Source organism: Lampropedia aestuarii, from assembly GCF_004803635.1.
In the GTDB taxonomy this organism is placed as follows: domain Bacteria; phylum Pseudomonadota; class Gammaproteobacteria; order Burkholderiales; family Burkholderiaceae_C; genus Lampropedia; species Lampropedia aestuarii.
In genome coordinates this window covers 1-85,644 of the sequence record NZ_SSWX01000018.1, presented here as the reverse complement: position 1 = coordinate 85,644, position 85,644 = coordinate 1, and the positions used below count along the sequence as shown (strand labels likewise).

Sequence of the window (85,644 nt, the reverse complement as noted above, 5' to 3'; positions counted from 1 at the left end):
TCTCGGCTTTCGTTGGGTTTTGAGAGGTTCCTCTTAGATAAGAAATAATGGGTAATGTCACTAAAGGAGCTGTAAAGAAAGACAGCAAGTAACGATATTCTCCTGCGATGGAGAATATGAAGACGGCAAGAAATTGGATGGCATAAACTGAAATAATGCTTGCTTCCAATGTGGCTCGCTTGCTAAAGCTGATAATGAGCGCGATGATGATGGTGAGGTAGCCTATCCATGGCGCCCATATGAATCCATGGTGCCTTTCAGAAAAAGAAAAATACTTATCTAAATATTGATTCGTAATAAATTCAATTGGTCGAATACTTGAAATTGCTTGTGTTTGGTGTAAAACATTGTCGGCATTGGTTGGGCCCGGAATTCCACCCATGGCCAGAGTTGCATGGAAGAATATGTTTACCCTACTGGCAGCGAATGCTGGGAAGTTGTGCCATAAGTTGTATTTAAAAAACTCTTTAATGATCCTTTTTTTACTATTTTCAGGGAGGCTTAATAGAGCAGGTCCATCTGGAAAGAAAATCAATGGATCCCAATAATAATGATCGTAAAATTGCGATATATGCTCTAGTGTTTTGCCGCTTGATGTGAGCGCTTGTACTGTTTTTTCTGTAACGCGAGGCTCATTCCTTTCCCAGTTGCCCATGGGGCGATGTTCTAGGAATCCAACGGTTTCGTATAAGGCCATTGGAAATATTGTTCCAATGGGGTGCTTTATTGGAAATAGAACGCTTGCTGTAACTCCTATCGCTAGCCATGGCGTGAACAAGGCGATGGCCTTTTTTCTTTCTAGTCCTCTCAAAAATACAAATAGTATGACAATGATAGATATGTTTAATATGCCATTCGGTCTTGAAAATATGGCATAAGGGATGCAGGCAAATAGCATGATTCCTGATGTCAGATCAATTTTCTTATTCTTGCAGCACCGCCATACTTCAAACATTAAGCCTGATAGACATACTGCATAAATACCGTCAGAATAAAGACTGGAGACGTAGTAGATGACGCTTGGCCCGCAAGCTATGAAAATAATGCTAAAAATGAATGATTTTTTTAAATTGTTAGAGTACATCCATGCTAGTATTCTGGAGAAAATAAAGATGCATAATGTGATTTGTACGATGATTGGAATTTCTACTAGCTTGGTTGGCCCGTAGAATATGTAAGTGTGCAAGAACCAGAATGGTGGTTTTCCGGATTGAAATTCTCTTTTTGTATCTACTTCTAGAAGTATTGCTAGACTGTCTTGTCCAAATACTCCAGGCCAAAAGGCCAGCATCCATAAAGAATAAATTAATGTCAGAAATAAAAAAATCGCAATGAATGATCGAGAAAATATTGAATTCTTCATGTTATTTTTTTCTCTTTGGTTTGAATTTTAAAAACCATTTTTCAATGTAGTTCCACGACAGGTAGGCTAGGCACACTGTAATGAGTGCGGATATTGCCATCGTCTCCCAGAATCCCCAGCTTGGCCAAAGATACTTGATGACGGTTTGTTGGATAGGGTATGCAATTAAGTAGATGCCATAGGATGGATCGCCCCATCTGCCAAATTGATTAATGATGCGTGTGTTGCTGGTTCCAAAAAAAATAATTGCATATGGCACAAATACCCAGGCAGCCATATAGCGCCACCCGATGCTCCAAAGGATTGTGGCTATGATGATGCATAGTGCCAAGACAACCCTAGGTTTTTTTTGCCAGTGTTCTTTTAAGGCGAATAATCCTGCGCCTGCAAGGAAAAAAGCACTAAATTCTCTAGCGTAATGAATTTTTTGATAAATGTCTGCACTGCTTTTAAGCGTGAACCAAATCATGTATGCAACAATGGACCCAAGGAAGATGTATTTATTCTTTAAGAGCCCAAAAAGGCCGAGTGCAGCGAGAACGATATAGCAGCGCACTTCCAGCGGAATGGTCCATAAAGAGCCGTTGACACCTAGGGGGTAGGGGTTGTTTTCGAAAACACCTGGTAAAACAAAGACTATATTCATTCTTAAAATATGGAAGTAGTCATATGTCGCTCTGTGGGTAAAATAATCTTGCAAAGGTAAGCTGGTTACGATTGGTCCCAAAATGAAGGCGGTGCATGCAACAACAAGGGTTAATGCAGGCCAAATTCTTAATGCTCGGCGCCAAGCGAATCTAAAAATATTTGGGTCGTTGTACCAGCTTGCTGTCACTAAATAGCCACTGACAACGAAAAACACCAGAACAGCAGCGCCTCCCAAACTGTGTAATCCAAAGAAAGAAGGCTCCATTTGCGCAGTCAAGGCAAAATGATGGCTGTAGAGAACGGCTAGGGCAGCAATTATTCTTATAAAGTCAAAATTATTGCTGTGCACAGCTGAAATATTTTTACTTTTCATTGTCGGTAATTATTTATTTTTGGAGTGGGCGCTAGTGCTATTGCAGTGCGAAGCTCTTTTGGCCATTACTCTTATTTGTAAACGCTTTTGTCTCTGTAGCGATGCCCTGAACTCGCTTTAATAATTGCTAATTTGCTGAATTCGATTGCGGTGTTTGTCTTGCATTGAAACTTCATTTGCATCGAGATTATTGGATTTTGGCTATATAAGTGACCAAATCCCCAATTGAAATTTTTTCCGGGCTTTAATCCTCTTAATGATGTTTCTGTTTCTAGTATTTCACCTGAGCTTCTGGTTACTGAGATCCATAATTTTTTACAGGATTTGCTGATTGTCAGGTTTTCAAGGTGAAGTAGCATCTCACCGTTTAAAATTAACGGATCGATCTTCCATTCAATCGTGAATTGCCGATCGTTTGATATTGCTTGTTGTTGCAGTGGGGACTGATTCAGTGCCGTCACTGTTATCTCGTTGGAGTTTGCCTCAATAACGGGAGTGACTTCGGCGGAGCTCAAATCAGGCAATAGTTTTGCGCTATAGCGCTGATGGTAGGCACCTGCTGTGACAGCTACAATCGTCAATACAAGCAACAGCCAAAAACGTTTTTTATGGCTTTGATGCCAAGCGCTCCAGCCTCCTAGCGCCGCCAAAAATGTCAAAGGCAAATCTAAAGCAGCAATGCTGTAGCGCGGCGTGTAAAGTGCAGGAATGTGCACAAGCCATTGGTAAACAAACACGCCTGCAATGACCCAAGTGATCGGGTTGCGGCGCATCCACCAAAAGCCAGCTAATCCAAAGCAGAGTAAAGCGATACGCCAGATGCGTTCAGTGTAGTTACGCAGGTGTGAGGTGCTGTAAATCAATAAAGCTTGTGCTTTGTGCAGCCCTAAAGACACTAGCTGAGGCAGCGGGGTGTCTTGGACCATTTGTTTGACGGCTGCCATTTGCTTCTCATCTGCACCTAAAGTGAGCTGCTTTGCTGTGCCCAATAAGTAATACTCGTCAAAGGCCGCACCGTACAAAGGCAGATCTTCGCCATGATAGATCGGGTTTAAGCCATAGTAGAGTGCATTTCCTGCACCTGCCGCTATGACGGGCTTGCCAAACTCAACGTGTGACCGAGCCACAAAGGAGCCGACCAGCACCAACGCGATGAGATGGATGAATGCCAATGGTCGCCAAAAAGGCTCGTTGGGTTTACGCCAAGCAAGGAACACGAAGCAGAATGCTGCTACTGGAATGCCATACAGGTAGGTGCCACGTGTGAGTGTCGCGCAAGCCAGAGCCAGCCCTCCAATAGCAATAGCAAGCCAACGCAATCGCCTAGAGGCTTGATTGAGGTGCGTTGCCCAGACGCAAGCCCACAGCCAGAGTCCGGTCAAGAAGATAAAAACCGGTTCTCCCATAGGATACACCGTCCAAAAAAGCAAGGCCGGCGAGAGCACGTATAACCACGCCGCCAGAGCGCCGGCTCCCCAGCCAGCCATGCGACGCAGAGCATCAAAAAGCAAGATGGTAATGCCCATTGACATCGCAAGATTGCCGGCCTTGATGGTCTCCATATCTGCTTGCATGAGAGCCATGTAGAGATAGGCACCTGGCGCTGTTTTGAGCATTAGCTCGCTATGCCAAAGCGAGGCAAAATCATCTAGCGCCATTCTCGCTAGTGGTAGGTACGAGTATTGTGTATCGAAAGGAACGAAGAGGTCCAATAGCAGTGGCACTGCACGTACTGCACAGACAATCAGCGGCAAGCCCAGCCCGAATAGAACCAATACCCAAGTTGGGTGGTCTTGGTTGGTTGTTGGTATTGCCAACTTCATCTCGTCCCCTCACGACTCATCGTATTTATCCTGCTTGTAACTCTAAGCCTGCATGCTCTCGCAGTGGGTGAAACGTGATTTTCGGAAACCGCTCTTGCGCAAGCCGCACGTCATACGGTGAGGTGCACATATAAGCCAGGGCATTGGCCGCATCGTGCGCCATGCGCAGCGGATAGGCGGCTTCAAATTTGCGCAGTTCTTCAGCATTGGGCGCGCTGATCCAGCGTGCGCTGGTGTACTGGCTAGGCTCCAGGCGTACTTCCGCGTCGTATTCGGTCTTGAGGCGGTGTTGCACCACTTCAAATTGCAATTGACCCACCGCGCCCAGCAGCATATTACCGCCAGCGTCGGGTTTGAAGACTTGAATTGCGCCTTCTTCACCGAGCTGCATCAAGCCTTGCTGCAGTTGTTTGGTGCGCAGCGGGTTTTTCAGCACGACTGCGGCAAACATTTCTGGCGCGAAGAAGGGAAGGCCGGTAAATTGCAGGTTCGCGCCATCGGTGATGGTATCGCCCAATTGCACGCCTCCATGGGTAGTAAAACCGATGATGTCGCCGGCGTAAGCTTCTTCTACGGCTTCGCGGCGTTGGCTCATGAAGGTCACGACGCTGGTGGGACGCAGTTCTTTGGTGGTGCGCTGCACTTTGAGTTTCATGCCTGGTGCGTATTTGCCAGAGGCCACACGCACAAAGGCAATGCGGTCGCGGTGATTGGCATCCATATTGGCTTGCACCTTGAACACTACGCCTGAGAAGTGTTTGTCAGCTGGATCAATGACGGTTTCAGTCACATCTCCATTTTTGGCAATCAAGCGGCTGGTGCGTTGGCCTGGTGGTGGCGACATGTCGATCACGGCGTCAAGCACTTCCATGACACCAAAGTTGTTCACGCCTGAGCCAAAGAACACGGGGGTCAGTTTGCCTTCCAAGAAAGCTTGGTGGTCCCATTCAGCCGAGGCGCCTTGCGCCAGCTCCATGCTCTCGAGCGCATCGTCAAAGGCGCGGCCAAAACGCGCGCGCAGTTTGTCGACTTCGCTTAAAGGAATGCTTTCAAAGTCTTGCGGACGTTTGTCACTGCCAGACTGGAATACGGTCATACTTTGGGTTTGTATGTTAATGATGCCTCCAAAGCTTTTGCCTTGCCCGACTGGCCATGTGATGGGGCAGCAAGGCATTTTCAGCTCACGCTCGACTTCGTCCAAGATGTCCAGTGGATCGCGCACTTCGCGGTCCATTTTGTTGACGAAGGTGATGATGGGGGTGTCGCGTTGGCGGCACACTTCAATCAATCGGCGGGTTTGTGCTTCAACACCATTGGCTGCATCGATCACCATCAAGACGGAGTCCACGGCCGTAAGTACGCGGTAGGTATCTTCCGAAAAGTCTTTGTGTCCAGGGGTGTCGAGCAGGTTGACTACGTGGTCGCGGTAGCTCATTTGCATCACCGAGGAGGCAACCGAGATGCCCCGTTGCTTCTCAATCTCCATCCAGTCCGATGTTGCATGGCGGCTGGCTTTTCGCCCTTTTACTGCGCCGGCAATCTGGATCGCTCCAGAGAACAGCAACAGCTTTTCTGTCAGCGTGGTTTTACCCGCATCAGGGTGAGAGATGATGGCGAAAGTGCGCCGCAAGCGCGTTTCTTTTTCGTAGGTCACAGGCAAAGCCCCGTAGAAGGGAGGGTTCAGGCAAACGCTGCATTCTAATGAACATGCTGCCTGAAAGCGATGGGCGGCCAGTTTTGTGCCTTTTAAAAATCGCAAATTAGTGCAAAAAATTGAAATTGAGCGATGCACTTTGATTGGTTCGAGCGTAAAGCCAAGGCCGTGGATAATCTCCTTTTGTCAATTTTATAAAAATACAATGAATGAAATCAATTTGTTACGCTAAAGTGACGAGCGGTTGCAGGGGGGCGCAGAGTATTTTCTTGAAATTTCTCATCGCCAACGTCGTTGAGGCCAATCAGATAGCCACTTTTCGTGTCTTTGGCGTCGACGCTAAGCGTTGTAGGTGGGGCATGTGCCTCGTGGTACGCCCTTCTGGAGCCTCATCCAATTATGAGGGGCTTGCAAATTCATTTAATTTTTAAACTGTTGACTTAAATGATGAGAGTTACCATTTTTTGAAGGCAACTGTACGTTGATCAAATTTTGTGCGCTAAGTTTTCTTAGGATGCTCGGAGCCTAGGCTGTGCTGTGCTCACTGAGCTTTGAGTGACAACGAACAATCCAGCGATATTTCCTGCATGAGACTCCCTCGTATTCGATGCATTTTTTAATCGATATTTCAAACTAAGGCCACTGACATTGACTATTGTAAAAACACCCATGGAAATATCTAATAGTTCACATCGTCAGATGGAGTGGCTTCAGGCGCTCAGGGCGTTTGCCGCGTTGGCTGTTCTGCTTTTTCACACCAAAGATGCATTTTCTCAATACCCTGTCATACAAAAAATTTTAGGGCAAGGTTTTTTTGGTGTGGATGTTTTCTTTTGTTTGAGCGGCTACATCATGTGCCTCTCCTGCAGTCAGAAGGTGCCAGGAGTGCGCAACGGCCTGCGCTTTCTGTTGATGCGAGGCGCGCGTATTTATTCCGGTTACTGGTTGGCTTTGCTATTGGTACTGGCCGTCTCTGCGACCGGACTTCACCCAGTAACTGGGGACTGGTTTGCAAGCATATTTCTAACATCCGCTCTGTTTGGAGATCAGTTCTTAGAAACTGCTTGGACATTGGTGTATGAGTTGCGCTTTTACCTTGTGATTGGACTTTTGTATTTCTTCTTCTCGGCTAAGTTATCGGTGCGCAATATTACGATTATTGCTACCCTGATTGTCTTGTACAACCTGGCTTACTACGCTTTCGCGTTTGATACCATCATGGGCGGTGTCTGGCCGTTGCGTAGCACCTTGAATGGCTTTTTCCTGGAATTCACGTTTGGCATGTACGTCTACATGCTGAACCAAAAGTACCCATTGCAGCTGGAGAACTGCCTGTTCTTGATCCCGGCTGCTATCTTGTTGCTTGCTGCAGGCGCGTTTGACTTATTTTTTGCCAACTTTGAATTGCTTCGTGCGGCCACCTATGGCTTAGCTTCCATGTTGATTCTTGCGATTTTTATTGCATTGGAGAACAAACCCGAGCTACGTCCGTTTGCATGGTTGGTCAAAATTGGCGATGCATCCTACAGCTTGTATTTGATCCATCCAGTCCTGCTGACCTTGCTATTCACGGTTCTGTACCACTACCTTCCAGTGCGGTATTTCTATGCTTTTTTTGTGTTTGGAATTGTGCTGATTGTCTTGGCGTCTTGGGTTTGGTTCAAGCTATTAGAGAAGCCGGTTTTTCAGTGGGTGTCAGCCTTTATTAACGCCATTTTGAATTCTCCTCGGCTCGAACAAAAAAACGCGGGCTCTTAAGGGAACCTCTCAAAACCTCAATCCCGAAAAATTTGCATCAACTAAATCAATGAGTTGCAGACGATGAATTTGCGTTTTTAGGGCTTATGTGAGGTTCCCTTAAGGATGCTCTGAAAATCTCAATATCTGAAGATGGATCTCTAATATCAATAACTTACAATGATTTTGAGGAGGACTTTAAGGGGGCTTATGGTCCGCTGAGCCGGCTGGTCCACGACTACGTGCCAGTGTCTGCACATCTTAGCATTGGCCTCTGTTTAAACTTTTGCTTGGCCAGCAGAAATTTTAGTCTTTTTGTACTGTTGGCTTTTCTGGCGCCATGTCAATGGGTGGGATTTCTAAATGCACGCGATTGATGTTGTCGAAGGATGAGCTTAGTCCATGCTGAAAATTATGCAGGCTACCTAGGGTTTTCGGTTCGAACAAGCATCAATGCTTTGTGAGCAGCAGTGCTTGCATAGAATTGGCATGCGTTTTGCTTGTTGAACTGCAAAGCATGGCACGCGATAGGCAATTGTGACCATGGCGCAGTTTTTTGCTGGCGTTGAAAGGGGGGATGCCGCATCAAGCGCTGCAATAGTTCGTCAACTTCCGCGTTTGCGATGATGTCAAAGACGCATAAATCGTGTACAAATGGGTATGTTCCATTTTGGTGCAGTGATTCACATTCCTGGAGTAATGAAATGAAAAAACATTTGTTCGCTATCACTTTGCTGGCTGCAGCTTCTGCTGCATTTGCGCAATCCAATACTTTGGAAAAAATTGCCAATTCTGGCGAAATCACTCTGGGCGTACGGGAATCTTCAGGTTTGGGCTACACCTTGGGCAATGGCAAATACGTGGGCTTCCACACTGAAATGGCTGAAAACATCGTCAAGGACCTGGAAAAAGACACAGGCAAGACCATCACCATCAAGTACCAGCCAGTAACATCACAGAACCGTATCCCATTGGTGACTAATGGCACGGTTGATTTGGAGTGTGGCTCGACGACCAACAACCAAGCACGCCAAAAGGACGTGGACTTCGCTTTGACCACTTATGTGGAAGAAGTGCGCATGGCGACGAAGAAGGATTCTGGTATCAAGTCGGTTGCCGACCTGAATGGCAAAAAGGTCGCTGTGACTACAGGTACTACTTCAGTGCAAACCTTGCGTAAAAACAAGCGTGCAGAAGGTGTGCAATTCAATGAGGTCATGGGCAAAGACCATGCCGACAGCTTTTTGCTGCTCGAGACCGGCCGCGCTGATGTGTTCGTGATGGACGGTTCGATTTTGGCGGCCAACATCTCCAAATCACGCAATCCAGGTGATTACGCGATTGTGGGGGAGGTCTTGAACGTGGAGCCTATCGCTTGTATGCTGCGTAAGAACGACGATGCATTCAAAGCCGCCGTTGACAAGAGCATCGAACGCCAGATGAAAGACGGTACTTTGCTGGCATTGTGGGACAAATGGTTCCTGCAACCCATTCCTCCAGCGAACACGACCGTTGGCTTGGAGTTGTCTGAGAGCACCAAAAATGCTTGGGCAAATCCCAATGATAAGCCCATGGAAGAGTACACTGTTCAATAATTTGCTGCTTATTGGTGCGTAAAATCGCAACTTGTGCGCGAGTTGCGATAGCCATTCGTAACAAATCACATACGCTCCGATGTGCAGGATTTCCTGCACGCCTCGGAGCGTTTTTTAATCACTCCAATACTCCAGCAGTGGGGAGATGCAAATGAATTGGGACTGGCAGGTTTTTTGCGAAGACAACATCACGGGTGAAGTCGTGAGCGGTTGTTTTGGCAAAGGAGGGGATGTCACCTATTTGGATTGGATGATGTCGGCATGGGGGTGGACCGTCGCAGTGTCTCTGCTTGCGTTGATTCTGGCCTTGGTGGCTGGCTCACTTATCGGCACCATCAGAACGCTACCAAACAGCCCTTGGCTGGTGCGATTTGGGAATGCTTGGGTGGAGCTGTTCCGCAATATTCCCTTATTGGTACAGATTTTTCTTTGGTACCACGTCGTGCCGGCGATGTTTCCTGTGATGCGCAGTGTCTCGGGCTTCACGCTGGTTGTGATTGCTTTGGGCTTGTTTACCTCAGCACGTATTGCTGAGCAGTTGCGCGCTGGTATCCAGGCGCTGCCTAAGGGCCAGCGTTATGCGGGCATGGCTTTGGGATTCACAACCGCACAGTACTACCGCTATGTGCTGCTGCCAATGGCTTACCGGATCATCATTCCGCCGTTGACCAGCGAGTCTATGAATATTTTCAAAAACTCCTCAGTGGCGTTTGCGGTATCGATTTCTGAGCTGACCATGTTTGCGATGCAGGCGCAAGAAGAAACTTCGCGTGGCGTTGAAATTTATCTGGCAGTGACGGTGCTGTATGTGATCTCAGCCTTGGTGATCAACCGCATCATGACCTTCATCGAAAAACGCACGCGCGTACCTGGCTTCATTGCCAGCGCAGGGGGAGGGCACTGAGATGTTATTAGATCTGAGCTTCTTTAACTGGGACATCATCCATGACTATGTGCTCAAAGGCTTGTACTTCAGTATTCAGCTGACAGTGATTGCCACTTTGGGCGGTATTTTCTTTGGCACATTGCTGGCGATGATGCGCCTGTCAGGCAATAAGTGGCTGGAGCTTCCTGCGACCATTTATGTCAATGGCATGCGCAGTATTCCACTGGTCATGGTGATTCTGTGGTTTTTCTTGCTGGTGCCTATGATCACAGGCAAGCCCATTGGCGCGGATACTTCGGCCATTATCACCTTTATCGCATTCGAGGCGGCTTATTTCAGCGAGATCATGCGCGCAGGGATTCAGTCGATTCCGCGTGGCCAAGTGTTTGCGGGGCAAGCCGTTGGCATGACCTATGGCCAGAACATGCGGTTGGTGATTTTGCCTCAGGCGTTTCGCAATATGCTGCCGATTTTGCTGACGCAGACCATCATCTTGTTCCAGGATACCTCCTTGGTCTATGCGATTGGCGCCTACGACTTACTCAAAGGCTTTGATACCGCAGGCAAGAACTTTGGTCGCCCGATGGAAGCCTATATCGGCGCCGCCTTGGTGTATTTTGTTATTTGTTTTAGTCTGTCGTATCTCGTGAAACGATTGCACAAAAAGATTGCCATCATTCGATAAGGGAGTGTTGCACCATGATTGAATTGAAAAATGTGTCCAAGTGGTATGGTGAGGTGCAAGTGCTCAATGGCTGCACCACCAACATTCAAAAAGGTGAGGTGGTGGTGGTGGCGGGGCCATCGGGTTCTGGCAAATCCACGCTGATCAAAACCATCAATGCGCTGGAGCCGTTCCAGCAAGGTGAGATTTGGGTTGATGGCGTGCCTGTGCACGACAAAAAAACCAATTTGCCCAAGCTGCGCAGCCGCGTAGGTATGGTGTTTCAGCACTTCGAGCTGTTTCCACATTTGTCGGTGACCGAGAACTTGACGATTGCCCAAATCAAGGTGCTGGGACGCAATGCTGCGGACGCCAAAGCCCATGGTTTGAAATACCTGGAGCGTGTGGGCTTGATAGCCCACAAAGACAAATACCCAGGCCAGCTCTCTGGTGGCCAGCAGCAGCGTGTGGCGATTGCCCGTGCGTTGACTATGGATCCAATTGTGATGTTGTTCGATGAGCCTACTTCAGCGCTGGACCCTGAGATGGTGGGGGAAGTGCTGGAAGTCATGGTGGGCCTGGCCAACGAAGGCATGACGATGATGTGCGTGACCCATGAAATGGGCTTTGCACGCAAAGTGGGCAGCCGCGTCATCTTTATGGACGTGGGTGGCAAGATTCTGGAGGACTGCTCAACCCAAGAGTTCTTTGGCAATCCTGAGGCGCGTCAGCCCCGTACCAAAGATTTTCTGCATAAAATCTTGCAGCATTGATATGGCCTTGGCAGGCATGCTCTGTCAAGCGTAGTGCGCACAGAAAAAGCCTTCAAATGAAGGCTTTTTTCAAATGTCTAGCCGAGTTAAAACTTGATTGCCAGTGCTGGAATATCGACCTTGACCACTGGGCGAGCCAAGGCAGCGACCGTGGCATTGGCAAATTGCTGCGCCCAGGCAGTGTCTGACCAATGTGTTTGGCTGGCATGCGCAGCAATTGCTAGCACCTTATCGGCGGTAAGTACTTTACCGCTGGGGCGCAGCGGCTCACAATCCAAGTCAACAAATTGCTGGTCCAGCCACTGTCTTGCCTCTAATGCCGGCATGTCCTTTTGGGCCAGCAGCTGAAATTCATTGCCCAGCGTTAACTCCACGGTCACGAAACTTTGCATTCGGTGTCTCCTTGCGGCATTGTGAGGGATGCGCGCTCAATGTGTTGATTGTGCTTAAGGCCTCTAGCACATGGTTGATGGTGGTTGATTGTCTCGCCACATGCAGGCGTTCAGCCGTAAAGCCACAAAGCACGCATGATCAGAGCCAGGGCAACGGGCTCATCTTAACTTGAGCGGCGCGTGCAGTGCATCCGATGCCGCCCTTAGTCAGTGCATTTATTTGCTCTTTCTGCGCGCCAATACGGCTTGCGAGAGCAGCTCCAGGATTTCCTCTGATTCTTGCCAGTCGACACAGGCATCTGTAATGCTTTTGCCATATTCCAAATCTTGCGGGTCATCCACGCCAGGCGTGAATTTTTGCGCACCTGCCTTGAGGTTGCTTTCCACCATAACGCCAAATATTTGGTGTGAGCCACTAGCCAATTGACCGGCAACGTCTTGCGCGACGACTTTTTGCAGCTCGTGCTTTTTGTTGCTATTGGCATGGGAGCAGTCGATCATTAGGCTGGCTGGCAGCTTCGCTTTCTCCAAATCACGGCAAGCAGCTTCAACAAATTCTGCTTGGTAGTTGGGGGCTTTGCCGCCACGCAAAATCACATGGCAGTCTTCATTGCCCTCGGTGACGACAATGGCCACTTGACCGGTTTTGTGCACTGACAAAAAGTGGTGTGAACGTCCGGCCGACATGATGGCGTCGGTAGCGATGCGGATATTGCCATCTGTACCGTTTTTGAAGCCAATTGGTGACGACAGGCCCGATGCCAGCTCGCGGTGCACCTGGCTTTCAGTAGTGCGCGCGCCAATTGCGCCCCATGCAATCAAATCACCGATGTATTGCGGCGAGATCACATCCAGAAACTCGCTGCCAGCGGGCACGCCAATGCGATTGATGTCGACCAGCAGTTGGCGTGCAATGCGCAGGCCCTCGTCGATGCGAAAGCTCTGGTCCATGTACGGGTCATTGATCAGACCTTTCCAGCCCACGGTCGTGCGAGGCTTCTCGAAGTACACGCGCATCACGACTTCCAGGCTGTCTTTGTACTTGTCGCGCATGACTTTGAGCTTGCGTGCATATTCAAGGGCAGCTGCGGGGTCATGGATGCTGCAAGGCCCAATCACGACCAGCAAGCGGTCATCCTGACCGTGCATGATAGAGCGAATGCGCTGGCGTGTTTCGAGCACCAAGCGCTCAGTGCGGGTTCCTTTGATGGGGAAGAAACGAATCAAATGCTCTGGCGGTGGCAACACGGCGATGTCCTGTATACGTTGGTTGTCTGTCTGACTGGTTCTTTCGACAGAGTCTTGCCAATAGGCCGGTTGATTCGTCTGGATCGGGTTCATCTGGGTCCTCACATTGAAAAACTAAGAAGACAAAAAAACCGCCGAGCTGTTGAGGCGTCGGCGGTTTAGGTATTAGTTGATGCTTTGCTTATGCAGGCTATCCCCTCTCATCCGCCATGGACCGAGAAGTAAAACCAAAAAAAGTATGCGCGTGCAAAAGAAAGCATGGAATTTAATGTACCACAAATTATCTAACGGGGTAGTTGCTTCTGGTCAACAGCATGTGGCGGGCTGGTCAAGCCATGCGTTTGCGTTTTGGCCCAGCGATGCTTTTGGCGATGACCTCAACAAAGAAGCGCCTATCCAGCCATAGCCAGATCAAAATTGGCAACAAGGTGGGCACAACCAAGGTGCCAAATTGAAAACCATAGACAATGCCCTCTATTTGCCAGGCGCTGAGTCTGAGCTTGGCTGCATCAATATTGGTGGAGACCAAAATCTGCAGAAGAATAAAAAAGGCCAAGGTGAACGCTTGAAAGGGCAATAACACCAAATAGCCTGCAATTGCTTTGCCCAGCATTTTTCTTTGTCTTGCCGCCAGAAGCAATGACAGGAAGATGGGCAAGCCGTATGCGTAGCGCGAGGGGTCGCCGTCGAGAATCATCTCGGCCCGCTGACCGCCAGAGCCAGGCACGGGCACATCAATGCGCGTGCTGACTTCGAGGTGGCCAAAGGCCACGTCCTCTGAGGCGTCGGCAGGGCCAATCATGCGTGCCTCGCGAATCCAGGTCGGCGCACCGACCTCAAGGGCGACTCCGGCGATGGCCCCTGCAGGGTAGGAGGTCCATGGGTTTACGTACATCCAAATAGTGATCAGCACCGCCATCCATGCAAATGCCGATAGGGCAAATACCGGCACACTGATGGCTTTGGCTGTTTGAGGGCCTGAGGCCGCAATTGCGCTGGACTCAGGCATGGGCCAACTCCTGGGTAGTTGCGGCATTGGCTGTGCTGTTGGGTGGATCCTGGCCGTCATCTTCGTTGCTACGAATACTGCGCACCCACAGCAGCCAGACAATCAGCACGTCAATCATGATCAAAGCCTGCCACAGGTATTCGTGGGCAAATTTGAATGCAGTGTCGTTCCATTGGCCCAGATAAAACAAACTGATCACGCGAACAATGTTGACCGCTTGAATGGCGACAAAGCCAATCAAGATACCGGCGGCCTTGGCGCGCCAACTGGATGGATAGGCCATCACGGCAGAAAACAACACAATGCAGGCCTCAATGCCATTGCAGCCTGGCTCAATGGAGACGCCAAAACCATTGGACGGATTCCACAGCACTTTGCCAGCGGCCATAGCCGTGTCATCAAAAGTCGTGACGAGATAAGCACATATTTGTGCTAATAGCGAAGTCCAAGGCAATACGACTGTTTGCTGTACCACGTTCAACATATTGAGACCAAAGAGCCCCATTTGCAACGCCAGAAAGATGAGAAAGAATCGCAGCATGATTTCCCCAAAGAGCCAAAATGAAAAAAACAGATGCCCAAGCACGATGCAAATAGGCATGCGCGTGCATTGCCCATCTTAAAACGATGCATCTAACCTGCACTGCGCTGTCACCTGATGGATCCAAACACAGTTCTACGCAGCACCATCAAAGCGATGATCTTGCCATTCTAGAGTGCTTGCCATGTTATGACCTCGCTGATCACGGCCAATTGCATGGCTGTTTTTTAGCCTCTTACAGCACACAGTTTACATTTTCTCCGCTGTCTGCAGCCAACAACAAAGCGCATCCTGCGCCTGCATGAGACTGGATCTGCGTGCGGTCCTGCTCCATAGTGCTACCTTCCATTCATGTGTGAATAATGCACTGTCAAAATGCGGATCTAAACACCGGCGCTCAGCGCCAGTACAAAATTTCCACACAGCCGCGCAAAGCACAAACAAGGCAACGCCGCAATGCCTCTTTTTTGTGCCTTGCCTTTCGGGTTGAAGTCGAAAAGGCGCACTGCTTTGTTAAAAATTCTCGTTGGGCAGCTAGCCAGACGGCGTTTTTTGCCGCGCACTGCATCCTTTTGGGCTTCAATGCGGTTGCGTGGGGATTTTTGAACTGGCTCTTACATCTGCAGAAATACTGCAGATCGGTGCACAAAGACGTTAAAACCAAAACATTATTCAGCGCAAGTGCATTTGCGCGCACAATCGAAGTTTGCGCCATGCCTCGAGAACGGCTTATCGTCACCTTGGTGAACAGTGATTAACGCCTCAAGCGGTAATGACGATGTGCAAGAGTATGAACCAGCCGTGCTGGCGTGGCCTCTGCATTGTCTTGTGTGCGACTTGAGTGCGACGATGGCCCCCATTTCTGAGGACTGTGTCAACACACGTGAACAGGATCGTTGGCTGGCGCGTTTTGTGCTTAACCCATCAATCTCTACAACATAATAACTGCATGCAAAAGAGATGGAAACCCAATGTGACAGTGGCTGCTGTCATCGAACAAGACGGACGCTTTCTTCTGGTTGAGGAAGATACGCGTGATGGCTTGCGCTTGAACACACCGGCAGGGCACCTCGATCCTGGCGAGAGTCCGGTGCAGGCTTGCAGCCGTGAAACCTTGGAGGAGGCAGCGTATGACTTCACGCCAAGCCATTTGGTGGGCATTTATCTGAACCGCTTCGCACCCACCAATGCGACAGAAGATATTACTTACCTGCGCTTCACGTTTTGTGGTGAATTGGGCCGCCACTACCCTGAGCGCGCATTGGATTTCGGCATTGCACGTGCGGTTTGGATGACCATCGATGAGATCAGGGCTGCTCAAGAGCGGCATCGCTCACCGATTGTGATGCGCTGTATAGATGACTATTTGGCAGGAAAACGCTTTCCTGTGGACTTGCTGCAAGTGGATCCGAGTATCTATTGCACGCCTGCCGTATTGGCTTAAGAACGTNAGTGGATCCGAGTATCTATTGCACGCCTGCCGTATTGGCTTAAGAACGTTTTACGATCTTTTTACAGACCGCGTTGGAGCCCAAAAGGATGCAATACGCGGCAGCAGGTGCTTTGCCCTGCCTCTTTTTTGTGCCTTGCGCGACTGCGCGCAGATTGTGAACAGGCATTAAGATGTGCTTGAAAGGGTGGCGGATCACTTTGCGACACACCTTGTATCTTTTTAATCAAGCAGCTGACTATGCACCATACCGATTCGTTTGACCCAGCGATTTATTCCAAACGCCGCCAGCAGCTGGCCCAGCAGATGCAGCCAGGCAGCATTGCCTTGATTCCTACGGCGGCTGAGCAGGTTCGCAACCGCGACTCGCATTTCCCATTTCGGCCTGATAGCTACTTTTATTACCTGACCGGGTTCACCGAGCCCAATGCCTGGCTGGTGCTGGATGCGCAGGGCCACACCAGCTTGTTCTGCCAGCCCAAAGACCTGCAGCGTGAAATCTGGGATGGCTACCGTTTGGGTCCAGACGATGCCATTGCCACCTTGGCGGTGGATGAAGCACAGTCATCTGAGCAGCTGATGGAGCGCTTGCCGCGCTTGCTCGAAAACACCAGCGCTGTGTACTACCCGTTTGCAACGCACCCAGGATTGGCCCAACAGGTCGAAAGCTTGTTGGAGAAGGTACGTGCACGCGCGCGATTTGGCGCCAATACACCGACTGCACAAATTGATTTGTGCGGCCTGCTCGATGAAATGCGCCTGGTCAAAGACAGCCATGAAATCGCCATCATGCGCCGCGCTGGGGCCATCAGTGCCCAGGCCCATATCCGCGCCATGCAACGTTCTTCGCGGATGTTGGCAGCAGGGCAAGACACGCGCGAATACCATTTGGAAGCAGAGCTATTGCATGCCTTTAGAGAGCATGGTGCGCAGGCGCCAGCCTACACCAGCATTGTTGCCTCAGGGGCTAATGCTTGCGTATTGCATTACCGCGCCAGCGATGCGGCAGTGCGTGATGGCGAACTGGTCTTGATTGATGCGGCCTGTGAACTCGATGGCTATGCCAGCGACATCACGCGCACATTCCCAGCCAATGGCCGCTTCAGTGCGGCCCAGCGTGATCTCTACGATCTGGTCTTGGCCAGCGAAGAGACGGCGATTGCCGCCACCAAAGCCGGCGCGCGTTTCAACGACCCGCACGATGCGGCTGTGCGCGTATTGACTCAAGGCATGCTTGATTTTGGGCTGCTCGATGCCAACCGGGTAGGCACGGTAGACGATGCCATTGCACAGCGCGCTTACTTCAAGTTCTACATGCATCGCACCGGCCACTGGTTGGGCATGGATGTGCACGACTGCGGCAGCTACAACGAACCTTCTGAAGAGGGCCAGTTCCAGCAAAGACAGGATCCGCTCAGCGGCGAGACGATTCGCAATCGACCCTCACGCCTTTTGAAGCCAGGCATGGTCTTGACGATTGAGCCAGGCATCTATGTGCGTGCAGATGACACGGTTCCAGCGGCATTTCATGGCATTGGCATTCGCATCGAGGACAATGCATTGGTGACCGCTGCGGGCTGTGAGCTACTGACCCGTGATGTGCCTGTGCAGGCCGATGCAATTGAAGCGCTGATGCGTGCGTGAGTACAGATGGGGTTGAGGCGCCTGACAGATCCTTTGCCGAGTGGACAAAGCAGACACCGCAAGTGTACCCAGGCGGGGGGCTGGCTGGCTGCAGCTTGGTCAGTGCGTAGTTTTATACTGAAATTACTTACAGTATTTTCAGTATTTCTATTGATTTATAGACGCATCTGCATTTAAATTCTTAAACTAATCTCACCCCATCATACAGAGGACTTCCGACATGGCACAAACCGGCTTCTTTGGTAAGCGCACCGAAACCCCGAAAACCGAAACTGCAACCAGCCCTGCCGTCCCAGCAGCGACTCCAGCATCTACCGTGAGCACTCCGAGCTCCCCGGTCGCGCCTACCGCCAAGCCAGCCGGTTTTTTTGGCAGTGCTCCCGCCGCAGGCTTTGCCAACAACAGCGCGGCTGACAAAGCAGGTGAGTCTGAAGCTGCAGCGAACGCTAAAGAGAGCAAGCTCACGGTTGGCCCAAACATCAAGCTCAAAGGCGTAGAGATCACCGATTGCGACGTACTCTACATCGATGGCGTAGTCGAGGCGACATTGGACTCCAAGCTGATTCAAATTTCTCAGCAAGGCTCGTTCAATGGCACGGCCAATATTGACGTGGCAGAAATCCACGGCACGTTTGAGGGTGACTTGACCGTGCGAGACAAACTCACCATTTTTGCCACAGGTAAAGTCACAGGCAAGATCCGCTATGGCAAGTTGGTGGTTGAAGAGGGCGCCAATATCAGCGGCGAGATCAGCTCGACAGCCAAGTGACATGCCAAGGTCGGCTGCCCGCTGCTAAAGCCAGCGCCAATGGGCTGACTTGAGGCGGTGCACTCAATGCATTTTGGGACGCGTAGGCGTCCCATTTTTATGTGCTGAATGTGTGCGGTCTTGCTCAAAATGCCCAGATAGTGCAGCAAGCTGCTGCCAAATTCAATGACGCGAGCACCTAGCCGCGTTTGAGCTTGAACACCAGCATCGCCATACCGCCTGCAGCCAAGCCCCAAAATGCCGAGCCAATGCCCGCCAGGCTCAAGCCTGAGGCCGTGACTAAAAAAGCGATCAGGGCTGGCTCACGGCTGCCTTCTTCATGCAATGCCGTGAGCAAACTATTGGCTATAGTGCCCAGCACTGCAATGCCGGCAATGGCCATGATCAACTCTTTAGGCAGGCCAGCAAACAAGGCCACCACGGCACCGCCCAGCAAGCCCGCTAACAAGTAAAAGCAGCCCGCTGCCATCGCGGCTACATAACGGCGTTGTGGATTCTCGTGCGCTTCGCGGCCCATGCAAATGGCTGCGGTGATCGCTGCCAGATTAAACGCGTAGCCACCAAATGGCGCAAGAGCCAGATTCACGATGCCGATAAAGCCAATGATGGGCGAGACTGGCAATTGGTAGCCCATGCTCTTGGCCACAATCACACCGGGAATATTCTGTGATGCCATGGTCACAATGAACAGCGGCAGTGCAATGCTGAAAAAACCACTGACCGACAGGCTTGGCCAAGTCATCACTGGCTGTGGCCACTGCCACTGCAGGCCTTCCATTTGCAACATGCCGCCGTGGGCCGCCAGCACAATGCCCACGGTAAAGGTCGCGATAATGGCGTAACGGCTAAACCACACACGACCTGCCAAATAAGTGGCCAGCATGGCCAGCACCAGCTGGGGCTGCGTTTGCACAGCAGCAAAAGCATCAATGCCAAAACGGAGCAAGATACCTGCCAACATGCCGGATGCCAAAGCCATTGGGACTCGATTCATGACTTTTTCAAACCACCCGGTGTAGCCGGCGAATGTAATCATCAGTGCGCTGAGCATAAAGGCACCAATCACCTCGGACATGGGCAAGCCTAAGGCACTGCCAGCTAACATGGCAGCTCCTGGTGTTGACCATGCAGTCACAACGGGCAAACGCAGCCACAGCGAGGGGACAAGGCAGGTAATGCCCATGCCGATCCCCAGTGCCCACATCCACGAGGCGATTTCGGCTGGGTTGGCTCCCAAGGATCGTGCAGCTTGAAACACGATCGCCGCTGAGCTGGTGTAGCCGACCAAAACGGTGATGAAGCCCGCTACTAAAGCTGAGAGCGAGACATCCCGCACAAGCGAGAACTGACGGGGCGAAGTGATGGAAGCCATACCGATGAATGCAAGAAAAGTCAGGCGCTGTTGATCGTCAAACACCGTGCCAAGACCGCAATTGGGGGCAGAGCTGGCGTTGCGCAAAGACGCTATCCTACGCTGAGTGGAAGTAGGTGTTAAAAATCTTGTGCAAACATGATTGAAGGTCTGTGTTGGTTGTGCGCCTGTCTGCATCCATAAAAAAACAGCGCTCATTGGAGCGCTGTTTTGATTGAATGGGGCCGCGTGAGGCAATCAGACCTTGAACGCTTCACGGTCTTGGCCCTGAATCCAGCGTGGAGGCTTACCGCGGCCTGTCCAGGATTCACCAGTGGCTTTGTTTAAATATTTAATGGCCACTTTTTTACCAGCAGAAGCAGATGATTTGCTGTTTTTTGATGCGCTGAAAATATCGCTTGGAGTCAATTCAAATTGTTGAATCAGTGACTGAATTTGTGTCAGTGCTTCAGTGCGGGCCTGCTGACGCATTGCATTGATTTGCTGGTCCAAAGCTTCGCGTTGCTGAATAAGATCGTCTAATTGCGCCATGGTTGTAATTTCCATCAATTGGGTTGGTGTATTTTGATTATAGCCATTTTTTAATATTCAGCTGAATGTCAGGTGAGTGCGAGGTCTTTTGTTGCAAATTGTGATTAACGTTTTGCGAATATGTGAAAAATAAATTGGTTCGCCCAAATACATGCGCTTGCGCTGTAGCACGAATTGCTCTTCGAAGCATGCCAGAGTCTAACTCGAGACGTGGAGCAGTGGCCTTTGGCCAATGCCGCTGTGGGCCGATTGAGGTTGAGAGGCTTATCCCAGTGAATGCTTACGCTGCACTTGGTGAATAGCCAGGCCTGTGAACCTATTATTGGCGCAGACCACAAGGGGACTGTCAGCAAAGTCCGGGTGTACGATGCTTGGTGAAGCCGTTGCCTGCGATAAGATGCGCCAACTCAGCAATATACGGAGTGCATGTACTCTTGGTAAGTTCAATCAGGTGAATCTGGAAAATATGTTTTCTCCATCGCAACAATAGAATCAATGGCTTGGGAGCTAATAAAGACGAATGCCAGGGGGTTGAGAAGCGCCTTCTACTAGTGAATGCTTGAACTATCTTGGAACGTCTTAACCGATACCCCATGCGTAGCGAGGTGGCATTAGCCAGTAACCAACCCATTGACACACCTCAGGGGCGTTTTATTTGGTGGGTATTTTCAGGCGCACTGCATGTTTTGATGGCGCGTTCCATTATGTGGGCCTGCGTTGTTTAGACAAGGTGCCAGGCGCTGTGCGTGGTTCATCCGCGCTGTCAAAAATATTGTGTGATTTGGGTCGGTATTGACCAGGGCACATTTCTCGTAATTAAGGTAGAAGATAATGGCCAAGTATGTGGTGGGTGATGTGCAGGGCTGCGATAGCGCTTTGCACAATCTATTAGAGCAGGTGGGCTTTTCTGCGAGCCGTGACCATCTTTATTTAGTCGGTGACCTGGTCAATCGCGGCCCGGACTCATTGGCCGTACTGCGCCGCTGCATGGCAGGGCAGGGCAGTATTTCGGTGATTTTGGGCAATCACGATTTGCACCTGCTTGCGCGTTATTACGGATTTAGAAAAGCCGGCAAGCGTGACACCTTGGAGCAGGTATTGCATGCACCTGATGTGGCCGATGTAATGCGCTGGGTACGCCATCAACCACTGACTCTGCAAATAGCGCTGACAGATGCGTCTTTGCTGCTGGTGCATGCGGGTTTGCTGCCGCAGTGGAGTGCGGCCAAGGCCTGTGAGCTGGCAGCGGAGGTGCACCAGGTACTGGCGGATGAAGAGCGCTGCAAAGTCTTTTTGCAGCACATGTACGGCAACCAGCCTGATGTTTGGCGTGATGACTTGGGTGGGATGGAGCGCCTGCGAGTGATTGTCAATGCGCTGACACGTTTGCGCTTTTGTTCGGCGCAAGGGCGAATGGATTTTGACAGCAACGAGGGGGCTGAGCAGGCCCCTGCAGGGCTGATGCCCTGGTTTGAAGTACCTGGCAGGCAGAGTGCGCAGGAGGCGATTGCGTTTGGGCACTGGTCAACACTGGGCTTGCAAAACCGCCCACATTTGATCGCTTTGGATACCGGTTGTGTCTGGGGCGGTTGTTTGACCGCATTGCGTTTGGAGGCGAGTCTGGCATCTCGCGAATTCATTCAAACGCATTGCGAGGCGGCGCAAACCCCGGGATGAATGGCTGCGCGAGCACCTGGCCATTTCAGATGGCGCGCAGACAGTGATGCAAATGCGCGCACGTTCTTAGAAGTCCAGATAGCCGCTGTGCTTTCTCGTGCTATTGCAATATATTCACAAAATTTGCTCGTATGATCAACAGCAAACTGGTAGCGAACATCTATATCAGTGGCGCAGTGGGCGTTTTTTAACAAGGCTGTTGCGCGACGTTGGCCGTAATTGCGGCAACAGGCCTGTCTGCATGGCAATTGGGCAGACCAACCCCGGTGCTCTGACGTTTTTAGTGATTGCAATTCATGTAAAAACAAGGGGTTGCAGACTGCTCTGTGCGCTGCTTCACTGCGGCGCTGCGATGGTTGTGATGAGGATGGCGTGCCAAGGCCGGGTGAATGCATCCAGGCCGACTCTTGAATTTCCCAGCTCTGCCCCGAACTGGCTCGTATATTTACAGGTGATCTCTTTATGACAAACCAATTCCAAGCTCAGGCAGGCTCAAGTATTACGCTGCCACTTTTGCCACTGCGGGATGTGGTGGTGTTTCCCAGCATGGTGGTGCCATTGTTCGTGGGGCGCGCCAAAAGCATCAAAGCGCTTGAGATGGCGATGGACCAGGAGCGCCGCATTGTCTTGGTGTCACAAAAGACCGCTTCCCAGGACGACCCTAAAACCGAAGATCTGTTTGAGATCGGTTGTATCGCCACTATTGTGCAAATGCTGAAATTGCCCGATGGCACTGTCAAGGTGCTGGTCGAGGGGCAGGAGCGCGCCTTGCTCAATAGCGTGGTCGAGACCGAAACCCATTTTGAAGCCAGTGTTGCCCCCATGGTGGCTGGCGAGCTCCAGGGCGAAGTTTCTGAGCTCGAAGCCATGCGGCGCGCTGTGATGCAGCAGTTTGAGCAGTACGCCAAGCTGAATAAAAAAATCCCGCAAGACATTGCCACGTCGATTGCTGGCATTGAGGATGCAGGTCGGCTGGCCGACACCATCATGGCGCATTTGCCTGCCAAGCTGGAAATCAAGCAGGAGTTGCTGCAAACCATTGATCCTGCCCAGCGTCTTGAAATGCTGCTGGAGCAATTGAGCTCGGAAGTCGATATCCTGCAAATCGACAAGCGCATCCGTGGCCGTGTCAAACGCCAGATGGAGAAAAACCAGCGCGACTTCTATCTGAACGAGCAAGTCAAGGCCATTCAGAAAGAGTTGGGCGAGGGCGAAGACGGCGCCGATATGGAAGAGCTTGAGAAAAAAATCAGCGACGCCAAGATGACTGCCGATGCACGCAAAAAAGCCGATGCAGAGATCAAAAAGCTCAAAATGATGTCGCCGATGTCGGCCGAGGCCTCGGTGGTGCGCAACTACCTTGATGTGCTCGTGGGCTTGCCTTGGGCCAAGAAAACCAAAATCAAAAAGAATTTGGAAGCGGCCGAAAAAATCCTCAACGAAGACCACTACGGTCTGGACAAGGTCAAAGAGCGCATTCTTGAGCACCTGGCAGTGCAGCAACGCGTTGACAAGGTCAAGTCGCCCATTCTGTGCCTGGTCGGCCCTCCTGGCGTGGGTAAAACCTCGTTGGGCCAGTCGATTGCCAAAGCCACTGGGCGCAAATACGTGCGCATGGCTTTGGGCGGCATGCGCGATGAGGCAGAAATCCGTGGCCACCGCCGCACCTATATTGGTGCGATGCCGGGGAAAATCCTGCAAAACCTCAGCAAAGTAGGCACTCGCAACCCGTTGTTCCTGCTCGACGAGATTGACAAACTCGGCGCCGACTTCCGTGGCGATCCATCCAGTGCGTTGCTGGAGGTGCTCGATCCTGAGCAAAACAGCCACTTTGCCGACCACTACGCAGAAGTCGATTTCGACCTCTCGGATGTGATGTTTGTTGCGACGTCCAACAGCATGAACATTCCGCCAGCGCTGCTGGACCGGATGGAGGTGATTCGGCTCTCGGGCTATACCGAGGATGAAAAACTCCATATTGCCCAGCGCTACCTGTTGCCCAAGCAAATCAGCAACAACGGCGTCAAAGCCAACGAGCTGGAGGTGAGCGAAGAGGCGGTGCGCGACATCGTGCGTTACTACACACGCGAGGCCGGTGTGCGCTCTTTGGAGCGCGAAATCTCACGCATTTGCCGCAAAGCTGTCAAAGGCATCCAGCTCAAGCAAATGCAGGCGCCGGTGCAGGTCAATGCCGAGAATTTGTCCGAATTCCTGGGGGTGCGCAAATTCAATTACGGCCGTGCTGAGAAAGACGACCAAGTGGGCCAAGTCGTCGGTTTGGCTTGGACTGAGGTGGGTGGCGATTTGCTGACCATCGAGGCTGTGACCATGCCGGGTAAAGGCCTGGTGACCCGCACCGGTTCGCTGGGCGATGTGATGAAAGAGTCGGTTGAGGCCGCTCGCACCGTGGTGCGCAGCCGCGCATTGCAGCTGGGCATTCAGCCGGTCGATTTCGACAAGAAAGACGTGCATATCCACGTGCCAGATGGGGCGACGCCTAAAGATGGTCCAAGCGCCGGAGCGGCGATGGCCACAGCCTTTGTGTCGGCTCTGACAGGCATTCCCGTGCGTGCCGATGTGGCCATGACCGGCGAGATCACCTTGCGCGGCGAAATTACTGCGATTGGTGGCTTGAAAGAGAAGCTGCTGGCGGCATTGCGCGGTGGTATCAAGACTGCCTTGATCCCTGAGGAAAACGTCAAGGACTTGCAAGAGCTGCCCGATGTGGTGCGCAATGGCCTGGAGATTATTCCGGTCAAATGGTTTGATCAGGTACTCAAGCATGCGCTGGTGCGCCAGCCTGTGGCTTTGACCGAAGACGATGTGATTGTGGCTGCCACGCCAGTGGTGACGGTCGATACTGGCAAGGGCTCGGGCATGGTCGATGTGGTCTCGCACTAAGATCCTAAACACGTTCCAAGGGCCTGTTCAAAATCTTCGCGGCTACGTGAAGAGTATTAACAGGCTCTAAAGGTGAGAGGGCCATACGGGCTGCCTGTGTATGCCTTTTGAAATTTTTTCAAAAAAAGCGTTTTTTCATCAAACGAGCGTGTTTTTTGGCATACAATACGAGTCTTGCTGCTAATCATTGATTGGTTTGCACATGCGGGAATAGCTCAGTTGGTAGAGCGATACCTTGCCAAGGTATAGGTCGACGGTTCGAACCCGTTTTCCCGCTCCAGATTCAAAAAGTCGCTTTATAAGCGGCTTTTTTTTTGCCTGTATTTTCGTTGGTATGAATCACGGGCTTATCACACCAAGGAGTTGTACATGTCCTCTCAAGCTGCGATTGAGCGGCGCCATGTAGGCGCGCGTTTGTCTGAAACCGCTGTATTCAATGGCGTGGTCTATTTGGCCGGACAAATCCCTGAGAATAACCCTGGCGCTGATATCCGCATCCAAACCCAGGAAGTGCTGGGCCATATCGACCGCTTATTGGCCGAAGTTGGCGCCAGCAAAAAAAGCATTCTGCAATGCCAGATCTACCTGAGTGACATCAGCGAGATTGGTGCGATGAACGAGGTCTGGGATGCGTGGGTTGCGCCCGGCCATACGCCACCACGTGCCACCGTGCAGGCCTTGTTGGCCAATGCCGACTACCGCATTGAGGTGGTGGTGGTCGCCGCTGTCGAAGCGGCTTGAGTGCCGCTACTGCTGCATGTAGGCAATCTCTGCAAAACCCGCATGGCTGAAGAAGCCGCTCGTATCAAGGCCTGCAATCAGGCCAATGGCAACATCTGTGGCCATAGGGTGGGCGAATGCGCGAGCTGCAGTGTGTTGGTTTAATCAAGTAACGAAACACCAAGGCAGCGCGCTGGGCCCATTCATCAGACCAGCTGGCGTGTGCATTGATTGCGATCCTGTTGTACGCTTGAGCGCTCGCACAAACCGTCAACGGCGCCAAGCCCGCGCCACATTGCAAGGAAACACGCATGAGTCAGTCACACACTTTGTTGCCCACCGCGCTTTGGCAAGAGCGCCTGTTCACCGGCGAGTGGCGTGCTGGAGCCAGCACCAGCGCGGTGGTGGAGCCCGCCACCGGCGCTGAGCTGGGGCGTGTGGCGCTGGCCGATCCGGCGCTGATTGCCAGCCAAGCTGCGGCAGCCGCGCAAGCGCAAAAAGCCTGGGCGGCACTGCCTTATGACGAGCGGGCCAAGGTTTTGCGCAAAGCTGCGTGCCTGGCTGAAGACCATGCAGACGAGATTGCCAGTTGGGTCGTGCGTGAGAGTGGCTCGATCCAAATGAAGGCCGGTTTTGAAGTGGCTGTGACGATCAAGGCTTTGCACGAGGCTTCGGGCCTGCCTTCGCGCAGTGCTGGTGAGGTGCTGCCCTCGGAGCCTGGGCGTTTGAGTCTGGCACGCCGCCGCCCGCTTGGGGTTGTGGGTGTGATTGCGCCATTCAATTTCCCGCTGTACTTGGCGATGCGCGCCGTTGCGCCATCGCTGGCGCTGGGTAATGCGGTGGTGCTCAAGCCCGATCCGCGCACTGCAGTGTGTGGTGGTGTGGCCATTGCGCGTTTGTTTGAACTGGCTGGCTTGCCTGCCGGGGTGTTGCAAGTGCTGCCAGGCGATGGCGCAGTAGGTGCTGCGATAACCAGCGATCCGCATATTGCGATGATCCACTTCACTGGCTCTACAGCAGCAGGGCGCAAAGTGGGGGAAGCCGCCAGCCGCAATCTCAAAAAGGTCTCGCTGGAGTTGGGCGGTAAAAATTCGCTGATTGTGCTGGACGACGCAGATCTGGACTTGGCCATTGCCAACACCGCCTGGGGCGTGTATTTGCACCAAGGACAGATTTGCATGTCGGCCGGGCGGGTGCTGGTGCAGCGTGGTATTTACGACAGCTTTGTGCAACAACTCACAGCCAAGGCTCGCAGCCTCAAGGTCGGCAATCCGCTGCAGGGTGAGGTCCAAATTGGCCCGTTGATCAATGCGGCGCAGCGCGACCGCGCGCTGCGCGTGATTGAGTCGGCGACGCAAGCCGGTGCGGTGCTGGAAGTGGGCGGCACGCACGAGGGCTTGTTCCTTGCGCCTACGGTGCTCAGCGGCGTCACGCCCGAGAACCCAGCGTTCCATGAAGAAATTTTCGGCCCGGTGGCAGTGGTCATTCCATTCGATACCGACGCCGACGCGGCGCGGCTGGCCAACGACACCGAGTATGGCTTGTCGATGGCGATTTTGTCGCGCGATGTAGGGCGTGCGCTCCAACTGGGCGAGTCGCTGCACACGGGCTTGCTGCACATCAACGACCAAACCGTCAACGACGAGGTGGTCAATCCGTTTGGCGGTGTGGGAGCTTCTGGTAACGGCAGCAGCATCGGTGGCTCGGCCAACTGGGAAGAATTCACGCAGTGGCAGTGGCTGACTGTTAAAGGGCAGGCCCCTGCCTATCCATTCTGACAAGAAGCACATACTGACCATTGTGTATGGCTCGACGCGATTTGGCCAGATGGTGAGAGGGAGGCTTTACCCCTTGGCAGCCCTTGGGGCTGTCAGTTGCGGCGGTTTTGGGGCAAGGCATGGGCGCTGCCAGTGCGCAGCAACAGCCATCTGCTCAGCCACGCGCAGCAAGCACCGATGGCGTAACCAACGAGCACATCGGCTGGGAAGTGCATTCCCAGGTTGATACGGGCCAGGCCGACCGCGATCACGTAGACCACCAGTGCGCAGCGCGCCAGCGCAGACACACGTGGCCACAGGCAAACGGCCAGCCACATGGCAAAAGTCGCATGGCCGCTGGGAAAGCTGTAGCGCGAATCCTCAGGCACGATGGAGTGCACGACCTGGCTGCCAAACACGGTGCCCGGGCGGGGCAATTGGAGTCCAAATTTGAAGGCTGCAACCAGGGCCATGGCCAGCACAAAGCCCAGCGCTGCAACGGCCAAAAAGCGCAGGCGCGCATGGAATTGGGCCCTGGGGCAGCGCAGCAACAACAAGGCGCAGGCCAGCGGCAGCAGCCAGACAATGTTCAGCGCACTGCCAGACAGCGAGACGGCATTGAGCACCGCATCAATGGCCGGAGAGCGCCAACTGTTAATCCATAAAAAAATGCTATGGTTCATTCACATCGCAATGCGTTCAGTAAAACGCACCAATTCTGCCAGTGAATCCATGCCCAGTTTGCGCATTGCATGGCTGCGTCGCACTTTGACGGTGATTTCGCTCACATCCAGTTGCGCTGCCACTTGCTTGTTCAGCAAGCCTTGGACCACCAGGCGCACCACGTCTTGTTCGCCAGGACTTAAGCTGTTCCAGCGCGCTTGCCTGGCAGCCTGCTCAGCTGCTTGCTGGCGCTGTGCACGGTTTTTCTCGATGCCGTGGTGAATCGCATCGAGTAATTGCTGGTCCCGAAACGGCTTGGTGAGAAACTCAAGCGCGCCGTTTTTCATCGCCTCTACGCCCATGGCGATATCGCCGTGGCCAGTGATGAAAATCACCGGCAGATCGAGTCCCAACTGCGGCATTTGGCGGTGAAAGTCCATGCCGCTTTGGCCGGGCATGCGCACATCCAAAATCAGACAGGCGGCTTTGTTGGGGCGCTCGTGGCTGAGGAACTGTGCTGTTGAGGCAAAGCTTTGTACTTGCAGCCCGACAGAAGCGAGCAAGTCTTCCAAAGCGGCGCGCACCGAGGCATCATCGTCAACCACGTAGACGATGGCATCGGCGCTGTCGGTATTGGCAGAGGTCATAAGGAGTGAAGGAGCAGTCGGCTCAAGCTCCCCATCATCTCATGCCACAGGTGCAATTGGCGCAATTGGCACAAGAAAGCGAAAGCATGCGCCCGTGCCATGGTGGTCTTCATCGAGCCAGAGTCGCCCGCCATTGGCATCGATGATGGTGCGAGACAGGCTCAGGCCCACGCCAATGCCGTCTTTTTTAGTGGTCCAAAAGGCATCGAACAAATGGTCCTTGATGCTGGGGGCGATGCCGTCTGCCGTGTCGGTGAAGCTGATCTGCACAAAGCTGCCGCCGACGAGGCTGGACTCGATCTGCAAATGCCGCCTGGTGGGCGGCACGCAGCGCAGCGCATCGATGGCATTGAGCAGCAGATTGGCCGCGACCTGCTGCACTTGCACTTTGTCGGCGTAAGCTGCCGGCAGCGCCTCCTCCAACTGCAAGGAGACGGTGATGTCTTGCAGATCCAGCTCGGCTTTGGACAAGGCCAGAATCTCCTGCAAGGCGGTGTTGATGTCGAAGGCTGCCTGGTGTGGCGCATCGCCGCGTGTCAGGCCGCGGATACGGGCGATGATGGTGCTCGCGCGCTGTGCATCAGCGGCAATGCGCTCCAGTGTTTCGTGTGCTTTGGTGACATTGGGGGGATTTTGTGTGAGCCAACGCTGGCCGGCATTGGCACTGGTCACGATGGCCGCTAAGGGCTGGTTGATCTCATGGGCGATCGAGACGGTCAAGGCCTCCATGCTTTGAATGCGCGTCATCCTGATCAATTGGCTTTGCGCTTGTTGCGCGGCCAGACGCGCTGCGCGCATTTTGGTGATCAGATAAGCGGTTGCGACAATGGTGCATAAGCTGATGATGAGGTTGACCAGACCGGCGTGCAAATCACCATGCGCGGTCAAGGCGAAACTCACAAGAATCAGAACCAAACCGCCTGCGGTACAAGCCCATAACCCACGTGGGTTTAAATGGGCCTCGATGGCCAGCAGCGTGGCGGCATAGAACACCGAGACAGCGACTTCATAGTACGTGGTGGTGTCTGCGACAAAAATGGCGACCACGGCCAAGATCGTCATTAGCCATTTGGGCAGTGACATGCGCGCCATGCTGCTCAGCTCAGGGCTGTTGGCCGGGGCTGCAGTGGCTTGCAGCCCGGTGGTGCGAACCTGCGCCGCATCGATGGCTTGTGCGCCGTGTTTTTTAACCTTCATCGCCGACCGTCCAAAATGCTTGTTTCACACCAGGCAAGGCCTCAGCCTTAGCCACTGCTTGGTCAAGTTCTTCGCCCTGCACCGCAGTGGCAAACAAGGTAAATTCAATGCGCACACTGTCCTCACCAAAATCTTCGTCTTCGACTTGGCGCGCTGGGTAGGTCGCCTGCTCGAGCAACTCCACCATTTGCTCGTGCACATCCGAGCGCACATCACGGCTACAAATCACATGCACCATGTAGAGCGCCTCGCTGTGCTCTTCGTTGAACGGGCTGCGGTTGATGCGGTTCACCACTGGGCGCAGCAAGGTGTTGCCAGCAATCACAAACACGGTGGCAATCGCAGCCTCACCCCATAAACCGGCGCCACAACAAGCCCCTACGGCACCGGCTCCCCACAGGGTGGCGGCAGTATTGAGGCCTGAGATATTCGCACCTTCCTTCATGATCGCACCCGCGCCCAGAAAGCCAATGCCGGAGACGACGTAGGCGACGATGTGAATCGGCGTTTGTGGCCCGCCGGTGATATCAAACAGGCGCACCCCCAAAGAAACAAAGATGGCCGCACCTACGGCGACTAGGGTATTGGTGCGCAAGCCCGCGGTACGTTGGCGAAATTGGCGCTCAACACCAATCAGCGCGCCAAGCACAAAGGCCATGCTCAGATTGATGAACATGATGCCCAGAGCATGCCAGTTGGTGGAGTAGAAATTGCTTTCCAGCATGGTGTCCTCAAGAATGTTTGGTGCTGGCCAGACTGGCCAGTCTGGCACAGAGTTGCGCAAGCGGCCGCGTTGGCGCAGGCTACTTGCGAGGCGATTATGGAGAGGTTCTTGGCCAGTGCCAAGCCGGTTCAGACCAAGCGCATGCCGCCTGTGTGTTCGGCGCTGCGGTCATCTGCTTGTCACACAACCGGGTATCAGTAGGGCGTTGCTGCAGTGGGCATGGAGCAGGCGCTCAGGCGCCGGTCAGTAAATGTCCCATGAAGGCGTAAGCCAGGCCAAAAAACACCACCACGCCAAGCAAGTCCATGATTGAGGTGATCAGTGGCGCGCTGAGGGTTGCCGGATCAGCACCGATGAACCGGGCTGCGAAGGGCAGCAATGCACCAATCAAACCGCCCAGCACCATGCAGATGAACATCGACAGGCCCACAATCAGCATGACTTCTACGCCAATGCCTTTGCTAAAGTAAGCCAGCACCACCTCCATCACACCGATAACCGCGCCCAGCGCCAGCACCACGGGTAATTCGCGGCGCATGACCAGCCACAAATCTCGCCAGCGCAGCTGTGTCTCACCCAAAGCCATGGCACGAATTACCAAGGTGGCTGACTGGCTGCCGGTATTGCCGCCGCTGTCAATAATCGGTGCGATAAAGGCTGCGAGAATCAAAATTTCACTGAGCATTTCTTCTTGCGCTGCAACAAAGGTGCTGGTGATGATGCCAAAGATCGTCAGGATGCTGAGCCAGAAGGCGCGGGTCGTGAAAATCTGCCGAAACGACGAGTGCGCCAGGCTGATATCGGGGCTGCTGCCAATGCTGGCATTGCCACCAAATTTGACCATATTGCGCCCACGTGCAGATTCACTGACCTCCATCGCATCGTCGACTGTGACTACACCGAGCAAAATGCCGGACTCGTCAACAATCGGCAAGGCCAGCAAGTCGTATTTGGCGATTTTCTCGGCTGTGCTTTCTTTGCTGTCGTGGGCGTGACCGACGATGCCGTGCGTTTGCATCAACTCCCCGACGCATGCCGATTCACTGGCCAAAAGCAGCTCAGGCAAGGAGACCACACCTTGCAGTTTTTTGTGCGCATCGACCACATAGCACTGGTAGATCAACTCTTTGTCCAGCGCTTCGCGGCGCAGCACTTCAATGGCCTCGCTGGCGCTTAGCTCGGCCAGCAAATGCGCGTACTCTGAGGTCATGATGGCACCTGCCGTGCCCTCGGGGTAGGCCGCCAGTTTCAGCATGTCTTCGCGCTGCGCCAGCTCGATATCGGGCAGCAAGGCCGTTTGCTCGTCGGCGCTCAGCTGTTTGAACAGGTCGGCGCGTTTGTCAGCCGGCATTGCACCAATCAGGGCAATGAGATCAGGGCGTTTGAGCGCCCGCACGGTCTCCAGCTGCTCGGGCGCGTCCAGGTAGCCGACCACATCGGCTTGGCGACGCAGTGGCAGCAATAAAAAAACGCGCAGCCGCTCTGCAGTCGGCATGGCAGTGATGCCGTGTGCGATCTCAGCGCTGTGGATGCCAGGCAGCAAGGTGCGCAGCAACTCCAGTTCGTTGGCTGCCAGCAGGCAGCCCATGGTGGATGATTTGGTGGTGTCTGTCATGTTCTTCTCCGCGTGAGGCAGGGGCTGGCCAGCGAGGCAGGTGCTGCCTCACGCCATGCATCGGGAACCGGGCCCGACAGGGCCTGGAATCAAAGGTTCACAGCGGCAGCTCTTGGGATTGCGCCGGTATTGCTGGCTGGGGCGTGCTGCGCGCCAAGGCCGGTGCTGATGCACGAAGGGCGCAGACTGGCAGCTTGCGTGATGCTGTAGCGCAAGGGCTTGGGCAAATGGAGTTGCACCCGGTGGCGGTCGGCGGCAGGCAGCATCGACAGCGCATCTGCGACGGCGCGCTTGGACAGCCCAGCGAGCGCGTGGGCAAACACGGCCTCGCCGTGGTGGTCGAACATGATTTTCAAGGCCGCAGGGCGGTGTGATGCAATGGCCGCCCGCAGAGAAACTTGCAGGTGCTTGCTAGGGCGCAGTTGTTGAAACAGCATGAAATACTCCTTGAGCTTCAGGCTCTTGGAGTTCAGCCCGTCTTAGGTGAACAACGCAGCGCCTGCAAAGCTATGGGGTGTGTGAAAAACGCTTGGTCGCTGAGTTGGCCGCATCGGGCCAATTCGGGTCTGGGTCCACGGTTTTCTCCTGGGGTTAAAACATGGCTTGGATCAATCCTGCAATGCCTGCAGGATCAATGAGAGGCAAGCCAACTAAAGGGTAATGGGCAGGTTGATCCTGCTCATCACAGGGCGCAATTGTGCGTGGAACACGCACGCAAGCCAAGCGCGCATTGGCATCGCGATTGGCTACCAATAGATGGCCAAGGTATACGAAGGTATAGCGCCGCGTACAGCCTGTTACTGCAGCGCGGCTTGTCCCAAGTGCTCGGTGATCACCGCTGCCGACTCACTCGACAGCAGCTGGTTGTTCTGGCCTGACCATAGCGGTGTGAAGTCCCCCAGTCCCTGGGCCTCGGCATGGCTGCGCAACGGCGCGATGGCGCTGCTGGCCAGTGGGAAGGCCGGTATGTCCGCATCCTGTGTATTCAGGGCTTGTATGGCCCGGTTGACAATGCCACGCGCTGCGCCGCCTGTGAACGCACGTGTCAAGGCGGTGTGCCTGGCCGCCGGTGACTGCAGCGCCTGGCGGTGCACGGCGCTGGTTTGCGCCTCGGGGCTGAGCAAATAGGCTGTGCCCACTTGCACGCCTGCAGCGCCCAAGGCCATCGCAGCGCGCACCGTTTCTACACTGGCAATACCGCCGGCGGCGATGACAGGAATGCGCAGCGCCTGCACCAGTTGGGGCACCAACGCGAAGGTGCCCATTTGCAGGCTGGTATCGCGGCTGAGGAAGTGGCCGCGATGGCCTCCCGCCTCCAGACCTTGGGCGATGACGGCATCAGCACCATGTGCCTGCAGCCACTCGCCTTCTGCCACGGTGGTGGCGCTGGCAATCACTTGGCCGCCCCAGCTTTTGATTTGCTCGACCAAGGCGGCAGGCGGCAAGCCAAAATGAAAGCTCACCACTTGCGGCTTAAAAGGCGCTATCAGATCGGCCAAGGCCGCTGTGAACGGCTGGCGGCCTGATTGCAGCCCAGGTATCGCTTGGCTATCGAGCCCCAGTTCTTCGTACAGCGGCGCCAGGGCCTTGTGCCAACGCTGCTCGGCTTCTGCAGTGATGGCAGGCTCACTATGACAAAAGAAGTTGACGTTGATGGCGGAATCTGCGCCCAGGGATTGGCGCAGGGCTTGCAGGTTCTCTTGCAGGGCCTGGGCGCTCAAGGTCGCGCATGGCAGTGAGCCTAGGCCGCCTGCTTGCGCAACGCTTAAAGCCAGGCGGAAGTCTTGCACGCCCGCCATTGGGGCTTGAATGAGCGGGTAGCGCAGGCCTAAATGTTGGAAAAATGGATGCATCACATGGGTTCCTTTTAATAGAGCTTGGGCAGGCACTGCCATGGTTGGCGCGTTTTTGTGACGTGCTGCGTGCAGCAGCCGAAAGCCCACTTCATTCTAAGAGCCTGTTCAAAGTCTCGACGCAGTCGCGCTAGGCACACAAACGGGGATGTGCATAATGGGCAACGCCGCAGTGCGCTTTGGTGTGCTTTGCCCTTCGGGGTGGGGCCCAAAAGGCGCATGGCTGGTAAAAATACTTGTCCGACAGATAGCCAGACTGCGGCTTTTGCTGCGCATTGCATCCTTTAGGGCTTCAACGCGGCTGTGTAGAGCGGGGTGAACAGGTTCTACGCAAGTGGTATAACACAGCATCTGCGCACTGCATTGTGCCCTTTTGGCGCTGCATTGCATTGTCGGCGTGCCTTTTTATAGAGCACGGATTTTTGATTTTTCTTACCCTCTCATGCATTACCGCACTGTGCGCTATCTGTTTGCTGCTGCCCTCGTGCTGGCCGCTGCAGCTGTGGCCTGGTTCACACTGGTGCGCCAGCCCGCGCCTGCCTCTGAATTTGTCTTGCTAGACGGCTCACGCCAGAGCATGCAGGCCTTGCAAGGCAAGGTCACGATGGTGAATTTCTGGGCCACCAGTTGCGCGCCTTGCGTGGCTGAAATGCCTGGTTTTGCAAGCACTTACACGCAGTACGCCGACCAGGGGCTGGAGCTGGTGGCTGTTGCGATGTCCTACGACCGGCCCGATCATGTGGTCAATTTTGCGCAATCGAGGCAATTGCCGTTCAAGGTGGCGATCGACAACACTGGCCAAGTCGCTAAGGCGTGGGGCGATGTGCAACTGACACCGACCACTTTCGTCGTGGACAAGCGCGGCGCTATTGCCAAAACCTACGTGGGTGTGCCTCAATTGGACGACTTGCACCGCCTGATTGAGCGGCTGTTGGCTGAATCTGCCTGATCAGGCATGGCATTTACTGTATAACATTCAATTGAGTTGGGCCTTGGTCCGCTGCCATTGTCGTTTTTTACCTACCTACCAATTACCCCAGTCATGGAGTCTCCCCCCAATGTCGTGATTCGCGCGGCCCAGAGTTCAGAGGATTTTGACTTGGTGCGCGAATTGTTTGACGAGTATGCAAGCAATCTGTCAGTGGACCTGGCCTTCCAAGACTTTGAGCAAGAACTCAGCAGCCTGCCAGGTGAATACGCGTGGCCAGCTGGCTGTGTGATGCTGGCCTTTGTCGATGACCAATTGGCAGGCTGCTGCGCGTTGCGCCCGCTGGTCAATTCGGACTATTCGAATGCCTGCGAAATGAAACGCCTTTACGTGCGCAAATTGTTTCGCGGTTTTGGCTTGGGGCGCAGTCTGGCACATGCGGTGATGGAGGCGGCACAATTGTCGGGCTATTCATGCATTTTGCTCGACACTCTGGATGAAATGGATGCTGCCCGGGCCTTGTACGAAGAGTTGGGCTTTTACGAGATCGCGCCTTACTACTACAACCCATACCCAGGCGCCTTTTTTCTCAAAGCCGACTTTTTCTGAGTTGTCGTGGCCAGGCGCTTAGCGCGTGAAATCCACCCCCAACCACATCATCCACAGTGGCAAGCTGATTATCGTCAACAAGGTTTGGGTGGTAATCAAGGTCGCCATCAAGCGGGCGTCACCGCCCATTTGCCGCGCCATGATGTAAGCATTCGGAGCGGTTGGCAAACTGGCATAAAAACACGCGGCGATGGTGGTCGAGGGCTCCACGTTCAGCAGTTGGCACAGCAGCCAGGTCAAAGCTGGCAGCACCATCAGTTTCATCGTATTGGTCACCAAGATGGCCACTGGCCTTGCGCCTTCGAGCCGAAACACCAGCCCGCCGCCAACGCACAGCAAACCCAAACCCAGTGCCACATTGCCCAAAATACCCAAGGCGGTTGCCAGTGGCGTCCAGATGGGCAGATCGGTGGCGTTATACAGCGCGCCAGCGACGGTGGCAACAATGATGGGGTTGCGCACGAGGTTGCGCAGCACCGATCGGGCTGTGACTTTTTTGCCACTCCACCATGACAGCGCGACCACGGCAACCACATTGACCAAGGGCAGAGCAATTGCCAAGGTCAGCATGATCAGGCCTGCAATGTGGTCGGTGAACACCAGGCCCGCTACAGCCAGACCGAAATACGTGCTGGGGCGCGTTGCGCCCTGGATCACAGAAGAGCGCGCCGGATCGGGAAACTGGCGTGCGATGCGCAAGCCAAGCAAGCACAAGAGCAGTACCGCAGCCATCGGCAGCGTGACCAGTAAAGTCAATGACTCCAGGGCTGAGGCATCGATTGTGAGCTGGGCCGTATTCAAAAACAGCAATGCTGGAAACGCCACATAAAAGCTGAACCACTCCAAGGCCGGAAACAGGCCTTCAGGTGGATGCGGTGAGCGCTTGATCCAGACGCCCAGTGCAATGATCAGAAAGATCGGAATGGTAGAGGCCAGCATGCGGGACGTGCTCTAAAAACAATAACTCAAAGAAAGGCGCTGAAGAGAGACTTGGAAGTCGCGCTTAGAACCTGTTTACGATCTTTTCACAGTCGCGCAAGGCACAAAAAAGAGGCAGTGTAAGGCGCCTGTTGCCGCTCATACGTCTGTATGAGCAAAACGGGCAACGCAGCAATGCGCTTTTTTGTGCCTTGCCCTTCGGGTTGGAGCCCAAAAGGCACGCTGCTTTGTTAAAAATCCTCGCCGGGCAGATAGCCCGACTGCGGTTTTTGCCGCGCATCGTATCCTTTTGGGTTCCAACGCGGTCTGTGAAAAGATCGTAAACAGGTTCTTAGGCTTTTGCGACCAGCAAGACGACTGCGCGCGCCTCCATCGATTCACCACGGCCTACTGGGCCGAGTTTCTCCGCCGTTTTGGCCTTGATGTTGACCTGTGTGAGTGGCAAGTCCAGTGCTTTGGCGACATGTGCATTCATCGCAGGCATATGGGGTGCGAGTTTGGGTGCCTGGGCAATGATGGTGCTGTCCAGGTTGCCAATCACCCAGCCGGCCGCTTGCACGCGGCGGTAGGCTTCTTGCAGCAGCACGGTGGAGTCGGCTCCCTTGAACTCAGCCGCAGTGTCAGGGAAGTGGCGGCCAATGTCGCCCAGGCCCGCCCCGCCTAATAAGGCATCGGTAATGGCGTGCAGCAGCACATCGGCATCGGAGTGGCCCAGCAGGCCTGTGGTGTGCGCAATCGTGATGCCGCCCAAGATCAGTGGACGTCCTGGCACCAAAGCATGGGTGTCCCAACCTTCGCCAATGCGAAAGAGTGGGGCGGGATGTGTGGTCTGTGTCATGGCGTTGTGGATTCTGTGGAGTTGGGGGTGTGGCGCGCTTGGCGCGCCATCAAAATGGCCTCAGCCAAAGCGAAGTCTTCTGGGTAGGTGACTTTGAAATTCTGCGCGCTCGAGTGCACCAGCAGCGGCGCATGGCCGAGCCATTCAATCGCACTGGCCTCGTCGGTAATCAGGCCCAGGTCGGCTTGTTGCAGCGCGCTGCGCAGCATACCCAGGCGGAACATTTGCGGCGTGTGGGCCAGCCACTTGCCGCTGCGGGGCACAGTTTGGGCCACACGCGCTGCGGCAGGCTTGGGGTGGCCCTCTGCCAATGGTTGGCAGCGTTGCTCTTTGAGCGTGTCTGGCAAAGGCAGTGCCAGTAAACCGCCGACCGCATCGTGCTGGCAGGCGCTGATCAAACGGGCAATCCACTCTGGTGTGATCAGGCAGCGTGCTGCATCGTGCACCAGCACCCAGTCATGGTCTTGCGCCCCCCAATGCTCGGCAAGTGTCTGCAAGCCGTTGCGGACCGAGGCGGCACGGCTGTCGCCGCCGACGGCGAAGGCCTGGGTCCTGGCGACATGGTTTTCAGCTTGCTGGGAAAAAACAGCATCATCTGGTGCAATCACCACGGCTGTGCCCGCGATGGCTTGCACTTGCGCAAACGCCTGCAAAGTGTGCGCCAGCACACTGCAGCCGACAAGACGGTGGTATTGCTTGGGCAAAGGGCGGCTGCTGGTTTGCTGGTCCGCGCGCAGGGCGCGCTGGCCAACGCCAGCTGCGGGAATGACGGCCCAGATTCTGGGTGCTTGGGGTTCAGTGCGAAGCGGCATGCTCGCAATTGTAAGTAGGTCTGGTGGGCGGCGGTGTCAACCTGGCATTGGCGCAGTTTCACACGCTTAGGCGCCGGCGCTTCAGTGCTACATTGCAGCCTGGGAGCGCGTTGCAAAACGCCCTGTTGCTGCCTGAGTGCGGTTTGCTTTGCAAGACTTTTTGGTCCATAGCGGCGGCGATGGTCTTCAAAAGATGCCTCGCAGCCCATCTCGATGCTGCACGCATTCCTGCTGAGAGGATTTTGCTGGCTTTCCTTGTTTTTGCGCCACGTTGGCGCATTGATGCCGCCCAGGCAATGGCTTGTTGGAGCAGACCCTTGGCGACGTTGCCAATGCACGATATACAACACACTATATGCAATTGATTGATATTGGGGCCAATCTGACCCATGAGAGTTTTGATCGCGACCGCGATGCGGTCATTGGGCGTGCCCGCGCCGCAGGGGTCGTGCGCCAAATCATCACCGGTGCGACGGTGGAGCATTCCGAGCAGGCCTTGGCCTTGGCGCTGCAGTACCCAGGCGAGTTGTTTGCCACTGCGGGCGTGCACCCACACCACGCCAGTGACTACACGCCAGAGTGCGATGCGCGCCTGCGTCAGCTGTGCCAGCATCCTGCAGTGGTCTCGGCAGGCGAGTGTGGATTGGATTATTTTCGTGATTTCAGCCCGCGCCATGACCAGCAGCGGGCCTTTGAGATGCAACTGCAATTGGCAGTGGATTTGCATAAACCGCTTTTTTTGCACCAGCGTGATGCCCATCAGGACTTTATGGCCGTGATGGCGGGCTTTACAAACCAGCTCGGTCCCGCTGTCGTGCATTGTTTTACCGGCAGCAAAGAGGAATTGTTTGATTACCTGGACCAAGACTGGTATATCGGCATCACCGGCTGGATTTGCGATGAGCGCCGCGGCGCGCACCTGCGTGAATTGGTCAAGGCCATTACTGCCGAGCGTTTGATGGTGGAGACCGACGCACCTTATTTACTACCACGCACCCTCAAGCCCATGCCCAAGGACCGCCGCAATGAACCGGCTTTTTTGCCACATATTGTGCAAGAGATTGCGCGTGAGCGTGGTGAGGACTGGCAGGCTACTGCGGCTGCCAGTACCCGTGTGGCCAATGTTTTTTTTGGTTTGCAGCCGTAGCGGTCAACTTTCAAGTATCTGTCAATGATCGCTTCTTAAAAGCAATTAATTGTCTTAAAAAGACAAAGATGGAACTTTTTGTAGACAAGAGTGCGCAATTGCAGGGGATTGAGTTATACTCTGGTACATATGGACAAAAAAGTGTGTGGTTTTTATCCGTACACAATGGTGTTCAGACTAGGTACCACTAATCGATAGCTCTGTGATGGAACTTTTGATGAGTGACAGATTCCTAAAAGAATCGTTTGAAAATTTGCGAGAACTATCCAAGATCCCCTCTCACCCCCGCTACCCAGCGGGGGTTTTTTTATGCGTAACGCACTGCCGCTGATATTCCCATAATAGAATGGGATATTGTCGACAGCAAGAATCATGCCGTTATGCGTAATTTATTTTCCCTCATAGCTTTATGCGCCGCTGCTGCCACTTTCAGCAGCGCTTATGCCCTCGAGAGTGATCGTGACCAGCCGATGAACATCGAGGCCAACGCGATGCGCCATGACGATGTGAAGCAAGTCACCGAGTTTTCGGGCTCGGTGGTTGTGACCAAGGGCACGATCATTTTGCGTGGTGACACCCTCACTGTCGAGCAGCGTCCCGACGGCAGCCAGTTTGGCGTGGCCCTTGCCAATGAGGGCAAACGGGCGTTTTTCAGCCAGCAAAAAGACACGCCCAAAGGTGCGCCGGTGGAAATCATGGAGGCGCAAGCCCAGCGCATTGAGCATGACACCAAGGCCAACACCGTGCGCTTGCTAGGTCAGGCGCAGCTGCGCCGTTTGGTCAATGGCCAGTTCAATGATGAAATCAATGGCGCCGAGATTCTGTATTTCAGCAATACGGGCATGTTCACTGTCGATGGGGCGGCTCGCAATACAGACTCCGCGGGGGGCTCAGGCCGTGTGCGCGCAGTCATTGGTGCCAGTACGACCAATAAAAATACGCCCAGCCCTGCAGCGCCTGCCAGTGGTGCAGGCGCGGTGGAACTCAAGCCTAGCTCATCGTTGAGTCAGTAAACAGCCAGCGACGCGATGGGGAAAAGCAGTATGTCCAATTTGTTCGACTCTCCCGCAGGTGCGGCGCAGCGTGAACAGGCCTCCAGTTTGCAAGCCAAACACCTGAAGAAAACCTATGGAGGACGCACGGTCGTCAAAGATGTCTCGTTGGACATCCACAAAGGCGAAGTGGTGGGGTTGCTCGGGCCTAATGGCGCAGGTAAAACCACGTCCTTTTATATGATCGTGGGCTTGGTGCGCAGCGATGGCGGTGGTATTTTTATCGATGGACAATCAATTGCCGACATGCCGATTCACAAGCGCTCACGCTTGGGTTTGTCCTATTTGCCGCAAGAGGCCTCGATCTTTCGCCGCCTGACGGTGGAGGAGAATGTACGTGCCGTGCTGGAGCTGCAGATCGACGAACAGGGCAAGCCGCTGCAACGCAAGGAAATTGGCATCCGCACCGAGCAGTTGCTGGAAGAGCTGCGTGTTGACCATTTGCGCAACTCACCAGCCTTGGCCCTGTCTGGCGGTGAGCGCAGGCGGGTGGAAATTGCCAGGGCATTGGCGACCAAGCCCCGTTTTATCCTGCTCGATGAGCCGTTTGCCGGGGTCGATCCGATTGCGGTGATGGAGATTCAGCGCAGTATTGCATTTTTGAAAGACCGTGGCATTGGCGTCTTGATTACCGACCACAACGTGCGTGAAACGCTGGGTATTTGTGATCGCGCGTTCATCATCAGCGAAGGCTCGGTCTTGGCGCATGGTTCTGCCCAAGAGATCATTGAAAACCCAGATGTGCGCCGCGTATATTTGGGTGAAAACTTTCGCATGTAATGGCAGCGGGCATCAAACTTGGCGTGTCGCTGCGAACTTCGCAGAACCTGGCCTTGACGCCGCAATTGCAGCAGTCGATTCGGCTGCTGCAACTCTCCACGTTGGAGATGCAGCAAGAGGTCGAGCAAATGCTCGACGAAAACCCGTTCCTGGAAGTGCAAGACGAGAGTGCCGAAGCCGAAAGCTTCGGGCTCGAGCGTGCCGATGCCCCAATCTCCACAGGCGACCGGGTCTCAGAGCGTGAAGCGCAAAGCGCCAGCAGCGATGAGCGCGGCGATGGCGATAGCGCCAGTGATGTGGGCGATGCCGCCGAGTTCGATGCCGGACCCAGTGACTGGGAGGGCGATGGCTCAGCCGATCTCTCGCCCAATGATGGCGAGTGGGGCGGTGATGCGCCAGCGCGCGGCAGCGGCCACAGCGAGGAAGAGGTCGATGCGGCCGATATCAACAGCGCCCATATTTCCTTGGCCGACCATCTGCATACGCAAGCGGGCGAGTTTTTTCTTTCGCCAGTTGAGCGCTCGGCGCTGCACTTTTTGATCGAGTCGCTCAACGAAGATGGGTACCTAGAAGACTCTCTAGAAGATTTGGCTCTGCCATTGGCGCGCAGTCTGGCAGAGGTTGATGAGTTGTTGCACCATTTCCAAATGGCACTGAACCTGCTGCACACGATGGAGCCGGCGGGCGTAGGCGCGCGTGATTTGGCGCAATGCCTGCAACTGCAATTGCGCGCCTTGCAGCGCTCGGAGGACTACAGTGGTGACATGGCCCAGCTGGACTTGGCGATGCAGGTCTGCGCGCAGCCGCTGGAGCTACTGGCCAGGCGCGACGTCAAGCAATTGTGTGCAGTGACCCAGGCCAGTGCGGATCAAATCCGTGCGGTGCTGATCCTGATCGCCCGTCTGGAGCCTAAGCCGGGCAGGCGCTTTGCCGATGTGGATCGCAACATCATCGTGCCCGATGTGATCGTGCGCCCGCTCAAGCGCAGCGCCAACAACCGCGAGTTCACCACCCGTCTCAATCCCGATGTGATGCCGCGTTTGCGTGTGCATGATGTGTATGCCAGCGCGATGCGCAAAAGCAACGGTGGCCAAGAATTGCAACAGCGCTTGCAAGAGGCACGCTGGTTCATCAAGAATATCCAGCAGCGCTTCGATACCATCTTGCGTGTCTCGGAAACCATTGTGGAGCGTCAAAAAGACTTCTTCATTCGTGGTGAGATGGCCATGCGCCCCTTGGTGCTGCGTGAAATTGCTGACGAGCTTGGCATGCACGAGTCGACCATTTCGCGTGTGACTACGGCCAAATACATGGACACGCCCCATGGTACGTTTGAGCTGAAGTATTTTTTTGGCTCAGGGCTGGAGACCGACTCTGGCACCAGCACCTCGAGTACCGCAGTGCGGGCCTTGATCAAGCAATTGATTGCCGCTGAGAATCCGCTCAAGCCGCTGTCAGACAGCAAGCTGTCTGACCTGTTGAAAGAGCAAGGCATCGAGTGCGCCAGACGCACCGTTGCCAAATACCGTGAAGCCATGCGCATTGCGCCGGCGAATTTAAGAAAGAGTTTGTGAGTTTATCAATGCCACCATCCCCTGCTGTGAGCCGAGAGTTAGCTGGCTTGGCCTTGTTTTTGCCGTGTGCGGCGCAGACCGAAGCGCTGCTGGGCGACGAGGTGCGCAGCATTCTGGCAGCGCCTGATTTGGACATTGAGGTCCAACGCGGTGGCGTGCGCGTGCAAGTGGCCAGGCATGCCCTGATGGAGGCGGTGATGCGCCTGAATCTGCACAGCCGCATGGCCCAGCGCGTACTGATCGCGCTGCGGCAAGATTTCTACCGAAGCGAAGACGATGTCTATGCGCTGGCCTCTGGCATCGCCTGGGAGCAATGGTTTGGTGTGAACAAAACCATCAAGGTTGATGTCACAGCGCACAATAGCCCGCTCAAAAGCCTGAACTTTGTTGCCTTGCGCCTCAAAGACGCCGTAGTTGATCGCTTTCGCAACCTCAACGGCAGCCGCCCCAGCATCGATACGCACCACCCCGATGTGCGCATTCACCTGCATTTGGATGCCGAGCAAGCTTTTATCTCGCTCGACACCAGCGGTGAGCCCTTGTTCAAGCGCGGCTGGCGTGAAGACAAAGGCGATGCGCCATTGAAAGAAACCTTGGCCGCGACGATGATTGCCGCCAGCGGCTGGGACCCCAAAGGCACGCTGCCCTTGTACGACCCGTGCTGCGGCAGCGGCACGATTGTGGTGGAAGCTGCGCAAATGGCCTGCGGTATTGCGCCGGGCTTGCAGCGGCGTTTTGCGTTTGAAAAATTGCAGGGCTTTGAGCGCGCAGCCTGGCAAGCGCTGTGCGCCGAAGCCAGGGCCCAGCAGCGCACACCGACGGCTGCTGTTTTCGGCAGCGATATTGCGCACCGCATGGTCGATTTTGCCAAACGCAATGCCGAACGCGCAGGCGTTGGGCAGGTGGTGCAACTGCGTGGCGGTGATGCGCTGCAGCGCATGCCGCCCAGCGATGTGCCTGGCATCATGTTGCTTAACCCGCCCTATGGCACACGGATTGAGGCCGCTGGTCAGGGCGGGCGCAATATGCAGCAGCGCCGTGACATGGGCTTTTCGGCGCGTGAATTCTCGGATGGTGACGATGGTGCGGCTTTTTTCCAAAAGCTGGCCGCGCACTGGAAAGGCCACTACGCAGGCTGGACTGCGTGGTTGCTCACGCCCGATATGAAGTTGCCCGGCAAGCTGCGCTTTAAAGAGTCGCGCCGTGTGCCGATGTGGAACGGCCCGATTGATTGCCGTTTGTTCCGCTTTGATTTGACGGCGCGCAAAGTGCAGCCAGACCAGGCGCAGTAACAGACCAGGCTCTGGTTGGCGCTGGTGCGCTGGTCGCTATTACTGGCGCGGTTTGGATTTGGCTTTGCCATGCTGCCCAAGCCAATAGCGCCAAGCTACGCGGATGTCGTAGCCTAAGGGCGCAATCGCCAATACGATCAGCAAGGCGGCCAAGGCCAGCGTGAAACCAAAGCCAATGCGGTTAAACGCCCAGGCACCGGTCACGCCGCCGATGAAAAAGAACAGCAGCAGGGCCGTCAGGCTGATGATTTGGCGCTGGTTGGCCCTGATGGCGCTGCGCCCGTCGCTGAACTGCGAGCGGTTCCAATACAGCATCTTGCCCAGCTCCACGCCCAAATCAGTGACCGTGCCTGTCACGTGGGTGGTGCGAATCGGGCTGCCACTGAGCTGGGTCGCGACGGCGTTTTGCACCCCCATGATGAAGCACAGCAACAGCACCGTGACAGGCACAAACAAGGGCGAGAGCACGCTGTGCAATTGCGCGCCCATGACGCCAAACACAATCAGCAGCATGGCTTCAAGCATCAGCGGCATGGCGTATTCACTCTCTAGGCGGTGCCTGCGCGCATAACTGACCATCACCGACGTGCAGGTGGCCCCCAATAAAAATGCCAGCAAACCACCCAAGGCCGCCAATGCCAGGTCATAGGCGCCCAGCAGCAGCGAATCGGCCATGTGTGCGACGATGCCAGTCATGTGCGAGGTGTATTGCGCCACCGCCAGGAAACCGCCAGCGTTGGTGGCGCCGGCGACAAAGCTGAGCGTCAGGCTCAGCAGCAGGTTGTTGCGCGCAGTACGGGTGCGGCCTGTGAGTTGTCGCGCATGCCGCCAGTAAGACCTGATTTTCACAGTATGGGCCGAAAAGTGAAATGAGGCAGCCAAAGCTGCCAAAGCTGCCAAAGCTGCCAATGCCTGCCATTGTGCGCGCTGGCGCACTTTAATGCCAGCGCCCTGTGCTCGCCTGCAGTCGTCCAGGGCGCAGGCCTGGCAATTACTTTTTCAGGTATTTGTCCAGCCAGTGCTGGGTCAGCTTGCTGGCCGCTTCGCGCCCACCCAGACCAAAGGCCAAGGCGACGGCAACAGCGACAGCGCCCAGCACCAAACCAAAGCCGAGGTTGATGATGTCATCGGCAATGCCCATGGCCCGCAGACCCATTGCCAACACCAGTGCGATGATGGCGATGCGGACAATGCGGGCTGGCACGCGGCCACTGCTGGGATTGGCGCGCACAATCGCTTTGGCAACCACATCTGCCAGCCAATAGCCAACCAGCAAGATCACGCTGCCCAGCAACACGTCGCTGCCAAAATCGATGAAGACCATCAACAAGTCGCGTACGCTGTAGAAACTGAGCTGGTTGGCCGCCTCCATCGAGGCGAACAGCATGATGAAAAACCAGGCCAGACGTCCCAGCCACGCCGACGGGCTTAGCGTGTAGGCGGGTGCATGCGTGGTGTTTGAGGTGGTGGTGTCGGTATCCAGCGCGGGATAAAGCGGTTTGTCTTCGTCGTCTTGCTCGGCTGAGCGGCACTGCAGGCCCAGTCTGGCAGGCAAATGGTCAAAGCCCAGATTCTCCAGCAAACGCGTGACCAGATTGCTGACCAATTTTCCGACATACCAAGCCAGGGCCAGAATCAGGATGGCCGCGAAAATATTCGGCACAGCATCCATGAATTGCGCGAGCATGCCCGCTGCGGGGTCAGAGATGGCTGAGATCTCCAGCGCATCCAGGGCCGCAATGGTGCTTGGCACCAGGACAAAAATAAAGGTCAGGGTGCCCAAGAGGCGCGAGATGCGTACATCAGCAGGCAAGCCCAGGCTGCTGCCCAGGCGGTCTGCACCAGCGGCGCTTGCCAGGTTGGTGACCAGGCCATGCAGGACTTTGGCCAAAAGCCAGCCGGCCACACCAATCACGGCCGCGGCAAAGATATTGGGTAGGCTGCCGGTGATGCGCTGTGTCAGGTCAGTCAAAGGCGCAGCCAGCCCTTCAATGCGCAAGGCTGCGACGATGGCCGGCAGAAACAGCAGCAGCACCAGCCAGAACACCACATCGCCCAGGATGGCACCAATCGGCTGGACCCCGGCGGACTCGGAGAGTTTCTCATCGAGCTGCGTGGAATCGGTGAGTTTGTTGATGCCCAGCCTGAGCACCACCGCCAGTACCCAGGCTGTCAGCGCCAGAATCCCTGCGAGCAAAATGCGTGGCAGATACAGCATGATTTCAGAAGCAAGGCTGGCAAATGGCTGGTACAAGGCTTCAAAGCGCAGTGTGCTTAGCATGGCCAACAGCGTCAGCAAAAGTACGAACCAAAAACCAATATTGGCCACAATGTTGGTGTAGCTGATCGGGCTGAGGGTTTGCTGGTTCAGGCGCCGGTCCAGCCCGATGGCCAGCAGGGCTTTGCGAATTCCGGCCTTGAGCAGCAAGGCCAGTACCAGACCAACTAACAAGATGGCGATGGCGCCCAGCATCAAAGGCAAATAACCACCCAGGCTGGCTTGCAATTGGTCAGTGAAGGAAGGGGGCATAAAAACTCCTTGCTTAAAGTTCACATACACGCAGGCATTGCACCAGGCGCTCCAAGCGCCTGTCTACGATATTTCCATTCTTGCACAAGGCATAAGTAAGAGGCAGTGCAAGGCGCCTGCTGCCACTCACACAGGCACACAGGCGCTTTTAAACCGCCATTGTTGCCTTGTGCGATGGCGTCCGAAAGGATGAACAGGCTTTGAAACAAAGGGCTACCAATGATGGCGTTGATTGTGCCCAATCTGGGGAGGATGCACTTGGCAATGCGTATAAGAGCACGCGCAACTGACAAAAACAACAAAAAATTACATTATTGCGGAGGGCAGTCAGGCCGCTAGCAAGGCCGTCGCCCTTCAACTGCAAGCCCCGGCAGTTTGGCACGTGGGAAGCAGGAGCAATGCACCGTGTGCACTTGGTGTGTGCCATGCACTGGCCCAAGTTGGCACTTTGGCAATGGCAAGGCCCTGTTGCAACAGGGCCTTGGGGTGCAGTGAGCGGTGCGTGATGACCGCGGGTACGCATTAATCTAGGCGCGGGTCTTTGTCTTCTCGCAGCTCCATAGGCAGCGGGATCTGGCGGTCACGCGGCGTTGTGGGGGCGGCCGGTTTAAGCGGCTGCTTGGGTTCTGGCTCTGCTTCAGGTTTTTTCGGTGGTGCGAGGCTGAGTAAACGGGCAATTGCCGCATCAATCAGCTCGGGTGGCGTGCCTTTGAGTTTGCCGCCAAACTCGAGCAGCCATTCTTGCGCCTCGGGAATATCGCCTGACTGCGACAGCACATCGACCATCAGATCCAGTACCGCATCGACGCGGGGGAAGTTGCGCAAATCCAGCAGGCGCGCATCGGTTTGTGGCAATTTTTCATACAGCGCACGCAGAATTTGCACATGCTCAAACGCCTGCTCATAGGCCGACTGGTCGCGCAGCGCGCAGGCAAAATACAAATGCATCGAGGCCACGCTCAAGCCGGGGGTGTCCAAGCTTTCTTCATGGGCTTTGATGGCGTTCTCAAACGCATTCGTGCCTTGTTGCAGGTTGCCTGCCAAAGTGGCTGAAGTCACTACATTGAACCAATCGCTGACGCTTTGTGTGCGCGATGCCAGCTCTTTGAAGATTGGCCAGGCTTGGGCGTAGTGCTGTTGGTGGAAATACACCAAGCCCAGAAAACGTTGGCCGTTGATGGCCACGTCTTCAATGTGGGAGGTGCTCAGTTGCTGGGCCAAGCGTTCGGCGGTTTGGTATTGGCCTTGGCGCAGTGCGTCGTTGGTTTGCTCCAGCTGCTGGTATTGCTCTTCCTCGGACAGGAGCAAAAGTGGCTGATGGGCAGAATGTTCTTTTTGCCAAAGCTTTTTGATGCGATCCCACATTGGTCAGTGGCCTTTTCTTTCGGAGACGGCGTCTATTGTGACAACAAATATTTGAATTAAGCAGCAGCCAAGCGTCGCAAAGCGTATGGTGTCTGCTGTACTGCAGTCAAAGTATGCCTGTAATACTAATCGAATGTGACGAATTTAGGGCGATTTAAGCCATTTTGGGTGTTTTAGAAGTTACGAAATGCCAGTAATGGCCTGGCTGTACGCGGATTCATACCCTGTTGAGCGCCGCCAAACGTTCGGGGGTGCCCACATCGGTCCAGGGGCCTGTGTAGATGCTGGCGCTGACCCGGCCAAGGGCCGCGGCTTTGAACAGCAGGGGGCCAAGTGCTGCAGGCAGACCGGTCGGATTGCCAGGTGGAAGATCACACCAAGGCGCTGCAAACAAGCTGTGTTTGAGCAGCGCAATCGTGCTGTAGGTATAGCTGAGCCCAGGGCGCTTTGCGCTACTGGCCGAGTTGGCGCAGGCCGGATTTTTGGCTGCTGTCGGATAGGCCAGGCCGTCTTGAATCGTGAAATCACCAGCCTGGTTGTGGGCAGGATTGGGCACCAGCCACAAATGGGCCAGCGCATGGGAGGCGGCAAAACGCGCCCGTTCGCCATCGTCGAATGCAAACTCAGGCACAAACACATCGCCTGCGACCAGCCAGAAGCTCTCGCACAGCAGCGGCAGCGCCCGGCTGATGCCGCCTGCCGTCTCAATGCCGCCGCCAAAATCCAGGTCTTCACGTGAATACTGCAGCGTCAAGGCGCCTGCGGCATGGGCTGCACTGGCAGGCAGCGTGTAGTGATGGCCTAAGGCGGCAGGAATCTGGGCGCCCAACCAACCGGTGTTGATGACTACCTGCGACAAACCAGCCCGCGCCAAGGCCTGCAAATGCCACTCCAGCAAGGCTTTGCCTTGCACTTGTAGCAGCGGTTTGGGCGTGTGGTCAGTCAACGGGCGCATGCGCTCGCCGCGGCCCGCAGCGAGGACCATGGCTTGCGCAAATAATGGCGTGGCGTGCATGAGTAGGTTGCGCAGTGAAGTCAGTCTTGGCGGTGGTGGTCTTGCTCAATGGCTTCCAAATCGCGTGCGATTGCCTCGCCGTGGGTGCGCAGATTGTGGCGGTGCCACAGCATGATCAGCAAGGTGATCGAACACACCATGATGCCAAATGCGGACATGGCGGTTTTTGCCCCCAGTCCCAGTTTGGTGGCCCATACATACAATAAACCCAAGAACAGGATACAGGCTTGCTCATTGAAGTTTTGTACTGCAATCGAGCGGCCTGCGCCCATCAGCGTGTGACCGCGGTGTTGCAGCAGCGCATTCATCGGCACGACCAGATAGCCTCCCAGCAAGCCCACCGCCACGAAGATTGGTACAGCCCAAAAGAGGCTATTGACCCAGTGCATCAAGACCACTACCGCCCCCATCAAGGCACCAACCCACAGCACCGAGGCCGCACGTTCGAGGCGCACAACAACAGTCGCGATGACAGCGCCGATAGCTGTGCCAATGGCCACTACGCCTAATAAGGACGAGGATTGGGTGGTATTGAGTCCAAGTACCACGGCGCTCCAGGCCAGAACGATGTAGCGCAAATTGCCAGAGGCGCCCCAGAACAAGGTCGTGGTGGACAAGGCGATTTGGCCCAGTTTGTCTCGCCACAGGCAGCTGTTGGCAGTGACAAAATCATCCAATAAGGCTTTGCAAGAACCTAGTGGGCCTAAGTTTGTGCCTTTCCACATTGGACGCAGCGGCACCACGGTGCGGGGGATAAAAATATTGATGATGGCCGCCAGAGCGTAAACCACCACAATCACCCCCAGCGCTGCGTGTACCGGGGAGTGGAGTGCGTGGTGCAGGCCGGGGATGGACAAGGCGAGCAGGTTGTCGTAGAACGCATCGCTGACCAGCAGGCCGCCGAGAACCACGCCCAAGATGATTGAGGAGATCGTCAAGCCCTCAATCCAGCCATTGGCTTTGACCAGCAGCGACGGCGGCAGCAGCTCGGTCAGGATGCCGTATTTGGCTGGCGAGTATGCCGCTGCGCCCAAACCGACAATTGCGTAGGACAGCAAAGGGTGCGAGCCATAGAGCATCATCAAGCAACCGACGACTTTGATCGAGTTGCTCAAAAACATCACCCGCCCTTTGGGATAGGCATCGGCAAAGGCGCCCACAAAGGGGGCAAGCAACACATAAAACAGCGCGAACATGGGCACCAAACCCGCACTCTGCCATTCCGGCGCGGCACTGCGGCGCAGCAGCTCCACCGCAACCACGAACAGGGCGTTGTCTGCCAGTGAGCTGAAAAACTGGGCAGACATGATGGTGGAGAAGCCGGGTTTCATGAGACGCTTGGGTGTGGGAGCTAAATCAAAGCACATCGTTATAACATGAGCCTGTTACGGAGTGAGACAATAAGCCGTTTAATTACCTACGAGTGCCAGCCATGCCCCGTCCTATTCATGCTGTGATCCATTCTGATGCGCTGCGCCACAATATGGCGGTTGTGCGCGCGCGCGCGCAAGATGCCAATCTCTGGGCCGTAGTCAAAGCCAATGCTTATGGGCATGGTATTGAGCATGTGTTCGAGGCATTTCGAGCCGCCGATGGCTTTGCGCTGCTGGACTTGCAAGAGGCAGAGCGGGTGCGGCAGCTGGGGTGGCGTGGGCCGATCCTGCTGCTGGAAGGCGTGTTTGAATTGCGCGATCTGGAATTGTGTTCACGTCTGGGGTTGTGGCATGTGGTGCATAACGAAGCGCAAATCGACATGTTGGCAGCCCACAAAACCCATACGCCACACCGGGTGTTTCTCAAACTCAACAGCGGCATGAACCGCCTGGGCTTCAAGCCACAAAGCTATCGCGCGGCTTGGGCCAGACTCAATGCGCTGCCGCAGGTCGAGGAAATCTCGCTGATCACGCACTTCAGTGATGCGGATGGCGAGCAGGGCATTGCCAGGCAGCTGGCGGTATTCCAGGCAGCTGTCGAAGGTCTGCCGGGAGAGCGCAGCATCTGCAACAGTGCTGCAACATTGCGCTTTGCCAGCGGCGATGCGCAGGCCCGGCAAGATTGGGTGCGCGGTGGGATTGCCTTGTATGGCAGCTCCCCGGACTACCCCAGCACCAGCAGCGCCGGCTGGGATTTGCAGCCTGCGATGAGCTTGCGCACCGCCATTATTGGTATGCAGCAACTGCAAGTGGGCGACACGGTTGGCTATGGCTCGCGTTTTGTGGCGCCCGTGCCTATGACGATTGGCATTGCCGCCTGTGGCTACGCCGATGGCTATCCGCGCATTTGCGACACCGGCACGCCGATCCTGGTCGATGGGGTACGCACCCGCACAATCGGCCGCGTCAGCATGGACATGCTGGCGCTGGATTTGACGCCTTTGTTGGCGCAAGGCCGCGCAGCGGGCTTGGGCAGCGAGGTGACCTTATGGGGCAAGGCTTCGGCGGCCCATGGTGCTACGGTATTGCCGATTGATGAAGTGGCGGCATGCGCGCAGACGGTTGGTTACGAGCTGATGTGCGCAGTGGCGCCGCGGGTGGCCATGCAGCTCGAAGCCTGATGCGCCTCGCGCTTGCCACCATGCCTGCCGCATGAATAAATGCGCTAAGCTTGGCGAGATGCCATTTTTTTGCAGATCTACGGAGTGCGGCCATGTTTGGATACATCCTCAAACGCTTGCTGTTGATGATTCCTACCCTGTTCGGGGTGCTCTTGTTGACCTTTGTGATCGTGCAGTTCGTGCCAGGCGGGCCGGTTGAGCAGTTTTTGGCTGAAGCGCGCGCGGGCGCAGGTGGGATTGAGGGGGGCGGCATCAGCTACCGCGGCAGCGAAGGCATGGATGCCAAGCGCCTGGATGAAATCAAGGCGTTGTATGGTTTTGACAAACCTGCCGATGAGCGTTTCTTTCAAATGCTGGGCCAGTTTGCCCGCTTTGACTTGGGGCGCAGCTTCATGCACAACAAGGATGTTTGGCAGCTTATTAAAGAAAAACTGCCCGTCTCTATCAGCCTCGGTTTATGGACCTTTTTCATCAGCTACTTGATTGCCGTGCCTTTGGGCATTGCCAAAGCCGTGCGGGCAGGCAGCCGGTTTGACTTTGTCACGACGCTGCTGGTGTTGGTCGGTTACGCCGTGCCTGGCTTTGTGCTTGGCGTGGTGTTGCTGGTGGTGTTTGGCGGCCAGCTTGAGTGGTTCCCGCTGCGTGGCCTCACCTCTTCTGGCTGGGAGGAAATGAACTGGGCGCAGCGTGTGCTCGATTATTTGTGGCACATCGTGCTGCCGGTGACTGCGATGGTGGCTGGCAGTTTTGCTGTGACTACGCTGTTGACCAAGAACGCGGTGCTGGAAGAAATCCGCAAGCAATATGTGCTGACCGCCAGAGCCAAGGGCCTCAGCGAGCGCCAAGTGCTTTGGGGCCATGTGTTTCGCAATGCCTTGATTCCCATCGTCACAGGGTTTCCTGCTGCTTTCATTGGGGCATTTTTTGCAGGCTCCTTGCTGATTGAAACCTTGTTCACACTGGATGGCCTTGGCTTGCTGGGCTATGAGAGTATTATTCGTCGCGACTATCCGGTGGTGCTGGGCACGCTCTATCTGTTTACCTTGATTGGTTTGTTTGCCAAGTTGCTCAGTGACCTGTGTTATGTGTGGGTTGATCCGCGCGTCAAGTTCGAGTGAGGGCTGCTGCGGGCGCCATTTCTGGCCATCAGATTCATTCAAACTATGCTAAGAATTGACAGGGCGCTGCATCACATGCAGGCCTGCGGCGATCGGGGGGCTGTGCGTGGCAGCAGCGAGCAGCTGTTGGTGCCTAGGAGCGCTTTGCAAAACGTTTTGTTGCGGCCGCACGGTCTCGATCGAGCCACTTGTGTGACTTTGTCGTCCTTAAGGGCGGCTACGGCCTGCGCAAGAGGTCTTGCAGCGCATCGCAAACCCGCACTTCTTTCTGCAGCAAGGGTTTTGCAGATTTTCTCTAGGCTGATGCGCTGGTTGGCGCTGTGTCTCCTGGCCTGGGGTTTGCTGGGCTGCTCGCTGCCTTCCTTGGAGTCGCGCAGCCAGAGTGTCGCATTGAGTGCTGCGCACAGCCAGCAGACTGTGTTGGGGCAGGCCGTTGCACACAGTATGCAGCTGCATCCAGGTTTGGCCGGCTTGTATTTGTTGACAGACCCGCATGAAGCTTTTGCCGCTCGGATTGAGTTGAGCCAACAAGCCGAACAGACGCTGGACATCCAGTACTACATTTGGCGCGGAGATATCACGGGGCAGCTGATGTTGGATGCCTTAAAGGACGCCGCTGACAGGGGAGTGCGGGTGCGTTTATTGCTCGATGACCTGGGGGTGTCGCAGTTGGATGATGAGCTGTACTTGCTCGATACCCATCCCAATATCGAGGTTCGTTTTTTTAATCCGTTTGTGTTTCGTGCGTTCAAACCGCTGGGGTTTGTGACGGATTTCTCACGTGCCAATCGGCGCATGCACAACAAGAGCTTCACTGCTGACAATGCGGTCACCGTGATTGGTGGGCGCAATGTGGGCGATGAGTATTTTGGCGCCACAGATGGTGTCTTGTTTGCGGATTTGGATGTGCTGGTGCTCGGGCCTGTGGTGCAGGACGTCTCGGACTCGTTCGATGCTTACTGGGCCAGTGCGTCGTCTTATCCGGTTGCGCTGATAGTCAAGCCCCCTAGCAAACGGCAATTGAGCCAATTGGATGCGCGCGCTAGAAAGGTCGAACGCTCGCCTGAGGCGGCGATATACAAAGACGTGGTCAGCGATGCCTCGGTGGTGAATCGGATGCTGGCGCAGAGCTTACCCATGCATTGGGCGGCCACTAAGCTGGTGGTCGATGATCCTGCCAAAGGCTTGGGGGAGGCGGCCAAAACCGAGCTGATCACCCACCACATCATGCGCATGATGGGCCAACCCACCAAGAGCATGGACCTGGTGTCGCCCTATTTTGTGCCAACGGATCTTGGCGTGGATTATTTTGTCGATTTGGCTGCGCAAGGCGTGGAAATTCGAATTTTGACGAACTCCTTGGTCGCCACTGATGTGTTGCCCGTGCACTCGGGTTACGCACGCCACCGCAAGCGCTTGCTGGGGGCTGGTATCGAGCTGTTTGAGCTCAAGCCCGACCTGGAGGTGGCCAATGGTTTTGCAGCACAGCACAGCTTTATGGGCAGCTCGGGCTCAAGTCTGCACGCCAAGACTTTTGCGATTGATGCGGAACGTTTGTTTATTGGCTCGTTCAATTTCGATCCGCGCTCGGCCATGCTCAATACCGAAATGGGGTTTGTGATTGACAGTCCCGAACTGGTAGCGGGCATGAACCAGCTGTTTCTCAAACAAATTCCAGAGCGCAGCTGGGTGTTGAGCCTGTCTGAAGACCAGGGGCAGCTGCAATGGCTGGATCTCTCCCAGCAGCCCAAGATGGTGCTGACCACTGAGCCCATGACTACGTGGCAGCAACGCTTGGCAGTGCAATTGTTGAGCTGGCTGCCCATTGACTGGTTGCTGTAAAACCCCGTAGCTTGTGGCACATGCCAGGCCAAGGATGGCGCGCAAACGCAGCCATCAATGGCGCATTACCGGTTGGGGTAATACAGCGTACTGGTAAAGCCGCCAGGCACAACTTCGCGTTTTTGGCGCTCTTGCGGGTTTTTAAAGCGCATATAGTAAGGCTCGCTGGAAGCGGGCGAGAAATGCGTCACCAGGCTGCGGCGTGTCAGGCTAGGGTCCACAATTTGACTGCCGCCATGGGCCAAATCGGCGGACCAGATCAGTACATCGCCTTTTTTCGGCAGGAAGTGCTCCAGCGGCAAGCCTCTTTCCTGTGAAACTTTATGCAGGTACTCCAAGTGGCCCATGTGCTGTTCATGGGCATCACGCTCATGGTTGTAGTGCTTGTATTTTTCGCTGTAGACCCAGTCAGGGTTGCGGTGGCTGCCGACGTAGTACATCAGCTCGCCCGAGCCTGGTTGCACATCTTCAAGGGCCAGCCACGAGGCGCACACATGCAAGGGGTTCTCAGACACCACATAGGCGGTGTCTTGGTGCACGGCCTGGGTCGAGCCCCGTTCAAAATGCAGGCCTTGGAATGCCCAGATATCGTCTTCAAATACAGCTCTGAGAAAACGCGTGACCTTGTCGTTGAAGATCATCGGGATGGCCGAGTCAATGTACTGGTAGGTATCGAGGATTTTTGACAGGGGCGTGAGAATATCGGCTTCGTGCAGTGGGATCACATCCTTGTCTTGCGGGCCTACCACCGGCACGCTGACTTTGATCGGACTGTTGCCGGAGTCGATTTGCGCTTGCAATTCGGCGCGGTAGCGGTCAATTTGTTCGTGGCTGACAGCGCCAGGCAAAATCACAAAGCCGTTTTGCATGAACGAGCGAATCAGCGCTTCTTGCTCAGCCACATCGGGATCGGTTTTGAGTTTTTCTGCCAGTACCTGCTCGGCATCCAAGCGGTCTACCCACAAGCCACCAAAGCGGCTGTGGAATTTGGCGTTCGGGTCGTTGCGTGTCAGCAGCGGGCCTGCAGCTGGGGCTGCTGGTTTGGATGCGGCCGATTGGCCAAATAATTTATTGAATAGCGTATTGAGCATGGTCTTAAATGAATCAAAGCAGCCAAATCACCAAGCCAATTCAGGCCCAGGGCGAAGTGGTAGGCTGGCTGTAAAAATGGTTATCAATCACCTATTCTAGGGGTTGCAGCACCTCTGGCGTGCCAGTTCGGTGCAATCTTGGAATGCTTTACCCAACTCTTTGCTGTGGCTTGAGTTCCGTCTCAGGCAATCGGCTGCGCAAGTCCTGTTCGTCCATGGCGACCGCTTTGGGTGAACAAGGTGCCTGGCGACCCATTCTGACACCGCAGGCATTGCAGCAACGCGGGTTTTGCAGAGTTTCTCAAGTGTGATCAGGCCTGCCAGTTACAGGTAGGCCTGTTACCTCTTGAGCGCTGTCGTTCAGCACGGTCAGTAGCTGCGCTGGTGGCGCATCACCGTGTGCATTGCGCGACTGCGTGGAGATGATAGACAAGCTCTAAGACCGTAAACACGTTCTAAGATTAGTCTGCTGTTGGGGCGGCTGGCTTGGCTTTAGGACTGCGGCTTTTTTTCGCAGGCGCTGCAGCAGGCTGGGCCTGGCCCAAAATGAACTGGGTCAGCAAACCAACGGGGCGGCCTGTTGCGCCTTTGCTTGCACCACTTTTCCAGGCGGTGCCGGCAATGTCCAAATGCGCCCAAGGCCAGCTGCCGACAAATTTCTGCAGGAATTTCGCTGCTGTGACCGCACCGGCTTCACGGCCTGCGACGTTGGCCATGTCGGCAAAATTGGTTTTCAGGCCGCTGCTGTAATCGTCGTCCAGCGGCAGGCGCCAGCTCAAATCGTGGGCCTGCTCACCAGCAGTCAACAGGGCATTGGCCAGGCTGTCATCACTGGCGAACAAGCCACTGCGCACGCCGCCAAGGGCGATGACGCAAGCGCCTGTCAGCGTCGCAACGTCAATCACGGCTTGGGGTTTGAAGCGGTCGGCATAGCTCAGGGCATCGCACAAAATCAGGCGGCCTTCAGCGTCGGTATTGAGAATCTCAATGGTTTGGCCACTCATGCTGGTGACAACATCTCCAGGCTTGATGGACTTGCCGCCTGGCATGTTCTCAGTGGCAGGGATCAAACCCACGACATTGATATGGGGTTGCAAGTGGGCCAGGGCTTGGAATACGCCCAGTACGCTGGCTGCGCCGCACATGTCGTACTTCATCTCGTCCATGCCTGCTGCGGGCTTGATTGAAATACCGCCGGTGTCAAACGTCACGCCTTTGCCTACCAGTACGATCGGTGCTTCGGACTTGGCCGTACCTTGGTAGTGCAGCTCAATGAATTGCGCAGGCTGCGCCGAGCCCTGGGCCACGGCCAGGAAGGCGCCCATTTTGAGTTTTTCAATCTCTTTGGGGCCATGCACCTTGACGCTGATGTTTTTGGCCTTGCCCAGTCCTTTGGCCACTTCTGCCAAATGGCTCGGGGTCGCATGGTTGGCGGGCAAGTTACCCAGTTCCTTGGCCAGCGCGACACCAGCTGCAATGCCCAGTGAGCGTTCAAAGACGGCTTGGGCGTCGGCTTTGCTGGGCACACCCACGGTCAGTTTGCTCAAGCTCAGGGGCTTTTCGCTGGGTTTGGTGCGGGTGTAGCGGTAGCTGATATCGGCCAGGCCCAGCACCAAGGCCTGGATGGCGGCATCGTCCAGCGCTGCATGCGTGCTCAGCACACAGGCTTTGTGGGTGTCGCTGTGTCGCAATGCAGTGCTGACACTGCCCAGCGCTGTGCGAATATCGCTGGCACTGCCATCGCCTGCAGCAACGAGTAGCACGCGGCGGGCAGCAACTTGTGCGACACTGTAGAGCCATAAATGATTTCCGGCTTTAGACAGCTCAAGGTCTTTGGCGCTGAGGGCTTGCTCAATGGTGGTCTGCAGACCTGTTGCCGCGGCACTGGCTGCGCCTTTAGGGAGTTTGCCGTCTTTGCTAGGGGCTGTGCCCGCCAGCAGTACCACGAGTACATCGACTTTTTCCTGGCCTGCTGATTGCAAATTCAGGCTTTTGAGCTCAAACGTTGTTGACATGATGTGCATTCCTTCGGTCAATACGGTCTACAAATAGAACAATTGATTCATCCAAACCTATGTTGTTTGATTCTGCTTTGCGCAAGGATTTATCCCGCAGCTTACTGGCCACTTTGACGGTGTTGCTGACGGTGGTCGTCACACTGATGCTGATTCGTACGCTGGGCCAAGCCAGCAAAGGTTCGGTCAGTCCATCTGACATTATGCTGGTAATGGCCTATACCGTTTTGGGCTATATGCCCATTGTGCTGAGTTTGAGCCTGTTTGTCGCCATTATTGGCACTTTGGCGCGCATGTACCAAGACAGTGAGATGGTGATATGGTTTGCCAGTGGCTTGGGCCTGGCACATATTTTGCCGACTCTGATGCGCTTTGCCTGGCCTTTGATTGTGGCGATTGCGGGCTTGGCTTTGTTTGGCTGGCCTTGGTCGCAAGAGCAAATTCTGGATTTGCGCAACCAGTTCCAGCAACGCAGCGATATTGACCGGATTGCGCCCGGTGAATTCCAAATCTCCTCCAGCGGTGACAGCGTGTTCTTTGTGGACCGTGACAGCAGCTCGCTGGAGCAGGCCAAGCAAATCTTTTTTGCACGCAGCAAGAATGAAGAGAACTCGGTCACTGTCTCGAAGGAGGCCAGTCTGATCCAACAGGATGGACAAACCTGGGTTCAGCTCGAGTCAGGTCAGCGCGTGCAGCAAACCTACGGAGCCAAACCAGTCATCCGTGTGATGGAGTTTGAACGCTATGAAACCCTACTGAGCCGTAATCCTGTGGCTTCTGTGCAAGCGACGGTGCGCACTATGCCTTCGCTGGAGTTGTTCGAGCAGCGCAGCGATTCGGCCAATGATTCAGAGCTGGCCTGGCGCATCGGCCTGGTGTTGGCAGCCATCAACTATGTGGTCTTGGCGCTGGCCTTGACCAGCGGCAATCCGCGCTCGGGCCGCATGACCCACATCATCACCGCCTTGCTGGTGTTCATCGTGTATTTCAATTTGCTCTCACTGGGTGAGAGTTGGGTGGGCAACGGTGTGCTCAGCGGCGGCGCCTGGCTGTTGATCCTGCATGGCGGCGTGTTTGCGGTGGGCATGTCCTGGCTGTGGATGCGTAATGCGCAACGGTCTTTCAAGGACTTGTGGACCAAACGTGGGGAGGCACGCGCATGAAAGTAGTGACTCGCATGTTGCAAACGGAAATACTTGCTGCCGTTGCACTCACCACCACCGCTTTTTTGGCCTTGCTGGTGTTTTTTGATTTGATCAGCGAGACCCGCTTTGTCAGCCGTGCTGGCTCGGACAGCTACGGTTTAAGCGATGCACTGACGCATTTGGCCTTTTCCGTGCCATCGCATATTTATGAGCTGCTGCCGATTTGCGCATTGATTGGTACGGTCTTTGTCATGGCGCGCTATGCCAAGACATCGCAATTCACGATCTTGCGAACTGCGGGTTTAGGGCCAGGACGTGCGCTGGGTATTTTGCTGTCCATTGGCGCATTCTTTACCATCGTGACCTTTGTGATGGGCGATTATGTGGCGCCCTGGGCGGAGCGCTCAGCCCAGTTGCTGCGTGCGCAGCACATGGGCGGGCAAATCATTGCCGGTGGTGGAGCGGGTGCGTGGCTGCGTGAAAAACAAGGTGATAGCTCGGTCATTGTCAGTGTTGCTGCGCTGCAAACCGATGGCGAGGTCGTTGGCGTGCGTATTTTTGAATATGGCAGCGATGGCCGTTTGAAGCGGCAGATACGGGCTGGCAGCGCGCAGGTGGAGTCCGGCGAGTGGGTCTTGAGTCAGGCCACAGAAGAGGTGTTGCCGGTCTCCAGTGCCGAGCCTGTCATGCAGCCCGACGGCAGCTTGATTGGACCGATTGATTCGATGCGTGTCACGCAGTTGCCAGAGATGCGTTGGCAAACTGCGATCAACCCTGAAATGATCAACGCTGCGATTCTCAAACCCGATGGCATGTCGACCTTGCAACTGGCCAACTACGTCACGCATTTGAAGGCCAATGACCAATCTTCGCAGCGTTTTGAGCTGGAGCTGTGGAAGAAGGTGTTCTACCCGCTAGGCTGTCTGGTCATGATGGTCTTGGCCCTGCCTTTTGCGTATTTGCATTTTCGCTCAGGCGGCATCATGGGTTATGTGTTTGTAGGCATTTTGGTGGGGATCAGCTATTTGCTGATGAACAACGTGCTCGGTTATGTGGGCAATCTTCGTGGCTGGCCGCCTTTGCTGGCTGCTGCCACACCTGCGATTCTTTATACGGTATTCGCACTGGGGGTGTTCACCCACATGGTCAGGCAGCGCTAGGCCAGCTCTGCAAAGATCCCTGTGGGTGCCGGGTGATTGCACGTGATTTACTGGCGCAAGTTGCGCATGGCGCTAGCCACGGCTGCAAGCGTTTTATGGCGGGCTGCCATGCTTGGTGCGTGCATGAAAAGCAGCCTGCTGCCTTGAAAGCACCAGGCTGCATGCCGGCAGTGTCCCTGCCTTTATGGCGAGCTGACTTTGTAGCCAGCCTCTTCAATCGCGGCCACCAGAGCAGAGCGCGGTAGCTTGCTATTGATACTGACCAAACCGGAAGGCAGATCCACTTGAATGCCCGCGGTGTTATCGGTCTTCAAAATGGCCGTTTGCACGGCGTTGACGCAATGGCTGCAGGTCATGCCGCTGACTTTGAATGTTTGGTTCATAAACTGTCCTTTCTGGCAATGCATGCCGGGGTACGCTGCCAACGCTTGCTCATCTCGATCGGTGCGCGCAAGCGTCCACATGCGATACCTGCTTTTGGAGTGCTCTCATCGCCTTAGCAAGGGCTGCCTAAGGTCTGGCTGGTTTGCGCACCGTCGACTCATTCTGCCAATCATAGGCTTAGATGGGGGTGGCCGCTATTGAATCAAGCAGTTTATGTAGTGCGGGGACGCGGCGCATGCGGTTAGTACCGATGCCCGATGCGTGATCGTGCACGCAGGCGCTAAAAAGGCATCTGGTCAGTGCCCATTGTGCGATTCATGCTTGGCGCGAATGGCTTGTGCTTTGAGCGAGGCAAAATGCAGTGCATACTGCGGGATATGACAGTTTCTTCAGTTTCTTCTCCAGATCCGCTTGAAGCCAAAAAAGCTTTGGGCTGGTGGCACACTGCCCGTTTTCGGACCACCGCTGCGCAATTGGATCAGGTCCCCGCGATTCATTTGCCTGAAGTGGCATTTGTCGGGCGCTCCAATGCGGGCAAATCGACTTGTATCAATACCCTGACACAGCAGCGCCAGTTGGCTTTTGCCTCCAAAACGCCAGGGCGTACCCAGCACATCAACTTGTTCGATTTGGGGCCTAAGGATGCGCCGCAGGCAGTTTTGGCCGATTTGCCCGGTTACGGCTACGCGGCTGTGCCTCGTCAGGACAAGCTGCGTTGGCAGCGCGTGATGGCCAATTACCTGATGAGCCGCAACAATCTGAGTGCGATTGTGCTGCTGTGTGACTCCCGCCTGGGTTTGACCGAACTGGATGAGGCCTTGCTGGAGATGATGCGCCCGCGCGTTGAAGCCGGTCTGCGTTTTCTGGTGCTACTGACCAAAGCTGACAAACTCAACCGCACCGAGCAAACCAGGGCCTTGCAAATCACACGCTTGAATGCCGGTGGCGGGCAGGTGCATTTGTTTTCTGCACTGAAAAAGCAAGGTGTTGCCGATGTGGCGTTATTGCTGCGCGATTGGTTGCTGGAAGATGCGCCGCTGTATGCAGCTCAGGAGACTGAGCCACCGTCTGGTGCAACTGGTGCAACTGGTGCAACTGGTGCAGCGGGGACAGAATAGACCGCAGCTGCGACCCAAATAACTGCCTGAATGAAGACAACAGAAGCATGTATGACTGACAACACCTCTCTTGCCGATGTGGCGCGCCGTGATGGTGGGATTTCTGTGCGTTGCGCTTACCAGAGCGTGTGGGCAGTCAGTATCTGTGTTGTCTTGATGGCTGCTGCGCATGCGCAAACTGCCCCAGCACCGAGCACACCGGTCACTACCCAGACCATGCCGCCAGTGGACACAGCGGCTCAAGGGCAAAGCGAAGAGGACGAGATCGAGCTGCTGGAGTCGGCCAGGGACTACACCTTCAAGGGTTCATACTGGTTGGCCAGAGAGGTCAATAGCTGGTTTGGTGATGCGCCATTTGAACGGCATGGCCGAGTCTCTGGCTATGTCCGTGTCAACGGTTTGTGGGACCAGCGAGATGGCTCCAAGGCCAATGTGCGATTTCGTTTGCGGGTGAAATTGCCCAACTTGCAAAACCGGGCTTACGCCTTTGTGGGTCAAGACAACAAAGACGAGATTGTGCGTGATCAGCCAGCGGCGTTCACGCGTGAGCAAATGCTGATGCGTGAAAATGGCCGCCAGGACCAATCTTTCTTTGCTGGTTTGGGCTATGACCTCAAGGACAGTATTGATTTTCGCATCGGTTTTCGTGGTGGCTTGAATCCGTATGCACAGGCTCGCTACCGCAAGGATTGGCAGCTCTCGCCACGCGGTATTGTGTATTTTCGGGAAAGCTTGTTCTGGTCGGTCAAAGACAGCTTTGGCTCGACCACGGTAGTGGACTATGAGCACGCGCTGACATCCTCATTGATTGCCCGCTGGAGTACCGTGGGCACGATTACGCGGCACACCCATGGTTTTGAGTGGCAAAGCAGTGTTGGCTTGATCAAGGACTTTCCTGGTATTCGCACCGCAAGCATTGAGGCTCTGGTGCAAGGCAATACCGGCGAGGTCGATGTCTCCAATTACGGCGTGCGTGCGTCTTGGCGGCAACCTGTCTACAAAGAATGGATGTTTGGCAAAGTCACGCTGGGGCATTTTTGGCCTAAAGACAAACAGCTGAGCAACCGTGAACGTGCCTGGGCGCTGGGTGCAAGCGTAGAGATGCACTTCTGAGCTTTTGCGCCCTGTGATGCCGCGCGTTGTTGCATTGCACAAGTGGAATACAAGGCCCGCGCTCAGTAGCGATCAATAGCGCTTAATAGCGCTCTGGCACATACAAACTCTCTGGCACAGGGTGGCGCGCGTAGTTGCTGTTGAACACACGTGCAGGCAAAGCCACCTCAGGGTGTGCGATGGCTTCGTAGGGCAGCTGCTCCAGCAAATGCGCAATGCAGTTCAAGCGGGCGCGCTTCTTATCGACTGCCTGCACAATCCACCAAGGTGCCTCGGGAATGTGGGTGCGCTCAAGCATGACTTCCTTGGCCTTGGTGTAGTCTTCCCAGCGGCTGCGTGACTCGATATCCATCGGACTGAGCTTCCACTGCTTGAGTGGGTCATGGATGCGGGCCATGAAGCGAGCTTCCTGTTCTTCATCAGTGATTGAGAACCAGTATTTGATCAAGCGAATGCCTGAGCGCACCAGCATGCGCTCAAATTCGGGCACCGAGCGGAAGAATTCCTCATACTGGTCTTCACTGCAAAAGCCCATCACGCGCTCAACGCCTGCGCGGTTGTACCAGCTGCGGTCAAACAAGACGATTTCGCCGCCAGCAGGCAGGTGCGAGACATAGCGCTGGAAATACCACTGTGTGCGCTCGCGGTCATTGGGCGCAGGCAAGGCCGCCACTTTGCATACGCGGGGGTTTAGGCGCTGGGTGATGCGCTTGATCACACCGCCTTTGCCGGCCGAGTCGCGGCCCTCAAAAATCACCACGACTTTTTCTTTGGTGTGCTGCACCCAGTCTTGTAACTTGACCAATTCACCTTGCAAGCGCAGCAGTTCCAGAAAATAGGTCTTGCGGCTCATATCGTTGTCGTCCACGCTGTCCTTGTGGATGCCGAGTGCCTGTAGCAAGCCGGCATCGTGGAGGCGGTCATCGTCAATTTCTTGCTCCAGCTCTTCATCGTAGCTGTCAATCAGATCACGTTCGATGCTGCGCAAGATGTCTTGATGGTGGCTTGGTAAGGTGCGGTCGGTCATGGTGAACTCCTAGTGAGCAAGCACGATAGGTGTATTTGGTGACGGCTGTATGACAATGCAGAAGGCAGGCGGGCCCGCGCCCATACAAAAGTCAAAAGCCACGAGCCGCCCTGGTGGGCGGCTCGTGGGGGGAGGGCGTTGGCTGCGCCAATTGCCCTGCAATGCGTTGCGATTGAGTTAGCCGTTGTAAGCTCTTTCGCCGTGTGAGGTGATGTCCAGGCCTTCGCGCTCGGCATCGACAGTGACCCGCAAACCAACCGTGGCTTTGGCGACCATGAAGGCAATGAATGCCACTACACCCGACAGAACCATCGTCACCAAGACGCTCTTGATTTGGACCCATACTTGGCCAGCCATGGTCATGTCGTCTACACCCACACCGCCCAGCGACGGGAAGACAAACACCCCTGTCAGGACTGCGCCGAGAATCCCAGCCAAACCGTGGATGCCGAAGACGTCGAAAGAGTCGTCCACATTCAGCATGCGTTTGAGGCCACTGACACCCCAGACGCAGATCGCACCAGACAGAGCGCCAATGATGATGGCGCCAATGGGGCCCACAAAGCCAGCTGCTGGCGTGACGCCAACCAGGCCAGCGACTGCACCAGATGCACCGCCAAGCAGCGAAGGCTTGCCTTTGACCAGCGACTCGACCAGCAACCAGCCCAGTACGCCACCAGAGGTTGCGACGATGGTGTTGATGAAAGCCAAACCAGCGATGCCGTTGGCAGCACCAGCGGAGCCGGCATTAAAGCCGAACCAGCCCACCCACAGCAAACAAGCGCCAATCATGGTGAATGTCAGGTTGTGCGGAGTAAAGGCCTCTTTGCCAAAACCGGTGCGTTTGCCCAGCACATAAGCACCGACCAAACCTGCGATACCGGCATTGATGTGGATCACCGTGCCACCAGCAAAGTCCAGTGCGCCATCTTCTGCCAAAATGCCGCCGCCCCAGACCATGTGGGCCATTGGCAGGTAGCTGAAGGTGAACCAGATGATGGCAAACACCAATACGGCACTGAATTTGATACGCTCTGCCAGCGAGCCCACGACCAGCGCCACAGTAATGGCAGCAAAAGCCGCTTGGAACGAGACAAACACAAACTCAGGAATGGTGCTCAAGGCCGAGGACATCGTGTCCGGTGTAATCCCTTTGAGGAACACATAGTCGAATGTGCCGTAGATTTGACCAGCGCCGCCAAACGCCAGACTGAAGCCGTAGATCACCCACAGGAAGGTGATCAAAGAAAACACGGTGAGCACCTGCAGCAGCACCGAGACCATGTTTTTCGAGCGTGCGAGGCCGCCATAAAACAGCGCCAAACCAGGAATGCTCATCAAAATGACCAGCACGGTGGAGGTCAGCATCCAAGCGGTATCGCCAGAGTCGAGCGCGGGTGCGATTTCTTCGGCCGCAACCACGATTGGCGCTGCTTCTTGCGCTAGCGCAACAGTAGAGGCGCACAACAGGCCGAGTCCAGCAGCGGCCGCAAGTGTCTTGTTCATAGGAGATTCCTTCTGGGGAGCCTGGGGGAAGTGAGGGGTAGCGGGCGGGGTGGATTTAGATTGCGTCGCTGCCGGTCTCGCCGGTGCGTATGCGAATCACATGTTCGAGTGGTGAGACGAAAATCTTGCCGTCACCGATCTTGCCCGTGCGAGCAGCGTTCTCAATCGCCTCAATGACCTGGTCCACGGTTTCGCTGGGAACAGCCACTTCCATTTTGATTTTGGGCAGAAAATCGACCACGTATTCGGCACCACGGTAGAGCTCGGTATGCCCTTTTTGGCGTCCAAAGCCTTTGACTTCAGACACGGTGATGCCTTGCACGCCGATAGACGAGAGTGCTTCGCGCACTTCGTCAAGCTTGAATGGTTTGATGATGGCAGATACCATTTTCATGAGCACTACTCCTGTTGCTCCGCGCCAGCGCGCTGGCGGGCTGATGGATCAAAGATGGTTTGAGAAAGCTGCCTCATGTTTGCCGCGCCTACAGGACAAAAATCAGGCCTATGCGCTGTAGCAGAGCGTGCATCCGCGAGGATGTGAGGAGTAATGCACAGACCGTGCCAGCTCGGATGCCAGGCTTGGCCTTGCGCTGCCGGTTGTGAGTGCGAAAGCCGTGTTGTTTGTACGCGTTTGCGCTTTTGCAGCGCAGTCAATCCTCTGGCAGTGGCGGTGGGTGCACTCATTGAGTGCATCATTGGGGGGATTGCATCTACCGGTGCACAGCCCTACCCAAACCGGGGATTGGGTAGGGCTGTGCACTGTTTCGGGGATTGGTACTGCCCTTTTTATGCACGTGCTCGCGTGCCATCAGCGCTGCGACAGCACCACAGTGCAGCAGCCCGTTGGGGCCTCCATACCTCTGTTTGCTGTCAGTCGTTGACATTTGAGTGCCGCTATCCAGGGCGACATCGCTTATAAAAAACGCGCAACAAGCAACAAGCAACAAGCAACAAGCAACAAGCAACAAGCAACAAGCAACAAGCAACAAGCAACAAGCATGCAGTAAGCACCGTGTGCGCCGAGACAAGACATGGGCATACCAACGACGTGGGAGGTACGAATATGGGTTTGGCCCAACTGCATAGCAGGGCATTACTCGGTTTGCAGGCCCCAGACGTGACGGTCGAGGTCGATTTGGCCAATGGTCTGCCCAGCTTCAGTCTGGTGGGCCTGGCTGAGGTTGAAGTGCGTGAAGCCAAAGAACGTGTGCGCTCAGCCATTAGCAACAGTGGCCTGGAGTTTCCTAGTAATAAACGCATTACCGTCAATCTGGCGCCTGCCGATTTGCCCAAGGATTCAGGTCGGTTTGACTTGCCGATTGCGCTGGGTATTTTGGCTGCCAGTGGCCAGTTGGAATGGCGTGCGCTTGAGACGTTTGCATTTGCGGGTGAACTCTCGCTCTCAGGGGCTCTGCGCGCAGTGCGCGGCGCGCTGCCGATGGTGCTGGCCAGCCAGGCGCTGCAGGCGCAGTCCTTGGTGTTATCGGATGACTCGGCGGGCCCAACGCAGGCCGCACTCCAGTGGGTGTTGCCACCGGGCAGTGCCCAAGAAGCGGCCTTGGTGCCTGACTGTGTGGTCTATGAAGCCAAACACCTCTTGGATGTGGTGCAGTATTTCAAACAAATCCAATCGGGCACGGCTGCTACAGGCGCTGAATGCGCGCCACCAACCGGCTGGAGCCGGCTAGATGCTGCAGCACTGCATACGGCGCTGGCACAGCCGCGTTATGCCGATATGGCCGATGTCAAAGGCCAAAGTGCTGCCAGACGCGCGCTGGAGATTGCAGCGGCAGGCGGCCATCACCTGCTGATGGTGGGCTCGCCAGGGGCTGGCAAATCCATGTTGGCGCAGCGCATGGCCGGCCTATTGCCGCCGATGGGGTTGGCCGATGCCTTGCAAAGTGCTGCAGTGGCCAGTCTGAATGGCCAGTTTGATTGGCAACATTGGGGCACCAGGCCGGTGCGCAGCCCCCACCATACCGCCAGTGCAGTGGCCTTGGTGGGCGGCGCCAGTCCACCGCGCCCGGGCGAAATTTCACTGGCGCACCAAGGCATTTTGTTTTTGGATGAGTTGCCAGAATTTCCACGCATGGCTTTGGAGGCGTTGCGCGAGCCGTTGGAGACCGGCACGATTCATATTGCGCGCGCAGGCCGCTCCGCGCAGTTTCCGGCGCGTTTTCAATTGGCTGCTGCAATGAACCCATGTCCTTGTGGCTACTGGGGCTCGGCCATGCGCAAGTGCCGTTGCTCGCCCGACCAAGTGGCCCGCTACCAAGCGCGCTTGAGCGGTCCATTGCTCGATCGCATTGATTTGCATGTGGAAGTGCAGGCCATGCCCGCTGCTGAGCTGATGGCAGCTCAAGCGGGCGAGGCCAGTGCCGCCATGCAAGCACGTGTGATCGCTGCGCACAACAAGGCATTGGCACGCCAGGGTTATACCAACCAAGGTTTGCAAGGCCAGGCACTGGAGCAGTTTGCGCCGCTACAGCCATCAGCCCAAGGCCTACTGCAAAGCGCCGCAGCCAGCATGGGCTTGTCCGCACGGGCCATGCACAAGATCGTGCGGGTGGCGCGCACCATTGCCGACCTTGAGCCGATGGGGCCCGCTGATGCAGCGATTGAGTCCAACCATGTCGCCGAAGCCATTCAATATCGGCGCGCGTTACTGGGGCAGGACTTGTAAGAGCCTGCTCATCATCTCCGCGCCGTCGCGCAATGCACAAACAGGCGCATTGCGGCGTTGCCTGTTGTGTGCCGCCTCTTTTTTGTACCTTGCGCGACGGCGTGGAAATGGCGCATCGGCTCACAGGTCACCAAGGCGACAGAGGCAACCTCACAGGACATAAGGTTTTGTATTTTTTGCAGCCAAAGCGCTCCAAGATGCGCTACATTTCAGCCCCTAGGGTTTCCCCTATATTTGTGGCGTGCTAGCGGGCTTGTGGCCAGCGTCTCACGCATCTCTCGATGCCAGTTGTAGTTATTCGTGTTGTCTATGTTCGATGTCAAAACTTCCTCTTCAGCGCTACTTGAGAGTGGGGCGCATGCCCGTGAGGTGACGCAGGCATCGACAGAGCACAGTTACACGCCGATTCGCACATTGAGTGCCTCGCATCGCGGCCAGATTTTGCAGCACTTGCTGGACTTGTCTGCCCATGACCGCTACTTGCGTTTTGGTTATCCGGCCTCGGATGCACAAGTGCAGCGCTATGTCGATGGGCTGGACTTCACGCGTGATGAAGTATTTGGCATCCATGGCAGCCAGCTGGAGTTGGTTGCCGTCGCGCATTTGGCATTCGATGCTGCCGAAGACAAACCCAAAGCCGCTGAATTTGGCGTGTCAGTCTCTGGACATTGCAGGGGCCAGCGGATTGGCGCCCGTTTGTTTGAGCGCGCCGTCATGCACGCCAGCAACGAAGGCGTGCAAACCATGTACATCCATGCCCTCAGCGAGAATGTGGCGATGCTCAAAATCGCCCGCAAAGCCGGTGCCACCGTACAGCGCTGGGGCAGCGAGTCCGAAGCGTATTTGACACTGCCAGTGGCGAATCTGAACTCACGCCTGTGCGCTGTCTGGGAAGACCAGATTGGCGAGATGGACTACCGCATCAAAGCCCAGGCACACCAATTCCAGACTTTTTTGGGGCAATTGCAAACCTGGGGCACTCTGCCTGAGGCAGAGCCGCTGGAGTCGACGGAGTAAGCGAGCACAAATGGCTCCAGTGCCTGCGCCGCAAGGCCGTAAACAGGCACCTTGCACGGCCCATTTTTTGTGCCTTGCAGCTCCTTTGGGTGTTGGGGTTAAAGCCCTAAAGGCGCGCTGCTTTGTTAAAAATCCTCGCCTAGCAAGATAGCCCGGCCGCGATTTTTGCCGCGCATTGCATTCTTTGGGGCTTCAATGCGGCTGCGTCGAGATTTTGTACAGGCTCTAAGCAAGCGATGCACATCTGCCTGTAGCGGTCTGCGCGCGCTACCAGGCGATCCGCTGTGATGCCGCATGCATTTTCCCTGCAACGAGGCTGTCGCATAGCTTGCCTGCAACAGCGCCAGGCCACTGAGTGAGAGCTGGGCTGTTGTCCCGGAACGTCGCTGCTGGCTTCGAGTTCGGCTATGCTGTAGGCGTGTCTAACCACTGCCAGCAGGCCCACGGTTTGAAGTGACTACCGAACCAACCCATTCCAAGCCCTCCGATAAAGATGACAAGCGCAGCTTGCGCCAACGTCTGACTGATTTTTTACACCCGCCACCTGCCACTCCTGAGGCTTTGATTGAGATCATTGCTGCAGCGGAGGACAGCGACACCATCAAGCCTGATGTACGCATCATGCTGGAGCGGGTGATCCGCTTGGAGCAGTTAACCGCATCGGATGCGATGGTGTCAACCTCGCGCATGGACTTGTTGGATATCGATGCTGCTTACGAAGATTTGCTCGACAAAGTCATTCGCGATGCCCATTCGCGCTTTCCAGTCTATGAAGGCTCGCGTGACAACATCATTGGGGTGCTGCTGTCCAAGCACCTATTGCAACTGCAGCGCTCACCGAATTTGAATGTGCGGGCCTTGTTGCGGCCACCTTTGGTGCTGCCTGAAACCAAGCGCCTGAGCGATTTGCTGCGTGAGTTTCGCTTGCACCGCAACCACATGGCCATTCTTGTGGACGAGTTTGGTCGCACATCGGGCTTGATCACGATTGAAGATGTGCTGGAAGAAATCGTGGGTGAAATCGAGGACGAATTCGATGAACCCGAGGATGAAGGCGAGATCTACCAGCTGGCCAATGGCAGCTGGCGCGTGCGCGGTGATACGCCGATTGAGAAAGTGCAAGAGAGCTTCGAGGTTCGCCTGACCCCTGATGACTTTGACGACGACATCGAAACCATTGGCGGCCTGGTCACCCAGCAGCTCGGCCGCGTGCCGGCGCGTGGTGAAGTGCTGGAGCTTGCTGGGTTGCGCTTTGAGGTCTTGTTTGCCAAAGGCGGTGCGGTGCGTTGGTTTCGAGTTCGCCGCCAAACCAGCGAATAACTGCGCTGGTCAGAATGAAGAGCACTGGGCACTTGATGGCTGCTTGGTGATCTGTTCAATTGTTGACTGAGTGGGCAGCGCCGCCGTGGTGCTGCCTCGTCTTGGTAGCTTGCTCCAGCAGGGCGGCCGCCATGCCATGCAGGCCCAGCCTCTGACACCATGCAGAGTGCGGGCTGTTTGCCGTTAAGGGAATCGTTCACTATGTCTTTATTGGCCCGAGAATTTCGGCTCATCCGTTTTGAGCGCATCGCTGCCTGGCTGTGCCTGCCGCTGCTGGCCATGCTGCAAGCCTGGTCCTTGGCCAGCCAGTCCGGTCAAGCCGCTTGGTGGGCGCAGGTTGGGGCACTCGCTGGCTTCTTTCTGTTTTTGGATGGCAGCCGCAGTGCCAAGCAAGCCGCCTTGCGTGGCTGGTGGTTTGCCACTTGCTGGCTGGCCTCGGTCTTTAGCTGGCTTTACATCTCGATGCACACCTATGCGGGCTTGTCCGCTGCGTTGGCGGCGGCGGCCGTGCTGGCTCTGGCTGCCGCGCTGGCCTTGTATTACGCAATTGCGGCAGCGCTGTATTGGCGTTTGCGGGTGTATGGCTTCATGGGCAGTGCGCTGCTGTTTGCCGCTTGCTGGAGTTTGGCCGAACTCGCTCGTGGGCAGTGGCTGACCGGTTTTCCCTGGGGGGCGATTGGCTACGCCCATGTGGATGGCCCGCTGGCCTGGCTGGCGCGCTGGGTGGGCGTCTACGGCATTGGCGCAGTGGCTGCCATGTTTGCGGCTTTGCTGGCATTTGTGCTCGTTGCGGTGCTGGGCTATATATTTGGGCGGTTTATCAGCATTTCACGATTGCCGGTCTCTGGTCCACGCATGCTGTCCGCGCCTGCCTGGCTGCTGTTGCTGGCAGTGGCCGTGCATGTCGGTGGTGTCTGGCAGCGCGCGCAGTTTGCCAGTGCCGATGCACAGCAGCACAGCCAGCCGGTGAGCGTGGCGCTGCTGCAAGGCAATATCCCCATTGCCGAGAAATTCGACCCCTCCACTGGCGTGATCGACTCACTCAATTGGTATGGTGACCAATTCCGCCAGCGCACGGAAAGCCTGGTGATTGCGCCTGAGACAGCCATTCCGGTGCTCAAGCCTGATTTGCCGATCGAGTACTTCGCCATCGTCACTGAGCCTTACCGCAATGGCGAACAAGCACTGTTGACTGGCATTCCACTGGGCAGCCCATTGACTGGGTATACGAACTCGGTTGAAGGCGTCAAACCCGGTGGCGAACCTTATATTTACAGCAAATCCCATTTGGTGCCATTTGGCGAGTTCGTGCCGCCGATGTTCCAGTGGTTCAATGACATGATGGACATTCCGCTGGACAGTTTCAGCCGTGGCGCGGTGGTTCAACCATCGTTTGAATGGCAGGGTGAGCGTTTTGCTCCCAATATCTGCTATGAGGATTTGTTTGGTGAAGAGCTGGCGCAGCGCTTTACCGACGCCAACCAAGCACCGACCGTACTGGTCAATTTCAGCAATATTGGCTGGTTTGGTGAGGGCAAGGTGATTGACCAGCATTTGAACATCAGCCGGATGCGCACGCTGGAATTGGAGCGCCCAATGATTCGCGCCACCAATACCGGCGCGACGGCCATCATCGACCACCGCGGCCAGGTGCAAGCCAAGGCACCGCGCGCCACAGTGCAGGTGCTGTCGGGTGAAGTCACTGGCGTGGGACAGGGAGGTGAGGCCAGCAGCATTACCCCATATGCGCGTTGGGCTGGCGTGTGGCGCTTGTGGCCGCTGTGGATGGTGGCCTTGCTGACGCTGGTGTTGGTGCCCGTGGTGCTGCGCCGTTTGCCAGCGCTGCGCCGCAGTTATCAATAACCAAGCTAAATGTCCCAAATGGGTTTTATATTGTCTGCGGGCATGAATTAGAATCCTAGGCTTGCCTTGGCTTTAAGAGCCTGCTCAAAATCTCCACGCAGCCGAGTTAAAGCCCAAAAAGCGCATTGCGGCGTTGCCTGTTTTGCTCATACAGACGTATGGGCTGCAATAGGCGGCTTGCACAGCCTCTTTTTTGTGCCTTGCGCGGCTGCAAAAAGATCGTAAACACGTTCTAAGGCGCGTCTGACATACGTAGGCGCGTTTGTTTTATTTGGTCTGCCAGGCCCGCTTTCACGAATTCACCACTGCCATGCTTACCTTCCAGCAAATCATCCTTACCTTGCAAAACTACTGGGACCAGCAAGGCTGCACGCTGCTGCAGCCCTATGACATGGAAGTGGGGGCGGGCACCAGCCATACCGCAACCTTTTTGCGCGCTATTGGCCCTGAGCCATGGAAGGCCGCTTATGTGCAGCCTAGCCGTCGCCCCAAGGATGGCCGCTACGGCGAGAACCCGAACCGCTTGCAGCACTATTACCAATACCAGGTGGTGCTCAAGCCAGCGCCAGCCAATATCCTGGACTTGTATTTGGGCAGTCTGAAAGCGCTGGGCTTTGATCTGAACAAAAATGACATCCGTTTTGTCGAAGACGACTGGGAAAATCCGACTTTGGGCGCCTGGGGCCTGGGCTGGGAAGTCTGGCTCAACGGCATGGAGGTCACGCAATTCACCTACTTCCAGCAAGTAGGCGGGATTGACTGCCGCCCGATTACCGGTGAGATCACCTATGGTCTGGAGCGTCTGGCGATGTATCTGCAAGGCGTAGAGAACGTTTATGACCTGACTTATTCGATCGCTCCAGATGGCACGAAGGTCACTTACGGCGATGTCTTCCACCAAAACGAGGTCGAGCAATCGACCTACAACTTTGAATACTCCGACGCCGATTTCCTGTTCATTGCATTCAATGCCTACGAGAAAGAAGCCCAGTTGTTGATGGAAAAGCAATTGGCTTTGCCAGCCTATGAGCAGGTGCTCAAAGCCGCGCACACCTTCAATTTGCTGGATGCGCGTGGCGCGATCTCGGTGACCGAGCGTGCCGCTTACATTGGCCGTATTCGCAATCTGGCGCGCAGCGTCGCCAAGAGTTACTACGAAAGCCGTGAGCGCTTGGGCTTTCCAATGGCGCCGCGCGAATGGGTGGCGCAAATGGAAAAGGCCACTGACAACAAGAAAGTGGCTTAAACACGCAGGCCCTGCTGCCCCTTTGCCATCAAACTGCCGTGCCCACGATCTTCTCTCATATCGCTGTGCCGATTGCTGCCAAAGTGGCGGCTGGGGCGAGGATTCCTGCCTCGATGCTGTTGATGGGCATGTTGGCTGCGATCCTGCCCGACTTCGACGGCATTCCGCGCCAGTTTGGCCTGCGTTTTGAGGGGATTTGGGACCATCGCGGCTTCACGCATTCGATTGGTTTTGCCTTTGCCATCGGCATGGTCGGCATTGGCTTTGCCAAGCGCTGGGGCATCGCCTGGTGGAAAGCTTGGGTGTGGATGTTTGTCTGCTGCTTCTCGCACCCATTGCTGGATGCCTGTACGACCGGGCGCTATGGTGTGCCGCTGATGTGGCCGCTGTGGGATGCGCGCTACAACAGTCCGTGGAAGTTCATTGCTGTCTCGCCGGTGCGCGCAGATGCGTTTTTCACGGCCAGGGGCTGGGCCGTCTTTAAAAATGAATTGTTGACAGTGTGGTTGCCTTTGATGGGCGCTGCTGTCTTGGTCTTGTTTGGCCGCAAGATGCGTTAGAGCCTGCTGCAAGGGGCCACTATGCTTGACTTAAAGGCCACTTGAAGCGGCAAACTCCAGTCCTGTTCGACATGCATCGGACAGCATGGCCGTGCCGGTGCAGGCGTGGCCTGATCTTTACACAACAGGCTGGTATGACTCCCTTACACAAGACTTCCTGGCGCAATATTGCTTTGGCCATTGTGACCTCGCTGGTTGCGTCGTTTCAAATTGGCAAAGCCATTATTGCGCTGCCGTTGCTGCAAGCTGCTCCGCTGCATTTGAGCCTGACACAAACGGGCATGGTGATCTCGGCTTTGGCCATTGTCGGTGCATTTTTTGCGATGCCCTTGGGAGTTCTCATTGCGCGGCTGGATGCCCGCAAGGTGCTGACTGTGGGCTTGTTGGTGGTGGCTGCGAGCAGTGTTGCAGGCAGCCAAGCCGATCACATTGTGGGCTTATTGGTCTCGCGGGTGCTGGAGGGCGTGGCGGTAGTGGTATTGCTGGTGTGTGCCTCAAGCGTTGTCGGGCGCCAGGCCCATGCTGCAGACCGTGATTTGGCGATGGCACTGTCCAGCACGGCAGTGCCAAGCGGCATTGCCTTGGTGATTTGTGCGACTACGTTGGCGGCTGCGCTGGGTTTTGAGTTGACTTGGAGCTGCATTTGGATGGTCAATGCCGTGCTGGCGTTGGCCTATGCACCCGTTGTTTGGCTGGGCTTGCCGCGTATGCCACCCTTGTCATTGCACATCGGCTCATCAGACGAGCGGGTGCAGACGAGCAGCATTTGGGGTGCTATTGGCCGTGTAGCCACTACGCGTAAAGCGCAATTGATTGCCATCGGTTTTGGCCTCTATGCGATTGTGTATTTTGCGTTCTCGGGCTTTCTGCCCTTATTGCTGCGCGATTTGTTGGCTTTGACACCGATTCAGGCAGGTTTTGCCAGCGCCGCCATCGTTGCTACCAATGTGCTGGGCAATCTTGGTGCTGGGGCCTTGATGCGGCGTGGCGTGGCGCCGCGCCATATTGTCGCAGGCAGTTTTGGGGCCGCAGTAGTGTGTATTCCGGTATTGTTTTGGCTCAGCTTGCCACCAGTGCTGGCGGCCTTCGTGTCCGCGGGGATGATTGGCTGCATGGGGGCGACTCCCGGCGCCTTGTCTGCGCTTGCGCCCCGCGTGGCGCCAGAACCAGCCTTGGTCGCCCCCACGATTGGTTTGATGCTGCAAGGCAGCTATTTGGGGCAGGTGATTGGCCCCATGTCGGCAGGAGGCCTGGCGCAATTGGGCGGATGGACCTTGGTCGCTTGCATGCTGCTGCCTTTGGCACTGGCAGGGGTGTTTGTGGCGCGTAAGTTATGAGTTGGGTGGGCGCCAATATTCAGGTTTTTCCGGGTGTTTGTATGCCATCCTCAGGCTCGGCGGCAGTCAGCCTGTCGCCCAGCCACACGCGTGGGCCAGCGCCTTTGACGGCGATGCAGTCAGCACGGTTGAAGACATTGCAGACCTTCATCGACAGGCAGCCGCAGCCAATGCAGTTATCCAGGCTTTTGCGCAGGTGCGTCAGCTCTGCAATGCGCTCGTCGACACGGCTGACCCATAACTGCGACAGGCTGCTCCATTCCTCGCCAGTGGGTGCATGGTGCTTGGGAAGGCCATTGAGCTGCTCGGCAATTTCTTCCAGCTGAAAGCCCAGGCGCTGGGCAAACAGGATATAGGCGACGCGGCGCAAGGATGAGCGCCGGTAACGGCGGTGTCCGGTCTGGCTGCGCACCGATTCCAGCAATCCCAGGCTCTCGTAATAGCGCAACGCAGACGCATTGACGCCGCTGCGCTGGGCAATCTTGCCAATCGATAGCAGTTCATCTTCCCGTACGTTCATTGGGGTTTCCTCGTTCATTTCTTGACTTAAAGTTAACTTTAACTTGAAGAATGCATTCCCGCAACGGGTCCAGCCCAATTGAGCGCCATGTGTAGCAGTGCATGGCTGCCTCGCAGACCAGCTTGTCAAGCTGCAAGCCAAGCCCGTGCTGCCAGTTCCCATCCCTGCGCAGAGGGCGCAGAGGGGCCGTTTTTGCATTAAAGGAAACCACATGCCATCCATTTTTTCCACGCACTGGTGCGCGCGCAGCGCAGCGGCGCTGAGCACAGTGCTTGTGCTCTTGGCCTTGTCCGCCTGTCGACCCGCGCCAAGCAATCAGGCACAAGCAGCGTCCAGTGAGCCAATACCGGCCACCGTGCAGGTGGTGCAGGTGCAGAGCCAGCCCGTGCAGCTATGGGACAGTTTCAATGGCCGCATTGCTGCGCCTGAGACCGTCGAGTTGCGGCCCCGGGTTGATGGCTATATCGACAGCGTGGCTTTCACTGAAGGCCAGTGGGTTGAAAAAGGCCAGGTGCTGTTTCGCATCGACCCGCGATCCTACAGGGCGGCTCTGGCCAGTGCACAAGCGCAATTGCAAAGTGCCAAAGCGGCGGCTGTTTTGGCCAAGAGCCAGGACCAGCGCGCCCGCGATTTGGTTGCGGCCAAGGCCATTTCGGTCGAAGAGGCCGATCAACGCGCAGGCACACTGGCGCAAGCGCAGGCCCAGGTGCAAGCGGCTGAAGCGGCTGTGAGCACGGCGCAACTGGCGCTGAACTTTACCGAAGTGCGCGCACCCATCAGTGGCCTGGCCGGTCGCGCGTTGTTGACCGTGGGTAATTTGGCGCAGGCCAACCAAAGCGTGTTGACGACGCTGGTCTCGGGCAATCCAGTCCATGTGTATTTCGATGCCGACGAGCACAGCCTGCGGCGCAGCCGCGAAGCCGGGGCTGCCGCGCAGGTTGCGATGGTGCGTGTGGGACTCAGTGGCGAGGTCGACTTCCCGCACCAGGGGCAGCTGAGCTTTACCGACAACCAGCTCGATCCGCAAACCGGCACGATCCGCCTGCGCGCTACCCTGGATAACACCCAGGGCCAGTTCACACCGGGCATGTTTGCACGTGTGCAAATGCAGGCTGGCCAGCCCATCACTGCCGTGTTGATCGATGACAAGGCCGTGCTGACCGACCAGAGTCGCCAATATGCGTATGTGGTGGGCCCTGACCAGCGCGCCGAGCGGCGTGAGCTGACATTGGGGCGCATGGTGCAAGGCCAGCGCGTGGTTCACGCGGGCTTGCAGCCAGGTGATTGGCTGGTGGTTGCGGGGATGCAGCGTATCTACTACCCCGGCATGCCACTGGCGCCTGAGCCGCAGGGCGATATGCCCAAGGCTGCCGATGCCGATGCCGATGCCGATGCCGTGGCTCGTGCTGTAGCGCAGCCGCAATCCTGATCGGAGCCACGCATGAACTTCAGCCGATTTTTCATCGACCGGCCGATCTTTGCGATCGTGCTCTCCGTCATCTTGTTCGCTGCTGGTTTGATTGCCATTCCGCAGCTGCCTTCGGGTGAATATCCCGAGGTCGTGCCGCCCAGCGTCATGGTGCGAGCGGTCTATCCAGGCGCCAATCCCAAGGACATTGCCGAATCGGTTGCCGTGCCCTTGGAAGAAGCCATCAACGGTGTTGAAGGCCTGATGTACCTGAAGTCAGTGGCCGCTTCTGATGGCAGCTTGCAGGTGATTGCCAGTTTTCGTCCTGGCACTGACCCCGATGCCGCTGCCGTGCGGGTGCAAAACCGCGTCAGCCAAGCGCAAAGTCGCCTGCCTGAAGAGGTGCGGCAATACGGCATTACTACGCAAAAGCAGTCGAACACGCCGCTGATGTATGTGGGGCTGGCCTCGACCGACGGCCAGCACGACACCTTGTATCTGCGCAATTACGTGACCTTGCAAGTCAAGGATGTGCTGGCGCGCATTCCCGGCATTGGCGATGTGGGCGTGTACGGTGCGGGCGATTACGCCATGCGCATTTGGCTGGACCCTGAGCAGCTCGCTGCACGGCAACTGACAGCCAGCGATGTGCTGGCGGCGGTGCGTGAGCAAAACGTGCAGGTCTCGGCTGGGCAATTGGGCGCTGAGCCCAGCAAAGCGGGCGCGGACAAGCTGCTGTCGATCAACGTGCAAGGCCGACTCAAAAGCCCAGAAGAGTTTGGCGAGATCGTGCTCAAAGCAGGTGAGTCTGGGCAGTTGGTCCGACTGGCCGATGTGGCCAGGCTGGAGCTGGGCGCCAGCGACTACAGCTTGCGCGCATCGCTTGACCACCAGGATATGGCTGCGATGGGCATTTTCCTCACGCCAGGGGCCAATGCGCTGGGCGTGGCCGAGCAGGTTTACCAAACCTTGGATTCGCTCTCTGCGAATTTGCCGCAGGGCACACAATTTGAGTATCTGTGGGACCCGACGGTGTTTGTGCGCGATTCGATCAAAGCCGTGCAAACCACCTTGATAGAAGCGGTGGTGCTGGTTGTGCTGGTGGTGATTGTCTTTTTGCAGACCTGGCGCGCCTCGCTGATTCCCTTGCTGGCGGTGCCGGTGTCGATTGTCGGCACCTTTGCGGGACTCTACCTGCTGGGTTATTCGATCAATACCCTGACCTTGTTTGGGCTGGTGCTGGCCATTGGGATTGTGGTTGACGATGCGATTGTCGTGGTCGAGAACGTCGAGCGCTTTATTCAGCAAGGCCACCAACCGCGACAGGCAGCGTATTTGGCCATGCAAGAGGTGACTGGGCCGATTATTGCAATTGCCCTGGTGCTGTGCGCGGTGTTTGTGCCAATGGCATTTTTGGATGGCATCACCGGGCAGTTTTACCAGCAGTTTGCGGTGACGATTGCGATCTCTACCGTGATTTCGGCGATCAACTCGCTGACCTTGTCGCCAGCGCTGGCGGCCAAGCTGTTGCAAGGCCATGGCGCGCGCAAGGACTGGCTCACGCGTGCCATGGATGCCTGCTTGGGCCGCTTCTTCCAAGCCTTTAACCGTGTGTTTGCGCGCAGCGCCAACGCCTATGAGGGCGTGGTGGGGCGCTCTTTCCGCGCGCGTGGTGTGGTCATGCTGGTCTACGTTGGTTTGCTGGCGGGCACAGCCGTGCTGCTCAACCACGTGCCAGGTGGCTTTATTCCAATGCAGGACAAGCTGTACTTGTTTGCAGGGGCCAAACTGCCAGAAGGCGCGTCGCTGCAGCGCACCGACCAGGTCACGCAAGCGTTGACGCAGCTGTCGCTGTCGGTTGAGGGGGTCGAATCCGTGTCGGCCTTTGCAGGCCTGAATGCATTGCAAGGCACGAATACGCCCAATCTCAGCAGCTCTTACGTGATTTTGAAACCGTTCGAGGCACGCTCGCGCAGTGCCACCGACATCAGCGCCGAGCTCAATGCCAAGCTCGCAGGCATGGACGAGGGCTTTGGCTACGCACTGATGCCGCCGCCAATTCAGGGCCTGGGCAATGGCTCGGGCTATTCGCTGTTTTTGGAAGACCGCGCAGGTTTAGGCTACGCCGCACTGCAGCAGGCGCTCGATGCGATGCAGGCCGAGATCGCCAAAACACCGGGCATGCATTACCCGGTCAGCGCCTACCAATCGAATATTCCGCAGTTGGAGGTCGAGGTCGATCGCAGCAAAGCCAAGGCGCAAGGCGTGGCACTGGGCGATCTGTTTCAAACCTTGCAAACCTATTTGGGCTCGGTGTACGTCAATGACTTCAATGCGTTTGGCCGTGTCTACCGGGTCGTGCTGCAAGCCGATGCCGACTACCGCCAGACTGCCCAAGACATTGGCCAGCTGCAAACGCGCAATCAGCAGGGCCAGATGGTGCCGCTGGCCTCCATGGTCAGCATCACACCCAGCTATGGGCCCGATCCGGTGATGCGCTACAACGGATTTCCTGCGGCTGATTTGATTGGTGATGCAGACCCACGTGTGCTGTCATCCAGCCAGACGCTGGCCAAGCTGCGCGAGATCGCAGACAACACCCTGCCGCCGGGCATTGCGCTGGCTTGGACCGAGATGAGCTACCAGCAAGTGGCGCAAAGCGATGCATCCAGCGTGGTGTTTATGCTCGCTGTGGTCCTTGTGTTTTTGGTGTTGGCTGCGCTCTATGAAAGCTGGACCTTGCCATTGGCGGTCATCCTGATCGTGCCAGTCAGTATCTGTGCAGCCTTGTTTGGAGTCTGGCTTACGGGGGGGGACAACAACGTGTTTGTGCAAGTGGGCCTGGTCGTGCTGATGGGACTGGCCTGCAAAAACGCGATTTTGATTGTCGAGTTTGCGCGTGAGCTGGAAATGCAAGGTGTTGCTACATGGCAGGCAGCGCGGCAAGCCTGCCGGTTGCGATTGCGGCCGATTGTGATGACCTCGATTGCCTTTATTGCCGGCGCTGTGCCGCTGCTGGTGGGGCATGGTGCGGGGGCTGAAGTGCGTGCGGTCACTGGTGTGACCGTGTTCTCAGGCATGCTGGGCGTGACCTTGTTTGGCTTGTTCCTGACGCCAGTGTTTTATGTGAGCCTGCGCAAGCTCAGCGGTGGATCGCTGGTGGCTGTGCGCGGTGATGCAACCCCATCGATGCAGGAGGCCACCCATGGCTAAGCAAGGAATTGCCAGTGGCATGGCCCTGGCCTGCAGCTTGTTGATTACTGGCTGCGCCACGGTAGGCCCGGATTTTCAAAGCCCACAAGCCGCCAGCGCGTGGCCCGCACAGTTTGCACGAGCCACTATGGCCGCTTCTACTGAAGCGCAGCAAGACCGCGGTGACCTGCAGGGCACAGCGTTCTGGCGCCAGTTTGGTGATGCGCAGTTGAGCGCGCTGGTGCAACAAGCGCTGCACAACAACCAGGACCTGGCTGCAGCGGCGGCCAGACTGCAAGCTGCGCAGGCCTTGTTGTCGCAGGCGCAATGGCAGCGTTGGCCCAGTGTGACCATGCAAGGCAATGCAGCGCAGCAAAACCGCAGCGCTGAACAAATGGCCTCAGCGCGCAGCTACAGTGCCAGCATCCATGCCCGTTGGGAGCTGGATTGGTGGGGCCGCATTCAGCGTGCGGTCGAGGCCGAGCAGGCGCAGCAGCAAGCCACGCAGGCCGATTTGCAGGCGCTGCAAGTGCTGATTGCCGCGCAAGTAGCCGATAGCTACGTGCAGCTGCGCGGCTTGCAGCAGCGGCTGGCGATTGCCATGGCGGCCGAGCGCAACCAGCATGCGATCTGGCAATTGGTTGAGCGCCGACTGCAGGCCGGCAGCAGCACCGAGCTCGATCGCAGCCGCGCTCAGGCGCAATGGCAAGCCACGCAAGCACAACTGCCACCACTGCAGCAGCACATTGCGCGGCAAGAGCACCGACTGGCTGTTTTATTGGGGCGTACACCCAATCAATTGATTGGGGCGTTTGATGGCAATGGCCAGTTGCCACAACCGCCTGCGATGATGGCACCCGGCACACCGGCCGATGTCCTGCGGCGCAGACCCGATATAGCGGCTGCAGAGGCGCGCCTGCATGCGGCCACTGCGCGCATTGGAGTGGCCACTGCCGATTTGTTCCCAAGCGTTAGCTTAGGCGCAGTGCTGGGCAGTACCGCATTTGCTGGGCGTGATGTATTCAGCGCTGGCACGGCCAATCGCAGCGTGCTGTTGGGCATTGATTGGACGTTTCTGGATGCAGGCCGCGTGCGTGCGCGCATAGCCGCCAGCGAAGCCGGTGCGGCAGAACAGTTGGCGAACTACCAGCAGCAAGTGCTTCTGGCCTTGGAGGAGGTGGAAAACGCCTTGGTGCAGTTGGACCGCAACCATGCGGAGCTGCAGCTGCTGCAGTCCGTTACTGCGCAACGCAACCAGGCCGAGCAACTGGCCCAGCGCATGTTCCAGGCAGGCACGGCGAGCCTGTTCGATGTGCTGGAGACGCAACGAGAGCAACTGAACGCCCAGGATGCACAGGCTCAAAGCCAAGTCAACGCCGTGCGCGCCAGCATTGCGCTGTACCAGGCCATCGCTGGTGATTGGACTGCGAATGCGGAAGGTGGCTAGCGCGCGGGGGGCGCAATTAGAGCGCGCAATTGCTCAGTGCTGCTGGGGGTTAAATAGCCAGCCCAGGCATGCTTATTGGCTGCGAAACAAGGCCTTGAACTCACGCGGCTGGCTGCGCCAATACTGCGGTGGTGCATCGACCTGAGCCCCCAGCTCTGCCGCTGCATGCCACGGCCAGCGTGGATCGTAGAGCGCTGCGCGGCCAATGCCGATGGCATCGGCTTGGCCGCTGGCCAAAAGCGCCTCTGCGTAGGCGGGTGTGGTGATCAGGCCCACAGCAATCACCGCAATGTCGGCTTCTTTTTTGATCGCCGTGGCAAAGCCGACCTGGTAGCCTGCTTCGAGTGGGATTGCCTGTTGCGGCGACAGGCCACCGCTGGAGACGTGGATGATCGGCGCGCCCAGGGCTTTGAGTGCTTTAGACAGGGTCACCGAGCTCTCCAGATCCCAGCCGCCATCGACCCAGTCTGAGGCCGAAATACGCACCCAGACCGGTTTGCTGGGGTTAAAGGCCTGGCGCACGGCTTGGTACAGCTGCAGAGCAAAACGCATGCGGTTTTCCAAACTGCCGCCGTATTCATCGTCCCGCTGGTTGCTCAAGGGCGAGAGGAACTGGTGCACCAGATAGCCGTGCGCCATGTGCAGTTCAATGCCGTCGATGCCTGCGGCATCGGCACGCTGGGCGGCACGCACAAAATCGGCAATCACTTGGGTGATGTCTTCTTTGGACAAGGCGCGTGGCGGTGCATCGATGTCGTTATGGGGCAGTGCCGAGGCTGAGATGGTTTGCCAGCCATTGGGCTGGTTCGGGGCAATATTGGCGCCGCCATGCCATGGTGCTTGGCACGAGGCCTTGCGGCCTGCATGGGCCAGCTGGATGGCTACCGGCATGGTTGACATGTGAGCGAGTTGCTTGCGCAGCTTGGTCAAAGCGGCTTGGTTGTCATCGCTGTACAAGCCCACATCCCAGGCGGTGATGCGGCCTTCTGGGGCGACGGCCGTGGCCTCAATAATCAATAAACCAGCGCCAGAAACGGCCAGGCTGCCGTAGTGCATGGAGTGCCAGTCATTGGCATTGCCGTCTTGTGCCGAATATTGACACATGGGCGGAATAACGATGCGGTTAGTCAGGCTTAAATGGCCAATGGTCAGGGCTGTGAATAGCTGCGGGGATTGATCGGGTGCGTGGCTCATGGTGCGTGCGTGTTGATTAAAAAGATCAGTGGGATGGACAAGTGCCAAGCGCATCTGCAGGCTAGCGTTGGCTGGTGCAGTGCCACTGGGCTCTTACTACGGATACCATCATGCGTCTTTTCATTAAAAATGAGAATACTCTAAAATTCGTTATCTTCTTTGCGTTAAACGCAATGATGAGATGGGTTTTTTGGCGCTTTATAGGATTACGGCAGAGGAGGCACCTATGGACAAATTTGCGGCATTGAATGCATTTATGGCGGTGGTGGAGAATGGGGGGTTTGCGCCGGCTGCGCGCCGATTGGGGGTGGCACCTTCTTCGTTGACGCGGCAGTTGAACATGCTGGAGAAGCAGCTGAGTGCACGCCTGATGAACCGCTCCACACGCATGGTCACACTCACCGATGCCGGGCAGCGGTACTACGAAGAGGCGCGCCGGATTGTTGATGAGTTGGAGAGTGCCGATCGCTCAATTTGTGAGCTGGCCGGGCCGCCCAGTGGCTTGCTGCGTATTTCGATGCCGCAGGCGTTTGGCTGGTTGCATATTGCCCCTGTCGTGGCCGATTTCTTGCAGCAGTATCCGGATGTGCGCTTGGATATTCAGCTCAGCGATGAACTGGCCAACTTGGTCGAGGACCGCTTCGATGTGGCGATTCGTCTTGGCTCCACAGTGGCGCAGAACCTGGTGGCGCGCAAACTCGCTCCGCATACACGCTTGTTGTGCGCCAGTCCCTCGTATCTGCAAGCGCATGGCGTGCCTGCCACGCCGGCCGATTTGAGCCGCCACAATTGCTTGAGTTTTAATTATGGTGACTTGAGCCATTCCAGCACCTGGTCGTTCACTTGTCAGAGCAAGACCGAGAAGGTGCGTGTTTCTGGCAATTTGCGCGCCAATGGCTCAGAGGTTCTCAGACAGGCGACTATCGGTGGCGTCGGCTTGGCGATCATGCCGACTTGGCTGATTGGACAAGACGTGAGCGCAGGTCGGCTTGTGAGGGTGCTGCAGGATTGGCAGCCATGGGTTGGCGACAGCGACATGGGAGGCATTTGGGCCGTGTATTTGCCCAACCGGCGCGGCTCTAAAAAACTCAATGCGTTTTTGGACTTTCTCAGTGGCCATTTTGGCTCTCCGGCGTATTGGGATCGTTGCCAGCAGCCGCAGCCATGACAGGCAGTCTGGGCTGCCATGGTTGTGGACTGGCGCTTCATCCCAAATAGGCGCCAAGCCTGCAGGGCGCACTTCGTGGCCATTGCGCTCAAGGCTTGCGTGATGCGCCATGTTCTCGCATGTGGTCGATGAGGGACGCACCGCATAGCCCAGCTGCCGCGCCCCGGCCTGGGCAATGTGCGCCACTGTGCGCAATGCCTTGATCTGCATCGGCTTCGTTGTCGTCAAACCAGGCCGAGGAGCAAACGGTCGCGCGCAAGGCACTTGCCGATTGCAGCTGACGCATGGCTTGCTGCATCTATGCAACGCTGTCATGGCAGAGCCAGTTCTATCGTGCTAGCATCGATTCTTCTTGCTAAAAATTGATCAAAAATATTTCATAGTCAGTTTTCTCTATCGTGGTTGCCTCTTGTGTGCGACAGGCGATGGTGATCCACCCATTTAGAAGGGGCGGTATGGTCAAAAAATATTTCTCAACCATATTTTTCGCGCTTGCTCTCTTGAGTTTTTCTCCTTTTTTATATGCTTGGGATCTCGCCGTCTCGGTGGGACGTACAGGGCAAACACAAACCACTTATCGGGTCGGGGCTTTTCAGGATTGGTCCTCCCGCTGGCTAGAAAGCTCGACGGGTTACGTGTCAGGATTTTGGGACATGGGTCTGACCCGTTGGCAGGCCGGAGATCTCGGGCAGACAAGCTACAGCCTGTCTTTGAGCCCTGTGTTTGTCTACCAATTCAAACGCAGTGGCTCTTTGCAGCCATTTTTTGAAGCGGGCATTGGTGCTGCGGCGTTTTCAAAAACGCGTGTAGGGGACAAACAGCTCGGTGGGTCGCTGAATTTTGAAGACCGCCTGGGCGTGGGCTTTGATTATGGAAAGCACCGCTTTGGGTTCAGAGTGCTGCACTACTCCAACGCGGGGATCAGTAAGCCCAATGAAGGCATTGAAAGTTATAGCCTCTACTACAGCTATCGATTTGATTGAATTGCATCAGACCTGACTCGAGCAGACAAACGCACCACGGATGCAAGTGGTGCAATGCGCTGCTGTGGTGCGGCTGCTAGTCATGCCTGCTGCATTCGCCAACTTGCAGGCGATCCGGGCAGTGGTGAGCTGCAAGAGGGCTTTGCCAATGCCCTCTTAGAGCCTGCTCAAATTCTCCACGCAGACCGCGTTGGAGCCCAAAAGGATACGATGCGCGGCAAAAACCGCAGTCGGGCTATCTGCCCGGCGAGGATTTTTAACAAGGCAGCGTGCCTTTTGGGCCCCAACCCGAAGGGCAAGGCACAAAAAGCGCATGACTGCGTTGCCCGTTGTGCTCATACAGACATATGAGCTGCAACAGGCGTCTTGTACTGCCTCTTTTTTTGTCCCTTGCGCGACTGCGTCGAGACTAAACAGCCGAGCAGTTTCAGGTCAGGATGGTCGATGCTTGTGCCCAAGCATGGTGCAGCTGTTTAGTGGCCTTGTTGCAGCTGTGCCTGGCTAACCCAGGTGCCGTGAAAGCCAT

73 protein-coding genes and 1 tRNA gene are annotated in these 85,644 nt (G+C 55.9%); 40 read left to right on the top strand and 34 right to left on the bottom strand.

From position 1 onward, the window contains the following. The 4 genes from E8K88_RS13515 to E8K88_RS13500 all read right to left on the bottom strand — a co-directional run. Positions 1 to 1,363, bottom strand: a 1,363-nt coding sequence (locus tag E8K88_RS13515) for a hypothetical protein (protein WP_136407205.1), incomplete at its 3' end; no start/stop codon positions are given. Between the two features lies 1 nt (position 1,364). Then, positions 1,365 to 2,384, bottom strand: a complete 1,020-nt coding sequence (locus E8K88_RS13510; RefSeq protein ID WP_136407204.1) for an acyltransferase family protein — start codon at positions 2,382 to 2,384, stop codon at positions 1,365 to 1,367. A 71-nt stretch (positions 2,385 to 2,455) separates the two neighbouring features. Further along, positions 2,456 to 4,207, bottom strand: coding sequence for a hypothetical protein (locus E8K88_RS13505; protein WP_136407203.1), 1,752 nt, complete (start codon positions 4,205 to 4,207; stop codon positions 2,456 to 2,458). Between the two features lie 25 nt (positions 4,208 to 4,232). Further along, on the bottom strand, positions 4,233 to 5,861 hold the full coding sequence (locus E8K88_RS13500; RefSeq protein WP_136407202.1) for a peptide chain release factor 3: 1,629 nt from the start codon (positions 5,859 to 5,861) through the stop codon (positions 4,233 to 4,235). A gap of 669 nt (positions 5,862 to 6,530) precedes the next feature. Here E8K88_RS13500 and E8K88_RS13495 point away from each other — a divergent pair. The 5 genes from E8K88_RS13495 (at position 6,531) to E8K88_RS13475 (ending at position 11,516) form a co-directional block, all read left to right on the top strand. Next, positions 6,531 to 7,619 (top strand): acyltransferase family protein, encoded by a 1,089-nt coding sequence (locus E8K88_RS13495; RefSeq protein WP_136407201.1) that lies wholly within the window; start codon positions 6,531 to 6,533, stop codon positions 7,617 to 7,619. 683 nt (positions 7,620 to 8,302) lie between these two features. Beyond that, complete coding sequence (locus tag E8K88_RS13490) at positions 8,303 to 9,193, top strand: amino acid ABC transporter substrate-binding protein (protein WP_136407200.1); 891 nt, start codon at positions 8,303 to 8,305, stop codon at positions 9,191 to 9,193. Positions 9,194 to 9,344: 151 nt separating this feature from the next. Beyond that, positions 9,345 to 10,097: an amino acid ABC transporter permease gene (locus tag E8K88_RS13485; protein ID WP_136407212.1), complete on the top strand. Its 753-nt coding sequence runs from the start codon at positions 9,345 to 9,347 to the stop codon at positions 10,095 to 10,097. 1 nt (position 10,098) lies between these two features. Then, positions 10,099 to 10,764, top strand: coding sequence for an amino acid ABC transporter permease (locus tag E8K88_RS13480; protein WP_136407199.1), 666 nt, complete (start codon positions 10,099 to 10,101; stop codon positions 10,762 to 10,764). A 14-nt stretch (positions 10,765 to 10,778) separates the two neighbouring features. Beyond that, positions 10,779 to 11,516 (top strand): amino acid ABC transporter ATP-binding protein, encoded by a 738-nt coding sequence (locus E8K88_RS13475; protein WP_136407198.1) that lies wholly within the window; start codon positions 10,779 to 10,781, stop codon positions 11,514 to 11,516. Between the two features lie 86 nt (positions 11,517 to 11,602). Here the strand turns inward: E8K88_RS13475 and E8K88_RS13470 are convergent, their stop codons facing one another. From E8K88_RS13470 to xrtH, 4 genes are all read right to left on the bottom strand, one after another. After that, positions 11,603 to 11,908: a hypothetical protein gene (locus E8K88_RS13470; RefSeq protein ID WP_136407197.1), complete on the bottom strand. Its 306-nt coding sequence runs from the start codon at positions 11,906 to 11,908 to the stop codon at positions 11,603 to 11,605. A 216-nt stretch (positions 11,909 to 12,124) separates the two neighbouring features. Then, a complete protein-coding gene (locus E8K88_RS13465; RefSeq protein ID WP_136407196.1) occupies positions 12,125 to 13,249 on the bottom strand; it encodes a 3-deoxy-7-phosphoheptulonate synthase in 1,125 nt (374 codons plus the stop codon). A 235-nt stretch (positions 13,250 to 13,484) separates the two neighbouring features. Next, the gene (locus E8K88_RS13460; RefSeq protein ID WP_240754534.1) at positions 13,485 to 14,165 is read right to left on the bottom strand and encodes an exosortase H-associated membrane protein; all 681 of its coding nucleotides are present in this window, start codon (positions 14,163 to 14,165) and stop codon (positions 13,485 to 13,487) included. After that, the gene (gene xrtH, locus E8K88_RS13455) at positions 14,158 to 14,766 is read right to left on the bottom strand and encodes an exosortase H (protein ID WP_136407195.1); all 609 of its coding nucleotides are present in this window, start codon (positions 14,764 to 14,766) and stop codon (positions 14,158 to 14,160) included. The genes E8K88_RS13460 and xrtH overlap by 8 nt, the downstream gene beginning before the upstream one ends. Positions 14,767 to 15,068: 302 nt before the next feature. Between xrtH and E8K88_RS13450 the strand changes: the two genes are divergently transcribed. From E8K88_RS13450 to E8K88_RS13435, 4 genes are all read left to right on the top strand, one after another. Continuing rightward, positions 15,069 to 15,464 carry a hypothetical protein gene (locus tag E8K88_RS13450; RefSeq protein ID WP_136407194.1) on the top strand — a complete coding sequence of 132 codons (396 nt, stop codon included), beginning with the start codon at positions 15,069 to 15,071 and terminating at the stop codon, positions 15,462 to 15,464. Positions 15,465 to 15,655: 191 nt separating this feature from the next. Next, positions 15,656 to 16,150, top strand: coding sequence for an NUDIX hydrolase (locus E8K88_RS13445; protein WP_136407193.1), 495 nt, complete (start codon positions 15,656 to 15,658; stop codon positions 16,148 to 16,150). Between the two features lie 246 nt (positions 16,151 to 16,396). Next, positions 16,397 to 17,800 (top strand): aminopeptidase P N-terminal domain-containing protein, encoded by a 1,404-nt coding sequence (locus E8K88_RS13440; protein WP_136407192.1) that lies wholly within the window; start codon positions 16,397 to 16,399, stop codon positions 17,798 to 17,800. Positions 17,801 to 18,020: 220 nt separating this feature from the next. Further along, positions 18,021 to 18,569, top strand: coding sequence for a bactofilin family protein (locus E8K88_RS13435; RefSeq protein ID WP_136407191.1), 549 nt, complete (start codon positions 18,021 to 18,023; stop codon positions 18,567 to 18,569). Between the two features lie 178 nt (positions 18,570 to 18,747). Here E8K88_RS13435 and E8K88_RS13430 read toward each other — a convergent pair whose 3' ends face one another. Further along, positions 18,748 to 19,941: a benzoate/H(+) symporter BenE family transporter gene (locus tag E8K88_RS13430; RefSeq protein WP_136407190.1), complete on the bottom strand. Its 1,194-nt coding sequence runs from the start codon at positions 19,939 to 19,941 to the stop codon at positions 18,748 to 18,750. 237 nt (positions 19,942 to 20,178) lie between these two features. Next, positions 20,179 to 20,472: an H-NS histone family protein gene (locus E8K88_RS13425; protein WP_136407189.1), complete on the bottom strand. Its 294-nt coding sequence runs from the start codon at positions 20,470 to 20,472 to the stop codon at positions 20,179 to 20,181. Between the two features lie 831 nt (positions 20,473 to 21,303). On the opposite strand from E8K88_RS13425, the gene E8K88_RS13420 reads away from it, so the two are divergent. The 5 genes from E8K88_RS13420 to E8K88_RS13400 all read left to right on the top strand — a co-directional run bounded on the left by E8K88_RS13420 (position 21,304) and on the right by E8K88_RS13400 (position 27,548). Further along, positions 21,304 to 22,149 carry a symmetrical bis(5'-nucleosyl)-tetraphosphatase gene (locus E8K88_RS13420; protein WP_136407188.1) on the top strand — a complete coding sequence of 282 codons (846 nt, stop codon included), beginning with the start codon at positions 21,304 to 21,306 and terminating at the stop codon, positions 22,147 to 22,149. Between the two features lie 462 nt (positions 22,150 to 22,611). Further along, complete coding sequence (gene lon / locus E8K88_RS13415; protein ID WP_136407187.1) at positions 22,612 to 25,050, top strand: endopeptidase La; 2,439 nt, start codon at positions 22,612 to 22,614, stop codon at positions 25,048 to 25,050. 204 nt (positions 25,051 to 25,254) lie between these two features. Further along, positions 25,255 to 25,330, top strand: a tRNA-Gly gene (locus tag E8K88_RS13410). Positions 25,331 to 25,419: 89 nt separating this feature from the next. After that, complete coding sequence (locus E8K88_RS13405; RefSeq protein WP_136407186.1) at positions 25,420 to 25,791, top strand: RidA family protein; 372 nt, start codon at positions 25,420 to 25,422, stop codon at positions 25,789 to 25,791. Between the two features lie 290 nt (positions 25,792 to 26,081). Then, complete coding sequence (locus E8K88_RS13400; RefSeq protein ID WP_136407185.1) at positions 26,082 to 27,548, top strand: benzaldehyde dehydrogenase; 1,467 nt, start codon at positions 26,082 to 26,084, stop codon at positions 27,546 to 27,548. 92 nt (positions 27,549 to 27,640) lie between these two features. On the opposite strand, the gene E8K88_RS13395 is transcribed toward E8K88_RS13400, so the two are convergent. From E8K88_RS13395 to E8K88_RS13365, 7 genes are all read right to left on the bottom strand, one after another. Beyond that, positions 27,641 to 28,210: a phosphatase PAP2 family protein gene (locus E8K88_RS13395; RefSeq protein ID WP_136407184.1), complete on the bottom strand. Its 570-nt coding sequence runs from the start codon at positions 28,208 to 28,210 to the stop codon at positions 27,641 to 27,643. After that, entirely contained in the window at positions 28,211 to 28,837 is a 627-nt protein-coding gene (locus tag E8K88_RS13390; protein WP_136407183.1) for a response regulator transcription factor, read from the bottom strand. 39 nt (positions 28,838 to 28,876) lie between these two features. Beyond that, positions 28,877 to 30,034, bottom strand: a complete 1,158-nt coding sequence (locus tag E8K88_RS13385) for a sensor histidine kinase (protein WP_240754531.1) — start codon at positions 30,032 to 30,034, stop codon at positions 28,877 to 28,879. Continuing rightward, the gene (locus tag E8K88_RS13380) at positions 30,024 to 30,758 is read right to left on the bottom strand and encodes an MgtC/SapB family protein (RefSeq protein ID WP_136407182.1); all 735 of its coding nucleotides are present in this window, start codon (positions 30,756 to 30,758) and stop codon (positions 30,024 to 30,026) included. Before E8K88_RS13380 ends, E8K88_RS13385 begins: the two co-directional genes overlap by 11 nt. Before the next feature lie 232 nt (positions 30,759 to 30,990). Then, positions 30,991 to 32,373: a magnesium transporter gene (mgtE, locus tag E8K88_RS13375; RefSeq protein WP_136407181.1), complete on the bottom strand. Its 1,383-nt coding sequence runs from the start codon at positions 32,371 to 32,373 to the stop codon at positions 30,991 to 30,993. A gap of 89 nt (positions 32,374 to 32,462) precedes the next feature. Further along, positions 32,463 to 32,810, bottom strand: coding sequence for a hypothetical protein (locus E8K88_RS13370; RefSeq protein WP_136407180.1), 348 nt, complete (start codon positions 32,808 to 32,810; stop codon positions 32,463 to 32,465). 360 nt (positions 32,811 to 33,170) lie between these two features. Next, on the bottom strand, positions 33,171 to 34,226 hold the full coding sequence (locus E8K88_RS13365; RefSeq protein WP_136407179.1) for an NAD(P)H-dependent flavin oxidoreductase: 1,056 nt from the start codon (positions 34,224 to 34,226) through the stop codon (positions 33,171 to 33,173). Positions 34,227 to 34,668: 442 nt separating this feature from the next. Here E8K88_RS13365 and E8K88_RS13360 point away from each other — a divergent pair, with 442 nt between their 5' ends. Next, complete coding sequence (locus tag E8K88_RS13360; RefSeq protein ID WP_136407178.1) at positions 34,669 to 35,175, top strand: TlpA family protein disulfide reductase; 507 nt, start codon at positions 34,669 to 34,671, stop codon at positions 35,173 to 35,175. A gap of 93 nt (positions 35,176 to 35,268) precedes the next feature. Further along, positions 35,269 to 35,763 (top strand): GNAT family N-acetyltransferase, encoded by a 495-nt coding sequence (locus tag E8K88_RS13355; protein WP_136407177.1) that lies wholly within the window; start codon positions 35,269 to 35,271, stop codon positions 35,761 to 35,763. Positions 35,764 to 35,781: 18 nt separating this feature from the next. On the opposite strand, the gene E8K88_RS13350 is transcribed toward E8K88_RS13355, so the two are convergent. The 3 genes from E8K88_RS13350 to ispD form a co-directional block, all read right to left on the bottom strand. Continuing rightward, the gene (locus E8K88_RS13350) at positions 35,782 to 36,702 is read right to left on the bottom strand and encodes an AEC family transporter (protein ID WP_136407176.1); all 921 of its coding nucleotides are present in this window, start codon (positions 36,700 to 36,702) and stop codon (positions 35,782 to 35,784) included. Between the two features lie 331 nt (positions 36,703 to 37,033). Continuing rightward, positions 37,034 to 37,540 (bottom strand): 2-C-methyl-D-erythritol 2,4-cyclodiphosphate synthase, encoded by a 507-nt coding sequence (gene ispF, locus E8K88_RS13345; RefSeq protein WP_136407175.1) that lies wholly within the window; start codon positions 37,538 to 37,540, stop codon positions 37,034 to 37,036. Continuing rightward, positions 37,537 to 38,352 carry a 2-C-methyl-D-erythritol 4-phosphate cytidylyltransferase gene (gene ispD / locus E8K88_RS13340; RefSeq protein WP_136407174.1) on the bottom strand — a complete coding sequence of 272 codons (816 nt, stop codon included), beginning with the start codon at positions 38,350 to 38,352 and terminating at the stop codon, positions 37,537 to 37,539. The genes ispF and ispD overlap by 4 nt, the downstream gene beginning before the upstream one ends. Before the next feature lie 355 nt (positions 38,353 to 38,707). On the opposite strand from ispD, the gene E8K88_RS13335 reads away from it, so the two are divergent. The 5 genes from E8K88_RS13335 (at position 38,708) to E8K88_RS13315 (ending at position 44,197) form a co-directional block, all read left to right on the top strand. Next, a complete protein-coding gene (locus E8K88_RS13335) occupies positions 38,708 to 39,499 on the top strand; it encodes a TatD family hydrolase (RefSeq protein WP_136407173.1) in 792 nt (263 codons plus the stop codon). 380 nt (positions 39,500 to 39,879) lie between these two features. After that, positions 39,880 to 40,512: a lipopolysaccharide transport periplasmic protein LptA gene (gene lptA, locus E8K88_RS13330; protein WP_136407172.1), complete on the top strand. Its 633-nt coding sequence runs from the start codon at positions 39,880 to 39,882 to the stop codon at positions 40,510 to 40,512. A 30-nt stretch (positions 40,513 to 40,542) separates the two neighbouring features. Continuing rightward, positions 40,543 to 41,331 (top strand): LPS export ABC transporter ATP-binding protein, encoded by a 789-nt coding sequence (gene lptB / locus E8K88_RS13325; protein WP_136407171.1) that lies wholly within the window; start codon positions 40,543 to 40,545, stop codon positions 41,329 to 41,331. 11 nt (positions 41,332 to 41,342) lie between these two features. Beyond that, positions 41,343 to 42,905, top strand: coding sequence for an RNA polymerase factor sigma-54 (locus E8K88_RS13320; protein ID WP_136407209.1), 1,563 nt, complete (start codon positions 41,343 to 41,345; stop codon positions 42,903 to 42,905). Between the two features lie 8 nt (positions 42,906 to 42,913). After that, positions 42,914 to 44,197: a THUMP domain-containing class I SAM-dependent RNA methyltransferase gene (locus E8K88_RS13315; protein ID WP_136407170.1), complete on the top strand. Its 1,284-nt coding sequence runs from the start codon at positions 42,914 to 42,916 to the stop codon at positions 44,195 to 44,197. Between the two features lie 39 nt (positions 44,198 to 44,236). Here the strand turns inward: E8K88_RS13315 and E8K88_RS13310 are convergent, their stop codons facing one another. From E8K88_RS13310 to lplT, 5 genes are all read right to left on the bottom strand, one after another. Beyond that, positions 44,237 to 45,046, bottom strand: coding sequence for a YoaK family protein (locus E8K88_RS13310; protein ID WP_240754530.1), 810 nt, complete (start codon positions 45,044 to 45,046; stop codon positions 44,237 to 44,239). 142 nt (positions 45,047 to 45,188) lie between these two features. Beyond that, a complete protein-coding gene (locus E8K88_RS13305; RefSeq protein ID WP_136407169.1) occupies positions 45,189 to 46,727 on the bottom strand; it encodes a mechanosensitive ion channel in 1,539 nt (512 codons plus the stop codon). A gap of 522 nt (positions 46,728 to 47,249) precedes the next feature. After that, positions 47,250 to 48,035 carry a tetratricopeptide repeat protein gene (locus E8K88_RS13300; RefSeq protein ID WP_136407168.1) on the bottom strand — a complete coding sequence of 262 codons (786 nt, stop codon included), beginning with the start codon at positions 48,033 to 48,035 and terminating at the stop codon, positions 47,250 to 47,252. Positions 48,036 to 48,309: 274 nt separating this feature from the next. Beyond that, a complete protein-coding gene (locus tag E8K88_RS13295; protein ID WP_136407167.1) occupies positions 48,310 to 49,077 on the bottom strand; it encodes a nucleotidyltransferase family protein in 768 nt (255 codons plus the stop codon). Positions 49,078 to 49,127: 50 nt separating this feature from the next. Next, the gene (lplT, locus tag E8K88_RS13290) at positions 49,128 to 50,438 is read right to left on the bottom strand and encodes a lysophospholipid transporter LplT (protein WP_136407166.1); all 1,311 of its coding nucleotides are present in this window, start codon (positions 50,436 to 50,438) and stop codon (positions 49,128 to 49,130) included. Between the two features lie 101 nt (positions 50,439 to 50,539). On the opposite strand from lplT, the gene alr reads away from it, so the two are divergent. From alr to E8K88_RS13275, 3 genes are all read left to right on the top strand, one after another. After that, on the top strand, positions 50,540 to 51,661 hold the full coding sequence (gene alr, locus E8K88_RS13285) for an alanine racemase (RefSeq protein ID WP_136407165.1): 1,122 nt from the start codon (positions 50,540 to 50,542) through the stop codon (positions 51,659 to 51,661). Between the two features lie 92 nt (positions 51,662 to 51,753). Next, positions 51,754 to 52,779, top strand: a complete 1,026-nt coding sequence (locus E8K88_RS13280; RefSeq protein WP_136407164.1) for a microcin C ABC transporter permease YejB — start codon at positions 51,754 to 51,756, stop codon at positions 52,777 to 52,779. Positions 52,780 to 53,082: 303 nt separating this feature from the next. Beyond that, the gene (locus E8K88_RS13275) at positions 53,083 to 54,621 is read left to right on the top strand and encodes a phospholipase D family protein (protein ID WP_136407207.1); all 1,539 of its coding nucleotides are present in this window, start codon (positions 53,083 to 53,085) and stop codon (positions 54,619 to 54,621) included. A 65-nt stretch (positions 54,622 to 54,686) separates the two neighbouring features. Here the strand turns inward: E8K88_RS13275 and E8K88_RS13270 are convergent, their stop codons facing one another. Then, positions 54,687 to 55,712, bottom strand: coding sequence for a phytanoyl-CoA dioxygenase family protein (locus E8K88_RS13270; protein ID WP_136407163.1), 1,026 nt, complete (start codon positions 55,710 to 55,712; stop codon positions 54,687 to 54,689). Between the two features lie 461 nt (positions 55,713 to 56,173). Next, a complete protein-coding gene (locus tag E8K88_RS13265) occupies positions 56,174 to 57,727 on the bottom strand; it encodes a leucyl aminopeptidase (RefSeq protein ID WP_136407162.1) in 1,554 nt (517 codons plus the stop codon). A 59-nt stretch (positions 57,728 to 57,786) separates the two neighbouring features. Here E8K88_RS13265 and lptF point away from each other — a divergent pair, with 59 nt between their 5' ends. Together lptF and lptG are read left to right on the top strand one after the other, a co-directional pair. Further along, positions 57,787 to 58,890, top strand: coding sequence for an LPS export ABC transporter permease LptF (gene lptF, locus E8K88_RS13260; RefSeq protein ID WP_136407161.1), 1,104 nt, complete (start codon positions 57,787 to 57,789; stop codon positions 58,888 to 58,890). Further along, complete coding sequence (gene lptG, locus E8K88_RS13255) at positions 58,887 to 60,032, top strand: LPS export ABC transporter permease LptG (RefSeq protein ID WP_136407160.1); 1,146 nt, start codon at positions 58,887 to 58,889, stop codon at positions 60,030 to 60,032. The genes lptF and lptG overlap by 4 nt, the downstream gene beginning before the upstream one ends. 182 nt (positions 60,033 to 60,214) lie before the next feature. Here lptG and E8K88_RS13250 read toward each other — a convergent pair whose 3' ends face one another. Beyond that, positions 60,215 to 60,415: a heavy-metal-associated domain-containing protein gene (locus tag E8K88_RS13250; RefSeq protein WP_136407159.1), complete on the bottom strand. Its 201-nt coding sequence runs from the start codon at positions 60,413 to 60,415 to the stop codon at positions 60,215 to 60,217. Between the two features lie 378 nt (positions 60,416 to 60,793). Here E8K88_RS13250 and yihA point away from each other — a divergent pair, with 378 nt between their 5' ends. Further along, positions 60,794 to 61,534: a ribosome biogenesis GTP-binding protein YihA/YsxC gene (yihA, locus tag E8K88_RS13245; RefSeq protein WP_136407158.1), complete on the top strand. Its 741-nt coding sequence runs from the start codon at positions 60,794 to 60,796 to the stop codon at positions 61,532 to 61,534. A gap of 51 nt (positions 61,535 to 61,585) precedes the next feature. Further along, positions 61,586 to 62,647, top strand: a complete 1,062-nt coding sequence (locus tag E8K88_RS13240) for a hypothetical protein (protein WP_136407157.1) — start codon at positions 61,586 to 61,588, stop codon at positions 62,645 to 62,647. Positions 62,648 to 62,729: 82 nt separating this feature from the next. On the opposite strand, the gene ppk2 is transcribed toward E8K88_RS13240, so the two are convergent. From ppk2 to E8K88_RS13225, 3 genes are all read right to left on the bottom strand, one after another. Next, positions 62,730 to 63,674, bottom strand: a complete 945-nt coding sequence (gene ppk2 / locus E8K88_RS13235) for a polyphosphate kinase 2 (RefSeq protein ID WP_136407156.1) — start codon at positions 63,672 to 63,674, stop codon at positions 62,730 to 62,732. A 177-nt stretch (positions 63,675 to 63,851) separates the two neighbouring features. Continuing rightward, positions 63,852 to 65,180: an ammonium transporter gene (locus E8K88_RS13230; protein ID WP_136407155.1), complete on the bottom strand. Its 1,329-nt coding sequence runs from the start codon at positions 65,178 to 65,180 to the stop codon at positions 63,852 to 63,854. 55 nt (positions 65,181 to 65,235) lie between these two features. After that, positions 65,236 to 65,574: a P-II family nitrogen regulator gene (locus tag E8K88_RS13225; RefSeq protein ID WP_136407154.1), complete on the bottom strand. Its 339-nt coding sequence runs from the start codon at positions 65,572 to 65,574 to the stop codon at positions 65,236 to 65,238. 669 nt (positions 65,575 to 66,243) lie between these two features. Here E8K88_RS13225 and E8K88_RS13220 point away from each other — a divergent pair. From E8K88_RS13220 to E8K88_RS13190, 7 genes are all read left to right on the top strand, one after another. Further along, the gene (locus tag E8K88_RS13220) at positions 66,244 to 67,863 is read left to right on the top strand and encodes a YifB family Mg chelatase-like AAA ATPase (protein WP_136407153.1); all 1,620 of its coding nucleotides are present in this window, start codon (positions 66,244 to 66,246) and stop codon (positions 67,861 to 67,863) included. Between the two features lie 309 nt (positions 67,864 to 68,172). Further along, entirely contained in the window at positions 68,173 to 68,880 is a 708-nt protein-coding gene (locus E8K88_RS13215; protein WP_136407152.1) for a GNAT family N-acetyltransferase, read from the top strand. Between the two features lie 453 nt (positions 68,881 to 69,333). Then, positions 69,334 to 70,200 carry an HlyC/CorC family transporter gene (locus tag E8K88_RS13210; RefSeq protein WP_136407151.1) on the top strand — a complete coding sequence of 289 codons (867 nt, stop codon included), beginning with the start codon at positions 69,334 to 69,336 and terminating at the stop codon, positions 70,198 to 70,200. A 201-nt stretch (positions 70,201 to 70,401) separates the two neighbouring features. Next, on the top strand, positions 70,402 to 72,063 hold the full coding sequence (gene lnt / locus E8K88_RS13205; protein ID WP_136407150.1) for an apolipoprotein N-acyltransferase: 1,662 nt from the start codon (positions 70,402 to 70,404) through the stop codon (positions 72,061 to 72,063). A 310-nt stretch (positions 72,064 to 72,373) separates the two neighbouring features. Beyond that, entirely contained in the window at positions 72,374 to 73,309 is a 936-nt protein-coding gene (gene glyQ, locus E8K88_RS13200) for a glycine--tRNA ligase subunit alpha (RefSeq protein ID WP_136407149.1), read from the top strand. 38 nt (positions 73,310 to 73,347) lie between these two features. Further along, positions 73,348 to 73,869, top strand: a complete 522-nt coding sequence (locus E8K88_RS13195) for a metal-dependent hydrolase (RefSeq protein ID WP_136407148.1) — start codon at positions 73,348 to 73,350, stop codon at positions 73,867 to 73,869. Positions 73,870 to 74,003: 134 nt separating this feature from the next. Beyond that, on the top strand, positions 74,004 to 75,206 hold the full coding sequence (locus tag E8K88_RS13190; RefSeq protein WP_168797331.1) for an MFS transporter: 1,203 nt from the start codon (positions 74,004 to 74,006) through the stop codon (positions 75,204 to 75,206). Between the two features lie 19 nt (positions 75,207 to 75,225). Here the strand turns inward: E8K88_RS13190 and soxR are convergent, their stop codons facing one another. Next, the gene (gene soxR, locus E8K88_RS13185) at positions 75,226 to 75,726 is read right to left on the bottom strand and encodes a redox-sensitive transcriptional activator SoxR (protein WP_136407146.1); all 501 of its coding nucleotides are present in this window, start codon (positions 75,724 to 75,726) and stop codon (positions 75,226 to 75,228) included. A gap of 211 nt (positions 75,727 to 75,937) precedes the next feature. On the opposite strand from soxR, the gene E8K88_RS13180 reads away from it, so the two are divergent. From E8K88_RS13180 to E8K88_RS13170, 3 genes are read left to right on the top strand one after another with little or no spacing between them, the layout of a single operon-like run. Then, the gene (locus tag E8K88_RS13180) at positions 75,938 to 77,155 is read left to right on the top strand and encodes an efflux RND transporter periplasmic adaptor subunit (protein ID WP_136407145.1); all 1,218 of its coding nucleotides are present in this window, start codon (positions 75,938 to 75,940) and stop codon (positions 77,153 to 77,155) included. Between the two features lie 12 nt (positions 77,156 to 77,167). Further along, entirely contained in the window at positions 77,168 to 80,347 is a 3,180-nt protein-coding gene (locus E8K88_RS13175; RefSeq protein WP_136407144.1) for an efflux RND transporter permease subunit, read from the top strand. Next, positions 80,340 to 81,773 carry an efflux transporter outer membrane subunit gene (locus E8K88_RS13170; protein ID WP_240754528.1) on the top strand — a complete coding sequence of 478 codons (1,434 nt, stop codon included), beginning with the start codon at positions 80,340 to 80,342 and terminating at the stop codon, positions 81,771 to 81,773. The genes E8K88_RS13175 and E8K88_RS13170 overlap by 8 nt, the downstream gene beginning before the upstream one ends. A gap of 72 nt (positions 81,774 to 81,845) precedes the next feature. Here E8K88_RS13170 and E8K88_RS13165 read toward each other — a convergent pair whose 3' ends face one another. Further along, entirely contained in the window at positions 81,846 to 82,967 is a 1,122-nt protein-coding gene (locus tag E8K88_RS13165) for an NADH:flavin oxidoreductase/NADH oxidase (RefSeq protein ID WP_136407143.1), read from the bottom strand. Positions 82,968 to 83,193: 226 nt separating this feature from the next. Between E8K88_RS13165 and E8K88_RS13160 the strand changes: the two genes are divergently transcribed. Beyond that, complete coding sequence (locus E8K88_RS13160; protein WP_136407142.1) at positions 83,194 to 84,135, top strand: LysR family transcriptional regulator; 942 nt, start codon at positions 83,194 to 83,196, stop codon at positions 84,133 to 84,135. Between the two features lie 88 nt (positions 84,136 to 84,223). Here the strand turns inward: E8K88_RS13160 and E8K88_RS18045 are convergent, their stop codons facing one another. Beyond that, positions 84,224 to 84,421: a hypothetical protein gene (locus E8K88_RS18045; RefSeq protein WP_168797330.1), complete on the bottom strand. Its 198-nt coding sequence runs from the start codon at positions 84,419 to 84,421 to the stop codon at positions 84,224 to 84,226. Between the two features lie 169 nt (positions 84,422 to 84,590). Between E8K88_RS18045 and E8K88_RS13150 the strand changes: the two genes are divergently transcribed. Beyond that, complete coding sequence (locus E8K88_RS13150) at positions 84,591 to 85,118, top strand: acyloxyacyl hydrolase (protein ID WP_136407141.1); 528 nt, start codon at positions 84,591 to 84,593, stop codon at positions 85,116 to 85,118. Positions 85,119 to 85,644 lie beyond the last annotated feature (526 nt).

Bases quoted from the DNA above. Each gene is read 5' to 3' on its own strand.
- E8K88_RS13420 (WP_136407188.1), top strand. From the start codon at position 21,304: ATGGCCAAGTATGTGGTGGGTGATGTGCAGGGCTGCGATAGCGCTTTG.
- E8K88_RS13485 (WP_136407212.1), top strand. From the start codon at position 9,345: ATGAATTGGGACTGGCAGGTTTTTTGCGAAGACAACATCACGGGTGAA.
- ispF (WP_136407175.1), bottom strand. From the start codon at position 37,540: ATGACACAGACCACACATCCCGCCCCACTCTTTCGCATTGGCGAAGGT.
- E8K88_RS13435 (WP_136407191.1), top strand. From the start codon at position 18,021: ATGGCACAAACCGGCTTCTTTGGTAAGCGCACCGAAACCCCGAAAACC.
- E8K88_RS13350 (WP_136407176.1), bottom strand. From the start codon at position 36,702: ATGCTGGCCTCTACCATTCCGATCTTTCTGATCATTGCACTGGGCGTC.
- glyQ (WP_136407149.1), top strand. From the start codon at position 72,374: ATGCTTACCTTCCAGCAAATCATCCTTACCTTGCAAAACTACTGGGAC.
- E8K88_RS13315 (WP_136407170.1), top strand. From the start codon at position 42,914: ATGCCACCATCCCCTGCTGTGAGCCGAGAGTTAGCTGGCTTGGCCTTG.
- yihA (WP_136407158.1), top strand. From the start codon at position 60,794: ATGACAGTTTCTTCAGTTTCTTCTCCAGATCCGCTTGAAGCCAAAAAA.
- lon (WP_136407187.1), top strand. From the start codon at position 22,612: ATGACAAACCAATTCCAAGCTCAGGCAGGCTCAAGTATTACGCTGCCA.
- E8K88_RS13365 (WP_136407179.1), bottom strand. From the start codon at position 34,226: ATGCATCCATTTTTCCAACATTTAGGCCTGCGCTACCCGCTCATTCAA.
- E8K88_RS13445 (WP_136407193.1), top strand. From the start codon at position 15,656: ATGCAAAAGAGATGGAAACCCAATGTGACAGTGGCTGCTGTCATCGAA.
- lptA (WP_136407172.1), top strand. From the start codon at position 39,880: ATGCGTAATTTATTTTCCCTCATAGCTTTATGCGCCGCTGCTGCCACT.
- E8K88_RS13170 (WP_240754528.1), top strand. From the start codon at position 80,340: ATGGCTAAGCAAGGAATTGCCAGTGGCATGGCCCTGGCCTGCAGCTTG.
- E8K88_RS13360 (WP_136407178.1), top strand. From the start codon at position 34,669: ATGCATTACCGCACTGTGCGCTATCTGTTTGCTGCTGCCCTCGTGCTG.
- E8K88_RS13165 (WP_136407143.1), bottom strand. From the start codon at position 82,967: ATGAGCCACGCACCCGATCAATCCCCGCAGCTATTCACAGCCCTGACC.
- E8K88_RS13215 (WP_136407152.1), top strand. From the start codon at position 68,173: ATGTTCGATGTCAAAACTTCCTCTTCAGCGCTACTTGAGAGTGGGGCG.
- lptB (WP_136407171.1), top strand. From the start codon at position 40,543: ATGTCCAATTTGTTCGACTCTCCCGCAGGTGCGGCGCAGCGTGAACAG.
- E8K88_RS13160 (WP_136407142.1), top strand. From the start codon at position 83,194: ATGGACAAATTTGCGGCATTGAATGCATTTATGGCGGTGGTGGAGAAT.
- E8K88_RS13440 (WP_136407192.1), top strand. From the start codon at position 16,397: ATGCACCATACCGATTCGTTTGACCCAGCGATTTATTCCAAACGCCGC.
- E8K88_RS13480 (WP_136407199.1), top strand. From the start codon at position 10,099: ATGTTATTAGATCTGAGCTTCTTTAACTGGGACATCATCCATGACTAT.
- E8K88_RS13190 (WP_168797331.1), top strand. From the start codon at position 74,004: ATGACTCCCTTACACAAGACTTCCTGGCGCAATATTGCTTTGGCCATT.
- E8K88_RS13400 (WP_136407185.1), top strand. From the start codon at position 26,082: ATGAGTCAGTCACACACTTTGTTGCCCACCGCGCTTTGGCAAGAGCGC.
- E8K88_RS13240 (WP_136407157.1), top strand. From the start codon at position 61,586: ATGACTGACAACACCTCTCTTGCCGATGTGGCGCGCCGTGATGGTGGG.
- lplT (WP_136407166.1), bottom strand. From the start codon at position 50,438: ATGAAACCCGGCTTCTCCACCATCATGTCTGCCCAGTTTTTCAGCTCA.
- alr (WP_136407165.1), top strand. From the start codon at position 50,540: ATGCCCCGTCCTATTCATGCTGTGATCCATTCTGATGCGCTGCGCCAC.
- E8K88_RS13370 (WP_136407180.1), bottom strand. From the start codon at position 32,810: ATGCTGTTTCAACAACTGCGCCCTAGCAAGCACCTGCAAGTTTCTCTG.
- lptG (WP_136407160.1), top strand. From the start codon at position 58,887: ATGAAAGTAGTGACTCGCATGTTGCAAACGGAAATACTTGCTGCCGTT.
- mgtE (WP_136407181.1), bottom strand. From the start codon at position 32,373: ATGACAGACACCACCAAATCATCCACCATGGGCTGCCTGCTGGCAGCC.
- E8K88_RS13270 (WP_136407163.1), bottom strand. From the start codon at position 55,712: ATGCTCAATACGCTATTCAATAAATTATTTGGCCAATCGGCCGCATCC.
- E8K88_RS13175 (WP_136407144.1), top strand. From the start codon at position 77,168: ATGAACTTCAGCCGATTTTTCATCGACCGGCCGATCTTTGCGATCGTG.
- E8K88_RS13425 (WP_136407189.1), bottom strand. From the start codon at position 20,472: ATGGCGCAATTAGACGATCTTATTCAGCAACGCGAAGCTTTGGACCAG.
- E8K88_RS13450 (WP_136407194.1), top strand. From the start codon at position 15,069: ATGCACTGTCAAAATGCGGATCTAAACACCGGCGCTCAGCGCCAGTAC.
- E8K88_RS13505 (WP_136407203.1), bottom strand. From the start codon at position 4,207: ATGAAGTTGGCAATACCAACAACCAACCAAGACCACCCAACTTGGGTA.
- E8K88_RS13380 (WP_136407182.1), bottom strand. From the start codon at position 30,758: ATGCTGGAAAGCAATTTCTACTCCACCAACTGGCATGCTCTGGGCATC.
- E8K88_RS13220 (WP_136407153.1), top strand. From the start codon at position 66,244: ATGGGTTTGGCCCAACTGCATAGCAGGGCATTACTCGGTTTGCAGGCC.
- E8K88_RS13225 (WP_136407154.1), bottom strand. From the start codon at position 65,574: ATGAAAATGGTATCTGCCATCATCAAACCATTCAAGCTTGACGAAGTG.
- E8K88_RS13510 (WP_136407204.1), bottom strand. From the start codon at position 2,384: ATGAAAAGTAAAAATATTTCAGCTGTGCACAGCAATAATTTTGACTTT.
- E8K88_RS13465 (WP_136407196.1), bottom strand. From the start codon at position 13,249: ATGAACCCGATCCAGACGAATCAACCGGCCTATTGGCAAGACTCTGTC.
- E8K88_RS13385 (WP_240754531.1), bottom strand. From the start codon at position 30,034: ATGAAGGTTAAAAAACACGGCGCACAAGCCATCGATGCGGCGCAGGTT.
- E8K88_RS13395 (WP_136407184.1), bottom strand. From the start codon at position 28,210: ATGAACCATAGCATTTTTTTATGGATTAACAGTTGGCGCTCTCCGGCC.
- E8K88_RS13355 (WP_136407177.1), top strand. From the start codon at position 35,269: ATGGAGTCTCCCCCCAATGTCGTGATTCGCGCGGCCCAGAGTTCAGAG.
- E8K88_RS18045 (WP_168797330.1), bottom strand. From the start codon at position 84,421: ATGCGTCAGCTGCAATCGGCAAGTGCCTTGCGCGCGACCGTTTGCTCC.
- E8K88_RS13460 (WP_240754534.1), bottom strand. From the start codon at position 14,165: ATGCCTGAGTCCAGCGCAATTGCGGCCTCAGGCCCTCAAACAGCCAAA.
- E8K88_RS13150 (WP_136407141.1), top strand. From the start codon at position 84,591: ATGGTCAAAAAATATTTCTCAACCATATTTTTCGCGCTTGCTCTCTTG.
- E8K88_RS13250 (WP_136407159.1), bottom strand. From the start codon at position 60,415: ATGAACCAAACATTCAAAGTCAGCGGCATGACCTGCAGCCATTGCGTC.
- E8K88_RS13230 (WP_136407155.1), bottom strand. From the start codon at position 65,180: ATGAACAAGACACTTGCGGCCGCTGCTGGACTCGGCCTGTTGTGCGCC.
- E8K88_RS13295 (WP_136407167.1), bottom strand. From the start codon at position 49,077: ATGGTCCTCGCTGCGGGCCGCGGCGAGCGCATGCGCCCGTTGACTGAC.
- E8K88_RS13475 (WP_136407198.1), top strand. From the start codon at position 10,779: ATGATTGAATTGAAAAATGTGTCCAAGTGGTATGGTGAGGTGCAAGTG.
- lnt (WP_136407150.1), top strand. From the start codon at position 70,402: ATGTCTTTATTGGCCCGAGAATTTCGGCTCATCCGTTTTGAGCGCATC.
- E8K88_RS13405 (WP_136407186.1), top strand. From the start codon at position 25,420: ATGTCCTCTCAAGCTGCGATTGAGCGGCGCCATGTAGGCGCGCGTTTG.
- E8K88_RS13470 (WP_136407197.1), bottom strand. From the start codon at position 11,908: ATGCAAAGTTTCGTGACCGTGGAGTTAACGCTGGGCAATGAATTTCAG.
- ppk2 (WP_136407156.1), bottom strand. From the start codon at position 63,674: ATGACCGACCGCACCTTACCAAGCCACCATCAAGACATCTTGCGCAGC.
- E8K88_RS13275 (WP_136407207.1), top strand. From the start codon at position 53,083: ATGCGCTGGTTGGCGCTGTGTCTCCTGGCCTGGGGTTTGCTGGGCTGC.
- E8K88_RS13490 (WP_136407200.1), top strand. From the start codon at position 8,303: ATGAAAAAACATTTGTTCGCTATCACTTTGCTGGCTGCAGCTTCTGCT.
- E8K88_RS13335 (WP_136407173.1), top strand. From the start codon at position 38,708: ATGCAATTGATTGATATTGGGGCCAATCTGACCCATGAGAGTTTTGAT.
- soxR (WP_136407146.1), bottom strand. From the start codon at position 75,726: ATGAACGTACGGGAAGATGAACTGCTATCGATTGGCAAGATTGCCCAG.
- E8K88_RS13265 (WP_136407162.1), bottom strand. From the start codon at position 57,727: ATGTCAACAACGTTTGAGCTCAAAAGCCTGAATTTGCAATCAGCAGGC.
- E8K88_RS13280 (WP_136407164.1), top strand. From the start codon at position 51,754: ATGTTTGGATACATCCTCAAACGCTTGCTGTTGATGATTCCTACCCTG.
- lptF (WP_136407161.1), top strand. From the start codon at position 57,787: ATGTTGTTTGATTCTGCTTTGCGCAAGGATTTATCCCGCAGCTTACTG.
- E8K88_RS13180 (WP_136407145.1), top strand. From the start codon at position 75,938: ATGCCATCCATTTTTTCCACGCACTGGTGCGCGCGCAGCGCAGCGGCG.
- E8K88_RS13430 (WP_136407190.1), bottom strand. From the start codon at position 19,941: ATGGCTTCCATCACTTCGCCCCGTCAGTTCTCGCTTGTGCGGGATGTC.
- xrtH (WP_136407195.1), bottom strand. From the start codon at position 14,766: ATGCCTATTTGCATCGTGCTTGGGCATCTGTTTTTTTCATTTTGGCTC.
- E8K88_RS13495 (WP_136407201.1), top strand. From the start codon at position 6,531: ATGGAAATATCTAATAGTTCACATCGTCAGATGGAGTGGCTTCAGGCG.
- E8K88_RS13305 (WP_136407169.1), bottom strand. From the start codon at position 46,727: ATGCCCCCTTCCTTCACTGACCAATTGCAAGCCAGCCTGGGTGGTTAT.
- E8K88_RS13390 (WP_136407183.1), bottom strand. From the start codon at position 28,837: ATGACCTCTGCCAATACCGACAGCGCCGATGCCATCGTCTACGTGGTT.
- ispD (WP_136407174.1), bottom strand. From the start codon at position 38,352: ATGCCGCTTCGCACTGAACCCCAAGCACCCAGAATCTGGGCCGTCATT.